92 protein-coding genes and 1 pseudogene (1 of these 93 running past the window's edge) are annotated in these 115,343 nt (G+C 51.1%); 33 read left to right on the top strand and 60 right to left on the bottom strand.

The genetic code is table 11. From position 1 onward, the window contains the following. From ACFOET_RS03970 to ACFOET_RS03955, 4 genes are all read left to right on the top strand, one after another. Positions 1-269, top strand: the end of a protein-coding gene (locus tag ACFOET_RS03970; protein ID WP_379019802.1) for a response regulator. The gene continues 1,345 nt to the left of window position 1, outside the view; the window shows 269 of its 1,614 coding nt (coding positions 1,346-1,614); its start codon lies off the left edge, out of view; its stop codon occupies positions 267-269. Positions 270-401: 132 nt separating this feature from the next. Continuing rightward, on the top strand, positions 402-932 hold the full coding sequence (locus tag ACFOET_RS03965; protein ID WP_379019800.1) for a plastocyanin/azurin family copper-binding protein: 531 nt from the start codon (positions 402-404) through the stop codon (positions 930-932). A 123-nt stretch (positions 933-1,055) separates the two neighbouring features. Next, positions 1,056-2,462, top strand: coding sequence for a dihydrolipoyl dehydrogenase (gene lpdA / locus ACFOET_RS03960; RefSeq protein WP_379020377.1), 1,407 nt, complete (start codon positions 1,056-1,058; stop codon positions 2,460-2,462). 91 nt (positions 2,463-2,553) lie between these two features. Further along, positions 2,554-2,943, top strand: a complete 390-nt coding sequence (locus ACFOET_RS03955; RefSeq protein WP_379019798.1) for an acyl-CoA thioesterase — start codon at positions 2,554-2,556, stop codon at positions 2,941-2,943. 5 nt (positions 2,944-2,948) lie between these two features. Here the strand turns inward: ACFOET_RS03955 and ACFOET_RS03950 are convergent, their stop codons facing one another. After that, positions 2,949-3,251 (bottom strand): DUF3817 domain-containing protein, encoded by a 303-nt coding sequence (locus ACFOET_RS03950; protein ID WP_379019796.1) that lies wholly within the window; start codon positions 3,249-3,251, stop codon positions 2,949-2,951. 241 nt (positions 3,252-3,492) lie between these two features. Between ACFOET_RS03950 and lpdA (ACFOET_RS03945) the strand changes: the two genes are divergently transcribed. Then, positions 3,493-4,881: a dihydrolipoyl dehydrogenase gene (lpdA, locus tag ACFOET_RS03945; RefSeq protein ID WP_379019794.1), complete on the top strand. Its 1,389-nt coding sequence runs from the start codon at positions 3,493-3,495 to the stop codon at positions 4,879-4,881. A gap of 142 nt (positions 4,882-5,023) precedes the next feature. Next, complete coding sequence (locus ACFOET_RS03940) at positions 5,024-6,106, top strand: ParM/StbA family protein (protein ID WP_379019793.1); 1,083 nt, start codon at positions 5,024-5,026, stop codon at positions 6,104-6,106. Between the two features lie 32 nt (positions 6,107-6,138). Here the strand turns inward: ACFOET_RS03940 and ACFOET_RS03935 are convergent, their stop codons facing one another. The 11 genes from ACFOET_RS03935 to ACFOET_RS03885 all read right to left on the bottom strand — a co-directional run bounded on the left by ACFOET_RS03935 (position 6,139) and on the right by ACFOET_RS03885 (position 15,684). Next, positions 6,139-7,152, bottom strand: coding sequence for a LacI family DNA-binding transcriptional regulator (locus ACFOET_RS03935; protein WP_379019791.1), 1,014 nt, complete (start codon positions 7,150-7,152; stop codon positions 6,139-6,141). A 76-nt stretch (positions 7,153-7,228) separates the two neighbouring features. Beyond that, entirely contained in the window at positions 7,229-8,659 is a 1,431-nt protein-coding gene (locus ACFOET_RS03930; RefSeq protein WP_379019789.1) for a S41 family peptidase, read from the bottom strand. Positions 8,660-8,687: 28 nt separating this feature from the next. Then, entirely contained in the window at positions 8,688-9,299 is a 612-nt protein-coding gene (locus ACFOET_RS03925) for an HAD family hydrolase (RefSeq protein WP_379019787.1), read from the bottom strand. 30 nt (positions 9,300-9,329) lie between these two features. Then, positions 9,330-9,833: a hypothetical protein gene (locus ACFOET_RS03920; protein ID WP_379019785.1), complete on the bottom strand. Its 504-nt coding sequence runs from the start codon at positions 9,831-9,833 to the stop codon at positions 9,330-9,332. After that, complete coding sequence (locus tag ACFOET_RS03915) at positions 9,826-10,479, bottom strand: ABC transporter ATP-binding protein (RefSeq protein WP_379019783.1); 654 nt, start codon at positions 10,477-10,479, stop codon at positions 9,826-9,828. Before ACFOET_RS03915 ends, ACFOET_RS03920 begins: the two co-directional genes overlap by 8 nt. A 118-nt stretch (positions 10,480-10,597) precedes the next feature. After that, positions 10,598-10,816, bottom strand: coding sequence for a hypothetical protein (locus tag ACFOET_RS03910; RefSeq protein ID WP_379019781.1), 219 nt, complete (start codon positions 10,814-10,816; stop codon positions 10,598-10,600). A 1-nt stretch (position 10,817) separates the two neighbouring features. Continuing rightward, positions 10,818-11,498 carry an ABC transporter ATP-binding protein gene (locus ACFOET_RS03905; RefSeq protein ID WP_379019779.1) on the bottom strand — a complete coding sequence of 227 codons (681 nt, stop codon included), beginning with the start codon at positions 11,496-11,498 and terminating at the stop codon, positions 10,818-10,820. A 3-nt stretch (positions 11,499-11,501) separates the two neighbouring features. Beyond that, the gene (locus ACFOET_RS03900) at positions 11,502-12,767 is read right to left on the bottom strand and encodes an ABC transporter permease (RefSeq protein WP_379019777.1); all 1,266 of its coding nucleotides are present in this window, start codon (positions 12,765-12,767) and stop codon (positions 11,502-11,504) included. A gap of 2 nt (positions 12,768-12,769) precedes the next feature. Then, on the bottom strand, positions 12,770-13,873 hold the full coding sequence (locus tag ACFOET_RS03895; RefSeq protein WP_379019775.1) for an efflux RND transporter periplasmic adaptor subunit: 1,104 nt from the start codon (positions 13,871-13,873) through the stop codon (positions 12,770-12,772). A 2-nt stretch (positions 13,874-13,875) separates the two neighbouring features. Further along, on the bottom strand, positions 13,876-15,186 hold the full coding sequence (locus ACFOET_RS03890) for a TolC family protein (protein WP_379019773.1): 1,311 nt from the start codon (positions 15,184-15,186) through the stop codon (positions 13,876-13,878). Positions 15,187-15,225: 39 nt separating this feature from the next. Next, a complete protein-coding gene (locus ACFOET_RS03885) occupies positions 15,226-15,684 on the bottom strand; it encodes a GbsR/MarR family transcriptional regulator (protein ID WP_379019771.1) in 459 nt (152 codons plus the stop codon). A 185-nt stretch (positions 15,685-15,869) separates the two neighbouring features. On the opposite strand from ACFOET_RS03885, the gene sucC reads away from it, so the two are divergent. The 3 genes from sucC (at position 15,870) to ACFOET_RS03870 (ending at position 19,420) form a co-directional block, all read left to right on the top strand. Then, positions 15,870-17,060 carry an ADP-forming succinate--CoA ligase subunit beta gene (gene sucC / locus ACFOET_RS03880; RefSeq protein WP_379019769.1) on the top strand — a complete coding sequence of 397 codons (1,191 nt, stop codon included), beginning with the start codon at positions 15,870-15,872 and terminating at the stop codon, positions 17,058-17,060. A 236-nt stretch (positions 17,061-17,296) separates the two neighbouring features. After that, the gene (gene asnS, locus ACFOET_RS03875) at positions 17,297-18,742 is read left to right on the top strand and encodes an asparagine--tRNA ligase (protein WP_379019767.1); all 1,446 of its coding nucleotides are present in this window, start codon (positions 17,297-17,299) and stop codon (positions 18,740-18,742) included. Positions 18,743-18,799: 57 nt separating this feature from the next. Continuing rightward, positions 18,800-19,420, top strand: coding sequence for an L-threonylcarbamoyladenylate synthase (locus ACFOET_RS03870; RefSeq protein WP_379019765.1), 621 nt, complete (start codon positions 18,800-18,802; stop codon positions 19,418-19,420). A 44-nt stretch (positions 19,421-19,464) separates the two neighbouring features. Here ACFOET_RS03870 and ACFOET_RS03865 read toward each other — a convergent pair whose 3' ends face one another. After that, a complete protein-coding gene (locus ACFOET_RS03865; protein WP_379019763.1) occupies positions 19,465-21,759 on the bottom strand; it encodes a GH92 family glycosyl hydrolase in 2,295 nt (764 codons plus the stop codon). 52 nt (positions 21,760-21,811) lie between these two features. After that, on the bottom strand, positions 21,812-22,495 hold the full coding sequence (locus ACFOET_RS03860; protein WP_379019761.1) for a basic secretory protein-like protein: 684 nt from the start codon (positions 22,493-22,495) through the stop codon (positions 21,812-21,814). A gap of 255 nt (positions 22,496-22,750) precedes the next feature. Here ACFOET_RS03860 and ACFOET_RS03855 point away from each other — a divergent pair, with 255 nt between their 5' ends. Together ACFOET_RS03855 and ACFOET_RS03850 are read left to right on the top strand one after the other, a co-directional pair. Next, entirely contained in the window at positions 22,751-24,175 is a 1,425-nt protein-coding gene (locus ACFOET_RS03855) for a sensor histidine kinase (RefSeq protein WP_379019759.1), read from the top strand. A 13-nt stretch (positions 24,176-24,188) separates the two neighbouring features. After that, positions 24,189-24,887, top strand: a complete 699-nt coding sequence (locus tag ACFOET_RS03850; protein ID WP_379019757.1) for a response regulator transcription factor — start codon at positions 24,189-24,191, stop codon at positions 24,885-24,887. A 1-nt stretch (position 24,888) separates the two neighbouring features. Here ACFOET_RS03850 and ACFOET_RS03845 read toward each other — a convergent pair whose 3' ends face one another. From ACFOET_RS03845 to tilS, 5 genes are all read right to left on the bottom strand, one after another. Beyond that, complete coding sequence (locus ACFOET_RS03845; RefSeq protein WP_379019755.1) at positions 24,889-25,182, bottom strand: DUF721 domain-containing protein; 294 nt, start codon at positions 25,180-25,182, stop codon at positions 24,889-24,891. Next, the gene (gene recF, locus ACFOET_RS03840; RefSeq protein ID WP_379019753.1) at positions 25,179-26,294 is read right to left on the bottom strand and encodes a DNA replication/repair protein RecF; all 1,116 of its coding nucleotides are present in this window, start codon (positions 26,292-26,294) and stop codon (positions 25,179-25,181) included. Before recF ends, ACFOET_RS03845 begins: the two co-directional genes overlap by 4 nt. Positions 26,295-26,320: 26 nt before the next feature. Beyond that, a complete protein-coding gene (locus ACFOET_RS03835) occupies positions 26,321-26,617 on the bottom strand; it encodes a DUF4834 family protein (RefSeq protein ID WP_379019751.1) in 297 nt (98 codons plus the stop codon). Positions 26,618-26,712: 95 nt separating this feature from the next. After that, positions 26,713-27,198, bottom strand: a complete 486-nt coding sequence (locus ACFOET_RS03830; protein WP_379019749.1) for a hypothetical protein — start codon at positions 27,196-27,198, stop codon at positions 26,713-26,715. A 4-nt stretch (positions 27,199-27,202) separates the two neighbouring features. Further along, positions 27,203-28,531 (bottom strand): tRNA lysidine(34) synthetase TilS, encoded by a 1,329-nt coding sequence (tilS, locus tag ACFOET_RS03825; RefSeq protein ID WP_379019747.1) that lies wholly within the window; start codon positions 28,529-28,531, stop codon positions 27,203-27,205. 117 nt (positions 28,532-28,648) lie between these two features. Here tilS and ACFOET_RS03820 point away from each other — a divergent pair, with 117 nt between their 5' ends. After that, positions 28,649-31,339 (top strand): OstA-like protein, encoded by a 2,691-nt coding sequence (locus ACFOET_RS03820; protein ID WP_379019745.1) that lies wholly within the window; start codon positions 28,649-28,651, stop codon positions 31,337-31,339. A 16-nt stretch (positions 31,340-31,355) separates the two neighbouring features. On the opposite strand, the pseudogene ACFOET_RS03815 reads toward ACFOET_RS03820, so the two are convergent. Beyond that, positions 31,356-31,883, bottom strand: a pseudogene (locus tag ACFOET_RS03815) (SDR family NAD(P)-dependent oxidoreductase); the annotation flags it as partial. A 216-nt stretch (positions 31,884-32,099) separates the two neighbouring features. On the opposite strand from ACFOET_RS03815, the gene ACFOET_RS03810 reads away from it, so the two are divergent. Continuing rightward, positions 32,100-32,564, top strand: a complete 465-nt coding sequence (locus ACFOET_RS03810) for a cold-shock protein (protein ID WP_379019743.1) — start codon at positions 32,100-32,102, stop codon at positions 32,562-32,564. Positions 32,565-32,615: 51 nt separating this feature from the next. Here ACFOET_RS03810 and ACFOET_RS03805 read toward each other — a convergent pair whose 3' ends face one another. Both ACFOET_RS03805 and ACFOET_RS03800 read right to left on the bottom strand, forming a co-directional pair. Continuing rightward, the gene (locus ACFOET_RS03805; RefSeq protein ID WP_379019741.1) at positions 32,616-33,728 is read right to left on the bottom strand and encodes a sensor histidine kinase; all 1,113 of its coding nucleotides are present in this window, start codon (positions 33,726-33,728) and stop codon (positions 32,616-32,618) included. 102 nt (positions 33,729-33,830) lie between these two features. Further along, positions 33,831-34,625, bottom strand: a complete 795-nt coding sequence (locus ACFOET_RS03800; RefSeq protein ID WP_379019739.1) for a DUF4886 domain-containing protein — start codon at positions 34,623-34,625, stop codon at positions 33,831-33,833. Between the two features lie 67 nt (positions 34,626-34,692). On the opposite strand from ACFOET_RS03800, the gene ACFOET_RS03795 reads away from it, so the two are divergent. The 3 genes from ACFOET_RS03795 to ACFOET_RS03785 all read left to right on the top strand — a co-directional run bounded on the left by ACFOET_RS03795 (position 34,693) and on the right by ACFOET_RS03785 (position 37,671). Further along, positions 34,693-34,869, top strand: a complete 177-nt coding sequence (locus ACFOET_RS03795) for a hypothetical protein (RefSeq protein WP_379019737.1) — start codon at positions 34,693-34,695, stop codon at positions 34,867-34,869. A gap of 91 nt (positions 34,870-34,960) precedes the next feature. After that, entirely contained in the window at positions 34,961-36,406 is a 1,446-nt protein-coding gene (locus tag ACFOET_RS03790; protein WP_379019735.1) for a glycoside hydrolase family 76 protein, read from the top strand. A 17-nt stretch (positions 36,407-36,423) separates the two neighbouring features. Then, positions 36,424-37,671, top strand: a complete 1,248-nt coding sequence (locus ACFOET_RS03785) for a metallophosphoesterase (RefSeq protein WP_379019733.1) — start codon at positions 36,424-36,426, stop codon at positions 37,669-37,671. A gap of 36 nt (positions 37,672-37,707) precedes the next feature. Here the strand turns inward: ACFOET_RS03785 and ACFOET_RS03780 are convergent, their stop codons facing one another. Beyond that, positions 37,708-38,415, bottom strand: coding sequence for a helix-turn-helix domain-containing protein (locus ACFOET_RS03780; protein ID WP_379019731.1), 708 nt, complete (start codon positions 38,413-38,415; stop codon positions 37,708-37,710). Between the two features lie 248 nt (positions 38,416-38,663). Between ACFOET_RS03780 and nhaA the strand changes: the two genes are divergently transcribed. Further along, the gene (gene nhaA, locus ACFOET_RS03775; RefSeq protein ID WP_379019729.1) at positions 38,664-39,830 is read left to right on the top strand and encodes a Na+/H+ antiporter NhaA; all 1,167 of its coding nucleotides are present in this window, start codon (positions 38,664-38,666) and stop codon (positions 39,828-39,830) included. 3 nt (positions 39,831-39,833) lie between these two features. Then, positions 39,834-40,634, top strand: a complete 801-nt coding sequence (gene map, locus ACFOET_RS03770) for a type I methionyl aminopeptidase (RefSeq protein ID WP_379019727.1) — start codon at positions 39,834-39,836, stop codon at positions 40,632-40,634. A gap of 25 nt (positions 40,635-40,659) precedes the next feature. Here the strand turns inward: map and ACFOET_RS03765 are convergent, their stop codons facing one another. From ACFOET_RS03765 to ACFOET_RS03740, 6 genes are all read right to left on the bottom strand, one after another. Continuing rightward, complete coding sequence (locus tag ACFOET_RS03765) at positions 40,660-41,505, bottom strand: universal stress protein (protein WP_379019725.1); 846 nt, start codon at positions 41,503-41,505, stop codon at positions 40,660-40,662. A gap of 126 nt (positions 41,506-41,631) precedes the next feature. Then, positions 41,632-42,414: an endonuclease/exonuclease/phosphatase family protein gene (locus ACFOET_RS03760; RefSeq protein ID WP_379019723.1), complete on the bottom strand. Its 783-nt coding sequence runs from the start codon at positions 42,412-42,414 to the stop codon at positions 41,632-41,634. 107 nt (positions 42,415-42,521) lie between these two features. Continuing rightward, complete coding sequence (locus tag ACFOET_RS03755; RefSeq protein ID WP_379019721.1) at positions 42,522-44,270, bottom strand: RagB/SusD family nutrient uptake outer membrane protein; 1,749 nt, start codon at positions 44,268-44,270, stop codon at positions 42,522-42,524. 16 nt (positions 44,271-44,286) lie between these two features. Then, positions 44,287-47,847, bottom strand: a complete 3,561-nt coding sequence (locus tag ACFOET_RS03750) for a TonB-dependent receptor (protein ID WP_379019719.1) — start codon at positions 47,845-47,847, stop codon at positions 44,287-44,289. 170 nt (positions 47,848-48,017) lie between these two features. Continuing rightward, the gene (locus tag ACFOET_RS03745; RefSeq protein WP_379019717.1) at positions 48,018-49,172 is read right to left on the bottom strand and encodes a FecR family protein; all 1,155 of its coding nucleotides are present in this window, start codon (positions 49,170-49,172) and stop codon (positions 48,018-48,020) included. An 87-nt stretch (positions 49,173-49,259) separates the two neighbouring features. Further along, the gene (locus tag ACFOET_RS03740) at positions 49,260-49,853 is read right to left on the bottom strand and encodes an RNA polymerase sigma-70 factor (protein WP_379019715.1); all 594 of its coding nucleotides are present in this window, start codon (positions 49,851-49,853) and stop codon (positions 49,260-49,262) included. Between the two features lie 393 nt (positions 49,854-50,246). Here ACFOET_RS03740 and ACFOET_RS03735 point away from each other — a divergent pair, with 393 nt between their 5' ends. From ACFOET_RS03735 to ACFOET_RS03685, 11 genes are all read left to right on the top strand, one after another. After that, positions 50,247-50,840 (top strand): RNA polymerase sigma factor, encoded by a 594-nt coding sequence (locus ACFOET_RS03735; RefSeq protein WP_379019713.1) that lies wholly within the window; start codon positions 50,247-50,249, stop codon positions 50,838-50,840. A 71-nt stretch (positions 50,841-50,911) separates the two neighbouring features. Next, complete coding sequence (locus tag ACFOET_RS03730) at positions 50,912-51,922, top strand: FecR family protein (protein ID WP_379019711.1); 1,011 nt, start codon at positions 50,912-50,914, stop codon at positions 51,920-51,922. Between the two features lie 15 nt (positions 51,923-51,937). Continuing rightward, positions 51,938-55,618 carry a SusC/RagA family TonB-linked outer membrane protein gene (locus tag ACFOET_RS03725; protein WP_379019709.1) on the top strand — a complete coding sequence of 1,227 codons (3,681 nt, stop codon included), beginning with the start codon at positions 51,938-51,940 and terminating at the stop codon, positions 55,616-55,618. Between the two features lie 12 nt (positions 55,619-55,630). Next, the gene (locus tag ACFOET_RS03720; RefSeq protein ID WP_379019707.1) at positions 55,631-57,115 is read left to right on the top strand and encodes a RagB/SusD family nutrient uptake outer membrane protein; all 1,485 of its coding nucleotides are present in this window, start codon (positions 55,631-55,633) and stop codon (positions 57,113-57,115) included. 11 nt (positions 57,116-57,126) lie between these two features. After that, entirely contained in the window at positions 57,127-58,245 is a 1,119-nt protein-coding gene (locus ACFOET_RS03715; protein ID WP_379019705.1) for a redoxin domain-containing protein, read from the top strand. Between the two features lie 227 nt (positions 58,246-58,472). Beyond that, positions 58,473-62,591 (top strand): hybrid sensor histidine kinase/response regulator transcription factor, encoded by a 4,119-nt coding sequence (locus ACFOET_RS03710; RefSeq protein ID WP_379019703.1) that lies wholly within the window; start codon positions 58,473-58,475, stop codon positions 62,589-62,591. 174 nt (positions 62,592-62,765) lie between these two features. Then, positions 62,766-65,798: a SusC/RagA family TonB-linked outer membrane protein gene (locus ACFOET_RS03705; RefSeq protein WP_379019701.1), complete on the top strand. Its 3,033-nt coding sequence runs from the start codon at positions 62,766-62,768 to the stop codon at positions 65,796-65,798. A gap of 23 nt (positions 65,799-65,821) precedes the next feature. Further along, the gene (locus ACFOET_RS03700) at positions 65,822-67,318 is read left to right on the top strand and encodes a RagB/SusD family nutrient uptake outer membrane protein (RefSeq protein ID WP_379019699.1); all 1,497 of its coding nucleotides are present in this window, start codon (positions 65,822-65,824) and stop codon (positions 67,316-67,318) included. Continuing rightward, positions 67,269-68,378, top strand: a complete 1,110-nt coding sequence (locus ACFOET_RS03695; protein WP_379019697.1) for a glycoside hydrolase family 130 protein — start codon at positions 67,269-67,271, stop codon at positions 68,376-68,378. The genes ACFOET_RS03700 and ACFOET_RS03695 overlap by 50 nt, the downstream gene beginning before the upstream one ends. 16 nt (positions 68,379-68,394) lie before the next feature. Then, positions 68,395-69,666, top strand: coding sequence for an MFS transporter (locus ACFOET_RS03690; protein WP_379019695.1), 1,272 nt, complete (start codon positions 68,395-68,397; stop codon positions 69,664-69,666). Beyond that, complete coding sequence (locus ACFOET_RS03685) at positions 69,659-71,401, top strand: hypothetical protein (protein WP_379019693.1); 1,743 nt, start codon at positions 69,659-69,661, stop codon at positions 71,399-71,401. Before ACFOET_RS03690 ends, ACFOET_RS03685 begins: the two co-directional genes overlap by 8 nt. 43 nt (positions 71,402-71,444) lie before the next feature. Here ACFOET_RS03685 and ACFOET_RS03680 read toward each other — a convergent pair whose 3' ends face one another. From ACFOET_RS03680 to ACFOET_RS03660, 5 genes are all read right to left on the bottom strand, one after another. Next, positions 71,445-72,500: a zinc-dependent alcohol dehydrogenase gene (locus ACFOET_RS03680; protein ID WP_379019691.1), complete on the bottom strand. Its 1,056-nt coding sequence runs from the start codon at positions 72,498-72,500 to the stop codon at positions 71,445-71,447. 144 nt (positions 72,501-72,644) lie between these two features. After that, complete coding sequence (locus ACFOET_RS03675; RefSeq protein WP_379019689.1) at positions 72,645-73,283, bottom strand: YdeI/OmpD-associated family protein; 639 nt, start codon at positions 73,281-73,283, stop codon at positions 72,645-72,647. Then, complete coding sequence (locus ACFOET_RS03670) at positions 73,280-73,663, bottom strand: DoxX family protein (RefSeq protein WP_379019687.1); 384 nt, start codon at positions 73,661-73,663, stop codon at positions 73,280-73,282. The genes ACFOET_RS03675 and ACFOET_RS03670 overlap by 4 nt, the downstream gene beginning before the upstream one ends. A gap of 4 nt (positions 73,664-73,667) precedes the next feature. Continuing rightward, complete coding sequence (locus ACFOET_RS03665) at positions 73,668-74,135, bottom strand: SRPBCC family protein (protein ID WP_379019685.1); 468 nt, start codon at positions 74,133-74,135, stop codon at positions 73,668-73,670. A gap of 10 nt (positions 74,136-74,145) precedes the next feature. After that, positions 74,146-74,463 carry a metalloregulator ArsR/SmtB family transcription factor gene (locus tag ACFOET_RS03660; protein WP_379019683.1) on the bottom strand — a complete coding sequence of 106 codons (318 nt, stop codon included), beginning with the start codon at positions 74,461-74,463 and terminating at the stop codon, positions 74,146-74,148. A 200-nt stretch (positions 74,464-74,663) separates the two neighbouring features. Between ACFOET_RS03660 and ACFOET_RS03655 the strand changes: the two genes are divergently transcribed. From ACFOET_RS03655 to ACFOET_RS03640, 4 genes are all read left to right on the top strand, one after another. Next, positions 74,664-74,813, top strand: a complete 150-nt coding sequence (locus tag ACFOET_RS03655; RefSeq protein WP_379019681.1) for a hypothetical protein — start codon at positions 74,664-74,666, stop codon at positions 74,811-74,813. Positions 74,814-74,828: 15 nt separating this feature from the next. After that, positions 74,829-75,215: a VOC family protein gene (locus ACFOET_RS03650; protein ID WP_379019679.1), complete on the top strand. Its 387-nt coding sequence runs from the start codon at positions 74,829-74,831 to the stop codon at positions 75,213-75,215. Between the two features lie 53 nt (positions 75,216-75,268). Then, positions 75,269-75,481 carry a hypothetical protein gene (locus ACFOET_RS03645; protein WP_379019677.1) on the top strand — a complete coding sequence of 71 codons (213 nt, stop codon included), beginning with the start codon at positions 75,269-75,271 and terminating at the stop codon, positions 75,479-75,481. 226 nt (positions 75,482-75,707) lie between these two features. Then, a complete protein-coding gene (locus ACFOET_RS03640) occupies positions 75,708-76,325 on the top strand; it encodes an RNA polymerase sigma-70 factor (RefSeq protein ID WP_379019675.1) in 618 nt (205 codons plus the stop codon). Between the two features lie 49 nt (positions 76,326-76,374). On the opposite strand, the gene ACFOET_RS03635 is transcribed toward ACFOET_RS03640, so the two are convergent. The 26 genes from ACFOET_RS03635 to ACFOET_RS03510 all read right to left on the bottom strand — a co-directional run bounded on the left by ACFOET_RS03635 (position 76,375) and on the right by ACFOET_RS03510 (position 115,195). After that, the gene (locus ACFOET_RS03635) at positions 76,375-77,718 is read right to left on the bottom strand and encodes a DUF4302 domain-containing protein (RefSeq protein ID WP_379019673.1); all 1,344 of its coding nucleotides are present in this window, start codon (positions 77,716-77,718) and stop codon (positions 76,375-76,377) included. A gap of 20 nt (positions 77,719-77,738) precedes the next feature. Further along, a complete protein-coding gene (locus ACFOET_RS03630) occupies positions 77,739-79,061 on the bottom strand; it encodes a DUF4302 domain-containing protein (protein WP_379019671.1) in 1,323 nt (440 codons plus the stop codon). Positions 79,062-79,073: 12 nt separating this feature from the next. After that, positions 79,074-79,937 (bottom strand): zinc-binding metallopeptidase, encoded by an 864-nt coding sequence (locus ACFOET_RS03625; RefSeq protein ID WP_379019669.1) that lies wholly within the window; start codon positions 79,935-79,937, stop codon positions 79,074-79,076. 34 nt (positions 79,938-79,971) lie between these two features. Beyond that, positions 79,972-81,447, bottom strand: coding sequence for a RagB/SusD family nutrient uptake outer membrane protein (locus ACFOET_RS03620; RefSeq protein WP_379019667.1), 1,476 nt, complete (start codon positions 81,445-81,447; stop codon positions 79,972-79,974). Between the two features lie 16 nt (positions 81,448-81,463). Next, on the bottom strand, positions 81,464-84,808 hold the full coding sequence (locus ACFOET_RS03615; RefSeq protein ID WP_379019665.1) for a SusC/RagA family TonB-linked outer membrane protein: 3,345 nt from the start codon (positions 84,806-84,808) through the stop codon (positions 81,464-81,466). 80 nt (positions 84,809-84,888) lie between these two features. Continuing rightward, positions 84,889-87,120 (bottom strand): IPT/TIG domain-containing protein, encoded by a 2,232-nt coding sequence (locus ACFOET_RS03610; protein ID WP_379019663.1) that lies wholly within the window; start codon positions 87,118-87,120, stop codon positions 84,889-84,891. 10 nt (positions 87,121-87,130) lie between these two features. Continuing rightward, positions 87,131-88,114: a fasciclin domain-containing protein gene (locus tag ACFOET_RS03605; RefSeq protein WP_379019661.1), complete on the bottom strand. Its 984-nt coding sequence runs from the start codon at positions 88,112-88,114 to the stop codon at positions 87,131-87,133. A 6-nt stretch (positions 88,115-88,120) separates the two neighbouring features. Further along, the gene (locus ACFOET_RS03600; protein WP_379019659.1) at positions 88,121-89,569 is read right to left on the bottom strand and encodes a fasciclin domain-containing protein; all 1,449 of its coding nucleotides are present in this window, start codon (positions 89,567-89,569) and stop codon (positions 88,121-88,123) included. A gap of 6 nt (positions 89,570-89,575) precedes the next feature. Next, positions 89,576-90,682, bottom strand: a complete 1,107-nt coding sequence (locus tag ACFOET_RS03595; RefSeq protein ID WP_379019657.1) for a fasciclin domain-containing protein — start codon at positions 90,680-90,682, stop codon at positions 89,576-89,578. A 59-nt stretch (positions 90,683-90,741) separates the two neighbouring features. Further along, positions 90,742-91,974 (bottom strand): hypothetical protein, encoded by a 1,233-nt coding sequence (locus tag ACFOET_RS03590; protein ID WP_379019655.1) that lies wholly within the window; start codon positions 91,972-91,974, stop codon positions 90,742-90,744. 2 nt (positions 91,975-91,976) lie between these two features. Continuing rightward, positions 91,977-93,740, bottom strand: a complete 1,764-nt coding sequence (locus tag ACFOET_RS03585; RefSeq protein ID WP_379019653.1) for a DUF4397 domain-containing protein — start codon at positions 93,738-93,740, stop codon at positions 91,977-91,979. Between the two features lie 10 nt (positions 93,741-93,750). Further along, the gene (locus ACFOET_RS03580; protein WP_379019651.1) at positions 93,751-97,200 is read right to left on the bottom strand and encodes a TonB-dependent receptor; all 3,450 of its coding nucleotides are present in this window, start codon (positions 97,198-97,200) and stop codon (positions 93,751-93,753) included. A gap of 274 nt (positions 97,201-97,474) precedes the next feature. After that, positions 97,475-98,500 (bottom strand): FecR family protein, encoded by a 1,026-nt coding sequence (locus ACFOET_RS03575; RefSeq protein WP_379019649.1) that lies wholly within the window; start codon positions 98,498-98,500, stop codon positions 97,475-97,477. Positions 98,501-99,036: 536 nt separating this feature from the next. Beyond that, entirely contained in the window at positions 99,037-100,620 is a 1,584-nt protein-coding gene (locus ACFOET_RS03570; RefSeq protein WP_379019647.1) for a calcineurin-like phosphoesterase C-terminal domain-containing protein, read from the bottom strand. Between the two features lie 35 nt (positions 100,621-100,655). Continuing rightward, on the bottom strand, positions 100,656-102,431 hold the full coding sequence (locus tag ACFOET_RS03565; protein WP_379019645.1) for an FG-GAP-like repeat-containing protein: 1,776 nt from the start codon (positions 102,429-102,431) through the stop codon (positions 100,656-100,658). A 1-nt stretch (position 102,432) separates the two neighbouring features. Continuing rightward, positions 102,433-103,191, bottom strand: coding sequence for a DUF4998 domain-containing protein (locus ACFOET_RS03560; RefSeq protein ID WP_379019643.1), 759 nt, complete (start codon positions 103,189-103,191; stop codon positions 102,433-102,435). Positions 103,192-103,217: 26 nt separating this feature from the next. After that, the gene (locus ACFOET_RS03555) at positions 103,218-104,462 is read right to left on the bottom strand and encodes a DUF5000 domain-containing lipoprotein (protein ID WP_379019641.1); all 1,245 of its coding nucleotides are present in this window, start codon (positions 104,460-104,462) and stop codon (positions 103,218-103,220) included. Positions 104,463-104,499: 37 nt separating this feature from the next. Next, a complete protein-coding gene (locus tag ACFOET_RS03550) occupies positions 104,500-106,455 on the bottom strand; it encodes a RagB/SusD family nutrient uptake outer membrane protein (RefSeq protein WP_379019639.1) in 1,956 nt (651 codons plus the stop codon). 12 nt (positions 106,456-106,467) lie between these two features. Beyond that, positions 106,468-109,983 (bottom strand): TonB-dependent receptor, encoded by a 3,516-nt coding sequence (locus ACFOET_RS03545; protein ID WP_379019637.1) that lies wholly within the window; start codon positions 109,981-109,983, stop codon positions 106,468-106,470. Between the two features lie 182 nt (positions 109,984-110,165). After that, positions 110,166-111,347 carry a FecR domain-containing protein gene (locus ACFOET_RS03540; protein ID WP_379019635.1) on the bottom strand — a complete coding sequence of 394 codons (1,182 nt, stop codon included), beginning with the start codon at positions 111,345-111,347 and terminating at the stop codon, positions 110,166-110,168. Positions 111,348-111,413: 66 nt separating this feature from the next. After that, positions 111,414-111,986 carry an RNA polymerase sigma-70 factor gene (locus ACFOET_RS03535; protein ID WP_379019633.1) on the bottom strand — a complete coding sequence of 191 codons (573 nt, stop codon included), beginning with the start codon at positions 111,984-111,986 and terminating at the stop codon, positions 111,414-111,416. Between the two features lie 104 nt (positions 111,987-112,090). Beyond that, positions 112,091-112,843 (bottom strand): GNAT family N-acetyltransferase, encoded by a 753-nt coding sequence (locus ACFOET_RS03530; protein WP_379019631.1) that lies wholly within the window; start codon positions 112,841-112,843, stop codon positions 112,091-112,093. Between the two features lie 6 nt (positions 112,844-112,849). Continuing rightward, on the bottom strand, positions 112,850-113,299 hold the full coding sequence (locus ACFOET_RS03525; RefSeq protein ID WP_379019629.1) for a DMT family transporter: 450 nt from the start codon (positions 113,297-113,299) through the stop codon (positions 112,850-112,852). Beyond that, positions 113,296-113,523, bottom strand: a complete 228-nt coding sequence (locus ACFOET_RS03520) for a hypothetical protein (protein WP_379019627.1) — start codon at positions 113,521-113,523, stop codon at positions 113,296-113,298. The genes ACFOET_RS03525 and ACFOET_RS03520 overlap by 4 nt, the downstream gene beginning before the upstream one ends. Before the next feature lie 47 nt (positions 113,524-113,570). Then, a complete protein-coding gene (locus ACFOET_RS03515; RefSeq protein ID WP_379019626.1) occupies positions 113,571-114,191 on the bottom strand; it encodes a Crp/Fnr family transcriptional regulator in 621 nt (206 codons plus the stop codon). 110 nt (positions 114,192-114,301) lie between these two features. Continuing rightward, positions 114,302-115,195: a PorP/SprF family type IX secretion system membrane protein gene (locus ACFOET_RS03510; protein ID WP_379019624.1), complete on the bottom strand. Its 894-nt coding sequence runs from the start codon at positions 115,193-115,195 to the stop codon at positions 114,302-114,304. Between the last annotated feature and the right edge of the window lie 148 nt (positions 115,196-115,343).

Below are 115,343 nucleotides of genomic sequence, written 5' to 3'. Positions count from 1 at the left end.
TGGAACAAACTTCCTATAGCCTGATTTTAATGGATGCGCATATGCCAGTGATGAGCGGATTCGAAGCCATTCGTGCCATCAGGAACGATCATCGGGCGCATATTAACCGGATTCCAATTATTTCCATCTCAGCCTCGGTACTTCAGCGCGAGCAACAAGCAGCCTACGCAGCCGGAGCTGACGCAGTAGTAGGCAAGCCGTTTGATCCGGTATCCCTGTACCAGATTGTCAAAACATTGACTGACGCCGAAGCGGCAGCTCCAACGTAATCGTAAAATTACAATTCAGTGATAAATGCACTTTTGTTCCTTTTTAAATTCAAGTACCTTTGGGGCGCAAACAAACATATACAGTATACTGTTTGCTATTACTGGATAGTCCAACAATTAGAATAAAGAGAAATGAAGCAGTTTTTTTTAATTCCCGTAGTGGCGGGAGCAATTATCATCTCCGCCTGTGGTGGCAACCAAACTAAAGAGGGATCGACAGATGCCGGGGAAAGGACCGACCAACCGACAGCCGATGCGAATATCCCGGGTCTGGACACTGTAGCCGTCAGTAACGAACTGGTTTTGGAAGGCAATGATCTAATGAAGTTTGATAAAACCCTTTTCCGCGTAAAAGCGGGACAGCCGGTCAAACTCACGCTAAAGAACGTTGGGGAAATGCCAAAGGAGTCCATGGGTCATAATGTTGTTATTCTTCAGCCGGGCACGGACATACCCGCGTTTGGTGGAGAAGCTATCAAAGCTCCGGACACCGAATACATTCCCGTTACGTTTGCGTCGTCAATCATCGCTCATACCAAGCTACTTGGCCCTGGAGAAACGGATGCAATCGAATTTACCCTTGAACAAAAAGGTGTGTATCCTTTTCTTTGCAGCTTCCCTGGCCACTATGGCATAATGCAGGGAAAAATAGTAGCCGAATAAGGGCTATTCATCCGACATTATTGGAAAAGACAGTCAGCCGGCTGTCTTTTCTGCTGTTTGCCATTCCGTCGAAGTATAATTATCCGTAAATTTGGCAACATCTAATTGACTAATTTTCATCACATGCAATACGATGTCATTGTAATAGGTAGCGGACCAGGAGGATATGTGGCCGCAATCCGCTGCGCACAACTGGGCTTAAAGACGGCCGTAATCGAAAAATATAGCACTTTCGGCGGAACATGTCTTAACGTCGGGTGTATACCGTCCAAGGCTCTTTTAGATTCTTCAGAGCATTACCACAATGCTGCCAATCATTTCAAGTCTCACGGCATCGAGCTGAGTGATCTCAAGATAGATATAAAACAGATGATCGCCCGCAAAGACGAGGTCATCGCCCAAAATGTGGCAGGTATTGAATTTCTTTTAAAGAAAAACAAAGTCGATAGTTTCATCGGAAAGGGTTCTTTTATTAATAAAAGCACCATCAAAATAGCCAAGGAAGATGGGGAAATCATCCAAATCACCGGCAAAAACGTGATTATAGCGACCGGTTCTAAACCCACCTCCCTACCCTTCATTACGATTGACAAGAAGCGAATCATCACATCCACTGAGGCGTTGGCACTGTCCGAAATACCAAATCACCTCGTAGTGATAGGCGGCGGCGTAATCGGTTTGGAGCTCGGGTCCGTTTATGCCCGGCTCGGAGCTAAGGTCTCGATTGTCGAGTATGAAAAATCCATCATTCCAACCATGGACGGTGGGCTTGGTAAAGAATTACAGCGTGTACTGAAGAAAACGCTCGGCATGGAGTTTTACCTCGGACATAAGGTGACCGGCGCCACAGCAAAAGGACAAAAAGTCACTGTTCATGCAGCGAACTCCAAAGGGGAAGACGTGAAATGGGAAGGCGATTATTGTGTCGTAGCCGTAGGGCGCACAGCCTATACTGAGGGACTGGGGTTGGAAAATATTGGAATCACGCTTGAAGGGCGAGGACAAAAAATTCCCGTAAATGAGTACCTTGAAACTGACGTGCAAGGCGTATATGCTATCGGTGACGTTGTCAAAGGGGCTATGTTGGCTCACAAGGCTGAAGATGAAGGCGTATTCGTGGCGGAGCGCATCGCGGGTCAACAGCCACACATAGACTACAATCTCATTCCCAACGTGGTATATACCTGGCCAGAAGTAGCAAGTATTGGCAAAACGGAAGAGCAACTCAAAACTGACGGCCGCAAATACAAAGCCGGCTCTTTTCCCTTCAAGGCAAGTGGCCGAGCAAAAGCCAGTGGCGACACGGATGGCTTCGTAAAGGTGTTGGCTGATGCGGACACAGATGAGCTACTGGGCGTGCACATGATCGGTCCACGAGCGGCAGATATGATTGCCGAAGCCGCGGTGGCTATGGAATACCGTGCATCCGCGGAAGACATCGCCCGAATATGCCATGCGCACCCGACTTTCACGGAGGCGTTCAGAGAGGCTGCGCTTGCCGCGACGGCAAACAGGGCGATTCACATTTGATTATCACTGCTGCGTCTTAAGACGCAGCAGCTTTGGCCGTTTATAAACCGTATTATACAGTCGAACAAAAAATTATTTACTGATAATGCGAATGAATTTCCACACACGCAAATGGGTCAAACCCGAGGACCTGAACCCTAATGGAACACTATTTGGGGGCACGCTACTCCGATGGATCGACGAGGAAGCCGTCATTTATGCCATTGTTCAGTTGGGCAACCCCCAGGTCGTGACCAAGTTTATCTCTGAAATCAATTTCGTGAGTTCGGCCAAGCAGGGCGACATTATCGAATTGGGCATCACCGCCACGCATTTTGGCCGTACTTCGATTACGCTAACATGCCAAGTGCGCAATAAGATAACACGAAAAAGTATCTTGACAATCGATAAGCTGGTGTTCGTAAATCTCGACAAAGACGGCAATCCAACCCCACACGGTAAAACCGAGATTACCTATGCCTATGCAGGAGACAGGCCGTAAGATCGTTAGGCTTCATGCTTTAATTTTCTTTCCACAAAGAAAGGCGCAAAAGGCACCAACGATGCCAAGAAGAATATGACCACTCGCCCTGATTTCCATTTGTAGCGATCGGTGCACATCCAAAGCAGGTATATATAAGCAATAAATAGTAGACCGTGTGCCCAGCCTACGTATTTGACGCCCAAAACAGCCCAATTGTAATCAGTGGTACGCTTCAATACCGAAAACATCACCAATATTACCATTGAAACCCCTTCGACTAATGCGACATTCCGAAACCAGTTGAGGATTTGTTTGTTTGAATTCATGATCACAAGTTTAGAAAAGCCGCAAGGTAGGCAATTACGGTCTGTCACCACAGTTAACGACAACGTTTTACTGAAATCTGACGGTTTGTTGCTTACCGAACAACGGCAGCCAAGTTTGGGAAGGGATACATCGTGCCCGGACGTGTGACCATCGTTCGGACTTCCTAAAAAAAATATGTAAGTTTGTGGGCACCGTATTTAAAGCGGTATAAGACATGAATCAATCCCAAGAAATACATTTATGAATTACGACATTATTGTAATCGGGAGCGGACCGGGTGGCTATGTGGCGGCCATCAGGTCATCCCAGCTCGGTTTTAAAACTGCCATCGTTGAGCGTGAATCCTTGGGCGGTATCTGCCTTAATTGGGGCTGTATTCCCACTAAGGCGTTACTTAAAAGTGCGCAAGTATTTGAATACCTTAACCATGCCGCAGATTATGGCATTAAAGTGAATGGCGGCGAGGCCGATTTCGGTGCCATAGTCAAACGCAGCAGAGGAGTTGCTGACGGCATGAGCAAAGGCATTCAATTTTTGATGAAGAAAAATAAAATCGACGTAATCATGGGTACCGCCAAAATCAAAAAAGGCGGAAAGGTCGAAGTCAAAGATGCGGAAGGTGCGACAAAGGAGTATAGTGCACAGCACACTATATTGGCAACCGGTGCCCGTTCGCGGGAACTTCCCAACCTTAAGCAAGACGGCGAGCGGATCATCGGCTACCGGCAAGCTATGAACCTTGAAAAACAACCTGAATCGCTGGTTGTCGTTGGGTCAGGCGCTATTGGCGTCGAGTTTGCCTATTTTTACAATGCTATAGGCACTAAGGTGACGATCGTCGAATACCTTGACCGTATTGTACCGGTAGAAGACGAAGAAGTATCAAAACAACTGGAACGTAGTCTTAAAAAAGCAGGCATTAATGTCCTTACCGGCGCAGAGGTCCAGTCCGTTGACACATCAGGAAAATTGAGCAAAGTGCAGATCAAAACTGCCAAGGGCACCGAAAGCATTGAGGCTGCAACCGTACTATCTGCGGTGGGAATCACACCTAATATTGAAAACCTTGGCCTGGAAGAGCTTGGGGTTAAAACCGATAAGGGTCGCGTGGTGGTAGATGATTTCTATAAAACCAATATTGATGGCGTCTACGCCATTGGCGATATTGTCAAAGGCCAAGCCTTAGCCCACGTAGCATCGGCCGAGGGCATCATTTGTGTAGAAAAAATAAAAGGGTTGGATGTATCTCCTATCGATTACAATAACATCCCAGGCTGTACCTATTGTTCACCGGAAATAGCCTCTGTAGGCTACACCGAGAAAGCCGCAAAAGAGGCGGGCTACGAAATCAAAGTAGGTAAATTTCCCTTCTCAGCCTCCGGAAAAGCCAGTGCGGCTGCGGCAAAAGATGGTTTTGTCAAAGTTATTTTTGATGCCAAATATGGCGAATTCTTGGGCGCTCATATGATAGGAGCCAATGTCACCGAGATGATTGCCGAAGTAGTGGTTGCCCGCAAGCTGGAGACCACAGGGCATGAGATCATCAAAGCTGTGCACCCACACCCAACGATGAGCGAGGCAATCATGGAGGCTGCTGCCGATGCATACGGCGAAGTGATCCACCTGTAGCATAGCGTCTGAAGACCAAAGGTGCAAGCATCTTCGGTCTTCAGACTTAACAAAATAGTAACACTCAAACAAACAACCACTTATACCTAAAGCCAAAACAATTGTTATATTTGCATAACAGTAACGCCTTCCTGAAATTGCTATGAAAACAGAATTTTTGAGTATTCCGAGTGTCATCGAACGACACGACAAGCCGTTGACACAACTCACTGCTCCCTTAGAAAAACGCCTTCAATTGTTTGAGGAAGGATCTGGTTTTCTTGTCGGCGACCTTGCATTGAGCCAGGGGCAAGTACCTTACCGCAACATCAATAGCTCGCCCAGTGATCTGGATTATCAGCTGCTTGCAAAGGCAGGCTTACTGATCGCTTCGGGCGCTAAATCGGGTGAATTGGTGCTTACAACCGGATTTCCATCAGCGGTGTATGAATTGTTTAAGTTGCAGGCTGAAAAGTTTTTTTCGGTACGAGATGTCGTTATCGAGTATAATAGTGATACACTTAATGGAGGCGGGCGAAGCCGAGTACAGCTGACTATTTCGCACCTAGAGGTCATGTCGGAAATAGCTGGCTGTATTAACGCAATCCGTAAAGGCCCGCTTGCCGATGACGGCAATTTCTTTGTTGTCAGCTTAGGTTATGGCACCTGTGAAACCGCACTGAGCACAGCAGAAGGTCCTGTCGCCCGGACATGTGTGAGTGTACCCGGCCTTCGCCACGCAGTTAACACACTATACGATGAGTTAAGTAGTAGCTACTACTTATCTATGAAAAATGAGCATATGGTCAATCAAAGCTTCCAGCGTGGAGACATGGTGATCGGCCGTAAGCGGATGAACTTGTTAGGTGCAAGAAACAGTCATTTGGCAAATTACTACAATGAGGTGTTGTCACCTGCCATGCGGAAGGCTTTCACCGACTCCGATTTCGAACGGGCGAGCAAAGTTTACCTAGTTGGTGGAGGCGCATTGTATCCGGAGCTCGCAAATCACTTTCAACAGGAATTCGATGGTGTACTTGAGGTGGTCGTGCCAAAAGGTGCAGATAATTTCGCTGCACTGGGCTATTACCTACGGTCAGCCCTATGGTGTGGGCCAAACCACATTGAGCGTGCTGTCGGGCTCGACATCGGCAACGCCTATACCGTCATCTCTTCGCATGCTAAAGTGCCAGCCCAGGAAGGGAAAAAAGCAACAGCTCTCGAACCTGCATTTTTAGAAGCGTAGCGGCAGCCAATAGAAGCATTGCGATGTGCTGTTTAGCCCTGGGCAATCAATTGTGATTTCAGGACTGCCTGTATGGGTTCCTTCCGCTTTTGAGGATCATCAATCAGTTCAAACAAGATTTCGGCCGCGCGTTTTCCCTGATCTCCTGGAAACTGCTCAATCGATGCCATTGGAGGATTTTCCACATATTTCCATAGCGGATAATTAGCATAACTGATGAAATGGATGTCTTGATTCAATGACAGTCCCTTTTGGCGAGCTGTCTTCATCACATCCAATGCGACATAGTCGTTAAAGGATATTACAGCGGAAGGACGATCAGGCAGTGCTAACAGCTTTAAAATCGCAGCGTCGTTGCCCTCAGTTGTAAGGTCAGTACTTACAATATATTCGTCCTGTAACGGGATTCTGCATTTATTCAGTCCTTTTATGTAAGACCTTTTACGTTCAATGCTGGCCGGCAGCATCTCGGGCCCATTAATCAGCGATATGGCATGATGACCACAGGACACGAAAATATCAATAGCTTCAAGCATACCCGGTTCTAAATCACTCACCACTTTGTTAATACCATCCAAATCCGGCACGCAGTCAAAGAAAACGACCGGAATTCCCGCACTTTCCAGCTGTTCTATGAATCCATACTCCTGTGTGTTTTTGCCAATAGATATTAGCACCCCATCCACCCTATGCGTTTTAAGTGTTTGCAAGATACGCAATTCCCGGCCAGGGTCATCGAGCGATTGGCCCATTATAACCGTGTAATTCCTGTCATTTGCGACATTTTCGATTTCACTTATCGCAGCAGAGAAAAAAGGCTCGGAAAGGCTCGGCAGCACGACGCCTATAGTGAATGTTTTACGTTGCTTAAAAAAAATCGCAGTTTGATTGGGCTCATAATTCAACTCAGCGGCTACTTTTTTAACCCGCATAGTGGTGACTAAACCAATGCTGGGATGGTCCTTCAACGCCCGGGAAACGGTTGATGGCGAAATTTTCAGTCGCTTCGCAATTTCTTTTATTGTTGCGGGTTTTCCTTCCTTCATTGAATTCCGCTTTCTTTACCATTACGTTTACGGAAAGCGCAATATACTAATTATTTGCAGATTTTCGATTCACCCGCTAATCAAAAACATACATCCCCTTGCTACTACGCTGATCTAGTTCCCGGTTAAGGCCATTGGACGTTCGGCCAGCAATTTTCCCTTGTATCCTCATCTGTAGCGCTGAGTCATCCGGCGAAAAGCGACCAGTGCGCGCATGGTACAACGCCTCGGCGATCATGCCTTCTTCCGCATCCCCAAAATCACGTTTCAGATCATCGAAAACTATTTTATCCACCTCCATGCCCGAAAAATAATCACCGTACCCAGTCGAATTAAAGGTCTGGAAAGAAACCGCATATAAATCTACTCCAAGTATGTCCCATGCAAAAAAGCCAACCGGTTTGCCGTAGGTTCGGTATTCACCGATCAACTTCACGTCCATATGTGGTCGCAGGTTATTGATTAGCAATTCACTCGCGGACGCCGTGCCCTCTGTTACGAGGAAATAGATCCGGTTTAGATTCAGTGAATTAACCTTATTAAAATATACGGGTGCAAAAAGCGTGGCCCATTCTTCAGATTCCGATAGCGTTTCATTGATCTTACTGGTGAACATCAACTTATTATTCGCAGCGGCTGGCACTAATAGGTTCGATAAGTATTCAGCCGTGATTACCGCCCCTCCCCCATTATAACGCAAATCCACGATCATTTCTTTGACACCAGCCTCTTCAAACTGCGCCATCAATTGATCCAGCTGAGTCTTCACATAGGTAGGACTTCCGCGCTCGCTGAACATCGAAATAAACGTACTAAAGGCAAAATATCCAACATTCTTACTTCCCAGCGAAAATACACGATGCGCCGTGATAGGCTGTACCTGGTAACTTTCCCGATTGAGATTGACTGACACTTCTTCCCCGTTCGGTTTCCTCAGCCGTAGGCTGATGGTTGGCCGATCAAGCGCATCGAAAATATACGCAAAATTATCACGCTCCAAGGATGTCTGTGACAAGTTGCTATTCCCATTGATCGACAGAACCTGCCATCCCCGTCTTACCCCGGCAGCATAAGCGGGTGAGCCTATTTCCACATCCTTTATGTAAAGGTCAGTTTCATTTTGATAGCGGACATCGATTCCGAAGCTACCGGCAAGTCCAAGCTGAATTTCAGCATTCACCGTGCCCCACCGATCCAGAAAACTGAATCGGTCAAGGCGGTCGCCGTTTTCACTCCGGGCGTATCCTTTCAGCGTTTCCAGTACGGCATCCGCCGAGTTGTACCGTTCCGTATTTCCGCGAACGTCGGAAAACCAATTGGGCAGGTCTTGCTGCCAAAGGTAAAATTTATACGTATAGATATATACCGAATCTTTGAGCAGATCCTCTTCCGTTTCAGGTCGATCAGGCCGCTCTATCTGAGGGACAACGGTGTCTCGCTTGCAGGCCATGATGGCCGTACCCATCGCCAGCAGTGCCACCAAGAATTTTAAGTTTATCGTTTTCATCTTTCGTTAAGGTTAAACACCGATTATACTAAAGCGGCCAAAACCGATCGGCTGACACACAGTCGATGGGCAAAGTACCAGATGGCGCACGGGTACCCGCAGCGTGGACACACAACATATCAGCTGCTTCTAACCTGTTGGTTTCTAACAAAAAGGTTAAGGGTTTGGTTTGCTGTTGCAACTCATCCGCAAAGTATACTTTTATGAACTGATCCAAACCGTTCCATTCCACATGCCGCAATTTATTCAATTGTACTGCGGGATCACCTTCAGTCAGTACCAGCAGCTGTTTGCCTTCCTGGTGCAGCGTCTGCATAAGCTCCAGCATAGGTTTATAAAGCAGCAGTTTCAGGGGGAGCAGCGCAGTGCGATGGAGCCCGTCAAATTGCGCTTTATACTTACGGTCTATACAGAAAACTTCAGCCGCCCGCTCGAATATCCCCCATTCGCCGTGTTGTTCGTAGGCGATTTTCATGAAATCCGTCAAATCATTTGCCGGCGGCACTGTTTCAGTATACTCAAGTAGGTTAGCAAACAGGTAATAGACCTGTAGCAAATAATCTTTCTTAGGAAAAAGTACGTCATCCAACTCGAATACCACAGCTTTCTTCTGTGTCAAAATATCTGGGTATGTAAGCATACATGTATGAGTTAAAAACAGGAAATTGGTTTAATCGGCTATACAGCATAGTGCCGCTTCATCACCTGAATCTGACAACGAGAAAACACCGGATAGCCGCCGGTAACGATCGTCACTTTGGGTGGTTCCAAGCGGTACTCCGTCTTTGAATACGATAAGAGGCAGTTGTACAGGTGGGTTCTTGATGACCGGTATGCTGTCGAGCTCCGTCACTTCGGGCACCCATACTGCAACACTATACTCCGAAAAAAGCTGCTGTGCTTCCGCCATGGGATACAATTCATGTATTCCCAATGGCAAAAGTGTATTGATTCCCCTATCTAAGCAAACTTTAAGCACCTCGTGTATGAAAGCCGGCGCGTTAACCTGCGGAATTTTCAGGTAGCTCCCAGTGCGAAGGAGTACGTTTGGCACATCATCGGAAGAACCAAACAGCACCTGTCCACTGATAGGTGACATCAACTTTGCCACCCGTTGTGCGAATGGCCGTGTACCTTGGGTGATTAGAACCTTGCCTATTAAATCTCTATTCATCAATTATCCCATCTTTGATATGCACAACCCGGTCTGCAATACTTGCCAACTCCTCGTTATGCGTGACCACCACAAATGTTTGATTCAGCTCATCACGCAGTGCCACAAAAAGCTGGTGCAGCGCAGTGGCATTTTCTGAATCGAGATTACCGGAAGGCTCGTCAGCGAGCACGACAGCTGGATTGTTTATCAGTGCCCGTGCTACAGCGACCCGTTGCTGCTCGCCTCCAGAAAGTTCGTTGGGTTTGTGGTCCTGGCGGTGGTCTATCCCCAAACGCTCCAATAGCCCTTTTGCCCGCCGTTCTGCTTCCTTCTTGTTCATCCTCCCGATGAATGCCGGAATGCAGACGTTTTCTAATGCCGTAAACTCGGGAAGCAGGTGATGGAATTGAAAAACGAAGCCGATATTCGCATTACGAAAAGCGCTCAGCTGCTTGGGGCTCAGCGCGCCAATATGCGTACCACTAACGATTACATTGCCCTTATCTGGTTTATCTAACGTGCCTATGATGTGAAGCAACGTACTTTTGCCTGCTCCGGAAGCTCCCACGAGGCTGACAATTTCACCTTTACCCACATGCAGGTCCACACCTTTTAGAATCGGCAACGTACCATACGATTTATATATTCCAGTGGCATTTAGCATGCCACGAAGTTAGGGAAAATATCCGACTCGACCAGCGCAACGACGTTGCTCGGTGCAGCAGCGAACCCTTACCGTTCTGTTCGGGATACAGCATATCCTAAGCATATGGAAGGTACGGTTAGCTGGAAAAAGGCAGCAGGCGGCAGCATACCCCTAACTGTCCGAGCGCCTTAGTTACGTTAGTTGCCGGCCAAGTGGTTTCCAGACGAAGAATCCGGTCTTCGTCTTCAAGATCAAAAGACCATCGCCCCATTTGATCAAGTGTCGGTTTCAGCCGAGCGATTTCCACTTCTGAGTTCACGGAAGTTGTTAAGACAAGTATAGTTATTTGTTCCATTTTATGATTCGTTGGGCACAATCCGCCCGTCAGCCAAGTGGATAATCCGGTCGGACTTTTCAGCAAATTCATCGTCGTGCGTGACCATCAGCATGGTTTGCCCCCGTTCAGAGGCGAGCTGCTGGAACAGATCAAACACAATAGCAGCGTTGCGGCTGTCTAGGTTGCCTGTGGGTTCGTCACCCATCACAATGATCGGATCGTTAATGAGCGCCCGGGCGATGGCGACGCGCTGTTGCTGGCCTCCAGAGAGGAGCGAAGCCCTTTTTCCGGCCTGTTCCCCCACGTCGAGCAGCTTGAGCAGCTCATAGGCTTTATGTTCGACCTCTTCCGAGGAATGGATACTTCGCTTCAGCCCCGGTAGCATGACGTTGCGCAGTGCCGAAAATTCCGGAAGTAAATAATGGAACTGAAAGACGAACCCGATATGTTGATTGCGGAAGTCAGCCAGCCAGCGGTTGCTTTTGCCCTTCAGCTCTTCGCCGTTGATTTGGATACTTCCTTCGAAGTCGGTATCCATGGTAGACAGCAGGTAAAGCAGGGTGGACTTGCCGCTGCCGGATTTGCCGGTGATAGAGACGAACTTGCCTTTTTCAATGCTAAAACTGACACCTTTCAATACATGGAATTCCGTGGGTTCGCGGAAATACTTGTGAATGTTATTAGCTGCTAATACATACATGATCTATCCTCTCAATATGGTTATCGGGTCTACATTCGCTGCGTGCCGCGATGGAATATAGCCGGCAAGCACCGTAGTGACGATGCCAAAAGTAAAGCCCGCCGCGTAATAAATAAGTGCGAAGCTAACGGGCAGGTGATCCATGGCAACCATCACATCGCTTTCATAGGGAGCCTTGGAGGTGGCGTATGCCAGCAGGAAGCCGAACACCAATCCCAACACGGCACCGATGGCGCCGATGACAATAGCCTGGATTAGGAAAATCCAGCGAACATCGGTATCGGAAAAGCCGGTAGCTTTCAAAATGGCGATGTCTTTCATTTTTTCGTAAATCATCATCGTAAGAATGTTGAATATGCCGAATCCAGCCACGAGCAGAATGGTGATGGATACGCCATAGGTCATCATGTTACGCAGCACGTTGCCTTCCAGTAATGTGGAGTTGTCTGCCTTCCAGTCAGACCCGTTATAGCGGTAACGCCCTTGCAGTTCAGCCACCATGGCAGGGGCCAGTTCTTTATCGTACAGCTTGATTTTGATGTCTGTGATGTAGCTGGCAGGTACACCAAGGAAGCGCTGGATGGTTTTCAGGCCGGCGTAGCTCCGCTGGTTATCAACATCAATAAGCCCGGTTTTGAACACGCCAATGATGGTGACCTGGAAATTATCGCCCTTTTCTGTGGTGATCGAGAGTTTGTCGCCCGTACTGACGTTCAATTTGCGCGCGAGACCTACGCCCATGAGCAGGCTGTTGGGTTGGGTTGCGAGCTTTTCATACCCCCCCTCTACTATTTTCGCCCCAAGGTCGAACAATGCGTCTTCGTCTTGGAAATTGATGCCCACCAACTGGCCATTTACCGTAGATGATCCCAACCGGTAAAACAGCTGCGTGCTCAATGAGCCGGACAGCGCTAATACCCTGGGGTCTTTGCGCAGGGCTTCCATTGCCTGCAGTCCGTCTTTCAGGTTAGGTCGACTGTCTTTCGGGCGTTGATGGTGCACCACATTCCACACGTCAGGATTCTCCCGATCGAGTATCGTACGCTCCTGCAACTGAGCTTCATTGTAAAGCCGGAGGTGGGGCGACTGCTCAAACACGATGTTTTCCGTAAACTCGTTGACACCCTCCATGAAGCTCACCATGAAGATGAACACCGTGATACCAAAAGCCACGCCGGCGGTGGCGATGACGGTCTGCTTCAGCTTGGCTCGCATATGTGTAAAGGCGATGGAAGCCGCCAATCTGATAGCGGTGGATCTCTTGCTCATAGCTACGGTGCTTTCTTTACGATAACATTTCCAGGCTGAAGGCCGCGGATGACTTCTACGAATTGCCTGTCGCGTATACCACTCTGGATGCGGACTTTCTGTTCGTTGCCCGACTCCGTTTTAACCCATATGCTATCGCCTGCCACGACATAGTCGGCCGGAACGGCCAGCACCTCAACACTGTCGCGCACGACGATATTGGCTTCAACAGTTGAATTGGGGAAAAACGTGAGGTCATCAAGCACGCGGGCCCAAATCTCAAAACTGCGGTTTTCTTTTTGCAGCACGGGTATAACTCGGTCTACCGTAGCGCGGAATTGCCGTCCGGCATAGGCATCGGTTTCGAAGACGACAGGTTGCCCTACCTTGACTTTGGCGATATCGCGCTCATCTACCAACATTTCCAGGCGGAACCTATCGGGAGTGCCCACCAATAGGATGGGATCTTGTGCATTCACAATTTCCCCCGGTTCGCGATGTACGCTGAATACCCGTCCATGGATGCGGCTGGTCAATACCCGACCTTCCCGGCCACGCCGGAATTGGGCCAATTGATTTTCGGCAGCCAAGACGTTGCTGTGTAGTTCGTTGCGGAGCAATTCCAGCTGCTTCCGGAGGTTGTTATATTCCGTATGGCGGGAGGCTGCACGCATGGCCACCTCCTCAGCCTGCTTGCGCGACACGGCCTGCGAAACGGCGAGTTCGGCATATCGCCGGGCGTCTAGCGAATCCTGTTGGTATTGTTGTTTGGCCAGCGCGATACGTTCGTACAGCTCAGCCATAGCGGCAGACTGTTCTGACGCATTTTCGCGCGCGAGTGCCACCTGGTTAGAAAGGATGCCCAATTGCTCGTCCTCACTAGGGGTGCCCAGGATGACAAGCACCTGCCCAGCATTTACCGTATCACCTTCATTTACGAGTATCCGGTGAATGCGTTCAGGGTTGCTTGCAGCGGTATACTCGTATTCTAACGGCAGGATTTCACCCGACGCGTATACGGCTTCCCGCAACGAACGGGTCTCCACCACCTGAGTTTCTGCCGGCTGCCGGCACGATGATAAGCCCGATAAGACGAATAAAAGCAACGAGCGTAGTTTCGTTTTCATGATCACAGCTTGTTTTGTAAATAATGGAGTTCGACGTGGTGCCTCAGGTAATCCAACTGAGCGTCGATAAACAATGCCGTCGCCTGGTCGAGCGTTTGCTGGATTTCCTTAAGCTCAATTAAATTAACAATGCCCTTTTCGAGCTTCTGGAAGACCAGTTGCTCGTTCTCACGGGCAAGCAACATGTTGGCCTCCTGTATGCGTAGCGCTGCCACGGCCTTTTCCAGTGCGTGCTGCTCCTGCATCAAGTTTTTCTGTTCGCGTGCCTGATATTCAGCGAACGACAGCGCTGCCGCTTGAGCGAGCAACCTATGCTGTCTGGGCGTGTAAACCATATCGCTTACCGAAAGGATGGGGATGCGCAACCGCAGGCCCACATATCCTGAAGGAAACCAGTCATCGCGCAGCGTGGTACCCATTGACGAGCCGAAGCCAAGCCGGTTGTAGCCGGCGCTAACCGACAAGCTGGGTAGAAGTGCGACGCGCGACGCCTTCCATCGCTGCAAGGCAAGATCGGCACCCGACCGGTATTTTGCATATTCCGGAAAGTCCGCAGGTGAATGCGAATCTGCGGCCGTCTGCAAGCCTGGGATACCCTGGAATGCCGGCACCTGCAGGGTGCTATCCAACGGATAGCCCATCCAGAATTTCAGATCGATCAAAGAGGTCTGGTAATCTGAATGTGCAGCATTTTGGGCTGCTTCCACGTCGTTTACTAGCGTCCGAGATTGATTCCATTCTATCCTGTCCGACAACCCTTGCTTAAAACGTTTTGTGATTAACCGATGGATATCATGTACTCGCTCCATGCGGGCCTGTGCCAGCTCAAGCCGTTGCCTGCCTAGGGCGGCGGCATGGTAAGCCATGTGGACATGACGCTTGAGCATCCGTGATACACCCTCTCGCTCGGCGCCTGCCGCCCGTGCACGGATAACGGCAAGCTTCACTTGCTGCCATGTTGCCGGGTTAGCCACGTCGACAGACGCTTCCAACCCGTAATTGCCCATCCAGGGGGTGCCGAGCCTTACCGGTACAAATGAGCCTTCCGGCTGCCCGAGCAATTCTCCGGGGAAAACCTGTACGGGTATTTTCCAGTAATGGTCCATGCTGGCTGTACCGGCAAGCGTGGGGAATATTTGCGCTTTGGCGGCCTTCGCAGCGAGGTGGGAAGCGGACGCCTCTCGCTCGCTTGCTTGCATCTGCTGACTGTGCTGAAGTGCATAGTCCACGCAGGTTGCCAAGCCCCACTGTTGAGCGTCTGCCCGGCTTATCCATAAGCACAAGGCTACATATAAGGGAAACAACTTGTTCATATAGTTCAAAATATAAAGAACTAACCCAATAAAAAAAATTTAGGTATCCTCCAACTTAATGGTGCGTTCCCAACGCTCCAGCACGATAGGGAGCTCTACCAACAGCATTTTATACAGTAACGAAGCGTGTTCCATATCCTTGCTAAACCCATCGTCTTTGTTGCGGACTGCCCGGATATCGTCAAGCATCTGTTTCATTTTCATAAATCTCGACGTCATGAACTGTTGGTTGAATGTACGTTCAAAATTAACATAGAAGTAGCGTCTACGCTTTCCGCTGAACGTCCGGGAATCAATCATACCAACCGTTTGAAGCATTTTAAGGGCGTTGGAGATTGCGCTCTTGCTGATACCGAAGTAATTCACCATTTCCTCGAAAGTGGCTCCCGGCGGATCACTGAACAATAGGTATATGTATACACGCGCAGGGACAGGACTGAGTCCCATCTCTTCTATGGTCTTCGCGTGCTGCTCTATTTTGTTCCTGAAATGTTCCAATTCAACTATATTTCCGACACAAATATAGCTACTATTATTGTTTAGTTCAAAAAAAAAAGAACCTAATTCGGTCGCCGCATTTGAACATCCGTCTTTATGATACGGCACGGAACATTCAACCTTTTTAGCGCTTTCCCTTGACCTTTCCCGATTAAAACACTACTTTTACGCCAAATTTTTCGCAAATGAACATTCACGAATACCAAGGCAAACAGATACTGAAAAGTTTCGGTGTGCAGGTGCAGGAAGGCATCGTAGCTGAAACGCCGGAGCAGGCTATCGAAGCGGCTAAAAAGTTGAAGGAAGACTACAATTCTGATTGGGTGGTGGTCAAAGCTCAGATTCACGCGGGCGGCCGCGGCAAAGGCGGCGGCGTAAAGCTAGCCAAAAACCTTGACGAAGTGAAACAACGGGCTACCGACATCATCGGCATGCAATTGGTCACTCCACAGACGGGCCCTGAGGGCAAAAAAGTAAATAAGGTATTAATTGCTCAGGATGTTTATTACCCTGGCGAAAGTGAAACCAAAGAATTTTACATGAGTGTCTTGCTTGACCGCAGTCGCGGCCGCAACATCATCATGTATTCCACTGAAGGCGGTATGGATATTGAGGAAGTAGCCGAGAAAACGCCTCATCTTATCTTTAAGGAAGAGATAGATCCCAAGGTGGGTTTACAGGGCTTTCAAGCGCGGAAAATCGCCTTCAACCTCGGTTTGAGCGGTGCTGCATTCAAAGACATGACCAAGTTCGTAACTGCGTTATATAAGGCGTACGAGGGCACCGATTCTTCTCTTTTCGAAATCAATCCGGTGCTGAAAACATCGGACGACAAGATATTGGCTGTCGATGCTAAAGTGAATCTGGATGAGAATGGACTTTTCCGCCATCCGGACTACGCCGCCCTGCGCGACGTGAACGAGGAAGATCCGACTGAGGTAGAAGCGGGGGAATCCAACTTGAACTACGTAAAACTTGATGGTAATGTCGGTTGCATGGTCAATGGCGCCGGCTTGGCCATGGCCACGATGGACATCATTAAGCTTGCAGGCGGCGAACCGGCCAACTTCCTCGATGTAGGAGGCACAGCCAATGCGCAGACGGTAAAGGCCGGATTCAACATTATCCTCAAAGATCCCAACGTAAAGGCTATCCTGATTAATATTTTCGGCGGCATTGTCCGTTGCGACCGTGTTGCTCAGGGCGTTATCGATGCTTACAAAGAAATCGGTAATATTCCCGTACCGATCATCGTGCGCCTTCAGGGCACCAATGCCGAAGAAGCCAAGCGACTGATTGACGAATCCGGACTGGAAGTGTACTCTGCAATTCAACTTAAAGAGGCTGCCAATTTGGTAACGAAAGTCTTATCCTGAGCGAGTTAACGAGTTTAGGTTGGCGATAAAGATTGAACGTCCGGTAGCCAAAGTGAAAACGAACCTCCAGCACGCTTGGGGGTTTTTTACTTTTTGCGCTGCGGTATTTTCCCGCTTACCCGTTACTGGTTGCTGTATGACCCGATAGATTTATTTTCGGAATAATCTTAATCTTATTATTTTCGGCCCGGTTTTACATTGGCTGAAAGCTTATAATCGATAATTGATAGCTTACCATGAAACATACGCGCATAAAAGACTTATTGAACACCACGGAATACGGGCAGCAGGTAACGGTAAAAGGATGGGTAAAGACCTTCCGCAACAACCAGTTCATTGCCATCAACGACGGCTCTACGCTGGGCAATATCCAGGCGGTTGTTGATTTCAACAACACCGACGAAGCGCTCTTAAAGCGGATCACTACAGGGGCTGCCGTCGCTGTTAACGGACCGTTGGTCGAGTCGCTCGGCAAAGGGCAACGTGTGGAAATCAAGGTTGAAACGCTGGAGATACTTGGCGACAGCGACCCCGAGCGGTTCCCGCTTCAGCCTAAGAAACATAGCCTCGAGTTTCTGCGTGAAATCGCACATCTGCGTTTCCGGACCAATACCTTCAATGCGGTTCTTAAGGTACGCAATGCACTTTCATTTGCCATTCACCAGTTTTTTTTCGAGCGCGGATTCGTGTATATCCATACACCCATCATTACCGGATCGGACGCCGAAGGCGCAGGTGAAATGTTCAAAGTGACGACCCTTGACTTTGACAATTTTCCCCGCAATCCGGATGGTTCAGTCGACTACCGGGAGGACTTTTTCGGCAAACCGACTAACCTTACGGTATCGGGCCAACTGGAAGGCGAACTAGCGGCGATGGCGCTGGGTAACATCTATACCTTTGGGCCCACATTCCGGGCGGAAAATTCTAATACGACGCGCCATTTGGCCGAGTTCTGGATGATTGAGCCTGAGATGGCCTTCTATGACCTGGAAGATAACATGGACCTTGCCGAAGAACTGCTTAAATACGTAATTCAGTTTGCACTTGACCACTGCCCTGACGAAATTGAGTTTCTCAGAAACCGCTTGCTCGAGGAAGAAAAAGGCAAACCGCAGAACGAACGCTCCGAGTTTGATCTGGTCGACAAACTCCGTTTCTGTCTCGACAACCGATTCGAGCGGCTTACCTATACCGAAGCGATCAAAATATTACAACGCAGCAAACCCAACCAAAAGAAACAATTTAAATATCTCATCGGCGACTGGGGAGCAGACCTACAATCGGAGCATGAGCGCTACCTTGTGGAAAAACATTTCAAGAAGCCGGTCATCCTTACTGACTATCCTGCAGACATCAAATCGTTTTATATGCGGATGAACGAACCTGATGACCAGGGACGGCTTACCGTAGCCGCCATGGACATCTTATTTCCGGGGATCGGCGAATTGGTTGGCGGCTCTCAGCGTGAAGAACGGCTGGATAAGCTCGTGCAGCGCATGGCCGACATGAACGTGCCGGAGGCAGAGCTGGACTGGTACCTTGACACCCGGCGCTTCGGCACAGCACCGCATTCCGGCTTCGGTGTCGGATTCGAGCGCCTCGTGCTTTTCGTTACTGGCATGACAAACATCCGCGATGTCATCCCTTTCCCACGTACGCCAAACAACGCGGAGTTTTGATGGTTGATAAGGATAAATCAGCGTGACACGGAATGTCCCGTGTACAAAGTGAGGGCCATGTTACTTAGAATATACGAGCAGAATCCAAATCCGAAGGTTATCCAGCAAGTCGCAGACACGCTACGTCGGGGCGGGCTGATCATCTATCCCACGGACACCGTATATGGGCTGGGGTGCGACATCAATAATCAGCGTGCCATCGAGCGGGTATGTGAGCTACGTGGGCTGAAACCCGAGAAAGCCAATCTGTCTTTCGTTTGCTACGATCTCACGGACATTGCCCAATACACGAAGCCTTTTGACACAGCAACTTTCCGAGTACTGAAAAAAGCGTTGCCGGGGCCGTTCACATTTATTTTCAATGCGAGCGGACAGGTACCGAAGTTGCTGAGTTCAAAGAAAAAAACCGTCGGTATCCGGGTGCCCGACAACAGCATCGCCCGTGAGATCGTCCACGAACTCGGCAATCCCATTGTATCCGCGTCCATCCATGATGATGACGAAATTATCGAGTATTCCACCGACCCCGAGCTGATCCATGAAAAATACGGCGATCTTGTAGACATTGTGGTCGATGGCGGGTACGGAGGCAATATCGCATCCACGGTAGTCGACGTCACGTCAGGCGAGTTCGAGGTCATCCGCGAGGGCAAGGGAGACTTAAGCCTTCATCTTTAGATCGACTGAATGACTTGACGCACGACTCTGAGACTCCCCTGCTTTTACCTTCTCCCGGGCTTGTCGCTCATTCGAAACTGTAACAGACCACCATCTATAATATCGCGATGCTTCAGTATATAGCCTTCCATCGGCTTGCCATTCAGCAGTACCTCCTGCACATAAACATTCTTGGCACTTTGATTCATCGCTTCCACCGTGAATTGCTTCCCGTTTTCCAGGTTGATGGTTGCCGACTGCACCAAGGGGCTGCCCAGCCAGTATTCATCGGAACCTGGAGATACCGGATAAAAACCTAAGCTACTAAACAAATACCAGGCGCTCATCTGTCCGCAGTCGTCATTTCCGCCCAAACCATCCGGTCCATTATGGTATTGGTTTTCCAGAATCATTCGCACTCGCTCCTGCGTCTTCCAGGGTTCACCCGCGATGTTATAAAGGTATGCAACGTGATGGGCCGGTTCATTGCCATGCACGTAGTTGCCAATGATGCCCTCACGCGTGATGTCTTCCGTATTGGCAAAAAACTTATCCGGGAGGTGTATTGTAAACAAGGAGTCGAGGTATCGGGATAGTGCCGCACGTCCTCCCATCACATCCATTAACCCCGCTGGGTTTTGTGGCACGTAGAGGCTGTAATTCCAGGTGTTGCCCTCAATGAACCCCTGCCCATGTGTTTCCAGGACATCAAACTCCCTGCGGAACGTTCCATCGGCATGCCGCGGCCGCATGAAACCGATTGAAGAATCGTACATGTTCCGCCAATTTTCTGAGCGTTTGATGAATGTTTCATAGACGTCCGTTCTTCCTAAGTGTTTAGCAAGTTGCGCAATACACCAATCGTCGTAGGCATATTCCAACGTATTGGAAACCGAAGTACCGTTGGCCTCGTCAGGGATATACCCCCGATCGATGTACTCGCCAATGCCCTCGTAGCGCCGACTATTCGCGGTAGCCACACACGCGGTTAACGCCGCCTCGGCATCGCCTTCATATACGCCTTTGATGATGGCGTCGGCAATCACCGACACGCTATGATAACCGCTCATACACCAATTATCATTGGCGTAATGTGACCAAATAGGTAGCATTTTCAACACGCTCTGGTCAAAATGCGCCATCATTGAAGCCACCATATCCGCATTGCGCGAAGGGTTGACAATATTTAGGTACGGATGGAATGCCCGGAAGGTATCCCATAACGAAAAAGAGGTATAGCTATTAAATCCTTTTGCGGTATGCACTTCGTAATCGAGCCCCCTGTATTGTCCATTCACATCCATATATACCGTGGGCATCAAGGCGGCATGGTACATAGCTGTATAGAAATTTACGTAGTCCGCCTCTGTTGGCAACCTGGCTTCGATTCGGCGAAGTTCCTTTTCCCATAAGTCACGTCCCTCACGCTTTGTACGATCAAAGTCCCAATGCGGTATTTCAGTCTGCATATTAGCCAGCGCATTAGACATACTCACCGGGGACAGCGCAAATTTTATGTGCACTTGCTCACCAGCCGCTACATCAAAATCGAAATGCATACGTAGCTTTTGTCCAGCTAAGTCGGGAAAGTTATCCGTCTGATCAAACTTACGCCAGAAGCCGCGGTATACGGATGTGCCGTCAAAATTTTTGCTCCCATAGGTTTTGAAGGGCTTCGAAAACGACATCGCAAAGAAGACTGTCCGTGTGCGAGCCCAGCCATTGGTCTGCCTATAGCCGGTGACCGTGCTGTCATTGAGCACGCGGACCACTGTCCACACCGTCTTATCGTCATAATTGTAAATGCCGTGTGTCAGGTCGAGGACAATATGAGCCTCCTCCTGCTCTTGAAACGTATAACGATGGAAGCCGGTGCGGGTACTCGTAGTCAACTCAGCAAGGATGCCGTGATCGTCTAGCTTCACCCGATAATAATTTGCCTCAGCCACTTCGTTAGCATGTTGAAAAGCCGAACGGAAGCCTGTCTCGGGAGCATCCGCTACGCCCGGATCGAGCTGCAGCGGGCCTGATGTAGGCATGATCAAAAAATCACCCAGATCGGAATGCCCCGTGCCACTGAAGTGCGTATGGCTGAAGCCCACAATCGTGGGATCATCGTATTGGTATCCGGCGCAGTACTTATATACATCTGGATTGTATTTGCCGCCCACCGCATAGGGTATTGTATCTGTATCGGGACTAAGCTGCACTGCCCCAAAAGGGACGGTGGCGCCCGGAAACGTATGCCCCATCTTGGCGGTACCAATAAGCGGCTGGACATAACGCACCAAGCTGTCAGGTAGCTGCGCTTGCACGCACCCTGCAGTCACTGACAGGAAAGTGAAAAGTATTAGCTTCATTTATGGTCTTGTTTTTAGTTTCGAGTAACTCCGGCTGATGGTGTGCCTTGAGTCACTGGTCTTCCGTGTAGGTCGCCCAAAGTTCATCCAATCCCAACCCGGTTTCGCTCTTCCAAATTGCTTCCGAATAGGTTCGGTTGCGCAATGCGTCATCAAGTGTTTTCACTAATCCGGGCTTGCGTTTGCGTTCTATCCAATCCAAAAAACGTGCAGCGATACGGTAGCTGTTTGTATAGTGATGATCATCAGCAACGTCGGGCAGTGACCAGTTCGCCCCGGCATTATCTATTCCGAATCTATGGCGTACATAGTCAGCAATTCCTTCCACCAGCCACCCCGGTTGGTTGCCTCGGGGATAAGCCTGCACGATGTGCATCACTTCGTGTGTCACCACATCCACATCGCCGGGCATTTTTCTCAACCACGCCTGACTGATGACAACCTGCCCGTTATGGGCATACGCAACCCCGTCATAGGCCGTATCAATGGTCAGCGTCACCTCGCGCAACGCACTGGGATTAAACGTCTCAACCAGCACCGGGTACACCTGAAAAAACGTTGCCTTCAACCGGTCCGCCACCTGTGGGTCAAATGCTGGATCTTGCTGGACGAAGATGAGCTGGACCCCCCCTTGCACAAGGGTGTCCCTATTGTTCAGTTCGGTGGTTGCACGAGCATGCAGTTGAAGTTGCCAGGCCATACACCACAGGAAAAGCATTGCGATTCGTGTCATCATCTCTTTACGAATAAAATTGAAACGGGCAATCTTTGTCATTGCAAAAATTGCCCGTTCACATTGCATATCAACTTGTTTTAATAGGATGCGATTGTTTACTGATAACAAAAATAACACACTCAGCCATTTAATCCTGTTAACAAAAGCCCAATGAAATGTTAATAAAAATCAAATAGCCGGACTTCACATGCACGCTCTCCCGATTTCATTACTATATTCGCTTATATTACGGCCTTTGGTTAGCCAATCCGATCGATGACATATACGTTGGGGGTACATAAAAGCATTTCACTGTTGGGCTTTGTCGTCCTTACATCGGTATTATTTTACTTGACGTACAATACGTTCAGGCTAAGGAACGAGCAGTATCAGGCCGTGGAAAAGGCGCTCATCAACGAACGATATACGCAGCGCATCCGCAATGACAAGGTGTTTCCTGGCGGGGTCGCCATCACAGACCGCTACCTGATGACGCATATTCACGCGTTGGAGGCTGCGTACCAACACGATCTCGATTCCTTCGAGCGGTATAAAAACCGGGTGCTGGATAGTATGTTCCACTCGCTCCGTGCGGGCAACACGATGGACAGTCTGTTTGCCGAGATTAAAACTGAATATCATCTCGATCCCGAGCTCGAATATCTACTAACCATCAATAGCATCCAGCTGGTATTCAGCAACGACAACGTGGTCGATATATACCGACCTAACCAACCCTACCCGTTTATGCCAGACAGCCTGGGGACCCGCTATGGCATGTACATCGGTGGAGCCCTACGGCGGCCACTGCCACAGAATCAAATCACCCGCCTTACCGTCAGCTCAACCTCGGATTACAATTACTGGATGACTTTTTCGCTGCATGCCGATCATCAAAATCGTATCTGGCACATTGTGCAGTTAATGATGCCCACGTTCCTCTTAGCACTGTTTGCCATTAGCTGTGTCGTTTTCATTTATTATGTCACCTACCGCAATTGGCTACGTCAGAGAAAACTTGCAGATATGAAGTCTGACTTTCTCAACAGCATTACGCATGAATTCAATACGCCGCTCTCCACCATTATCGTGGCCACCAAAAACATGCAGAATGACAAGATACTCGCCGACGGGGAAAACATCAAACCGCTAACTAAAATCATCGAACGCCAATCATTGCGTCTGCAAAAACTTTTCGACCAAGTGATGGATATCACCAAGATGGACAATACCTCATTGCAGAAAGAGCCCTGCGAGCTCAATCAGTTGCTGGATGAGATAATCACAGATTACAATGTAAAGTTATCTGCACAAGATATTGCTGTCAGATTGAACGCTGCAAAAGCGCCGCTTATTGTCGAATTGAATCGTTTTTTCTTCACTACGATGCTATTCAACCTTTTTGACAATGCCATTAAGTACAACAGCAGTGAACACAAGCGCATCACGGTAGACCCCGAGGTCAGCGACGGTGTGATCAACCTGCAGATCTCCGACAATGGAACGGGAATACCTGATAGCGAAATCGAGCACATATTCGAGAAATTTTACCGTTTTCAACGGCAAGGCGCTCCACATGTATCGGGCTTAGGGTTGGGGCTCTATTATACCTACCAATGTATCAAAAGTCACGGGTGGACGCTTTCGGTAGCTAGCAAAGAACAGGTGGGCAGTCGATTTACCATCCACATCCCCTTATAAAACAGATACAGATATGAGATCGAAACTATTGTATATAGAGGACGAAGCCGATTTAGGCAACGTTACCAAGCAATATCTGGAGGCCATGAATTTCGAGGTAACTTGGTGCACAACCGGCAAAAATGCTTATGAGGCATACGCAATTGATCCTGATGCCTACAGCCTGCTCATCATCGATATCCAACTACCGGACATCAATGGTTTTGACTTGGCCCGTAAAATCACAGAATACGACAAAAATGCGGTCTTCCTCTTTCTCACCGCACGTAAAGAAAAACAGGACAAGCTGCATGGACTGAATATTGGGGCAATGGATTATATTACCAAGCCGTTTGACATCGACGAGCTGGTCCTTCGGATACGCAACATTACCCGGCGGACGCATACCATTGAAGAAAAACCTCGTTCCAATAGCATTGAAATTGGTGATATTACCCTCAATATGGAATCGCTAAGCATCACCATTGCTGGGCACTCCAAAACAACGCTGACACAGCGAGAGGCCGAGCTACTCGAATACCTCTACATCCACCGCAACACCATTGTGAAGCGGGAAGACCTCCTTGTTCGCTTTTGGGGAGAGAACGATTACTTTATGGGCCGCAGCTTAGATGTATTCATTTCACGATTGCGTAAGCTGTTGCGGCACTCCACTTCAAAAACCACGATCGAAAATATCTACGGTGTGGGGTTCATCCTTTCAATACCTTAACCTACAGCACCACGAGATCTTCAATCACGACCTGGCCCACGTGCTCATTCATTCGGCCGATTATTTGGGAGCGCATCAATAGCAGCTCATTTTTTATGACCGACGATTCTACACGGACAAATAGCTTCTTATCCCTGACATAAAGCTGCTTAGTGCGGTTTGCTATCGCATTACCCATCAATTGCGGCCAAGCGGAAATCAGTGCGGTTTCGTCAAACCTACGGCGCAGTTTATACACGTCGAGCATCTTCTCGATGGCCTCTTTAATGGTCATATCCTTACCACGACTGCTCATGCTATTTCCCGTTGGTTTACCGCGCCATGGCTGATTCCGAAAATACGGACGTCACGGTTTAGTGCTTCAAAGATACGACTTATCCGTGTGGCATCGGTATCGGTAAGGAATATCTGGCCGAAATCATCTGCAGACACCATTTGCATCAGTTTGCGGATGCGCTTTTCATCCAACTTATCGAAGATATCATCGAGTAGCAACAGCGGTTTAAACGCCTTTTGTTTATGCAGAAAGCTGTATTGCGCCAATTTAAGCGCGATAAGAAACGATTTTTGTTGTCCTTGTGAACCGAATTTCTTTAACGGCATATCTTGATGAATGGAAAACAACAAGTCGTCCTTGTGTACTCCCACGGTGGTGCGCTCAAGGGCGCGGTCTCGTGGCAGATTTTGGCCGAGCAAGTCTCCGAAATCATCTTCCATGAGCTGCGATTCATACACCAGTGATACGTGTTCGGCAGTCTCGGTCAGGAATTCATAATGTCGGATGAATTCAGGGATGAATTCATCCATAAACACCTTCCGCTTCTCGAAAATCGGGGTGCCGAGCTCCACCAGCTGCGTATCCAGCACATCTAACAGCCCCTTATCTAATGTACCGCCTTTGGCAGCCTGCTTCAGCAAGCTATTGCGCTGCACGAGGCAGTGGTTGTAGGCGATTAACCGGTCAAGGTAAAGGAGATCGGTTTGGGAAATTACGTTATCTACGAAGCGGCGGCGCTCTTCACTGCCCTCTGTCACGATAGTCGAGTCGCTGGGCGAAATCATAACCAGGGGAAAAAGGCCGATGTGATCTGCCAGGCGGGTGTATTCCTTCTTGTTTTTCCGGAACTGCTTCTTTTGGTTGCGCTTCAGGCTACATGCCACAAGGTCGGTCTTCCCGTCTTTGTCAAACTCACCCTGCACCATGAACCAATCATCCCCCTGCCGAATCTGTTGAGAATCCACGGGGTTAAAATAACTCTTACATAAGGAAAGGTAGTGGATGGCATCCAAAAGGTTGGTCTTTCCCGCCCCATTACTACCCGTAAATGCATTTACGTCCGGAGAAAAATGGAGCGTGGCCTCCGCATAGTTCTTGAAATTAAGGACAGACAGTTGTTTCAGCCACATGCCTGCAAAGGTAAGGTTTTTGTAGGCTATTCTGCAGAGGATTTGATCTCCTCAAATTCGACGAACTCTCCCGCAGTTTTCGCACCTTGCTTAGACTTATTTTGGGGCGGCATATAATCAATACGTACCTTCTGATCGGACTGACGTTGCTGCCGTGTGCTTCCGTTGCGGTAGGAGTCGCTCCGTTGTTGGTATTGGCGTTGGGCATCGCCCATTACTTTCTCAGCCATCTTGCGCATCGCCCATGGGAAAAGAAGCCGCGCCGTTATGCGTACCAGCCAAAGGACGATGATTGCGATGAATAAAAATTTTAATAATCCCATATTAGCACAAACATAGGAAAAAAAAATTTAATGTTTTAACTCCCGATCCGCAATTAGCCAACTTTAACGCGTCACTGACAAACCCGATTATCGGACTAAGATTTCGATTTAGCTTTCAGGATGGCTTGATGCAGCTCCACCTGCCGTTGCGTGCCGATAATGTATATCAGGCCGTCACGGTCGGTAAGCCAGACGGCATCTTTACCTCCTGCGTAGAATTTAATCCGTCCTCGTTGGTGAAGGTTATATACCGGATTATTGATGAAAAATTTGCTATACGGTTTGCTTTCCACCTTTACAATACTGCTCAGGTCAATCTTTACCAGACGGGTCGTCCATAGCCCACTCAATTTCACGCTACCCTCCGCCACCGTGATCCGATAGTGAAGCATATATATCATCACAATGGAAACGAAAATGATAGCAATACCTACGATAAGGAATAACTGGCTTTCATTTTCACGCTCGATATTAATATAATAAGCCACGAAGCAAAACAATGCCAGCACTAACCGCACACTTACCCAACCACGGTCGCGTCCCATATATTGGTTTTCGACATATAATGTTTTTTCGGTCATCGCTTTAAAAACATGCTAATGTAAATACTTTTTTTGTTTTAGCGGTAATTTTGTAACGATCATCAATCCGGTAGGGCACCACCCACAAAATATCGCCATTGCCATTGACGACCACTGGCACCTTATGTTTTCGGTGAACAGGAATTTTAAGTGACACAAACAGATCGCTTAGCTTCTTGCGCCCCCCCATGCCGAGTGGTTGGAACGCATCGCCTTCTTGCCATGCGCGGATCCGAACAGGAAATATTACCTTGCTGGCATCAAGCTGAGCCATGTGTGCATCGCTGCGTACCGCCGTATCGGTAGACCATCCAGATTCAAATCGATACTCACACCATGAGACCGTATCGCCTGCATTTTGGACGGTAGCCACTGTGCTTTCCTCCATTTCCATCGTGCGCAGTATCAGCACATCACGGTCGACGTGTATGACGTATCGAGCTGAGGAGAACCGCTTGCCAGAAGTACCGGGCAATGCTCTTTCCAGATCGCCCAGCACTGCTTCTGAGAATCCGAAGGGTCTGAGCAGCTCGTACATCAAAAACCGCCGTGGATTCAACGCCAACAACCCGTCGATTGGTATGTGCCATTCCTGGTCGCTACGCCGCGCTAACAGTTGGCAGCGCAGCTGAGCTACATATTCTTGCAACACCGAATGAGCATTAGCTAAGCGCTCCATGCTTTCCGAAACGGCACGTTCAAGGTCGGGGTTCAGTTCCTTCAACCTGGGAATCACTTCCATTCTAATCTTGTTACGCGCATATTTGGTAGATAGGTTGGATGAGTCATCGCGGTAAGCCAGCTGCCGTTCCTGCACATAAGTTGCTACTTCCTCCGCATCAAGAAAGAGCAATGGACGGATGATACGATCGCGTTTAGGCCGTATGCCACGCAGCCCTGCCAAGCCCGTGCCACGCACGAGATTGAGCAGCAGCGTTTCCACGTGGTCGTTCCGGTGCTGCCCCACGGCAATATAGTCATATCCCCCTGTTGCTCGGATCAATTCGAACCATTCGTAGCGCAGGTCTCGTGCTGCCATTTGTATGGAAATTCCCTGACTCTGTGCATGTATCGCTGTGTCAAATCCCTTCGTGAAAAACGGGACGTCCAGCTGCCTAGCGAGTTCATATACCAGCGCTTGGTCTGCATCCGACTCTATTCCGCGCAACCGGAAGTTGCAATGCGCGATGCCGATACTATATCCCGCTTCTGCAAACAGATGGGCCATCAATACCGAATCCTTACCACCGCTCACTGCGAGTAGAATACGCTCATGCGGTTGGCATAAGGCCTGTTCGCGAAGATATTGGACAAAACGTTCCGGTATGCTCATACTCGTCAAAGGTACGCGATATCCATTAAAAAACCATTCTCTACACTATACGCTCACCTTGTCAATGGCAATTAAGGCCACCGACAACGAGTTGCCCTCGGTGTATTCACATTGCATATGAAGCACAATTTAGCTAAGTTTGTACCTGTGAAGAAATGCTTGATGCTTGTATGCATCACCGCCCTTATGTCCTCGCTGCTGCATGCACAGCAACGGGATGAGCTTAGGCTCATTTCCTCGTCGCACAGTAGGCTCAATGCAGCCACGGGCAACATGATGAACTACCGGCCGGTATATGAGCACCACGGGTCAACGTTGTCCGCGGACAGCGGTTACGTCTACAACGATGATGAAGGTCGGCAATATTTCGATGCCTTCGGCAAGGTCATCATCACCCAGCCCAACGGCACGGTCATCTATGCAGACAAGCTTCACTATGTAGCCGAAACCCAATTAGCCACGCTAACCAATAATGTGCGTATGGTAGACGGCAGTGCGGTACTGACGACTAATTACCTTACCTACAATATGAAGAGCAGCGTAGGTACCTATACGGGAGGTGGGCGTATCGTCAACACCACAGACACCATCACCAGCCGAAACGCCTACTATTTTGACAATACCAAAGACGCTTATTTCCGCTACGATGTGATCGTGCGCACCCCGGACGTCAAAATTTATACAGATACAATGCGCTACAATTCGGGCACGAAGATGACTTATTTTTACGGACCGACTAACATCAAGGGCAACGACGGCGAAAACCTCTACACCGAGCGCGGAGAGTACAACACCGATACTGAGCAAGCTTGGTTTGACCGGAATAACCTTTACACCGAAGGAAGCCGCTTTTTACGCGGCGACAGCATATACTACGATGGCAGATCTGGCGATGGCCGTGCCGTGCAAAATGTGGTTTTTGTTGACACGGCTGACCAGTATTTCACTTTTGGGGGTGAAGGCGTTTACCGCAGGGCCGACGAGTCTATAACGATGACCCGCAATCCGCTGGTCATGACCGTTACGCGCAACGACAGCGTAGCCGTAGACAGTGCCTCCACGTACAATGGAATTGTGCAGCCAAGGGACAGTACCGGTATTTCACACAATACATCAACACCGTTCCCTGTGGACAGTCTGCATGAACCTGTAACCGGCAAACCGGCAGTTGATACGATTTACATGACGGCCGATACGCTGTTTTCTCAAGTAATCCCACTAAAGGACTATGTCCCCAAGATATTTGACCTCGATCGCGAGGGTGGAGAAATCGATGATTACGAAGACCAGGATTACGGCGATGATTTTGGCGAAATGGACGAACTCGGTTCGGTCGACGGTTCCGATGAACCGCTAATAGGCCAAGATTCGCTGGGCACCGACATTATTCCGGATAGCCTCCAAAGGCAGGTCGTTGACACAGTAAAGACACCACCTGACAGCATAGCCGTGAAGACGCAGCCACAACCACCGGTAGACACTACCGCCAAAACGAACACGGCTTTGCCGAAAACTCATCTTAAGCGTGTAGAGGCTGCTCCCCTGTCGGTGCAGCTTGGGCACGATGCGCTGGGCCGAAACCTTGCAGCCGACAGTGTGCTGCGTGCGCAAGCCGTTATCCCTAAAGGGGGCGAAGCAGACAGCCTCATGACCGGGGCGATCGCAACACTTTCGCGTCCCCTCAGTGATACTTTACCGGGCGATTCGCTGGCCATGGATACCGCTAAAACACGTATTATCAAAGCCTATTACAACGTTAGGCTGTTCAAGTCTGACCTTCAGGCGGTAGCCGATTCGGTCTATTACGGCTATCCAGATTCCATGATGCGATTCTTCGGCAGACCGATGATCTGGGCCCAGGGTTCGCAGATGACAGCAGATACAATCTATATGCAGATACGCAACGAACAGTTGGACAACATGCTATTAGTGAGTAACGCCTTCCTTGTGAATACCCAATTGGATTCAGCTAAGTATAACCAGGTCAAAGGTCGCCGGATCACCGGATTTTTCCTGAATAATACTTTGGAGCGCATGTTCGTTGATGGCAATGCCGAAAGCATTTATTATTCCGTTGACGAAAAGCAGCGTGTATACACCAACATGTACCACAGCCGGAGCAGCCGCATTAAGATATTAGTAGATAGCAACGAAATTGTCCAATTCAATCCCATCAGGCGAGTAGACGGTAAAGTTTACCCCTTGCATCTGGCACCTCAAGACGCTGAAATACTTGAAGGCTTTGTATGGAAACCAAGCGATCGTCCCACTTCCAAAGCAGATTTATTGGCTCGTCGGCGACCACCGGCCGATCAGGTTCTAACAGATTCCGTCACCTCTCCGACCGAATCGGCGGACGGCCAACCGGTCACTGACCGACCACCTGATGAATCCGCCTCGAAGGATACCCTGAAAAGAGCTGTCGAAGACCAAAGTACCTTAGACAGCGCAGCAAACGATTATACGGCTGCAAACGGTTCGGCCGGCACATTTAAACGTCCAATACATCGCTGCCACCAAGCCGCATATCCGGCCGCCGTTGCTCCTGCACAAAGGACGCTAGGTGATGTTATAAATGATGATGTTATAAATGCGCAAAGGTATGGCTATCGTACCGCAATCGGCATTAAAGCCGTTCCAGCAACCATCGCGGTGCCCACCGGTAGACCCACGCTACCAGTCCCCAACGCTTGGTCACATACACCACACGACTGCGGCGGGATAAGCCGCGGTGTATCTGCTGAGCGGCGCGTTGCACATCAGCCTCCCAAAACCGGTCTGGCACCCCTCCTATCAATTTGGTCTTGACAAACCCCGGCCGAATGTCGGTTACCCGTATCTTTCCACCCTGCTTCCTGCCCATTTGCTGCAGTCCTTCGAGATAAGCAATTTGAAATGCCTTGGTTGCACTATATGCAGGTGCTTGGCGGCTACCGCGCGTGCCGGCGACCGAACTGATGGCTGCAAGGTGTCCTCCACCCCGCCTTGATAGTTCATGATAAGCCCAGACAGCGACCTGCGTAAACGCTCGGACGTTGAGCTCTACCGTCTTCCGCTCGATTTCGAAATCCAACGATTCGTTAACCATCCCTCCGCCAGCACTGATCATGATGATATCCACCCCGCCCATGGCATCGACCAATGCAGCCAAGTGCGAAATGCAGGACGTAGCCTCCGTAACGTCAAATGCCCTGACGAATACTTGTCCTGGGTATGCCGATGCCAATTTCTCGAGTAACTCTGCTCGCCGGCCGGTAACTCCCACCATCCAACCGGCACGCAAATACACTTCCGCAAGCGCCCGTCCGATACCTGATGAGGCTCCTATAATGATTATCTTATTGTCATTCATCCGCAATCCGTTTTCTATATAGCCAGAAATATTTCAGTCCAGCCGATAAAGGTAATAAGAAACATCTGTTTAGGATACAACATTAAAATTTTGTATCTTTGCAAAAAGCAACATATTTTTCGGCTTTCGTTTTTGCGTTTCCCTTAGCAATTCGGCGAATACTTCACAATAATACAGTTGCTATAAAAATCATTTTGTTTAACATTATAAGTATAAATGGGAAGATCACAAGAAACATTCAACAAAAGAGAAAACACTAAGAAGCGGTTGCAGAAAAAAAAAGAAAAACAACAACGCCGCGAGGATAAAAAGCAATCCGTAGGTGACAGCAAAGGTAAAAGTCTGGATGACATGCTCGCCTATGTGGATGAAAACGGCAACATCACCAATACGCCACCCGACCCTAGCAAAATTAAACCCATAGCGCAGGAGGAGATCATCATCGGTGTACCCAAGCAGGAGAACAATGATGAACCAGACGCACCCCGCACCGGCCGGGTTGCTTATTTCAGCCAAAGCAAAGGATACGGCTTCATCAACGATTCGCAAGGCGGTGAACGCGTATTTTTTCACGTCAGCGACCTCACGGAGCCAATTGATGAGGAAGACCGCGTCGAATTTGTGGTAATTTCCGGGCAGCGTGGACCACAAGCTAGTTCCATTAAGAAGCTGGCGAAATAGAAAGAAACTACAGACCAGACCGGACCTAGTTTAATGCATACAAGTGCGTCGTCAGTATGAAGCGACCTTGGCCAGCATAGGGGTAAATTCAGCGATCATTGGGTATGAACTATTTGGGGTATTTTCCCCCGATCTGAGCGTAAAGCAGAAGGTCGCCCCTTTGTTCAGCCCGTCGCTTTCTGCCCAAATTTGACCTCCTTCGGCTTGAACGAGATTTGCCGCCTTAAACAGTCCTATCCCCAGTCCCTTCTGCCAAGCCAAATCATTATTTGTAGACTTATAGTATTTTCTGAATATCCGCGTATGTTCCTCTTTACTGAGGCCCACACCTTTGTCCTTGACAGTAAATTTGACAATATCTCCGTTAAGATAGTCAACCGTCAGCGAAACCGAATTTTCCGCCGGCGAAAACCGGACCGCATTATCGATCAGGGACTTTAGTATCTCTTTCGTGTTAGAAAAACTTGCGTATACAGTTACATCTTCAGCAGCATAAACCTGAACGCGGTCGCGGAGCCTCATTTCCCCAAGCACTTCATTAACCGCGCGGATACAAGAAAAGCTGCTCTGCGCAGCCGGGCTTGACCGCTCGGAAGACGCGACACTCAGTAAACTGTCGACCAAACTTGCCAATTTTCGCATTCGGTCGTTCATTTTATAGATAAGTCGCTGGCATTTCCCATAATTTCCGGTAAGCAATTCCCTTTCTGCCAGTTGTCCACAGGCCATCACGGCGGTGAGCGGCGTATTGAACTCATGGCTAAGCACCGAAAGAAAACGGTCTCTCGACTGGCGAACCATGACCTGTGCCGTCACGTCATGCAATATCACAGCGATGCCCCTGATTTTTTTGCCTGTCGTCATGGGTGTATATGAAAAATCATAATACGACGTTACCAGCTCACCGTTTACCTCGTGCCGTGCTCTTGCCGCGTCACCACGCATGGGTATACCCGTGTCCAGCACCGTACGCAGCATGGCCGGAAACGGCTGTCCCTCCATTTCAGGGAGTGCCTCCAAAAGGCTCTTACCCAAAACCGTCTCATCTTTGCCCCATGTGGCGAGCATTGCCGGATTCGCGACTTCGATGCGTAGCTCGTCACCTACAAAAAAACACATCGGTGTAGGCGACGACTCAATTAATCCAAAATAAATATCAAACATAGATGGCAACAATAATAAGTTACTGAAATTAACAACACTCAAGGAGTCCTTTGGTGTTGTAAAAAAACAAATAATTTCAGGCCTATTTTGGAGCCAAGGCCATCATTGCCTTGCCCAGTCGATCTCAGTAATCGCAAACGGCTGATTAACAGCAGCATGCGCCGCTTCACGAGCCACTTCAGCTTCACCTTCGGAAACTTTTTCGGGTCGATAACTGTCCACTGGTGCTGGCTGTCCATAAAGTGATTCAAACCACGTACAAGCAGCGACAAACCGGCCGATTTGCAGATCGAGATGAAATCCATCGCGCGTCAGGTCATCCCCGATGAAGCTGGTCCGGGCATTCTGAATGGCTGTACCGCTAGGAATTAACAGGTCAATAGGGATTAGGTTTCTCACCTTTGCTGACGCGTCCATAATGGCCGTGTACATGGTCTGCTGGTCATGGTTGTAGTTTGCAAAACCGTCGTGCTTCGATGTGGGCGCATAAGCCCACGTCTGGTGCCAAATGTACTTTACGTTCCCGGCGGTAATGCTGTCAATGTAGCGATGCAGCTTGCTTAATGGTTCGATATAGCTTTCAAAGTGGCCGGACAGCGAACTGACCTGCTGAAGAGACACATAGTCCCATTGCTCATCGCGCAGTGCAGCACGGATGCTGGTATGCTCATAGGTCCGCTTTGCGCCGTCCGCATCGATTTTCCGGTAACTATATACTGCTTTGTCGCCTTGTGCATTTTCCCAGTGCAGGGACAGCTGCGCTCCGCCAATATACATGTTACCAATAACGATGGTTTTTCCCGCCGCTTCGGACAGTTCATGAAGGTACTGCTCGACGGCGTCTTGCGAAAAGCTATTGCCTATGGCCAATATCCGCAGCGTGTCCCGCTGGTACATGGCGTGTGTAGGGCTTGCAAATACAAACCCGATACATAAAATTAATAAAGGTCGAAGAATTTTAAACATGGCCAATTATACAAAAAAAATCCAACTTAAAAATCTTCGTGCATTGCTGTCGATTCAGATATCGCCCTGCGGCAAGGCTATGAGCGGCTTATCTCCGACTTCGGCAGCCATCGCAAATGACAACCGCGCGACCTGGGTTTATCGCAGCAAATCACGAAAAAAAGATAAAATTTAGCTAAGTTTGTTTCCTGAAATTGGTTAGTAAATCGATTTAGAACTGCGTTCTCACGATTCCGGGTAGTACCGGCGGGACAACATTAAACATTATGAAAATGCTCATTCTTTTACTCTTTTTCTTCACGCTGGCCACGGGAGCCTGCGGCAGCCACGGCAACCCGGGCGATCAAACACTGCCTGACAACGGCGCGAATACCACAGCCCCTGCTGAACTGGCCGAAAGGAACCTGCTTCGCGCTATGGAGCTCGCTGATGCTGCCGTCGCACACTATTTTACGGGCGAAGGCATGGCCATGGCGCGTTTCTATAACCCGTATACCGATGTGCGGTCAAACGAAAAAGGAAGTGTATGGATGTACACCGCCCCCATCGAGGCCGTCAATGCTATCCTGCATGCGCTCCAGGCGCAAAAAGCACAGGGGCATGCCGAGCTGCACGACGCACACGTTGAGCGCTACCGCGATCTGCTGGCTCGGCTTTATGACAACCTGGCGTATTACCAAGGCACATTTGAGCTCACCTCATTTACGCAGACCCGCGAGTGGACGGTCTACGGGGTGCACCGGGCCTCCAGCAAGGGCAACGCCAATGTAGCTGGCATCGAAAATGTGTATGACGACCAGCAATGGCTCGTCAGGGAGTTGTTGCATTCTTATAAACTAACCGGCGACATGCGGTACCTGCAGGAGGCAGAGTACCTCACCGAATATGTGTTGGATGGATGGGACTGCACGCTCGATGCCTCCGGCAAAGTGAATGGCGGTATCCCCTGGGGACCCGGTTATACCACCAAGCATTCCTGCAGCAACGGCCCCTTCATCAGTTCCTTGGTATGGCTGCATGAGCACTACACGGCGAGTGACGAGGAGATCCAGCACCGCTACATCGCCCCCGGCGGAAAGCGTGAAACCACTTCGATGAAAAAGCGCGACTATTACCTGCGGTTTGCCGAGGCGGTCTATGCGTGGCAGAAAGACCATCTGCTGCGTCAAGACGGCGTATACGACGACTTCATGGGCGGATGCGGAAATTGCGATATCCGCTACGAGACGGTAGACGGTGTACGGTACCGCGCCAACACACCGCTCAGCGACCGGGTGGGGCCACCCTATTCCTACAACACGGGCTCGATGCTGTCGGGCGCGACTGACCTGTACCGGGCAACCGGAAACACCGCCTATCTAAACGACCTGAAAAAGTTTTCCGATGACAGCTTCCGGTACTTTGCCAAAACCAGCGAGCGCGTGCCAGGTCACTTCGAATACGCGGTAACCGGTTTCAACAACTGGTTCAACGGCGTGCTCATGCGCGCCTATATTGAAGCTTATCCGGCTTATAATCAGACAGCACAATACATCAACACCTTCCAGCAAAATCTGGACTACGGATACGCCAACTTCCTGCACAATGGTATCCTCCCGCATAACCTCCTCGAAGGATGGGACGACGGCAACCGCAACGTCGAGGGCATGTTCGCGTTTACCTTTGCAGCAGAATACGCTTTGCTCTCCGAATACGCGTTGGGAAAGGAATAAGCGAAGGGACTACCTGCATGCGGACATTGATCTTCTTTCTGCTATTCCTCGCTGCTACGGGTTATTATGCCGTTACGGCCGTTTACACTGGATTGCGTAATGTAGATGAGCCTACCCGGCAGGTGCTAATGGTCGCCTATGCACTGGTCAGCGCAGGCGCATTGGCGAGCCCCTTTATGTTCAGCCGCTGGTCCGCTGCAGGCTGGCCCAACCCCATCGTTAAACATACGGTGCATGCCCTGATTGCGGTACTCCTGGGGCAAATATTGATGGCTGCAGTCATGCTGGCTGGCGATTTGCTCCTTGGCATCGGGGCAGTGCTGGTCGCGGTACAAGCCGCTGGCACCGCTCCCCCTTCCGATGGCATGGCGACAATCTCACGCAGCCCGATCACCGCCCAGCTGGCTATGTTTTCCGGGAGTTTGCTCACCCTCGGATTATTGTATGGCGTGTCCCAGCGCTACCGTTACCGGATACGTACAACACAGATCCCCATCAAGGATCTCCCGCATGCGTTCCATGGCTTGCGGATTGTGCATCTTTCCGACATTCACGCTGGAAGTTTCGACAATCCGCAGGCTGTCGCCAAGGGCGTTGGACTAGCCGTGGCCCTCAATCCCGACCTCGTCTTATTTTCGGGCGATCTTGTCAACAACCGGGCGGACGAGTTTGAGCCTTACCTGGATATCTTTGCCAGGCTCCGTGCGCCGCTGGGGGTTTATTCGGTGTTGGGCAATCACGACTATGGCGATTATATCCGCTGGCCATCTCGTGGCGCTAAGCAGGAAAATCTCCACCGGCTGCTTCACTACCAACGCATGGCGGGATGGCAGCCGCTGCTGAACGAATCGGTTACCATCCAAAAAGGCGGAGATAGACTCACTATCATAGGTGTGGAAAACTGGAGCGGCCGTGCAAACTTTTCCAGGTACGGTGATCTCGCCAAAGCCGTTTCCAAAACGCTCGCCGACTATCCCGCTATCCTCCTGAGTCACGACCCTTCTCATTGGGAAGCTGAAGTCGTGGACACGTATCCGCAGATCGTGCTAACACTTAGTGGGCATACACATGGCATGCAATTCGGCATCGAATCCTCATGGCTCAAGTGGAGTCCGGTGCAGTACTTTTACAAGCAATGGGCTGGACTTTACCAGCGCGGACATCAGCATCTATACGTCAACCGTGGTTTCGGTTTCCTGGGTTATCTCGGCCGGCTGGGTATGCCGCCGGAGATAGCCCTGTTGGAATTGGTGAAAGCGCCCTAGCCCTTGCGAAAAAACGAGTCCGAATCGCCTCGGCGATTAGCCCCAGGAGTATCTCGACGGTGCCACACCAAGGTACTGCTTAAACTCTTTTAGGAAATGGTTGTAATCATAATAACCGGCTTTCAACGCGACGTCAAACAAATCGGGCGAGTTATCCGCATCGAAATGCCCATAGGCATAGATAAAGCGTTGGAGCGAAATGTATCGTTTTGGGGATATCCCCAGGTATTTGACAAAATTCCGGTGCAACCATTTATGATTTACCTTTCCCCCTAGCCGGGCAAGGAGTTCGGAAACGGTCGTGTTGCCCTTTTGGTCTTCAATGTGATCAATGGCTACCTGTAGGAAATAGGGCAGATATTCATCGGTCTGATAGGCTGCAAACACATCATTCAGGTATGCGACTCTATCTAAAGCCGTTTCTTTCCGATACATTTCGTCAATCACTGATGCCCAGCGGATATCAACGATATCCTTGAGGCTTTGTACCGGTGTCGACTGGAATACTGCCGGGTCGACTCCAAAAAGCGAATAAAACGCTGACGGCTTAAATCGAAAGACCAAGATATACTCCAGTCCTTCCGGCATTTCCCAATGGGTATCCTGAATGACACCACAGCAGATCCATACCGGACTCAATGTTATCGTTTCCTCCTTTTTCCGGAGATGCACCACGTCCGAAGCCCGGGGCATAACAATCAATGTCGGAAACCCGTCGTTGAAAAGCGGTTGGTTGGATTTCAAATCACTGCCGGAAAAAATATAAGCTCCAAGCACATTCTTTGCAAAAAAGCTGCGATGGGACGGCGCTCTTTCACCCTTGAACGGGCGGACAGAAAACGGGTTTACTTTGATTTTTTTTAAGAGCTTTATTGGCATACCAAGCAAATATACAAATCCTGGACCATAAACGACCCGCTCAAATGTCCAATTTTTACTTTGCTCCGCGGCCGGACCACGGTATCTTTGTGCACAATTTGCTGAATAGCGTCATGAGAAATATCTTCAATCAATTTTTCGGGTCGGCCACGAGTGGCGGTATTGTCCTTTTCCTATGTGTAATCATCTCGCTTTGTTTGGCGAATTCCCCGCTGGGTCCGGCGTTTGAGCGGCTTTTGAATTTTCCATTAGGTTATGAAACATCATCGATACACTTAAGGTATTCCGTCGCGCTCTGGATAAATGACGGCCTCATGGCGATATTCTTTCTGCTGGTCGGCTTGGAGATAAAAAGGGAAGTGATAAACGGCGGCTTGTCTACACCCCGCAAAGCGGCTTTGCCCATTCTCAGCGCGATTGGCGGGGCGGTGATTCCCGCCGGTATATACCTCTTAACGAATGGGGGTACACCTACCGCGAGTGGGTGGGGCATCCCTATGGCAACCGATATTGCGTTTGCCCTTGCTATCCTTGCCATGCTGGGTAACAAAGTACCCCTTTCGTTAAAGGTGTTTCTGGCTGCGCTCGCAATCGTAGACGACCTGATCGCCATCCTGGTTATCGCGGTGTTCTATTCTGATGAGTTGCACCTGATTTACCTTGGATATGCAGCAGGGATTATGGTGCTATTGCTTCTCTTCAACAAGTTGGGTATACGACCCCTTGCCTTTTACCTGGTACCGGGGTTGTTCATCTGGTATTTCGTCCACCATTCAGGCATACACGCCACGATTGCCGGTGTACTCACGGCCATGGCTATTCCCATGAAGGCAAAAAATGAGGCCGAATCGCCTTTACTAACGTTGGAGCACGCACTGGTCATCCCAGTCAATTTCCTGATTGTTCCCATATTTGCGCTGGCAAACACTAACATCCGCTTCGAACGCGCTATGCTTGAGGGCTTGGTCTCCCCGTTGGGTATTGGCATCATAGTCGGGCTTTGCCTTGGAAAACCTGCGGGCGTATACCTGATGTCCAAACTGGCCATCAAACTTAACATCGCACAGCTTCCTGCCGGAGCAACCTGGAAGCATGTCGTTGGCGTCGGCTCTTTGGCAGGCGTTGGGTTCACCATGGCGATCTTTATCGCCTTGCTGTCCTTTGATGACAGCCTCTTGGTGGCTGAAGCCAAATTCTCCATCTTGGTGGCATCATTCCTTTCCGGAACTATTGGGTACCTGTTGTTGAATAACTCGAAGACCATCACGAAAAGCCAATAATCCATGCTTTACAAAACCGAAGAAGAAGTCGCACTGATCGGAGAGAGCGCCATGCTTGTGAGCCAGACCCTCGCTTCGCTCGCCGCTATCATCAAACCCGGTATTACCACGCTTGAGCTGGACGAACATGCCAATACCTTCATCCGCGATCATCAAGCCTCACCTTCATTTTACAATTTTGGCGGCTTTCCCCACCACATCTGTACATCCGTCAATGATGCGGTAGTCCACGGCTTTCCCAATGAAACACCACTGAAAGAAGGAGACATCGTTTCCATTGATGTTGGCGCTTACAAAAACGGATACCATGGCGATCAGGCTTATACGTTTGTCATTGGCGAGGTATCGGAAGAAATTCTCCGCCTCGTGAAAGCCACAAAAGAGTCGCTTGCCAAAGGCATCGAAAAGGCCATACATGGCAACCGGATCGGCGATATCGGATATGCCATCCAATCCCACGTAGAGCAGCACGGCTTCGGCGTGGTCCGGGAGCTGGTGGGCCACGGGTTGGGAAAGGACCTGCACGAGACCCCGCCCGATATTCCCAATTACGGCAGACAGGGCCAAGGCAAAAAGCTCAACGAAAACCTGGTCATTGCCATCGAGCCGATGATCAATTTAGGCACAGCCAGCGTCTATACGGCAGCCGATCAATGGACCATCTTGACGGCAGACGGCAAACCATCCGTTCATTTCGAGCAAGATGTCTGTGTAAAAAAAGGGCGCCCGCTGATTTTGACGGACTTCAGCATCATTGAGCAGGCGGAGAAAAGCAACGGCAACCTCAATTCGTCCTATTATTAGCTGCGAACAAAAAACTGTGTTCCGTTTAGTCCATTTTCTTTGCCGACAGAAATACTGGTGTCTTCGGGCTGATAATGATCGTTTTCGCCATACTTTTATGCAGCAGATTTTCAAGAAAGTTCCGCCCACCTACCAGCGTTAGCAACGTCAGGTCGGCTTGCAGCCGATCTACGGTCTCTTCGACCACCTCAACGTTTTCTTTCCCCTGTATAAGTTGTGCGTCCAGCCTTTCAAAACCGGTTTGCTGCGCAAGGCTTGATTTCCAGTCCTCCAGCTTTTGCGTATCTGCTTCCGTTGGCACTACCCCTTCCCCGACAACATGTACCAGCGTGCACTTTTCAAGGGCGTCTCCAAAAACCGCTTTGATATCATTCAGGCTTTGCACGTCATCTTTATGGTAGTCGGTAAAAAATGCGACGTGCCCGATATCGAATCTCACGGGTTGATCCGGAACAACCAATAAAGGCACAGACACCGATTTGGACACATCGTAGGTGTTGCTTCCCAGAATGTCCCGTCGTGTGCCGGATGCGCCATGGGTACCCATGATGAGGATAGCCGTTGGGTTGCGCTCCACATATTCCTCCACCGCTGCAACAAGTGTATTTTTAACGAGGCTGTGGCTTATCTGCACACCGTTCATATCTTCAAAACCGGCTAAAAAAGTGGCCATGCTTTTTTCAGCGCCTAGCCGAGCCCGCTGTTCCTCCGTTTCGTTGGCATTTGGACTTTGGAACGCCGAAGTAAACGGCAGGTACGCATGCAGGATATGAACATTGTGTCTCAGTTTCCTTGCCAGCCAGATTGCGTACCGTGTGGCAGCGGTAGCGTTATTCGAAAAATCAGTGGGCACTAATATCGTTTGAGCCATTATACAATAATTTAAATGAATATCTTACTCTAAGCGAACCGAACAACAAGCGTGTTGTTTTGACTTTCCTTCAAAAATACAACTATCGGTATGCCTATGGTAGTAAAATTTGGACATATTCTGCCGTCATGGGCTCTCATGTGACAATTGGATGACAGCATACTGCGGATTATGATCCGACAGGAAAACATCACCGCGTTGTTCCGCGATATTGATGTATTCGTGCACCTTCATCTTGCTATTGGTAAAGATGTAATCGATATGTGCTCTTTTTTCCGCGGGGACGGCACCAAGCGCATTTACAGTCCACTGAGGGCCGTAGTAGTGCGCTGCTGCTTTTTTCGCATCGTAAAATGCGGGCAGGCCATCTGCCGCTGTGGTGAGCTGGCTATAATATTCACTATCGGGTCTCAAGTTGAAATCGCCCATTATTACAGCAGGGCTCGTGCCGGCGATTTCCTGGACTTTAGCTTTCAACAAACGGATACTTTCCCGCCTGGCGGTGTTTCCCTTATGATCGAAATGCGTGACAAAAGCAAACAAGGGCTTGTCGCTGTTGCGATCGCGGAAACTTCCCCAGGTTACCGTGCGTCTCAGGTTGGCATCCCAGCCCAAGCTCTGTCTATCAGGGGTGGCAGACAGCCAGAACGTACCAGAGTCCAACAGCATATACCGGTCTTTTTTGTAGAAAAGTGCCACCGATTCTGCGCCTTGCCGTCCCTCCACGGGTCCGAACGCCTCGTATTCATTCAAGCGGCTTTCCATGTCCTGAAACTGAGGAAAATAACATTCCTGAGCTCCAAGTATGCCGGGGTTGTAATGGTTGACCATGTCTTCGATCCAGTCGATCCGATGCTCCCAATTGTTCGGACCATCATCCTGGTAATTCATCCGGATGTTGAAGCTCATGACAGCCAAGGCGTCACCGTTCGATGTGGAAAGGACTTTTGGCGCGACACACGCTTGACCAAGAAAAAAAAGGGGGAGCAAGCTCCCCCAAAAGAAGTAACGGCACATTACCAATTCGGATTTTGTGTAAGATTCGGATTCAATTGCAGGTCTTCGGTAGGCAGTGGATACAAGTAGTCCTTATTCTCATCGAAGTTTTTCGTGATGTTTTTATGCACCCACACCAGCCCGCCATCGACACCATTTTCCAGATCGATTTCCGAGCCGAGCTGCATGAATACCGCCCCTGCGGGCTGGGACGGCCGCTCCCCGGTATAAATGACCAAATCGACGCTGCCCGATCGGTCCAGATCGTATTCCCCCGGACCCGGGAAATACATGCCTTTGAATGGTGCTGCGAGCAGTTGCCCTGCTTTCCATCGCATCAAGTCGTCCCTGCGCAACCCTTCCATCACCAGTTCAATGCGTCGTTCCCTGCGAATTTCGAGGATGAGCCCTTTATGTTCGCCCGTCACATGGACATATTGGCTGGCGAGATAAGGATCAGGGTTGCTGTTCGCCGCCGCGAGATCGAGATTTGGCATGCCGGCCCTGTCGCGCAACAATTTGATCGATCGGTTGATATCATCCTGAGTTACGATGCCGCGCTCCGCTTTTGCCTCCGCATAATTAAGCAGCACTTCCCCATAGCGGAATACGGGTAGCGGGTTCGTAGACCGCAGGTTGGCGTCATACGCGGCCTCCGTCACAAATTTAATGGGTTGGTACCCCGTAATGGAAACCGAAAAATTAGGCGCCAGCTCGGCCGATCCGCCCAGCCTGGTGTATCCGGGGGTACGGATGATCTGCGCTAAGCGGGGGTCGCGGTCCTGCGTTTCTTCGTAAAAGTCCATACGTTCATATCCCGGCAGGTCCGTAAACCTCGAACCATCCCGCATCAGAAAGCTGTTAATCAATCGCTTCTCCAAGCCAGGCCGGCCCGCTGATGCTACCAGGGTATACCAATTAGCGCTGTGATACACGTTCAGGTCGCCATTGTAATGAATGGCCAGGATAATTTCCTCGGTTTTCGGCGTCTGAGACGTGAATAACTCATTGTATGACCGTTCGCCACCAGAATGATACACACCGTACCCACTTTCTTCCATGAGCCTCTCGGAAGCCGCGATGCAGGCATCAAGCAGCATGTCTGCGCCCGGCAATTCAAAGCTTGGGTGATACTTGCGAAACGTTCCCTCAAACAAGCACACCCTTGATTTCAAGGCCAGCGCGGTCCATCGCGAAACCTGGTCAGCCATTTTCGTGGTAGGGAGGTTTTCGATGGCATAGTCCAGGTCAGCAAGTACCGAATCGATGACCAGCACACGGGAGTCCCTACCTTTCATCAGCAGCGCCTCGTCGCCAGTGCCGATAACCTGACCATACCACGGCACGTCTCCAAACCGGCGGACCTTCTCGAAGTAAAAATAGGCCCGGAAAAAACGGGCCACGCCATTGTACCGCCTCACGGCATCCCGGTCTTGGCATTTATCTGAATTGGCCAGAAAAAAATTGATGTTGCGGAGCGCTCCCCAGCTCCATCCACCTCCTGACGCCGGTACCACGCGCGATCCGCGAGTTTCGTCGTTAAGCGTGGTTAGCACCACATTATCGAAGGTCTCACCATAGATCGCGGTATAAGACGGCAGGGTCGAATAAAAAGAATTCGTATACAACCGCAGTTCGTCAGCCGTGGTGAAGAACGTTTCCGACGAGACGTTGGCCAAGGGGTACCGCTCCAGGAAGTCATTGGTACAACCGGACAACCCCAGCACCAAAAACGTTGAATATAAGATTGCAAAATGTCGTTTCATCATGAGCTATTGTGATCGGTTAAAAAGTTAGATTAAGGCCCACCGAGAAAATCTTACTGAATGGATACACACGGGCATTGCCGGTCGTGTTATTGTTGATGCCATTCACGCGGTTCATGCCAATATTGGCGATGGCCATTTCGGGGTCGATGTAGTCATTTCTAAGCTTAGAAAATGTCAGTAGATTCTCTCCGCTTACGTAAATGCGGCACCCGCTCATTTTCATTTTGAGGAGCAGGTTTTGCGGCAAGGTATATCCCACCTGGAGGTTCTTCAGGCGCACATAGGCGAGATCCTGAAGGTACCGATTGTTTACGGAAGAGAGCGACGCATTGGGATTCAGGGCCGTATATCCACGCATCACCGGATAATAAGCGTCCGGGTTATCCGCTGACCATACGTCATCTTGGAAAAACTTGGGAAGAAACGACTGGTACGGGCGGGAGTATGGCCCCCAGAAATCCGCGGCATCATTCCCTGGGTACCAATGCTGCCTGCCGATGCCCTGCAGGAAAGCAGAAAAATCGATACCGCGCCAGGAGGCCCCGAGGTTGATGCCAAACGCATAGCGTGGCTGCGAATTACCGATGACACTCAGATCCCCGGGATCATCAACCGTGTTGGTACCATTGTTTACCACGCCATCGCCGTTCAGATCAACAAACCTGACATCCCCGGCTCTGAGCGGATTCCACTCTCCGGGTGCCCGAAGCCGTTGCCTGTTGACAAAGTCTTGGTTTATGGGGTAGTTCTGCGCTTCGTCATCCGTGCGGAATAAACCATCGACCGTGTATCCCCAGATTTCGCCGAGCCGTTGGCCCTCATAAAAATCAGACAGCAATCGGGTTGGGTTGTCGAACCGCGTAATGCGCGCGGTATAATCACTCAGCACTACATTGACGCGATAGGAGAAACGGTTTCTGCCAGCTCCGATCTGGTCGTTCCAGCCCAGAGTCAGTTCAAACCCGGTGGTTTCCAAGTCCGCAGCATTTTCCCGGGGTTCGGATGCGCCAAACACGCTGGGCAGCCGGCGTCCGGTGGTCAACATGTTTTCGGTGACCCGCTTGTACAGGTCGATCGAGAAAGAAAGCCGCCGGTTAAGGAAATCCGCATCGATACCAAAATTTGTCGTCGTCGCCTTCTCCCACGTAAAGCTGTCCGCGATCGGTGCCGGTGCACTCGTAAACTGCGTCAGCCCATTGTTGATCAGGTATGTAGAGTTGCCGACCGACATGGAAGAGATGTATGCATAGGTGGCCACCTGCTGGTTGCCCAGCGAGCCGTAGGATCCGCGGAACTTCAAATTATCTACTGCCCCCTTCAGCCCTTGGAAAAAGGGCTCCTCGCTGATGCGCCATCCTGCTGAGAAGGAAGGGAAGAAACCGAAGCGACTGTCGCGGTGAAACCGCGATGTTCCGTCGTAGCGTCCCGCTAACTCCAGCAAATAGCGGCCCTCATAGTCGTAATTGACCCGAAAAAAGCCTCCGCGCAACGCCCACTCGCTAGCCCCTCCAGACACCATCATCTCTCCGGTACCCAAACTCAGGTCATTCAGCGTGAGCGACAACAAGTCCATGCGGGATGCCGTCACCGGTTTATATTTCTGCTCTTCCTGGTTGAACCCAGCCAGTGCGTTCACATTATGGTTGCCAAAGGATTTGGTATAGTTTGCATACAGGTTGATCGCTTGGTAGCGGTTGATATTAGTTACTTCCTTTAGCTGATCCACCTGATAGTTGGGCACTTCCTCCAACACACCGGGAAAAAGCGAATACGGGGTCTTTGTACCCCGGAAAAAAGACGATCCCACAAACAGGTTGTACGCATAGCTTCCCGTAATTTTCCAGTCATCTCCCAACCTGATTTCCGCATTGGTGATTGTATTCAACTCATAGTTGTTCTGCTCGCCCCTCATCGTTCCTTGAAGCAGCTGCGGGAATACGGCAACGGCATACGCATTTAGGCCCGTGCGGGCAAATGCGGTTCCATCGGGGTTAATAGGCGCATAGCTTGGCAGTGCGTGCGAGCGGATGGACTCGAAGTTGCTGTTTGCGCCCCCTTCCCTTCCGAAATAAGCATAGCGGTTGTTGTTGAACTGGGTGTTGTTGCTGATCGTCAGCCAATCGTTTACATTGGCATTGACTTTACTCCGGAAATTATAGATGGTATACTTGTCGGTATTGACTTTCATGATCCCGTCCTTGTTGTGGTAACGTCCGGAAAGCAGGTAGCTTACTTTTTCCGTACCGCCTTGCACAGCCAGGTTATGGTCCATCCCACCCTGCCATTTGTTGAATACGGTGTTCCACCAATCCCAGTTGCCGTAGTACATGTATTGATCTTGGCCCGTGCGGTTGTCGATGACCACCCATGGTCGATCGGGATGTTCGGTTTTGTCGTTGCGGCGCAACAGCAGCTGTTCGTAGTCATATTCGGTATATCCGGTGTAGTTCGTGCCCATGGCACGCATAAACGCATCGTCATTTAGCTTAGCGGCATCGTACCCTGTAGTAATGTAATCGATACGAGAGGTTGGTGTTGACCACCCAAAATTGTTATCATACCGGATACTCATGGTGCCCTTTTGCGCGTTTTTGGTCGTGACAAGGATGACACCATATGCCGCCCGAGCACCGTAAATAGATGAAGCAGCCGCATCTTTCAGCACGGATATCGCCTCCACATCGCGCGGGTTGATCCGGTTGATGTCGCCAGCCACACCATCAATCAACACTAGCGCGCTTCCTCCGTTAATGGAGGTGTTGCCCCGGATGTTGATGGATCCACCTTGCCCCGGCTGCCCACCGGAAAAAGTCACGTTGACGTTTGGCATGGTTCCCTGCAACATCTGGGTGATGTTGGTTGCCGGCCGGTTTTCGAGCACATCAGACGTAACCTGGCTTACAGCGCCGGTCAGGTTCTCCCTTTTTTGCCGGCCATAGCCGACCACTACGACCTCGTCCAAATTGTCTACACTGGCCTGTAATACCACGTTCAGGTGCTGTTGTCCGTTGATCGGCCGTTCGTGGGGCCTGTAGCCGACCATGGAGAATACCAGTGTGTCGGCATCATTGTTATACGTGATAATAAAATTTCCGCCGGGGCCGGTTACCACCCGGGTATTACGGTTTCTGACGGCAACGTTTACGCCGGAAATCGGCTTGCCGGTTTCATCCGCCACCGTTCCGGACACTTGCCGTTGTTGCCGGATACGCCTGCTTTCCGAGATAGCAGTACGCGCCTCGTTCATGCGCTTTTCAGGACTGCTTACCAAAAAAATGGTTTTGCCGTCAATGTCGAAGTTAAGGGGCTGTTCGGCAAAGATTTGCTCAAGCGCATCTGTCAGACTGGCCTCCACCAGCTCGATTGTTACCGGTCTTCCGACTTTCAGCATGTCGGTATTCCCCAGCACCTCGTATCCTGTCTGCTGGCGGATGGACTGCAATACCTCCCTTAAGGGAATCCGATCTGCTTTCAAGGTAACCGTTTGTGAATAGCTGTTTGCGCTGAGCTGTAGGAATGTCGCTATCAACAAGAGTGTGGTTAGTTTCATCACTCTGAAATATTGGATTTTATTCATTAAATTTGATCCGTTTGGATATTAACACATGTTTAATACGTTCGCAGCGGATAAGCACTTGTTATCCAGGCTATAAAAGGGAGTGCTCGCAACACTCCTTTTTCATATTGCCGTTTTGTGGTTTTAATGTTGTCTCATCGTTATCCAGTTTAAAGGGTTAATAATGCTTATTATTTCTTATCCGGTCTGGTAATGACCAGCTTGGGCCCCGGCTCCATCCGGTAGCCGATTTGGCTACTTTCCAGAATCTTCAACACAGTAGCCAGATTATTATTCCGATATATACCTCCGAAAAACTCCACCTGAGGCACTTCACCTTCGTACACCACTTCGATATCGTACCACCGCGCCAGCTCATTCATAACCGACTTCAAGTCTTTAGCGTCAAAATCAAACCGTCCCTCCTTCCAGGCGACCGCAGCGTGAATGTTGGCTTTCTGCTTTGCCAGCGATTTAGAAGAGAAGATGGCCTGTTCACCCGGGTCGAGCATGACGCTGTTTGCCGTCCCAGTATTGCTGACCTGTACGCGGCCCTCGACCAGCGTGGTTTGAATGGCTTCCTCGTCGGCATAATTCCTGACATTAAAGGCAGTGCCCAGCACCGTGACGGTCTGCCCGCCCGAATGGACAACAAAAGGAATCGATTCCTGCCTTGTATTTCGCGAAGGCTTCACTTCAAAATACGCCTCGCCCTCCACCATCACTTTCCGGACATCATCCTCAAACCGCACCGGGTAGACCAGTTTAGAATTCGCATTTAGCCAAACGTTCGTGCCGTCAGCCAGCGTCACCTGGTAGGTGCCGCCTCTCGGTGTCGTCAGCATATAGCTTGGGGCGGTATGTTCGTCGTCTGCCGGCGCACCAGCCAAAAGGTCGGTTCCGTCACGGTATTTGACGCCGCTTCCCATCACAATCCCCGCCTGGGCGGTGTCTAAAGAAATAGATCGTCCATCAGCCAACATAAGCTCGGCTTTCGAATGTCCGGGCATGATTTCGCTTGCACTCAGCAGTTGCTTGCGGTCGCGGCTCAATTGCGGTAGCAGCAGCATGGCGGCTCCGATCAGCAACACAATTGCCGCGGCATAAGGCCAATAGCGCTGCGGTTGTGCCCACATGCTCCGGCGCTTTTCACACGTATGCAAACGTGCCCTTAGTTCAACCCAGTTTTGCGCCTTGGCTTCTTCAATATTCCCCTTTAGTATCGTTCCGCCCTGGCTATCCTGTTTCAGGCCAGCCAGCCATCGCTCCACCAGCGCTTCTTCATCTGGCGTACAGCGGCCCTGCTGGTATTTTTCTATGAGTTTTCGTGCCTGTTTCCTATTCATTGCTCATGCAGCGCCACGCCATAGCTGTGGGCTTCTATGATATAGGAAACTAACGGGCTTGTAGGGTGGAAAAAAAAGTTGAAAAAATTATCCGAACAGGAGGTACAGCAGCAGCATGGAGAAAGAGGAAAGCTTATGCCGTAGAATATGGAGGGCATTGTTGATGTGTGTTTTTACCGTAGCTTTCGAAATACCCATACGCTCGGCAATCTCGTGGTGGCTCAGCCCTTCTTCCCTGCTCATCAATAAAACGCTGCGCATTTTCTTGGGTAGCTTAGCCACTTCTTGCCGATAGCCTTCCTCGAGTTGCTTCAACTGCACACGTTCATCGGCTGCGACATCGAAGCCCGCTAGCAGGTGGACAAGCGCATCCAGTTTGCTGCTGTGCACTTTCAACCGCTTAATGTCATTAAGGGCCGCGTGCCGAACAGCAGAATGGAGGTACGCGGCCAGCGACCGCTTAACTTCAAGGATTTGCCGGCGATTCCATAAATCCAGGAAAACATCTTGGACAATGTCATAAGATCGCGACTCGTCATGCAACAAACTATAGGCGTGCCGTACCAATCTTTCGAAGTAGGCATCGTACACCATCCGGAATGCATGCTCATCATCCTCTTTGAGCGCACGGACAAGTACTATCTCTTGAAATCGGGTCGCTTGGTTTTCCATGATCGCCATAGTGCCTTGTTTCCGGGAAAATCAATCAACCGATTGGATGATGATTCCTCCGGCATCAAAGATCGTCAGTACTTTATTAACTTGTTGTTAAGCGATATTAAATTGGTGTTAATTCGCAATAATGCTGTTGCCGAGACTAAATTACCTAAAATTTTCCGCAATGTGAAATTAAACCCGCCCGCTTGCGCACATCGTGTCCGGTCCAATAACACGTGAAGGCGGCTTATTCCACCGGTAAAACAATTGGAGTGAGATCTAAGAACACCTGAATACTCACCTGCGAGGATCGTGGGCGACCGGGTTGTTTATTCCGATGAACACCCTTTCCATTAACTTTCATACCTTTGGCAAACGATAGACAACGAGCTATGCTGCATATCAAAGGAACTGCAAATGACAGCGTTTGATGAGCGCGAAAATCTGGAAGCAATCGCTGGGGGTAATATTAAGGCGTTCAAAACGCTATTTGACAGCTATCACCACCGGGTATACCAATATGGACTTCAGCTGCTGAAGAACGAAGCGGACGCCGAAGAACTCGTGCAGGAGGTTTTTGCAAAAATTTGGCTCAACCGCACGGCGCTTGCGGAAGTCAAAAATTTTGGAGCCTACCTGCGCACGATTAGCCGCAACCACGCACTTACCTGGTTAAAACGGCATGCACTTGATAGAAGCATGCGTAACGATGAGTACGCCGCCAACAGCCGCCTTCTTTTCAACGACACCGAAAACACGGTCTATTACAACGAGACCAGGAAGCTGCTTGCCGAAGCCGTAGCACTACTTCCACCCCGACAGCGGGAAGTGTTTATCCGCTGCCATGTGCAGGGAGCCAAACAGGCCGAAGCAGCCGCTTCACTCGGCATTTCCATCCATACGCTGAAATCCCACCTCCAACAGGCCACCCAGTCTATCAAGGCCTACCTCCTCCAGCGCACGGACCGCTTCACGCTGTTCCTCTGCTTGGGAATATATGTGAGCCAGTAATTTTTTTTCCGTCGCACTAATACCTTTCGCCCCGGCGATCGTCATGCTATTATAGCAACGAATAAACCAGCATGGAAGATACCCGCTTAAAGCACTTGATCCGGATATATGCAGAGGGGCGCTGCACGCCCGAGGAGGAAGCCGAACTGATGGCACTCGTCCTGCTTAGCGAACCGGAGCATTTGGCCGAAGCGCTAGATGGCGTTTGGGAAAAAACTGATCCACAATACCGTGTCGATCCGGCGGTGTCCGCACAGATCTATAACAAGTTATCCAAAAAACTACCGGCTTCTACACAGCGGCGGGGTATTGCTTTATATCGGCAATGGATCGGCTGGGCAGCAATCATCTTGTGCTTCATAGCAGTGGCACTGTACATATATACGCCATGGGATACAGCGGATCGGCAGGACACGGCGGCCACGTTGGTCAGCAAACGTGCAAGCCAGCGAGAGCGCATTAAATTGCCCGATGGTAGTTATGTGACACTCAATGAAGGCACCACGTTGCGATATCCGACGGCGTTCACCGCGCAAACCCGTGAGGTTTCACTTCAGGGCGAAGCCTTCTTCGAGGTCAAAGCGGATAGCAAGCGTCCCTTTGTTGCACAGGCGGGCGACGTGTCGATTGCCGTCCTAGGTACTTCGTTCAATGTCAGGGCATACGACCCTCGGGAGCACGTTACCGTGACGGTATCAAAGGGCCGTGTCGACGTCCGCGATCGCAACCGCAGTTTGGCCATCCTGGAAGAGGACGAACAATTGATCATCGATCGGCTTGCTGGCGACATGGTTCCCAACGCCCATTCCTTCAATGCGAGCGAGGCTACCGCATGGCACCGTAATGACCTCTACTTCGACAACACTACCATGGAAGAAGCAGCACGTACCATCGAGCAGCGCTTCGGCGCTGATATCCGCTTTGCTTCACCGCAGCTAAGGAATTGCCGCTTCAGCGGCTCTTTTCTGGACGTGACCGATGCCCGATCCGTATTGGAAGTGATCTGCGCGTTCAATCACATGAGCTTCCAACAAACAGCCGGCCACATCTTAATCCAAGGGCAAGGATGCCCCGTTAACTAACGCAAATACGTTTCTATGAAGTCCAAACCTCTACAAAAAACCTTACTATGGCTAGTGGCCATGCTCACCGTCCAAGCACTCCATGGCCAGTCGGAACCTGCCACTCCACTGCACGAAGCCACTGTCGAGCTCGCCGTAGCCAGTGCACCGCTCCGATCCGTTATCCGCGAAATCGAGCGACAGACGCCCTATCGGTTCTTCTTCCGCGATGCGGAGATCGCTACGCTAAACGACATTTCCATCGCCCAGGGCACCCATAACCTCGGGCAGTTGCTCACCACCCTCCTCGAAGGGACGGGTCTCCACTACAGCCAAATGGGCGCCAGTGTATTGATCCAGCGGAGCACCGCTGCTAGCCCCTCTTCAGAAACCGGCGACAGGAATGGCACAATGCTACCAGATCAGGAGCGGATCAATGGACGTATCACCGACCCCGAAGGAGCACCGCTATCCGGTGCATCGGTTTACCACCCCGCCTCGGGCACCACGGCAGTCACCGATGCCGAAGGACATTTTTCGTTACCACTGAGCCTTTTGGAGGCCACCACCATCGTCGTCAGTTATGTTGGCTTCAAACCCGAGGAGTACCTCGTGTCGGCATCCACCGCCCGGCCAATGGCGATCGTGCTGAGCGAGGAAACCAACGTACTTGACGAGGTCGTTATTAACACCGGATACCAAACCCTTTCCAAGGAGCGGAGCGCCGGTTCATTTTCCAAGCCCGAACTCCAGGTGTTCAACAAGCGAAGCGGCACGATGAACGTGCTGGAACGGCTGGATGGCTTGATACCGGGATTAAGCCTCAATGCCGGCGCCACCAATGGCGAATTTTACCCCGTCAGCATCCGAGGCCTTTCTACCGTCAACGGCGCTTCAGAACCGCTATATATCGTTGATGGGATTGCCGTGCCCAGCCTAGCGATGGTCAACCCGAATGATGTGGCGGATGTCACGGTGCTAAAAGACGCCACCGCGGCATCCATCTGGGGAGCACGGGCATCAAACGGAGTTATTGTGATCACCACGAAGAAAGGCCCCGAAAGCGGAGGCCGGTTCCAGGTAGAATACGACATGTTCTATAGTTTCCGGGGCAAGCCCGGTATCGATGTCTTCCCTACAATGACCAGCAGCCAATACGCCCAGACCATGGAGCAGCTCTACACGATGCCCGGCTATGTGCGCGATGGAGCTACAGACTGGGCCACCATCAACGCACCAAACGCCACCAGCGGCCGAAACGCCATCCTGCCGCATGAGTACCTCCTGTACGGGCGCGCACAGGAAGCACCCGTTGGCTACCGAAACACCACACTACCCGAGCTGGCCGCGTGGGATAACCTACAGCAAATGAAGGACCTGTGGTATAGAAATGCCGCCCTAACCAACCATACCCTTTCGCTGTCGGGCAGAGGCGAACGTTATGGCGCCTATGCTTCGCTGGCTTATACCGGCCAGCAGGACGCCACCCCCGGCAACCGAGATCAGCTATATCAGCTCAACGCGCGCCAGGATTACCAGCCACACAACCGCATAGGCATTTACCTCATCACGAATGTATTCTATCAGGAGCGAGGCGCCAAGCGGGCCATCGCGCCAGACAGCCGATTTGTGCCCTATGCGTTGTTTGAAGACGCAGACGGTCAGCCATTTGATCATTCATGGCTGTATTGGAGCGACGCACTTCGGCAGTCGTACGAAACGCAGAGCGAGGGGCTTACCGACATCGGTCGCCTCCAGCTGTCCTTCAATCCGGCCCATCAATTCGACAGCGGCCACACCCACAGTAGCCTGCTCAACAGCCGCATCCTGTCCGGTGCGCAGGTAGACCTGTGGAAGGGCCTGCGCTTTGAAGGTGTTTACGGTGTCGATCTGGCGAACACCCAAGAGCGCGCCTACGATGCGGCGAGCGGATTCGACGGACAAGTGGAAATCGGTAAAATGACCGTCACCGCGCCTTCGGTACTGTCTTACTTACCGACCACGGGCGGCACCCTGCAGCACATCAATATACAGCAGCGCAACTGGACCATCCGCAACCAGTTTTCATATAACAACGATTGGGCGGATGGCATCCACCAACTCAATGTGCTGGCCGGCGCCGAGTATCAGCGCCAGACCCGGGCCGCAGTTACCAACCGACTGCGCGGTTACGACGAAAACCTGCTTACCTTCAAGCCGATTGATTACAATACCACTAGCGCAGGCATCGCCAACACCATCATCAACACCAATGCCACCTACCGAGTGAATGATCAGTACAACGAAACCTACCTGGATACTCGCTTCCGCTCATACTATGCCAATGCAGCTTACACGTTGCTACGCAAGTATACGTTAAATGCCAGCACCCGATTCGACCAGTCGAACCTTTTTGGCAAAGACATCTCGGCACAGGCCAGGCCGGTATGGTCGGTCGGTGCCAGCTGGTTGCTTTCCGACGAACCGTATCTGCAAGCGGTGCAGTGGGTAAACCGCCTGCAGGTGCGCGCCACCTATGGCATCACCGGAAATTCGCCGGCGCCCGGTTCGGGTGCGTCGTATGACATTCTCGCGCCCGGCTTCGCCTTTGGGGTGCCCGCGGGATCCATCAATGCCACCTACATCAACGTGCCCGGAAACAGCCGATTGAGCTGGGAACAGACGCAGAACATCAATGCCGGAGTGGACTTCAGTCTATTCGGTCGGCGCCTTAGCGGCAGCATTGACTACTACCACAAGCATACCACCGACTTGCTTGGGTACGTCCCGCAAAGTGCCTTCACCGGGTATCCGGTAGTCTTCGGCAATTCGGGCGTGATCAACAACCAGGGCCTTGAGGTCAGCTTGCAAAGCCGAAATGTGCAAACCCCCGATTTTTCGTGGTCTACCCAGCTAACCTTCGCCCGCAACAAGGGGAAAGTCGTGTCATTGCATACCGAGAGTCCGCTCGTTTATGCAAGCGACATCATCCGCGGAGCATCTGCATTATATTTCGATCCGGCCAACCTGGGCTTAGTTGAAGGCCATCAGCCGTTCAGCCTGTTTGCTTACCGGTACGCGGGGCTAGATGGCCAGGGCGATCCCACCATCCGCCTCGCCGACGGATCGACGACTAAGGAACCCTCGGTGGCCCGCATCGGCGACCTGGTCAATGCAGGCAGTACCACCCCATTGATCCGTGGCGGCCTTTCAAACTTTTTCCGTTATCGGCAATTTGGATTAGACGTCAACATTGTTTACAGTTTCGATTTCGTGCTACGGCGAGATGTCAATACATTTTACACCGACCGCGCCACGGCAACCAATTATTCCACCGGCAACTTACACCAAGACTTTCTCAACCGGTGGCAGCAACCGGGAGATGAGGCAAACACCGATATCCCGGCGTTTGACCCCGCGGCAGACCGGACTTCCCGCACCGACCTCAACTATTATACGGCAGCAGACATCAATGTAGTGCGGGGCGATTACATCAAACTTCGCGACATTACCCTTACCTACGACCTGCCTGCGTCCGCCTTGGGCCTTGCCCGTATCAAACAGTTGACACTCCGCGCGCAACTCAACAACGCGATGCTTTGGAGGGCAAATCGACACGGCATTGATCCCGAGTTTTACAACGGGATGGGCGCACGCGGCACCGATTATGTGACCGGAATCCACCGCATTCCCTTTAACCAGCGTTCGTTCACCTTAGGTGCGCACCTTAACTTTTAATCTGAAGCCATCATGAAAAAAATAACGCTCTTTTCCGCAGCACTGTTGAGTTTCTCCTGCACTGCTGACTTCCTGGATGTAAAGCCCAAAGGACAGGTCATCGCCAGCACCATCAGCGACTATAACAACCTCCTCGAATATTCGAGGCTTACGCAGATCGCGAGCAACAGCATCCTCCTCAACACATGGAACATCCTGGGCGACGACGTGGCCGCCTTGGAGCCCCATTATGCTACACCTGCCCGATTCGGCGCGCCGGATAGCCGCAACCACCGTCTTTTCGAATGGGCAGACGATGTGTACCGTCCTGATGAAGATACCGAAGAAGTCAACGCCTTCTACCACCGCATCTACACCGCCAACAAAATCATTCACGAGGTGCTCGATGCGGAAGGCGGTTCCGAACAACAAAAACTGCAGTATCGGGCCGAGGCCCTCGCCCATCGTGCTTTCGCCTATTTCAACCTCGTCAATTTCTTTGGCAAGCCCTATGATCCGGCCACGGCAGCCACCGATCTCGGTGTGCCGCTGGTATTGAAAAGTGACTTCACCCAGCAGGAGTTCAAACGGGCTACCGTGCAAGAAGTTTACGACCGCATTGTCGCAGACCTGCATGAAGCCATCCCGTTCCTCCCCCTGCAGCAGAACACCTCAAACCGCTACTCCCGCGCGGCCGCAGCGTTGCTATTAGGTAAGGTCTACCTGTTTGCTGGCAACGCGGATGAAGCATCCCGCTGGCTGAACCAATCGCATGCCGATTTGCCTACGCAATTTACCGTGAGTGGCAAGGTGGGGCTTATCGACTACAACACCGCCACGGTATCCCCCGCGCCCATCGGCTATGTTTTCCTCACCCCGGATGTCGGTTCTACGGCATCACAGGGGCACGGCTACCCCGAAACACTCAAGGGCGAGCTTGCTGCAGGCATCACTTGGCTCGGATACGGGGCACCACTGATCATTAGCCCAGAAACCCATGCCCTTTTCACGGCAGACGACCGGCGGCTGCTCCTATACAGCAACGCCTACAGTCCCGTTGCTCCCGGGCCGGGGCCATTGTTGCCCACCGGCCTCTACCGTTCGCGGGCAGGGTTTATCGGCGGCTCAGTAGGCGCTCAGCTTCCCGACCTGTACCTGTTGCTAGCCGAGGCACGCGCCCGCACAAACGATTTGTCCGGCGCACGGGAGGCGCTTATAACGCTGCGCAGCAAACGGATGCCTGCGGCCACCGCGGCCGATGTACCCGAGACCCGAGAAGCGCTTATCCGCTTCATCATTGACGAACGCAGACGCGAATTCGCCACGCTCGGCTTCCGCTGGTTCGACATGCGCCGGTTATCGGTAGATCCGCTTTTCGCTGGTGCCAGCTACACACATACCCTATACGACGCAACGGGTGAAGTCAAGGCGACCTTTCACCTGAAACCGGAGCGTTTCGTCCTTAGGTTCTCCGAAAAACTACTTACCCAATCACCCCAGTTAGTAAACAATCCCTAACACAATACGTCATGAATTGGCAATCGATCGCTTTCATCACCACCGCCGTTATGGGCCTTACTCAGGTTCCAGCCACCGCTCAAACATCGCAGCAGCCCTTTGAGTTAAAAGGAAAGGTGTCTACAACCGACACATCCGCCACGGCTTATCTTATTTACGGCATACGCACAGAGCCGGTGACCGACTCGGTCCACCTGGTCGATGGAACCTTTCGTTTCACCGGCCATTTGCCGGGCGAGGAAAAGGCGTACCTGTTAGTCAACCATGGTGGCCATGGAAAAGGCACACGAGATATGCTGGAATTCTTTGTGTCACCGGGCCGGCAGGAGTTGCCCGAGGTCGATTCGGTCATCCATATCCGCTTTGAACCGGGTACCACCAACGGCGATTTCCAACAACTCCAGGGTCGTCTCCAGCCGCTAAGTATGACGCTTCGGCAGGTATCGGCCGCCCTGAAGCAAATTCCCGGCGACAGCGCCCTTGCGGCGCGCCGAGATTCACTGGTTGCCGCACGCCGGGAAACGTATCGCCGTTTCGCCCAAGAGCACCCGGGCAGCATTGCCAGCGTTGAAGCGTTGCATCAGTATGCCGGTCCCATGCCTGATGCCAGCATGCTGGAGCCGCTTTACCGTTCCCTGGCGCTCCACGTGCGCCAAAGCTATCCAGGCCAGGTATTAGGTGCCCAGTTGGTCCAGGCCAAGCAAACCAGCGAGGGCCAGCCTGCACCAGACTTCACGCAACCCACACCCGACGGGAAGGACGTGCACCTCGCTGATTTCCGGGGAGGCTATGTACTGGTTGATTTCTGGGCAAGCTGGTGCAAACCCTGCAGGGTAGAAAACCCGCATCTGGTTGCGGCATACCGGCAATTCAAAGACCGGGGTTTCACGATTTTGGGCGTATCGCTCGACAGTGAGACAGGGCGGCAAGCATGGCTCAAAGCCATTGCGGATGACGGACTGGAATGGACGCAAGTATCCGACTTGCAGGGATGGAAAAACAAAGCTGCACAACTATACGGCGTCAAAGCCATCCCACAGAATTTCCTGATCGATCCTTCCGGCAAAATTGTAGCCAGAGACCTCCGCGGGGACGCGCTGCACGAAAAGCTACAGCAACTGTTCGAATAGCGCCAACGAAGTTTTTTCTACTGACTTCATGCAATCATGGACTGAAAGGCAGTCCATATAACTGCGGCTGCCAATAGCTACAAAACCGGGATGCCGCAAAAAGATATGCAAAAAAGGTGCGCCTATTTTACAAGGCGAAGTGTCACTGTTTCGCAAAGGCGGACAATTTGAACTTGTGAAAGAACAAAAGCGTGCCCGATCGGTAGAACAATTACGTAACTTTGGGCATGTGCTTTCACTGGTTACGTATCGCTGCCGTCATCGCATTTATCGGTTGGCAGTTTGCCGCCGGCCAAACCAGCCAACCGGCTTACAGCGCATTACAGTTAGACAACCGCAATGGGTTGTCCAACAGCGCTGTCAACTGCATACTACAGGACAGGGATGGCGTGCTGTGGATCGGTACGTGGGACGGACTCAACCGGTACGATGGCCAAACCTTCCACGTGATCAACTTCGGAGGAGATGACACCCGCCGGGGTCTGGTCAGTAATGTCGTGCGCGAACTGCTGGAAGACCGCGACAACCGGATATGGATCACGACCGTTGAGGGCATTTCCCGGTATGACAAAGCGACCGGGACGTTTAGCCACTTTTTTTATCAGGAAAACGGGCCACAGGGCATCGGCGAAAATGGCTTCGGCTTGGTGGCCGACACCGCCGGACGGCTTTTCGCACGCACGCCGGGCGAAACGCTGATGCGCTACGATGCCGATCTTGATTCATTTGTTGCACAGCCGCTTCAGGGTGTGCGTACCCCGCTTTCCGACATGCGCATCGACGGCTCGAACCGGTTGTGGATACGCAATAGCGGTGGCGAAGTCGTTGCCTGTACACTTACTGCTGCTGGCGATTTCCGCACAGCTTACCGGCTTTCGCCCGATCAATCGGCTACCACCGGCCTCCACCTCGCCAATGGTTTCGTGTTCCTGAGCGGCGCCGCGGGGACACTTTACCGCATTGAACCCGGTACCGTTGAACCCGTGCCGGTTGCCGACATCGGGAGCCCTGTAAGCGCAATCAGTTGGTATAATGGACGCTATTACGTTGCGGTGGCCACTCAGGGCGTGCGTGTGTTTGATGCGTCATTTGGTTCCCAGTCGCTGCCTGCTGGCATGCAACTGCTGCAAGACCTGAAAATCAGGGGCTGGACCACAGGAAATGAACAACTGCTATGGGTAGCCACCGACGGGAACGGACTTGTGCGGGTTTCACAGTACAACAACCCCTTCCGAACCCTCTCGCCGCACAGCACACAGTCGCTTCCGCCCGTACGGGCCATCGCCGAAGTGGCGGGCGATCTCTGGGTCGGCACCAAGGGCGGCGGTATTTCCATACTCCCGAATTTCGTGCCGCAGGACACCCGGCGGGGAACATGGCACCATCACCTCAATGAATCCCTGAACAACCGTGATGTATTTTCGATCGTGCACAGCACACAAAACGATCTTGTTTATGTCGGCACCGATGGAAAGGGGCTAAGCATCTACGACAAACACCGGCACCGGCTGTTAAACTGGAGCCAATTGGAAGGGCATCAGGACTTTCCCCTATTTGGCTCGGTATACGCCATTCTGGAAGACCCCGACGGCTCCCTATGGGTAGGCACCAGCGGATATGGGCTTATCCACCTGCGCACCGTCCGGTCGCCCAACGGCGATATCCGCGTGCAGTTCATCCGGCAGTACCGGTACCAGGCCTGTACCGGCGGGCTGGCCAATGACATCGTCTACTCGCTATGTTTCGGACCTGCAAATCAGCTATGGGTGGCCTGCCGCTACGGCGGGTTGTCCTTACTGGACAAGGCCAGCGGACAAATTACCAACTTTAAGGCTTTTTCATATGAAAATAGCCTGAGCAATAACGATGTGCTCTCCCTTTGCCGCGATGGTGCCGACCGCTTGTGGGTGGGCACGAGCTATGGGTTGAACTACCTTTCACTGGCCGATTCGGACCTGCGGCAGCCTGCTTTCCGCCACATCACCCACCATGAAGGATTGCCCAACAACACCATCCACGCTATCACGGCCGATGATGAGGGCTTGATATGGGTCAGCACAAACAAGGGGTTAGCCCGCATCAATCCCGACAACGGCCAGGTAGTGCAGTTTCAGGAAAACGATGGGCTTAACCGTGCTGAATTCAGTGATGGTGCGGTATGGAAAGATGCCCTTGGTTACCTGTATTTCGGCGGTATCCATGGGTTCAGCTATTTCCACCCCCAACAGCTACCGCGAGATACCAGCCTTCCCAACCTGGTCATCCGCAGCCTGCGGCTCGGCAACCAGCACCCGGATGAGAGCCGGTATATCGTACGCAAGCCTGGCGACGGGCATGTCGAACGGCACACACTGCCGCGCAGGGAAAATTTCTTTACCGCCCATATCCATGCCCTCAGCTACCTTTATGCAGACCGTTGCGAGTACGTCTGGATGCTTGAAGGGCACGACCAGACGTGGCAGTACGGCCGCAGCGACGGGTACATCAGCTATAGCAACATCCCACCCGGCAGCTACCGGCTGCTGGTTAAGTGGTCAAACGGCAGCAGCCTGTGGACCGAAGCCATACCTGTGATCGACCTGCGTATAGCACCCTACTGGTGGCAGACGTGGCCCTTCACCGTCGCCGTACTGGTGACACTGCTCGGCTTCGCGTATTGGTGGTACCACGACCGGAAAAACAAACTTAACATCCGGCACCGTCTGCAACTGGAACGCACGCTGCGCGAAAAAGATGAAGCCCTGCACGAAAGCCAGCTCAATTTTTTCACCCATATCGCACATGAGCTGCAAACACCGCTTACCTTGCTTGTGGGCGCGGCCGAACAGTTGGAGCATGCGCAGGCAGCGCCGGCAACAAGTCCGGTCCGGTCGCAGCCATTGATCTCGCTGCTCCGCCAGCATACCTCGCGCCTCACTTACTTGGTGCACCAGCTGCTGGAATTTCGCAAAGCACAGGCTGGCCATATTACCGCCGATTACCGTCACCAGGATGTATCGGCCCTGTTGGGCAGGCTCTGCGAAGTTTTCCGGCCGCTGAGTGCGCAGCAGCAGAACACCTACGAATTGGCGATACCGGATGGCCTGCAATTCGCTGTTGACGCCGATAAACTGGAAAAAATCGTCTTCAACCTACTTTCCAATGCTTTCAAGCATGGAGGGCCCCGCAAACATGTATCGTTCAGCGCGCGGCGGGACGGCAGCAGCCCCGGCACACTGCACCTGGAAGTTGCTAATTCCGGTTGCCGCTTGGCTCCGCAAGAAAACGAGCGGATTTTTGAGCAGTTCCAGAGCAGTAAATCCGGCGCTGCCGGTACCTACAGCACGGGCATCGGCTTGGCGTTCACCCGTGAGCTGGTCGGCGTGATGGGCGGCTCCATCCGGGCTGCGATCAGCGATGGATGGATCACCTTTGACGTGACCCTACCCATCCCCTCGGAGCGGCATCAAGACTACCACCTGTCCGAAACCGAGGTGCCTCTCCCGCCCATCTATACCGAAATGGCGGCACCGGCCACCCAACCCTTGGATTCAGCGGCCTATAATCAGGTCGCCTTACTGGAAAAACTGACCGATACACAAAAAAAGTCCGTGCTGGTCGTCGAAGACGAGCAAGATATCCGTTTTTTGATCCGGCAGGTATTGCAAGCGCATTACATCGTCTACGAGGCGTGCGACGGCATCGAAGCCATCAGCGTGCTGCAGCAACATCCGCCGGATCTGGTTATCAGCGATGTGATGATGCCCGGCATGGATGGCCTTACGCTGTGCGACAAGGTCAAAAACACCCCGTCCACCTGCCATATCCCGTTTATCATCCTTTCAGCCAAAAGCACGCTGGCGCAGCGCAATGAGGGATATGAGGTCGGCGCAGATGCTTACCTTGCCAAGCCTTTCCATGCCAGCCATTTGCTGGTACGTGTAAAAAACCTGTTCGAACAGCAGGCACGTCTGCATAAACGACTGCAGCAGGCCGACTCGTTGGAGAGTATGATCCGCAGCGGCAACTCCGAGCATGAGAAGTTTCTCAGCGACGTGGTATCGGCAATCATGAAGCACCTCGAAAATCCCGAGCTCAATGCAGGTATGCTCGAACAAGCGTTGTCCATGAGCAAAATGCAGCTCTACCGCAAACTGAAAACCATCAGCGGTATGACTCCTTCGGAGTTCATCCGCCATATCCGGCTTAGGCAAGCTACCCAATTACTGATCAACACACAGCTCACGGTCAACGAAATTTTTTACCAAACCGGCTTCAACAACCAATCATACTTCTTCCGTGAGTTCAAAAAACAATACGGATGTTCGCCCAATGAGTACCGATCACGAACCAAAATAACAACGTAACCAACTTATTTGCAATACGAAACTCAAATTGTACATAAGATTGAAACCATAGTACAGTCTCGATCGGGGACACCTTGTTAGCTTTGCCCTTACCAATTAGACACAATTAAATTGTTATGACGCATGAAACCGATTTACCAACCTTTTAGTAAATTTTTGCTGTTGTTTTCCATTATGATAGCCACGTCCGGCTTTTCGTCTTCGGCGCAGCAGTCCGTTAGCGGACGGGTCGTTGACGAGCAGGGCGTACCGCTTGCCGGCGCTACCGTCGAGGTGAAAGGCGGTTCCGAGAAAACCAGCACCGATGACCGTGGTACATTCAGCATTTCCGCTTCTTCCGGCGCCGTATTGGTGGTGAGCTATGTAGGCTACCACGCGCAGGAGATCGCGGTTACGGGGCAAACTCCTATCGAGGTGGTGCTCCTGCCGCTGGCTACTGACCTCGATGAAGTGGTCGTTGTCGGCTATACCAGCCAGCGGCGCACGGATATCTCCGGCGCGGTGGCCAGCGTGGATATGGCGGTAGCCACCAAACGGCGCGTACCAGATATCGGCCAGGTGCTGCAAGGCCAGGTGGCGGGTGTACAGGTCAGCCAGTCGACGGGTGCCCCCGGCGACCCGATCGATATCCGTATACGCGGCGTCGGCACCATTGGCAGCAACGATCCGCTTTACATCATCGATGGCGTGCCATCGACCAACTTTACGTTCATCAACCCCCAGGACATCGAGTCGATGAACGTACTGAAAGACGCTTCCGCCGCCGCCATGTACGGAGCACGGGCCGCCGCAGGCGTGGTCGTGATCACCACAAAACAGGGACAATCCGGCAAAACCTTGCTAGACCTCAACTATTTCAACGGCGTGCAGCGCGTGGCCAACCTGCCCACCATGCTCAACACCGCACAGTACCTTGCCAAACTTGAAGAAGCGTGGAATAACTCAGGATACAGCGGCACGAATCCATACACGGGCGAAACGTCGCGCACGGACCTCGCCGATACCGACTGGCTCGATGAGCTCTTTGAAACCGGCCACTCACAGAGCGTACAGCTCACCGCCAGCGGCGGTACCGAGAAAACCAGGTTCCTGCTGGCCGGAGGATATTACCGGCAGAACGGCATCGTCGTTTTCGACAACGACAAATACGAGCGGCTCAACTTCCGCTCGAACATCAACAGCGACCTCAACGATCGTCTGCGTGTGGGTACCAACCTGCAGCTGTCTTATGAGCAGCGCAATCCGCTCTCCTCGCGAGGCGATGCGCCCGGTATCATCCGGCATGCGTTGCTCCGGCCGCCGGTGCTGGCCGTCTACAAAGACCCTTCAGACCCCACCTATTCGGCCAGCAACCCATTTACTGACCTACCGTTTTACCAAGGCGTCGGAAACGACCAGCGCAGCCGGTATGAGTTGACATCGAATCCGGTTGCCCTGGCCTATTTCACCGACCACACCCGCTCGCAGTTCAAGACGTTCGGCAACGTGTTTGCCGAGTTTGACATCTTGCGCGACAAGTCATTGAAATTCCGGAGCAACTTCGGCGTTGACCTCAATTTCAATCACAATAAAGCGTTTTACCGCAATTTCGGTGATGATGACGGCGGCGGCAACGAAGCGGACAAAGGGCTAGGACGCCAAAACCGGCCGAATGCGCTCAACGAAGACCGGGGCAACGACTTCACGTTCACGTGGAACAACACCCTGGGTTATGACAAGACATTCGGTGGCAAGCATAGCGTCAATGCCCTAGCCGGAACCGAGTTCATCCGGTTTACCGGGTCTTCCATCAACGCGTCGCGGGCCCGTTTTGAGTTTGACGATGCGCCCTTCCGGTACATCGATCTCGGCGGCACCGAACTGGACCTCTGGAATGGCGGCCTCGGTTCGGAGTGGGCGCTGTTTTCCCTGTTCGGCACCGCTACGTACGTATATGATGGGCGCTACCTCCTCACGGCCAACCTGCGTGCCGATGCATCCTCGCGTTTCGGCCAGAACAACAAATGGGGATATTTTCCTTCGGTATCGGCGGGCTGGGTCATTTCCCGCGAAGCGTTCATGCAGGACGCTAGCTGGCTGAACCACCTGAAATTGCGACTGAGCACCGGGTCGTTGGGCAACCAGGCCTCTTTGGGCAACTACGACTACCTTACCCTGTACCGCAGGGACGGCGAAAACTTTGTCGTGGCCCGCTATGGCAATCCCGACCTCCGGTGGGAAAGCACCACCCAGCACAATGCCGGGCTTGACATCGGTTTGCTGGACAACCGGCTCACGTTTACTGCCGACTATTTCATCAAGCACACCAAAGACATCCTCCTCCCCATCAGCCTGCCGCGCATCGCCGGGGATGTAGACCCTACCGTTGTCAACGCAGGTGAAGTCCGCAATGCCGGGTTTGAATTTAGTGCGGGCTATCGCTCCACCACATCCGGTGGTTTCAGCTATTCGGTAAATGCCAACCTGGCCACGCTGACCAACGACGTCCGCAACCTGCACCCCAACCTGCCCTATATCTCCGGTCCGGCCAGCCGCACGCAGGTGGGCACCGCCCTTAATGCCTACTACGGATTCGTCCAGGACGGCATTTATCAAAACACCGGCGAAATCGCCCAGCACCTCCACGGCACCGCCAACCCTTCGGCCCAGCCCGGCGACATCCGGTTCCGGGATCTTAACGGCGACGGTGTCATCAATGACCTGGACCGCACGTTCATCGGCAGCCCCATCCCCGATCTTACCTATGGCATCAACCTTTCCGGTGCATGGAAAGGATTTGACCTCGCCCTGCTCGTTCAGGGCGTATCGGGCATAGACCGGTACAACGATGCGAAGAAAATACTCGATTACGACACCCGCCCGTTCAACTATACCACCGCCGTACTGGGCAGCTGGAATGGCGAAGGCAGCACCAACAGCATACCCCGTGTCAGCTTCACCGACAACGGGAGCAGCCGCATCTCCAGCATCTACGTGGAAGACGCCTCCTACCTGCGCCTGAAAAATGTCGAACTGGGGTATTCCTTCGGCGGCATGCTCCAACAGACCCGCTGGGGTGTGCAAAACATCCGGATATACGCTTCCGGACAAAACCTGTTTACCCTCACGGACTACACCGGGTTGGACCCCGAGTCGACCGACCTCATGGATATGGGCACCTACCCGCTGTCCCGGGCATTTCTATTCGGCATTAACATAACGTTTTGATGGACCTGAAAAAACGACGCAACATGAACAAGCTAACCATACGTACCGGCATCACAGCAGCATGCGCACTGGCGCTGCTGAGCAGCTGTGAAAAATACCTCGAACGCCCGCCGATCGGCCAGATCGACGAAGAAATGGTGGCCGGTGAACCGACCGTCACCACGGTTTCGGCAATGGCAGACGCCGCTTACCTGCCCCTGTCCAGTACCTTGAACATTTTAGGCAATTGGGATTGGGACAACGGCCTGGTTGTCCGCAACGACTTCATCATCGAAGACATCGCATCAGGCGATATGCTCAAGAAGTGGGCGCCAGACGGCGACCAAGCCTGGATGGACCAGGTCGGCACCTTCAATTTCACGGCTCTCAACCAAGCATTCAACGGAGTCTGGGCATACGCCTACGAAGGCATAGCCCGCGCAAACCGCGCCATCGACCAGTTGGAAAACCAGTCGCTCATGCAGCAGATCGGCATGGACGCCACACTGCGCAACCGGCAGCTGGGTGAGATGTATTTCCTCCGCGCCTTCAACTATTTCGGACTGGTGGTCAACTATGGGGATGTTCCGCTGTTGACCAAGGCCTTCAAAGATTTCAACGAAATCTACGATGCCGCCCGGCGCGAGCCCGAAGCCGCCGTCTGGCAGCAGATTGCGGCAGACCTCGAACTGGCGGAGAAGCTCCTGCCAACCGGCAAACATCCGGATGCCAGCGCACCCTGGCGCGCTTCGCACGGCGCCGTACTGGCGCTGCAGGCCAAGGTAGCGCTATACAACCGGCAGTGGCAACAGGTAGTGGACCGGGTGTCTGCACTGCAGCAGGCAGGCTACTACGACCTCAACACACACTACTTCGATGCGTTTGACGTAAGCAAAGAATTCACGGACCAAGAGGTTATCTTTGCCTATGACCACCGCCCCGGGCAGGTACCCCGCCGCGGCAACGGCCTTACCGCGCTCATCGGCTGGGGCTTCATCGCGCCGTCGCCCGATTTCCTCGCGGCGTTCGAACCAAACGATCCCCGTCTGGCGTACACCGTGGATACCGAAAGCCGCAGTGTATATAAGCTGCTGGGTGCAACCAATGATGCAAACAAGGGAAATGACGACGCCCCGAACAACCGCATCTATATCCGGTGGGCTGATGTGCTCCTTTGGGAAGCCGAAGCCCTCAATGAGCTGGGCAAGCCGGCCGAGGCTATTGCAATCATCAACGGCATCCGCAGCCGCGCGCGCAACACACCGCTCATCGTTGGGGGCAGCGCCCCTGCGGGCACACTGCCCGACCGCGATGAGGCCGTGGCAGACCAGGCGCAGGTGCAGCAATGGATCGACCACGAACGGCGGGTAGAGCTCGGCTTCGAGAGTCATCGATTCAGCGACCTGCGCCGCTGGGGCACCGCCAGGGCTGTGCTTACCGCTATGGGAAAAAACTTTCAGGATATCCACTATCGTTATCCCGTTCCGCAAAGTGAAATTGATAAGTCCGCAGGAACCATCACTCAAAACCCCGGATACTGATATGTACATGCAGATTACCAACGATATATCCACACGTTTTGAGGCAAACCCGCTGTTATCGCCGGCAGACCTTCAGCCATCCATGCCGGGGCTGGAAATCGCCTGCCTCCTGAACCCCGGCGTCTTCCGGTATAAGGGAAAGACCTGGCTTATTGTACGCGTTGCCGAGCGGCCGCCCCAGCGCGAAGGCACCATCTCGTTTCCCGTGCTCAAGCCTCAAGGGGGCATGGAAATCGTTACGCTGCCGGCCGATGATCCGGATCTCGATGCCACCGACCCGCGGGTGATCAACTTCCGGGGCGCCGATTACCTCACCACGCTATCGCATTTGCGCCTGCTGAACAGCGAAGACGGCGTCCACTTCCGCGAGGCCCTTGATCATCCGCCGCTCTGGGGGCAGGGGCTTTACGAAACCTTTGGAATCGAAGACTGCCGGGTTAGCCAGTTGGGCAGCGCCTACTACCTCACGTACACATCGGTGTCGCCAAACGGTGTCGCCGTGGGGCTGCGCACCACTGACGATTGGCAATCCTTCCAATCGCACGGGCTGATCTTTCCCCCGCACAACAAAGACTGTGCACTGTTCGAGACCACCATCGGCGGAAAATACTATGCCTTCCACCGGCCCAGCAGTGTAGATATTGGTGGCAATTACATCTGGCTCGCCAGCTCGCCCGATGCCATCCACTGGGGACAACACAAGCTCATTGCCCGCACCCGGACCGGATACTGGGACAGCCAGCGCATCGGCGCTGGCGCGGCCCCTATCCTTACCGACCGGGGCTGGCTGGCCATCTACCACGGCGCGGACCACAAGCACCGCTACTGCCTGGGTGCGCTCCTGCTCGATCTCGAAGACCCCTCAATGGTCATCGGCCGCAGCGACCACCCCATCATGGAGCCCACCGCCCCGTACGAAACTACGGGCTTCTTCGGGCACGTCGTCTTTACCAACGGGCATGTGGTAGACGGGGATCGGCTGACCATCTACTACGGCGCTGCCGACGAACATGTGTGCGGCGCCCATTTTTCTATCCGTGATATCCTCGCCACACTTTGATTTAAACCAGGAAAACATGTTCAGAAAACTCCATGCCGAAGCCGCATATTTCCGGCAGCAGCCGCTCAATTTCCGGGTGCTGGTACTGACCAACCTTATCTATGCCTTTGTCTTGCCCGTCATCGACATCTTTGTAGCCGCCTACGTCATGCGCAACTCAGATGATCCGGTCAAAGTAGTGGTATACCAGCTGACCATTTACACCGGCATCCCGCTCACGTTCCTGCTCAACGGATACCTGCTCAACCGATTCAACATCAAAGCCCTGTATTCCATCGGCATGATGCTCAGCGCCGTTTCGATGGCCATTATGATGTCACTGAAAACCCTCGACCTTACCGGCATTGCCGTAGCCGGGCTCACCATGGGCATGTCGTTCGGATTTTACTGGGCAAACCGCGACTACCTTGCCCTGGCGATCACGCATGATGGCAACCGCAATTACTACTACGGGTTGGAAACATTTTTCTACACCATCATCGCAGTGCTGGTTCCTGTCGGCATCGGGTGGTTCATCCAGTCGATGGGCGAAGACTCCGGAGGCGCCAACGCGGCCTACCGTATGGTCACCGGTATGGTGTTCATCATCACAGTCATAGCGTCGGTCATGTGCTTCCGCGGCACGTTCAGCAATCCCGTGCGGCAGCGCTTTCTGTACCTCAGCTTCCATCCGCAATGGTACCGTCTGCTTATCCTGGCGGCACTCAAAGGGTTGGCCCAGGGATTCCTGGTCACCGCCCCCGCCATGCTCATCATGCGGCTGGTCGGTCAGGAAGGGGCGCTGGGTACGGTACAATCCGTAGGTGCCATCGTGGCTGCCGTGATCATGTACATTTTGGGGCGGCGTACCTCGCCATCGCACCGGCTGGCCATATTTACGATCGGCCTGGTCTGTTTTGCGCTGGCGGCCATCATCAACGGCATGTTGTTCAACGCCACCGGTGTCCTGCTATTTATGCTCTTCCTGCTCATTGCCAAGCCGCTGCTGGACCTCGCCTACTTTCCCATCCAGTTCAGCGTCATTGACCTGGTCAAGCGCATTGAAAACCGGCAGGAGTTTGCCTATATCCTCAACCACGAAGCCGGCTTGTATGCCGGCCGGTTAGCGGGCGCCTTCACGTTCATTGTTTTGGCGGTATATGTGAGTGAAGAAGCCGCCCTTCGCTATGCCATCATCCTCATTGCCCTCTTGCAATTATGTTCTATTTTTGTTGCCAGGCAGCTGCTGAAAGTCAACGCTGACCTCCGCAAACAGCTGTCTACCAAAAAAACACTTGATTATGTTTAAGCATACGGTTTATCTTTTCCTTGCCGGCATCTGGCTGGCCGCTTGTTCAAACACCCCCGAAATCACCGGCACACCCGTCGGCCAGCGGCAGCTGGCGCGCATAGACGCCATGCCGCAATTGCCCCAGCCGCTTCACATCATCGACTGGCGCGCGCTCGCCGAAGCCTACGACAGTACCGTGTATGACTTCAGTGCCGGGGGCGACGCATGGCCGTTGATCTGGTGGGACAGCACCGGCAGGAATTTCGACCAGCCGACCATTGGTATTTATACCGCCATGGGAGACGCCCGGCAAGGTGCGCGCCGCAACAACGGCATGTTCCATGAATCGCTCGCCACGATGGGCGGCGTACTGGGCGCCACGCTCGTGCGTATCGACAAAAGCAGCCAGGGCGGTCTGAACTACGTAGGCATGCTGCGCAACTATTTCAACCGCGAAAACGGGTGGAACATCATGATGAACAATACCGCGCCCGAGGTCGCCCAACTGGGCGGCGGCTATGGCCGAGACTGGTGGTATGATATCTACCCCAACGTGCTGTTTTACGCCATTTACGACCGGTATCCGGAGGAAGCCGGCTTCGACACCCTGGCCCGCCGCATCGCCGAGCAATTTTACCGGGCAGACTCCGTGCTGGACGGCAACTACAGTCACACCTTCTTCAACTATGCCGACATGCAGCCCGAGTCCAATTGGATCTGTGCGCAAGAAGACGCCGCAGCGGGTCATGCCTGGATACTCTATGCTGCATACCGCAAATTTGGCGATGAGCGCTTCCTAGCCGCCGCTAAACGGGCCCAGCAGGCACTGCACACGCAACCTGAAAACCGATTTTACGAAATCCTCATGCCTTTCGGCGCCTACACCGCGGCACGGATGAATGCCGAGCAAGGCACTGATTTCGATGTGCAGCAAATCCTGGAATGGACCTTTGACGGCACTTCCGTGTGCCGCGAAGGCTGGGGCGTGCTGGTAGGCCGCTGGAACGGGTTCGACATTTCCGGCATCGTGGGCAGTACGGTAGACCACGGGGGCTACGGGTTCCTGATGAACACCTTTGATACCGCCCTGCCGCTGGTGCCGATGGTCAGGTACGACCAGTCCTATGCAGCCGCTATCGGAAAATGGATGCTCAATGCAGCCAACGCCTCACGCCTGTTTTACCCGCAGCACATACCGGCCGAACATCAGACCATCCCCGGACTTGCTTCGGCAACCAAGGGCGTAATCGGATACGAAGGGTTGGCGAAAACATCTACATTTGATGAATTTCAGCACATTCCGGCCCCGGTGGCGCAGGGTGATGGTCCAAAATGGGTTCCCGGCGAGAATCCACCTGTATCACAGTTCAGCGTTTACGGCAGTGCACATGCCGGCATATTCGGAAGCATCATTGGGTCCACTGATGTGGAAGGCATCCTGCAGCTCGATCTGCTGGCCACCGATTTCTACCGCGACGCAGCCTATCCGAGCTACCTCTGCTACAATCCCTATGCCGAGGCCAAGGAAGTGACGATTGCGCTGTCTGAAGAAAGCAAAGCGGAGCGCATCTACGATGCGGTTCGGGCAAGATTTGTCACCCAGAGCGCGGGGGGCAAGGCGCGGATTACCGTTCCCGCGGGCGGTGCGGCGGTATTGGTGGCTGTACCCGCCGGGGCAGAGATCCGGCAGGAAGGCCATAAGCTGCTGGCAGACGATGTGGTGATCGACTACCGCTTTGACGGCGCGCAATAGCCTTATTTCGTTTTGTTGCTGGCTTAATCGCGCCGCCAAACAGCTATTCCAGTGTCAGCGCTACGAACACCGCATCGGTGTGCGCCTTGTCTCGTGCTGTTTCAAAAGCCCGGTTGATTTCATCCAGCCGGAAACTATGGGTAATCATTTTCTTTGCATTGATCTTTCCTTTGGCAAGCAGGTCCAGGCATATCTGCATCTCCGGATAGATTCCCCAAAACGAATAGCTCGCGCTGGGGATGATCTGGATTTCGCCCATTTGTACGCGTTGCCATTCAAGGGCGATACTGGTTTTTCCCTTATCAAAACCGCCGACAACCACCACTTTGCCACCGATCCTCGATATGGCTGTGGCGAGCGGTAGCGTGTCCGGTATCGCCGGTCCGCCGGCGCACTCGAACACGACATCGGCACCTCGCCCTTGCGTAAACTCCCGGACCATCTGATGAGGGTCGCCGCTGCTGCAGTTGACCACCATATCGGCTCCGAGCTCCATGGCCATCGTTAAGGTGGAGTCGATGACGTCCATCACCACCACATCTGCACCACTTGCTTTTGCCAGCTGCAGTTGCGCCAGCCCTATGGGGCCTGCTCCGATCACAGCCACTTTGTCGTTAAGCTTCAGGCCGCTCAGCTGAATGGCGTGTAGGCTGACCGAAAAGGTATCCAGCAACGTAGCTTCTTCATAGCTGACATGATCAGGCAATCTATAAAATTTCTTGGCTGGTCCGGCTACGTATTCGGCAAAAGCTCTTGACACGGTTTCCATGCGCACGTCATAAAGATGCGGGCAGAGGTTGTATTGCTGTACCCGGCACCAGTCGCAGCGGTCGTCGCCCAGTACCGTCTCGATGACCACACGGTCGCCCACCTTTACGTGAGTCACCTTACTGCCCACTTCGACCACCTCGCCGGCCAGTTCGTGGCCCATGATTTTGTGTACCAGCTCAGGCTCCTCTTTCTTCCAATGTCGCAGGTCAGTTCCGCAAATACCTGCCACTTTCACCTTTGCAAGTACCCAGTCAGGACCTTGCAGTTCCGGCGTACCGGCTTCGCCGATCTCAAATTCGCCATTTTCAGTTTTCAGTGCTGCTTTCATCGCTTCTGTCGTTTATCCTTTTGTCACATCGTAAAACCTGAACAGCGGAGCACGACTTTTGTTTAGCGAAGCAGATGTGATTTACTCGCACAGCTGTAAACGCCAACGCATATGGCAAGCGTGAAACTGTCCGTGTATCATCGGTCAACAACTATATTTATCATTTAGTCCTATACCATCAAAAATTTGTGCTTTATATTTTTCAATTCGTCCGATTCTTGTCTTCGCTTGCTTAGGTTGCGAAAAATGAATAATATAACCCCTTTGGCGTCCGGGTGTCAGGGAATAAAACGCTTTCTTAAATGCCGGGTCCGCTTCAAAGGCTTCTGTAAGTTCATCAGGAATTGGTTCAGGATTTTTCTTAAACTCAACTTTCTTCCCACTTTCTTCTATGGCTATTGCCTCCAAAACATATGACTTCAACACATCTTTTAGCTTTTCAATAGCTGTTACATTGGTAAATTTTACAATTCTGTCAGATTGTAAGTTACCCTGTTGTTGAAGGATTTTATGTTTGTCAGTCAACAATACACCCTTAAAAAATCCAATATTTGCAGATTCCTTCAGTGCTCCGACTGAAACGATATTTTTTCCATGGTGTGTGTAAACAGGTGCCCCCCACTTTATCTCTTCTTTCAAACCCGTTTCCAGGACAATTTGTCTCAGTAGTTCCAGTTCTGCTCGCCAATTATTGACTTTGCACTGTGGCGTTCCGCCATATTTGCAACGCATGCAGCCGTCAATCAGGTATTTGTCAACCTGCGGATTAAACGCTATCTTCATCGCTTGCTATTTGAAAGTTTGCGGTCAGCGGGCCTGAAATACCAAGATACCATAGTCAAGACAAGCAACAGGATCGTGCCAAAATATTCTACCGCTTCGCCTCCAGCAACAAGATGTGTAAAAATCGCTCCCGTCATTAAAAAGAAAAATCCTGCATATGCCCATTCTTTCACCAATGGAAGTTTAGGAACAAGGACAGCCACGACACCTAATATTTTCCAAACACCGAGGATGGTTAAAAGATAAGAAGGATAACCCAATTCGTTCATTTTTTGAACCTCTTCTTCCATTTGGATGAGTTGAACAACACCGGTTGATACCATTCCCAAACTCAGCCAAATGGTAGCCACCCAATAAGTGATTTTAGCGCTCTTCTTCATTTTATTATTTCAATTTACTAAACATGTTTTCAAGTTGGTTATGAGCCATATTAATGCCTTTTGCAAATGGCAGTTTAAGCATATTGTCCCTGTCTGCCACAGATTTAAAAATGATTTTCATGGTTAGCTTGCTTTTCTCTTCACTAATTGGCTCGAAGTCCAAAAATTCGAGTTGAACGGGAAACCCTGTGTTCTCCATTTCAAAGGTCCGTGTAATGTTTTTGTTTTCAACCAGCTTATGAATAGAGCCGTTGGCGCGAAACAGCACATTTCCTTGTGCATCCGTCGTTTCAAACAGGTAGCTTCCGTGGGCATGGTTATCCATTTTTAACACCCTGTTGCCCATCCATTGCTCCACCAATTCAGGCGCTGTGTAAGCCCTGAAAAGCAGGTGTATGGGCAAGTCAAAGGTCCTTGTTATCAAAATCTCCTGTTTACCATCTTCGGCAGTGATTTTCGTTTTCTGTTCCATGTTGTTAATTTTATGATTTATATGAATTCATTACCTGTTCCAACTTGTTGAACCTGTCGTCCCAGAGTTTTCTGAACGGTTCTAAGAAGTCAGCTACCTCTTTCATTTTGGCAGCATTCAGGTGATAATAGATCGTCCGCCCTTGCTGTTCCTGTTTTAGCAGTTCGCACGCTGTCAGAATCTGAAGATGTTTTGAAACGGTAGGTCTTGCCGTGTCGAAGTTGGAAGCAATCGCCCCCGCCGTCATTGATTGTGTAGCGAGAAGAAGAAGAATGGCCCTTCTTGTCGGGTCTGCAATGGCCTGAAATACGTCGCGTCTTAAATTCATTACGAAGTCATTTGGCTACAAATATAAGTGTAGTTACTTAGCTACACAAGTTTTTTTGTTTTCCACGCCAACAATTGGTGCGCATTTTACTAAACGTATATAAATCCGACCGCCAGTCGACCATTATTGTCGCGTTTCCCCCTTCAATTGTCCTCTTTACACAGCAAATGTCCTGGGCCCGTCGGGTAACTTTGCGCACGATGAAGAAACTGATTTTACAGCAGTTCATTTCCGTTGACGGGTTTTGCGCTGACCAGAAGACCGCCAATACCTACACGATGTTTACCGCATTCGGGCCCGATGCAGCCGGAGAAGGCACGGTATTGCATAGCTATGAACCGGAAACTTAAATTAAAATTGAAACCATGGATATTAAATTTGAGGCAGGAATTAACATTGCAATCAAGATACCCAAAAGCAAGTATGAAAAAACGGTTGCTTTCTACAGGGACGTCCTTAAGCTGGAGGTTGAAGAAAAACCCATAACCAACCCTACCGTTTCCAGGACGCACCAGGTAAAATTCGGCAACAATGTCGTTTGGCTGGACTGTGTAGACAATTACACCCATTCGGAGACCTGGTTGCAACTTACCGTGCCGGATGTGGATGAGGCTACCGAATACTTGAGATCACACGGCACGGAAACGTGCGATGAGCTTGAAAAGCTGCCTGAAAATATGCACTGGATCACCGATCCCGCAGGTACTGTCTTTAACCTACAGCAGCGGGAACCTGAAAATAAGGGAACCTGAAAATTAAGGAGAAAGAACCACCGCCCGCCGTTGCCGATCACCGCACAGCGCCCGTGAACGCGCTCGGCTACCTGCGTGTCATGTTCGCCGTGGACAACATAGACGACATGGTATCCAGGCTCAGCAAGGTGTGCAGGTGGTCGGTGAAGTGGTTCAGTACGAAAACGCTTACCGGCTCTGTTACATCCGTGGGGCCGAAGGGATTCTTATCGGCCTTGCTGAACAAATTTACTTCGACTGTGACCGGCTATCCGGCAAGGCCGTAATCAGTTGGTACCATAAGGACACCACCTCTTCGCGGTCCAGCGGCATGGACCCACCAACGCATAGCCCATATGGGATTAATAAACTGACGATAGCATCTGCCTGGGGGAACGATGGCCCATAAAAAAACGAGAAATTACACGCTAAATTTTTGAAAACTATCTGTATCTTTGAAGAGAAGACAAAAAGCTACATTTGTCTGCGATCACACCGATTAACGGATAGCCAATGGTTAAAGCTTTACATAATTTTTCGGACTACCAACTATTACAAGCCTTCGAAGAAAACGCCGAACCAGTATTTAACGTGTTATTTGACCGTTACTTTTCGCGTATCTATAAATTCGGGCATTCATTGCTCAACGATGCAGAGACGTCGAAGGAGCTGGCGATGGACGTCATGATGCGGCTATGGCAGAAAATGAGTGTTATTCGGTTGGAAGAGCACCAAGATTTGACGGGTTACCTGTTTCAATCTACGAAAAACGCTGTGCTTAATCACCTGCGTAAAACACGCATTCTCACACAATCATTGGATGTTCTTCCCGACGAAGCAGATGGCGCAGACCACCCGGCCGACGCATTGCTTTGTCATCATGAGCTGGCCACCTTATATGAAGCGACATTGCGTAAAATGCCGGAACAACGGCGCAAGATTTTTTTGCTTAATCGAGACGAAAGCCTGTCTTACACCGAAATTGCTGAACGCCTAAACCTCTCCGTCCACACCGTGCGTAACCAAATGAGCTCATCTTTGGCGCATTTCCGAAAGCACCTCAGTAACTACGATGAGACCGCAACGCTGTTGTGGATTGCGGTATTATTGAAGGTATCTGAATGGCCATAGAAAAGCCGCGCTGCCCAGGACTTCGCGGCTTCAATCCAGGTTCCAGTTCTTAGTTTAATTGATAGCCTGACATATACCCGGTAAAGTAGATTTCTGGTCGCTCTACACTGATCATTTGGGCAAGAAAGTCACTTCCATTATAATCATATAATTGCATTTTGAACGAATCGGTATTGACTAAAGTTAGTAGTGGCTCCATATACGCCCGAATGAACTCCGCATTCTGGTGAAGCACGTTATCCTCATCAAACGGCAAAACCTGAAAAGAATAGTTCCCATCCGGCGTCTTGCTATAGGAATACGGATAGACAGCTTTGTAGACGCCGCCCTGATTGCCGAAAAAGACCTCCAAATTCATCCGGTTTTGCTCGATGTCCATGTGAAAAGCGAACACACCCAACTGGAAACCAAATTCGCTGAAAAGCATGCTTTCCGTAGCTCTAAAGTAGAGTTCGTGAAAAGCCTCCGACCAGCCCGGAAGTTCCTCTATGAAATAAGGGGAAGGTAGGGAAACATACGGAGGATAACCGGTACCAAGCAAAAGGTGCAAAGGCACCACAGGCATAGAGGCGCCTTCTAGATCGAATCGGCTACCGTTGGAGGCGATGTAGAAAGTTTCCTGTTCCGTATCTATGCTTAGTTCGGTGATCACATGGTTGCCTATTCGGATAGGCGTCCTCAGCAAGATCCGGTTAACGCCATACGCATAGTCAGATGAAGCTACCATGGCTCTGTTATTCTCACCAAAGAACAAGATCAACCCCCGTGCGTCGGGGTTCAGCACCACCTGTACCGGGCCATGGCCCGGAACGGCAAAGGAAAAAAAAGGCTTCTGCAGAAAGAAATTATACATATAGATGTACGAGTTACCTAAAACGCCGTATTCAAAATTCAATTCTTCCTGAGCGTTGAGGTGCACCAATTTCAGTTCGTCGCCGTTGCGGTTACCACGGAGGACAATGGTATCACCCTTTACGTACCTGAAGGCGTAGCTAGTGTCCGCACCTACCCACCGGAATCCCTCTTTGTGCATCACATCATCGAGGTACGTGCCTGCTGAAAAATGGATGGCCGCATGGTTAGCCACCGTGTCGAGCCGATAAGTCCCTCGTTTGGGCTGCCGGGCGGTATTCAAGTCGAGGTCCAGCAAGGTCCACACGTTTCCCGCTTTATCCATCTTGAAGAACATGGTATAGAACTTGCCGTTGCCCCGCTTCTGCGTCAAAGTCGCCTGATAACCCAGCGATCCACCATAGAGAACCTCCATAAATTCTGTCATCAAGATTCCGGGTTTCGGATATACCTGTTCCACTTTATAGCCACTTGTGCCTTCCTTTCTACAGGAAGCGAACACAACTATTGCCAATAGTAGTATGATTGATATTTTCTTCATAAATACTTTAATTAACGTTGTCATTGCAAAAGCCCCACAAATCTAAATCCCGGTAAGCCGGTGCTTTCGCCCGATGCCCGAAGTTCATCGGTTAGCAGATCATACTCAAACTGGACTTTGCCGTACAAGAACCCTTCCAGCACGGGCACAAATGCATGCTCCAAAAACGATGCGTTGCCATCCACTGCTCCTTCATACTGGAATGTGAACCCGTCATTGTCGAGCGTATAGGAAAAGACGAAATTCGATTGAAAGTTATTACCGTTTTGTCTTACGATTTGGTTAACGAACAGCAATTGTTCTCTACGGTCGATGGTAAGCCGCATTTCGGGGAATGTGGTTCCGGCACCCAACAGGCTTTTCGCCTGGTGCAAGAATGCCTCCCGCCGTGCATTGAATTCGGTCCCGTTTCCCGGATAAAGAACTTCCATAGGCACGCGGATTGCTTCATATGCGTTGCCCCATAGCTGGATCAGCGGGAACAATGGCGCATCTGACTCCCAAAAAGGAAACGCCTGATTTCCAAATGTCGCTTCCAGTTCCCCACTTTCTGCATCGATACGCAGACGGTCGATGAGTAACCTGCCTAGTCGCAGCGTGTCAGACAGGACCAACTCATTTTGGCCGGAAAAAGCAAAACCAAACGTTTTGGCAGCTATAGTGCCCGCACTGTCGTAGACCAACGAGAATGTCTTCGTTTCAAGGTTCAGGGACGTATTAAACACGTCTCCCATCGCATCCTCCAAATAGCTAAATCGTCTATGTTGAAAAAAATCGGTTACCTGTTGCCGCATGCTATTGAGGCTACCTGATGCATAAGCCGCAGCTTCATCAGCGCTTGCCCGGATGAGTTCGAGCCGGCTTCCTGATAAATTGCCCTTCATCCGGATGGTGTCGGCAGATACCGAAACGAAAGAAAACTCAAAGTCTGAATACAATCCCCAGCCCGGCGTTCCGTTGTATACATCGGGGTCCGGGTCGGCTAATACATGAATGTATGAATAGGTATCAAAATAAAGAGAAGGCACCATCGCCGCCCGTAGCCGGTAAGAGCTTTCTTTGGCATGATTTCCCGTTTCATCAGTGATGTCGGCCAACATCGTCACTCGGTTTCGCCCATCGAAGCGGATGAGGAATCCGTAGCCGCCACCGCCTGCCGGGAACAGGTGAGCCTTCCAACCGTGTGATGCCCCAGCTAGCAACCCATCATACGCTTCAAGAGTCGCGTTGAGGCGCTCGTCGGGTCTTTCACCTTCGAATTCGTTCTTTGAGCACGCCTGCATGAGCGAAAGCGCTACGAAAGGCCCCGCCCATTTTATAAAATGTTGTAGTGATAATGACATAGTTCTTTTCTTTTACGGATGCATATATCTGGCAATAGCTGCTTGGGTTTCCCGTTGCAACTCCGAAAAATCAATTTCAAAATTCCGGAGAAAGTACTCCACCACCATGTTCTGTTTCCGGCGCAATATCACTTTTGCGGCTTCCGGCACGTCGTCCTTGGCGATGACGCTATCATAGTACGCTTGTCCGTAAACCAACAGGAATGAGATTGTCTCCACGAAGTCCTCATCGGGGTTGGCCTTGGCGTAGGCCGATATCAGGCCCTGCCGGTGTGCCGCAGCATCCGTGTTGTTATACCAGGTTGCCGTGTACCACTGCGGATTCAGCGCCTTCCAAGCTACCGGATACAGCTTGCTTTGGTGTAGAATATGGGCAAACTCATGGTGTATGGTGTGCAGCAGCTGCCGTACTTCACCCATATTAGATCGCTCAAACCTGTTCAGCCTTAGCAGCAGCACCTTGCGCCCGCCTTCTGCCTGGCCCAATACAACGGTACCGTCGGTATTGTATTCCGCACTGCCTGCCAGTACGAACTGTTTGGGTACATACGTTTTGATAAAGGTGCTTTCAGCGACCTTTTCGTAAGGCTTTATCCAGATATCCTTCACTGCGGCCATTACCGGTTCCACCTTTTCTTCGGCAATAGGCACCAGGTTGCGCTGATAATTAAGCTCAAAAGGATCCCATTTGTATTTCACCTCAATGTTATAAGGTGTAAGAAATTCGGCGTCCAGCCAACTATCAATCGGGCCCTTTACCCAGGTTTCGCCGCCAAGGCCCACAATGGGCGTATCCGGCAACGTCTCGGCTTTGTCACAGGCACCGCCCAGCCATGCAACGATCACAACATGCATACACGCTATTACTCTTTTCATATCCAGTATAGTATCTAAAGTCTATTAACTAACATCATCTGGGGTTCAGCTCTACCCCTGCGCTTTGTGCCTCTTGCGGAATCTGCGCTATCCGCATGGGATCGTTTGGGCCTAAAGTGAGTATTCGGTTGTCAGCCGTCCGGTGAACCACGCCCAGGTTATGGCGGACAATATCAAACCATCGCTGTCCCTCGTGCAGAAAGTTCACCCGCTTGAAATCCAATATGCACTTCACTAATGCCTCCTCCATACTGAACGTTCGGTAAAACCCAAGCAGCTTATCGCGGGTGATCTTGTGGAGGTCGGGCATATACACCGGATTTTGGTAGTCATACCCCATCCTTGTAGCCGCATAGTCGTTTAAGTCGGCTAATGCGCCGACAAAATCACCCATCATGGCTTTGGCCTCTGCACGGTTGAAGAGCACTTCCTCAGCGGTAAACAGGGGCACCATATTGTAAGGTATGCCCGTTTCGGCATGCAGTGACTGCCGGACAAAGTGTTCCCGAAACTTGGGAATATTTAGTGTCATATCTGAACCGTAAACACCATATCCCCAGACTCCGCCCGTCACGTTGGCACCGAAAACTTCGTTCCAAGTCGCGACTGTGAAGCCATAGCGGTAATTTGGATAACTGCGCCCCCACAGCGTGGGTACCTCTACCAACAAGATATTCGCCGGATTGTCGGCGCGCGTATAGTGAGCCGCCAGTTCAAGGTACTGCAAGCTTCGGTAAGCCTCACTGTTCACCGGGCGCAAGTTTGATGCAAAACTTCCTTCGCCGAACACGGCGTTAGCATGTTCCAACGCCTTGGCATAAGCGCGCTTAAAGAGGTAATATCGTGAAGCGAACGCATGGGCGGCGGCAGTGGTAAAATGGAATTTCGGCGATATGTAAACACCATCGTCCAGCAATGACAGTCCTTCCAATAGGTCCTTTTCAATCTGGTCGTATACATAAGCCACAGTGCGCCGCTCGTACCGCTTGATTACTACGTCTTCCACCTCGGTTACGTAGGGAATGCCTGGCAAGTTTGCCGCAGCATGTTCCTCATAGGGTTGTGCAAAAAGAACGGCTAGCATGAAATGCGCATAAGCGCGTGCCACCAGAGCCTCGCCTTTATATGGCTGGTACGCTTCGGTATTGCCATTACGTTCAATCGCCTGCAACGCGTGGTTTGCAGCGGCAATAGCCGTATAAGAGGCATTCCAATAATAGGTAGGGGAATCTTGGTGAATATCGGACACATCCTGAAAATGGTAAGGAGCACTGTTTACCACCGGCGCGTTACCAGTACCTTTGTCTCCTGCATTATCAGATAATATTTCCGTAAACGGAATATAATTCGCTTGTGGATAGGCCGTTGCCAGCAGCTCGCCCACCTTTTCCGGCGAGTCCAAATCGGTACGCATGTCCGGCGCAATATCGAGGTATTTACCGCAACCGCTTATGGAAAGAGCCACGCAGATAACGGTTCCCTCTGCGAGGTAAAGTAATCGCTTGTTCATGATAAAATGTAAATGCTTAAAGTCCAACTTTCAGTGACAATGTGAATTGCCGGGGGAGCGGCATGGCTACGCCTCCCGAACCAAAAAACTCAGGATCCTGCCCATTCAGTGCCTTATCTGCATAAATCAACCACAGATTATTGGCCACCACGCTGAGTGACACGTTTTTAACCCCCACGGCACCCAAGTATTTTGCCGGTAAATTGTAAGAAACCATCACCTGTTTAAGGCGCACGAAATCACCCTTCGCCGTCCGTTGCGTGGAATAATTGTAATTGTTGTAAGGATAGGCTCCCACCAAGTCAACCACTTCCCGTCTATCCAAAATTGATGGCTCCGATTGGTCGCCATACAGTAGCCAACGGTTGAGGAATTCCTCTGGTGTAGCGTCCAATTCGCTATAGGATGTACCGAACACCGGTCGAAGGCGCACTACGTTGCCTGTGCTGAAGGTCACCAACGCCGTAAGCCGGAAATCTCTATAAGTGATGCCATTGAAAAAGCCACCCGTCAATAACGGATCGATTGACCCTTCGTATACGAGGTAATCGGTATTACGGTCTTGCAAGAAAACCGCCCCTGATACTTCTCCCAGTTCATTAAGAAACTGTGGTACCCCCCGTTCATCATCAAGCCCCCGGTAGTCTAAGGAAAACAGCCCACGCTGGGCATAGCCCTCTTTGGCCCCACCGTCAGGATTTACAAGCGACCAAATATTCGGTTCATTTTTCAAGCTGGTTATTTCTGACTTATTGAAGCCGAAATTGAGTTGGGAAGTCCACTTCCAGTCACTCCATTGCAGTACCGTGCCGTTCAGGGTAGCCTCTACACCGTTCGCCTTCATGTCGGCATAATTCGCCACTTTAACAGACTCACCTCCCATCCCTCCGGTACGCACCAAACCAATCAAGTCGTAACTCTGGTGGTTATAGTAGTCTACCGTCAGCGAGAGCCGGTTTTCCAAGAAGCCCACATCTGCCCCTACATTCAGCTTGTACATTTTCTCCCAGGTCAGCTCCGAGTTTTCGAGGTTGGCCAAGTAAATTACCGATTCGCGTTCCGTCAAGTACGGGCGATTGGCCGATGCATTACGCAAAACCACACTGGAGTTTGTCGCTGGTCCACTGCTTGCCGTTAACCCGTAGCTGGCACGCAGTGTCGCCCGGCTGAGCATACGCTGCCTGGCAAAGAAATCTTCCCCGTCCACATTCCATGAACCACTCAGGTTCCATGTCGGCAACCAGCGTGCCGTGCGCGTACGGCCCATCAAATTGGAGCCATCATAGCGCACAGTGCCTGCGACGTTGTACTTGTCTTTATAGGTGTAGCCACCATTCAGGCCATATGCCAAGAAGCGGTCAAACCGACGGGTCATTGAATAATAGTCCTGATTGGCTTCAATGACCATCTTCATGAAGTTGGGATCCACGTAGGGCGTGCCACCCTTATCAAACTGATAGCCGTAGCCATTAAACTCCTTGAATTGCCTGTCGGCATACCGCAATTCCATAAATCCATAGCCTCGAACGTGATGGTCGGCACCAATCCGACTGCTGTAATCCAATGAATTTCGTAGATTGTAGCTGGTAAGGTACGTGTCATTGGTGATATAAAACCCACCATAAGGCAACACCGAGACCGGCTCCGCCTCCGGGTCGTCTGGATTCCGATACAAGAACTTATTTGCCGTACGGATCGTGGCGTCACCATCCGCGCGGTACGCCTCTGGCATGTTTGAATTCTCATGTACGCTATGCTCTTGATTGGTCTTCGCGTAGCGATAAGCCCCTTCAAAGGAAAATTTAAGGTTATTCAAAACGTTGTACCGCAGGTCACCCTGCACCTTAAGATCCATGAAACTAAGGTCTAACGTATTGTTTTCCAGCTCATGGAGGATGTTGAACGGCGCAAAGTTCCGACGGAAATATTCCTGTTCACCGTTTTCATCGTAGGCTGTTAGTGCCCGGCTGGTATTCAGCGCATAACTGTATGGATTGATGTCGAAGTCGCGGCTCAACTCTCCACTTACAGCGTTGCTTACGCGCCCTAAGGTACCCGGGGCCTTTTGGTTGCGGATAGCACCTTGGGTAATAATGCCATAGCTCAGTCGGCTGTTCGGCGTGAAAGTCGCCCGCATATTTCCGGTAAACCGCTCCACCGCATCGCCTTTGCTCCATCCGTTATCGTTCAGGTAGCTCGTAGAAACATAGAGCTGAGACTTTTCCGTTCCGCTGGACACACTGAGCGCGTGTTCTTGCATGAGCGAATTGTCGAACAGGATGTCGAACCAATCGGTGTTGGCATACGCATACCGTTCAAGAAACGCACGGCGACTTTCCGGATCGTTGCGCAGTCCAAACTGCCCGTTTGTCGCGTCATACTGATTAATTAGATCAGCCATTTTGGTATAAATACCACCGTTTACTGCACGGGCCGTTTCGCCGTAGTTAAGCCAACCCTTGCGTTCAAGTTCGGCATAAAGCGATACCTGGTCGTAAGAATTCATGATATTGAACTGCCGGTAAGTAGGTTTCAGGTAGGTTGAAAAATTTCCAGTATAGGATACTACCGGTTCGCCGATGCGGCCTTTTTTAGTGGTGATCACGATCACCCCATTCATCGCCCGGGCACCATATAACGAAGTAGCGGCTGCGTCTTTGAGTATCTCGAAACTTTCAATATCGTCAGGATTCAAGCCCGCCACCGAAGATCCGATCAACGTAGAAGGGTCGCCAGTCGAGAGCTGCTCGTTGGACACATTGACCACATCTTCGAGGATGATGCCGTCCACTACCCACAGCGGTTTGTTGTCGCCATTGATGGAGGAAGCTCCTCGGATCCGAATCTTTGGGGCTGCACCGAATGTGCCCGATACATTTTGCACCGATACGCCTGCCACCTGTCCTTCCAGCATCCGGCTCACGTCGGCTACGCCCTCACGCTTCACATCGTCCGCCTTCAGCGTTGCCGATGCACCGGTAAAACGGCGTTTATTTACGGTTTGATAGCCTGTGACGACCACGTCTTCAAGCATCTGCACGTCAGATTCAAGGGTGATGGAAAGTGTAGTTTGACCCGCTACAGAGACTTCCCGGGTGGCGTAGCCCATCAGGCGGACGACCAGTATGGCGTCTGATGGAGCTTGAATTGCGAAGGAGCCATCCGCACCCGTAGGTACGCTGGTATTGGTTCCCTTAACGATCACACTTACACCAGCCAGTGGCCTACCGGCAGGATCAGTCACCTTACCGGTGATGCGTTGCTGCGTCAAGATCGCCGGAAGACCGGCTGATGTTGCCGACAGCGGGCTGATGACTACCGTAGCCAATGCAATAGCTACCGTTATCAAACTGAACTTCATATATCGTCTAATTTTCTATTGTTGTCTTTATTCATTGCACTTTTATCCTATTCCGAGGGCCTCGGCCGGCGCGGCACGACTTACCGCAGGAATATCCTGCGGATGGCCTGCCCGTTGTTTTGGTAAAAGTAGATGTCGCCATTGGGCCCCCAAACCATCGTACCAGTCCCTATATCATTGATCGCTGCCTCATATAGCGGCCCATCCCTAAACCCTCTGGGAAATCTGAGCGTGGTGGAAACCTCCCGGCTGGCGATATGGATTTGCCGGACTAAAATGTTCAGGCCATACGGAGGTACTTGTTCGTACTCCATATCTGACACCAATAACCTGTCATTGCCATCGGCCTGTATATTATTTGGGTTTGTAAATGATGCCTGGGTTCCAACGCCGTCAACCGAACCATACGGACCACCTCCCGCCCATGGTATTTCCACCTGCGAGGTAGCCGGGTTGGTAAAAGCTATAACGTATCCAACATCCCAGTAATGCAAGAAATAAATCATTCCGGTTTGATCTATGGCAATACCGGCAGTCGATATCGCCGGGTAAGCGAGTAGCGAGTGCCTGTTAGGTACCAGACGCGTTATTTCACCTTGAGGAGATATCCGGTGGAGGTTTCCTCCGGCCTCCGCGAGAATCACATTGCCAGCAGTCATCGTCATTCTGCCAGGTTGGTTTAGGGTTACGAATCGACTGACCATGCCATTTGGGGTAATTTTTCGGATTTCGTTGTTGTTCCGTTCGGAAACGTAGAGGTTTTGCTGGTTGTCTATCACGATTCCGGAGGCGTTATTAAAATTAAAGCGCGCCTCTTCACCACTTCCATCTTGACTACCCGGTGTGGCGGCATTGCCAGCCAACGTAGTCACAGTTCCCTCCGCAGTCAATTTGATTACGGCGTGTCCACTTAGTGCGTAGATGGAACCGTCGGCACCCACAACCATACTGTAAACGGTTGGAAGCCCGGCCGCGATGGTCGATACACCCGTTCGGCGAAATTCCCTTGGCGCCACAGCCTCTTGTCCGCCCACGAATACTTGTAGCGTTCCAGTTGTGACGTTCATGGGTGTCTTCACAATTAACTCATTGTCCGTGGCAGCAAGTACCTGCGCGGCGACGCCGTTGAAGGTTACGCGGTTTGCCGCGGGGTTGGGATCAAAGCCTGTACCGGTAATGGTGATCTCCAGGTTATCCTGCCCGTTGTCCGGGCTGAAGTCATGGATGCCCAGGTTTTGGTCCCTGAAGTGCGGCCCTTCAGTCTGTTGGTCATTCACCATCACCACTACCTTGCCACTGCCCGTGCCGCCGGGCAGAATAAGTTTCAGTTCTTCTCCCGTGGCCGAGATGACCGGCACTTCCACTCCGTTGATAAGTACCCGGTTTTCATCCAGCTCAGGGCTGAAAACAGCCCCCTTGATGATCATCTCGGTGCCTGCAGGGCCGCTAAGGGGGCTCACCTCCGTTATTACTGGGAGCGGCACTCGTGTAAATATTGGTCCGGTAGCCCGCTGCCCGTTGACGGTAAGTGCCAATGGACCTGTTTCCACCCCTTCGGGCGCTTCCACCAGCAAGCTGGTTGCAGAAGCCTCCAATATGGCAGCCTGTTTGCCGTTAAAATCGACCAAATTGCCTTCAACTGAAGTCTCAAAACCCTCGCCGCTAATGCGTACTCGGGTACCTTTACCACCGGTGAGCGGCTTCACACTGCGGATGGCTTGGAACACGAAATTCTGCCCCCGTACACTCATTCCGTCCACATTTACCGCTATCGGGCCGCTGCCCGCTTCATCCGGCACCTCCGCCACTAACAGCGTATCGCTGGCACCGGCGACCACGGCCGGTTTGCCATTAATGGTAACTAATGCCGGGCCTGCCATGCTGCTGAAACCCTCCCCATAAATGCGGATGTGAGAGCCTGAAGGCCCGTTGGCCGGATCGATCCGTGAAATGCTCAAGGCTTGGAAGGTAAAGGTTCCAACCTCCTGGCTTCGGGAGCCATTGCTTAACGTGATCGTGCTGGTTTGCCCCCCTTCCGGAGCCCGCACTACCAGATTACCGTCCTCAAGGGCTACAATTTCGCCCGACACGTTGCCGAAGGTAACCGTATTTTTGTCCAGTTTTGGGGCAAAACCTGTCCCCTCAATGGTCACCAGCGTTCCGGCCTTCCCGCTACTTGGATAAAAATTATGAATGATTAATGTCCCCGTTTCGCCACCAGCACTTTCCGGTTTCTTGCAGGCCCCAAGGGTTACGGCCAGCAAAACGGATAGCCATAGCTTGCTATAGGTGAAAAGTATTTCTGTTTTCATCTCATTTTTTTTATCGTGTCAAGCGCAGCACATCGTCCACAATGTGCAATACGCCATTGCCGGCTAAGATATCCTGCCGACTTATGTTCACATCCGTTGTGTTACCTGGTGCAGCAAGCCGGATTCCACTGAAGCCACTCGGCTCCGAGCTATTGGGGATTAGCTTGACGGTGACTGTAAAGGTATTGATCATGCGCTGGCTCCCGATATGGGAGCTACCGGTCGACAGGATGTAATCGTTCACAAATCGGCGGTCAGGACCGATGTGGAATTCACACAGCGCTCGAAGCACGGCAGGGTTGGCCTCCTTCACTTGCTGGATGGAGGCATAACCAAACCGACGCATGGCGTGGTTGGAAGGTGCAAAGACCGTATAGGGTCCCGGACCGCGAAGTGTATCCATCAAACCGCAGCGCCGCAGCGCCTCCACAAAGAGTGTCGTCGTATCGGCCATAGCCGCCTCGGCCAGGGTTTCGTGGGCGTATGGTTCCAACACCCGGTTGATGATCTGTATACGCCCGTTAGAGGCCGGTAGATCTTTTAGCACGACTCGTGCACCGTTGATAGACAGCACCGTATCCGCTCCCTTGATCCAACGGCTGACATAAAGCTTACCGCCCTTTGACTGAATCTCCTGGTTCAGAAGATAGGGGAATTTCTCCAATTCATATCGACCATTTAGGATGTGGTAGTTCACCAACGGGCCAAGCCGAGCTGCGGACATCGTCCTCACATTGCTTAGTCCGCTGTGACGAAACGCCTCGTCCGAAGGTATCAGTACGGTGAAAGGGCCTTCCTCTTCCTGCAGCACTTCGTCCATGCCGGTACGATCTAATGCCACAGCAAAGGAGGAAAGGTTAAAATTATCGTTTACAATAGCGGTGATGCGGTTATAATCCACTTCCCGGTATACCTCCTGCTTATCGCAGGCAAGGAAGCCAATTGCCACGCATGCCAGCGGGCACAATATCCAGAGCGTTTTGCGTTGTAGCATGTTTTATCAATTTAGTTTAAAGCCGGGCGGCACGAGCAGACGGTCGAGCACATGAATGACGCCCGTGTAGGTTTCAATATCCTTTTCAATCAAGGTAGCCGGCTCATATTCCGAGCCTTTGACCCTCACCTGCACGGCTTCTTCCCCATCGCGGATAAAGTCCAGTGGCGGTACACCAGCATGTAATTCGTGTGATGAACCAATATCTATACGTAACATATGTTGATCTACCATGAGATTACCTATCCATTCGTTTCGTAGTTCGTTAGCATAATAAATTAAGGGAGGTTGCGGAACTATAGCACCGCTGATGTACTGATTCCGGTTTTTGCTAAAAATCAAATTCGGAGTCGCACGAGTATTCGCCCCCATAAAATGGTAGTTCAATATGCTGTCCGTTGGTAGGCAGCGTGCTATGCCATCATAGGATTCCGCAAGTGGCACGCGGTGGTTGAAGGCGATCAGGTCATCCAACGTTTGGAAACCCGCCCTATGAAAGGCCTCGTCTGTAGGAATCAGCACGGTCAATGGAAAAATCTGCTTAACGGATAAAAACGCTCCGCTCATATGGTCATATTGGTAATGAATATCTGAAAGATAGTTCAGCATCGGCGCAACATACGATGCCTCCCACCGATAAAAACTAAACCAGAGTCTAACACCTGCGACATACTGGTTGCTCTCATAAGGGACGGAAATGGTTTTCGAAGCTTCGCCGTTTGCCAATACGTTATATAAACTGTCGTTATATCGTCGAATACCCAAGAAAAGCGAAAACCGCCCATCTTCAACAAGCACCTGCCGGGTGCTCTTCCGGGGCTTTTGTAGCACGCGGTTTATGGGGAAAACCGTTCCCCCCTTCAGCAATTTGCATTGAATTGCCTCGCCTACATTTTGGTTATTAATACGAACCTTTCCATTTATCAGGCTAACTTTATAACGGAAGTTCATGGGAACGTCATTATTAGCACTTTGCCGATGGACAGTCTTCACATAGTCACGCTCTAATCGCATGGTTTCCAGCCCAATGGTTCCCGTGTACAACGTTTGTGCTGCAAAGGATTCTGGAGTTATCTGTATCGGAATTACATGGTATTGGACAACACTATCCAATTGCTGTTGGGAAGCTCTGCTAATCCATGAAACGTCCAGTCCGGCTTCTTGCATAGCTGCATTGCTGGGCAGAAAGACGGTGAAGCGGTAGTCCGGATTAAGGGCGTGTAACTGCGATACAATACCACTGCGCCTCCAGGCCCGCCAGAACAGCGAATGCTCGGTATCCTCGGCCATATACGCTTGGACCGTCAGTGTAGTGTCAACAAAGGCAACTGCTTCTCCCTCCTGCGGCGGCATAAATTCCTTCTTGTTACACGACAAGAAGAACGTCAATGCAACGAGAATGATTCCCAAGGTACGTGTTAGCTTAAATAAATAAGTTAAGCATGAATTTTTCATATCCTATCAATTAATAGCTTGTTCTGGCAGCAATATCACCCCGTTAATCTGATGTATTATTCCACTATTTGTGTGATGATTGGCAACCGGCAAGTTGGCGGAGCCACCAAAATAGTAATAGTTAAAGGGTATACTGTGAATGATTTGCCAACGGTTTTCCAGGGCATATGTCTTATTAACGAAGAAGTAGCCATCCAAACCTAGCCCATTGCTATACGCCTCATCCCCTACGATTGGTGTGTATATATTGTATGATGCTACGCCCCGAATGCCAGAATTGAACAACAGTAGTTCATTCAGAAAAAACCGTTCTGGGAAAAGATATGCGCCAAACAGGCGTTTTCCATAATATGTAGTACTCAATTGCGACACTCTTTCCAACGTAATGCCATGATTCTCAAATACCTCATCAGAAGGAGCCATGATGGTCCACCGCTGGCCATCGGTAAGCCTATCCCAATATCCAAAGCGTTTCAAGCCGGCAATCAGCACCTCATAATTGCCTTGTGTTTCCAGCCAGTCCTGCGCATTCCCCTCATGATATTTCAATAACTCGGTCAACTCATGAAAAATACCATTGCTGATGTTGATATTATGGCGATTGCCCATAGCTATTGGCACGCCGTTCACCCACGAAACGATCCTCGGATTCAAGTTCGGATTGTCGGCATTTAGGTTTACCCTGGCAAACCTTAGCTCATTTCCCATTAAGTTGGTGTACTGGTTATTTGTCGTATTGAAAGGGATATCTTCTATATACATTTCTTCGGCGAGTATGTGCGTTAGTACCAGCTTGCGGACGCTGTCGGCACCCAGCCGCTGAAAATGTTCCGGACGGCTGATTCCAATCCGGCGGAACGCCTCATCATTGGGCGCCATAATAGTGTACGGACCGCGACCGTTGAGTGTGTCTACGAGTCCTGCGTATTCAATGGCGGCCGAAAACAAGCTATACTCATAATTGTTGCGTATAAATTCAGCCGCTGGTCGTAAGGTATCATTCGGGTTGTTCAGCCGGATATCTTGCTTCTCACAGGAAAAAAAGCAAAAAGCAAGAAGTAAAACGGAAAATTTCCGCCACAGTGCCGAATGCCCTGTTATTATTGATGTCATCTTGTTTATCATCACAATGTTGTTTAAATAGCTTCCTTATCCTCAAAAAGCAGAGATAGCTAATAAATAGGCGGATCATACACGCGCTGCACCGTAGTCAGGTATACCGTTTCATTGACCACTTCAAGACTGTTGACCGTAGAAAACGAGCGCGGATTGTTTACCCCGGAATGCGTTTGCACAATCAAATTAGGAAGCGCTATTCCGTTATTAATCAAACTGCTACCCCATCCATTCCAAGGGATATCTCTATTTGAAGCCCCGGTGTGCCGAGAAAATACAATATGTGCATATGAATACGGGGTAAAGTACAGCTGCGCAGACTGATTTGGTATATCAGTGCCATCATATTGAGGCGCAAGCAAACTAATAGATTGAAGCAAAAAAGATTGGATAGCGTCAGCGTGACTACCCGCAAACAACGGCAAGGGATGATACCGGGCCACGGCAGGGCTTTCGGTATCTCGCATTAAATGGGTTAAGAACACATTGGTATGAGCGGCAATGGGGTCCGGGCGAGTTGTCCTATGGTCGTATAGCGAATAATAAACATTCATTTCATCGCGTATACCAAAAAAGTTGGCGCTACCGCTAATGCCTAAAAAGTGATTTCTGTTCGCTGGTTTTAATCCATCGGATGCCTCCCAAAAACCTTTGGCGCTCATATTATAGAAATTGATATACAACAGCGAATCGGCCAGCGCCAACTTGTGAAAATTTTCCTGCCGCAGCAGGATGCCGTTTTCCTTTGTATTAAAATCTTTCTGTAATACGTGCATCGTATAGACCTCCTTTGCCTGCAAATTCAGCACCGTATCAATAAGCAGCGCAGCGCGGTAACGGGCTTCCAATTCAAAAAAGGGTACTTCGCTTCTCGGCCGGGCGTAAAAAGCGATTCGCATCTGACCAGAAGGGATCTGCGCCCAGCTGCTCAGGTCAAACCCATTTAGGATGGGGCCTGCGATCACTCGTTCCTTGCCGGGGTATTCAGGGTTGTACACGTCCAATGCGTTGCCGATGTGCGACGGATAGGGCGGGGCGTAAGGCTCTCGGGTTACCAGAAAATCCCCCACAGTCTCAGCCGAAATGGGCAAACCGTCCGCACCATATTCCGGATTGATGAGCATGGTGAGCGTGGACAGGGTCTGGTGTTGATTGTCAATCGTCACGCGGAAGTTGAGGTTATTGAACACGCGCAGGTAAGCAGGTTCGTGTATGACCTTGTGCTCGATTTTCGCACAGCTGGCCGCGTACATTGTAAAAAATAATAAGTAAAAAGTCTTTCGTCTCATGTTTACCGATTGTGCTTAATGATAACCATTTTAGCTTTTTGTTCTTCGGGTACGTGGTCACCGGTTCGGCCAATAAGGGCTACCGTATAGTAACCCGGCTCGTATGTCGGCAAATTGCCGTCGAAACGGGCGTACAATTCTTTCCTGGAGATGAAGTCGCGGCTGTACAATACTGGGACATCGTCTGCCCAGGCGCCGGGCACCTGTCCAGGCGCCGAACGGTAGGCCAATATTTCGTAGGGGGCCTCGTACACATTGCTTGTAATATAGGGGTCTTTCAATGACGCAACTCCCGGGCGCAGGTTAGACACCACACGCTCATCTCCCAGGGCTTCCCCGTCATTTCGGGTAAAGGTGGCATAGGGAAAGTCCGGGCTTAGGTTGATAAAGCGCGCCCGAAAAGGCATCATTTCATTATTACCACTTAAATCATTGGCGACCATCGTCAGCTGCGGTTCGCCTGCATCGTTAGGATAGGCATAAACGGTATAGTGTTGGTTAGCTTCGACGACATGGCTGATGGTGGCCAGTACGCTTCCTGCAGCGTTGAGTAGCTCAATACCCGTTTCACCCACCGGTAGTGTAGTATAGTCTGATGGCTTTCCGTACGAAATATCAACGATACCTTTGCCAGAGGCAATGCGCAAGCTCAGCCCGTTTTCGGGCAGCGCACTGAACCCTTGTATCCGTCCATATGATAAATTTGCTGTCGGGACATTGTCCTGAACAATACGGAAGGCATTTTCTAAAAAGTTACTCGCTTCAGGAATACCAATCGTATAAAATTGAAACTTGGCCGGATAAACATGAATGGTATAAACCCCTCCAGGCTGATAACTATGGATGGGTGCATATACGTGATGGAGGTTTACTGCGGGCTGAGTATAGGATTCTCTTGCAGAAATGGCAAGGGTAGCCGGATCGACGATCATGTGTTCCGGTCGCCCATCTGTACCTGGCAGTTGAAAGCCAGTATAGCTCAGCACTCGAAATTGATAGGTACCATAGGGCAATTCCACAAAGTCGGTCACGCGCTGGTTGGCGTCAATGCCGGTGGTGCCGGGGTGTACTGGGGTTCCATCGGCATAAGTAAGTGTCAAAGGCTCATAGAAGGTGGGGCGGGTAAGAAAATCAGAAGCCATATTGACCACCCGGATCTTGAAATAATCTGGTCTGGAAGGCGGAGTCTCGTCTCGATCGACAACCAAATAGTCGCCTTCCACCGGGTGGGGACCGATGTAGAAATCCACCGGCCGGGCATCCGTTTGTTGAATGGTGAGGCCGAGCCTAAAGTTTAACGGATTACTTAGGTCATTTGGATAGCCCATAATTGACTCAAAAAACAAATCCAACCGCCCATTCTCGCGAAAAAGCCGCTGAGGAATACGCCATTCCCGGCCCAGGTATCCATGATAGGGAAAGTGCTTGGTGCCCGTAGATGTACTATACCAAGGCCCGCCGAACGGAACGGAAGGTGACGTAGCTGTGAAAAAACCCGCATAACTGGTGAGCGTATCCCCGTTGGCAATGACGTTAAAGTACTCTGCAGCATTGATGATCCGTATGGAGGAAAGCTCGCCTTGGTCGAAGGGGTTGGGGCTCTCCACGAGGTGGTCAAGCTTCTCCTTGGCGCAGCGTGTAAAAAGAATTACAGATAATGGGATAAGCATCAAGGACCAAAAAGTCGGAAGTGCACCCAAAGTGCGGAAGGCCGAAAGGCTGATGTCTACTACCTGTTGTCGCATGTTTGATGTTTGATATTTCATGTCCAGTGTCTCAAAATATATTATAGGACAATCCCAGCATGATCTCACTACCGCGTTTATAGCTGCGGTTGATGTATTCGTTGCCGTACCAAGTCCCGGCCGTACCATAGCTGGAGTACACCGTTTTAATGGCCGGGTTTAAGACGTTTTTAGCAAAACCTTTTAACAAAATCCGCTTTGTAATCCGTTGGCTGAATACAAAATCGAGCATCGGCACGGGGCGGCTATATAAATCCGGCTCGCCGGTAAGGTTGATTTGCACGAGGCGCTCCCCCACGATGTTAAACGTAGCCGTGAGGTCAGTGCCCCAGCGCATATTGGCGTAATTGAACCAGCCATTGAACGAGTAGGGAGGTTGCTCGAACAGGGGGCTGTTCTCCGGCGTGTTACGATCCAGCGACATGTTAGCCTGGTAGCGATCCCAAGACTTTTTAATCTGGCTCTGGGCAAGCATGAGGTTGGTACCAATGAAAAAATCACTTAGCGGCGCCCACACGGTACCAAGGTTTTTCACCACTTCAAGTTCTACACCCCATACATAACCAATGTTGGCGTCGTTTTGATATTGGATGGTGGGGTATTCCTGGGAGGTGGCTTTCAACCCTTCGGTACGGAGGTCGAACACGCGTACCAGTTGGTTGTGGATCTCTTTGCCGAATGCTGAAAAGGCGAGTACCTCCCCCGGATGGGGAAACCATTCCCAGCGGAAATCGAGATTTTTGGTATGCTGATTCACCAGATTTGGGTTGCCTATTACCAGTCCCATTTGGAAAGCATCAAACTCAAATACATTCGTAATTTCACGCAATTCCGGCCGCGCCAGTGTGGTGTTAAACGCCCCCCGCAAATTCATCTTTTCGTTAAGCATGTACGTTGCATTTACGGAATAGTAAGGTTTGTAGTTGGCCGTGTAAACTGAGTTGGGCTCAATGAAGATAAGCGGTACCCGTGCCCCGTCTTCGTTGGGGACGGTGAGTGCCGGGTCGAGAAAAATTCCGGCGGTGTCTACCGCTGAACGAATATCTGTACGTTCGAAACGCACCCCGCCCGCCAGGCGGAAGTTGTCAGTGAGGCGTAGGTCCAGCATTCCGTAATAGGCATTGGTCTCGTAGAAGCCGGTGTAGTTATTGGGCGATTTCTGGCTGTTGTATAAGAAGCCACCTATCGGCGCCGCGCCTTCACGCTGCGCGGGTGTAGGAGCAAGCACGCCGACTACTTCGGGGCCGACAAGGCGATCAAGGTCGCCGAAGACCCGGTAAATGGGCCGGTTTCTCCCTTCGCTGTAATTGGAGCCGGGCAACATAAGCAGGTTTTCGGAAAAACTACGGTCGCGATACAAATAGTTAAACCCTACCTTGAACTCCTGCTTAATGCCCAAAAATGGAAAAGGGAAACTCATGTCGGCCTTGTAGTTATAATTGATTTCCTTCAGGAAACGCCATCTCCTGCCATTCGGTTCCGCTTGAAGCCGACCATACACGCCATAGCCATTGACATAGCCCGAGGTCAGGGCATACAACCTGTCCGTCGTGAAGTTTGGCGCGCCGGAGGGATATAACGGCAACGGATTATCAAACAAATTACTAATAAGTACTGGTTCATTTGGCAGATACGTCGCCAGCGACACAAACCGGTAATCCGGATCGTTCTGGCTAGACGAAGACGTGGCCGCATTGTAGCTCAACCGCGGAGCATATTCTCCCTTGCCAAACTGGTGCTCGCCCTGAACATTATAGGTATTTAAGGTTCGATAGCTTTGCTTGAGTGAATAGATGTCGCTATTCACTTCCCCGGGCAGCCCTGTATACATATAACCACCAAACATGTTAGTCGCCATATTTTCGCCACCCCGGCTTCCCAGATACTGGAATCCTATCTCATGCCGAGGGCTGAACCGGTAAGTCAGGCCGCCGAGCACACCGTAGTTGAGGGTCTCCACGCCCGTATTTTCCTGATAAGATTGGTAGCGCCCCATATATAACCGGTTGGGGGTAATGTAATTAGGAATGTTCCGCCAGCTGAAGATATGGTCATTGCCCGTCACCACCCCCTGATAGATGCTGTACTGTGTGAGTTCACCTTGGTGAATATCCGTCATACGCTTATAATAATTGCCACCGAAAATGACGCCTATTTTATGCTTTTTAAACACATTGTACTGGTTACCAAAAGTGAGCGAATAGAGCTGATTAGGTTTTGCACCTTTATAACGGGTGGTCATCACCGGGTCGAAGTGTCGCATGATGCCATTGATGCGCTCAGTTTCCGCCCAAGCATCCGGACTGTACTGTGCATTGGCTATCATTTGTTGAATGGAACCCAGCCCGTTAGGGTATTGGTCAGCCAGCGCGAGAAAATCCGGACGAAGGTTTTTGCCGTTTATGCGGTCACCCCAAAACCCCATGTCGTTATTGTGAAAACTGTTCACCCGTCCGCCAAAACCGATGGTGGTGTTGGTGCCGGTTTCTACAATGAATTCCAGGGTCATCGAATCGGGAATCGACTTGGTTTTGAGTTCTATGATTCCTGCTGCGGCATCGGCCGGCTTATCCGGCGTAACTGTTTTATAAACGACAATATTATCTAACAGAGATGCCGGCACCAGATCAAGCGGAATGGTAGCTCGGTCCGGATCGGATGAGGCGAGCCGGACGCCGTTGAGTTGACCAATGACGCTGCGCTCACCCAAGCCGCGGACCGCCACGTATTTTTCATCGGTCACGGTGACGCCCGTAACCCGCTGCAGCGCTTGCGTCGTGGTGATACTTGCCGTGCGGTCGATCTGCTGTGCTGAAATGCCATCCTGAATGATGGCTGCCTTGCGGCGTTCTTCCAGAAGGGCGATCTCTGTGTTCACACGTTTGCTGGCTGCGACAGTCACTTCGTCCAGTTCGATCTGCACAGGCGTTAGCTGCACATTAACAAACCCGTCGGCAACCGAAACACGCACTTCTTTGGTTTGGTATCCCAGTGAAGAGAACACCAGCGTAGCCGTTTCGGCAGGAACCGGAATACTGAAGTTTCCAGAAGTGTTGGAAATAGCGGTATTTGACGCCATTCCTTTCACCTGCACAGATACGCCTATAACAGCTGTGCGCCTTTCGGCGTCAACAATGCGTCCCTGGATCACCCGTTGTTGATTACGGTTGATTATGGCAACGAATCCATCCAGTTCCTGAAAAATAAAGGGCGTATTGGCTAGCACTTCCGAAATCGCTTGGCGAATGGTAATATCCTTGGCTTTTAGGCTCACCTGCCTGCGGCTATCCGTAAAAAGGTCGTCGCGGATGATAAAGCGGACATTCCCGACTTTCTCAATGGCCAGCAAGCTTTCCTTAATATCTGCGTTTTCAAGGCTCAGGTGTATTTTCTGGTCAAGATCCTGACTGCGCCCTTCATGAGCTGCAAGCAAGCCAATTAAGGTTATTTCAACAATCAGCGCTATTACCGAGCATCTCATCAGAAAAACAATATATTCTTTCAGAATATTTCGTGCACGAGGACTTGTTTGTAATCCTTTTTGCATATTTTTGAACAATCGTAAATGAGTTCCGGGGGTGTCCCCGGGGTCAATTATGGGTTTCACAATCCGGCAAGACGTCGAAAATCAACCGGATTGTCTAGGATTATATAGCGATCCCGAACATGGTTTGGGATCGCTGCATTTTACCGCGCTATCTATGTAGGTGTCTGTGCCATGCTTACTGCGTTTCTTTTCATGTGTTTCTCCAGGTTTACTTAATTATTATTCGTTTTCCATGAATGTCATAGGAAAATCCGATATATACGCTTAGGCTATTCAATAGTTCTTCGAAGGGCGTATGCGTATCTAAGGTAAGCGTTATAGGGATCTGCTTCAACTGCTCCTTTTCAAGGATGAAGCTTATGTTGTAGTTGCGGCCCATTTCGTCCAGCATGTCGCCAAAAGGCGTGCCGTTGAACACCATTTTTCCTGCCTTCCATTGCGTCAGGTTTGCCACGGGGATTTCCAGAGTTTCTACGAACTGCTTAGCGTCATTATACACCACTTTCTGGCCAGCGGTGAGTACCCCCAATTGCTGCACTCGTTTCCCGTTGATAAACCGATCAACGCGCACTTTGCCGGTAGCTACGGCCACAGCCACCTCCCCTTCGCCAAACGCCTTCACCATAAAAGAAGTGCCCAACACTTCTGTTCGGATTTCACCGGTATGGATAATGAAAGGTTTCTCAGCGTCTTTGGACACCTCAAAAAAAGCTTCCCCTTCCAATTCGATTTCCCTCCGGCCGCCTGCAAATACCTTGGGAAACCGCACTGTGCTGCCCGCCCCAAGGTATACTTTGGTCCCGTCGTCGAGGTCGAATACTGAGCGGCGGCCATGGGGATTTTCTTTTTCAATTTCGGGCATCCCAGCTATCGGCTGATGGCTTTTCGGCGCCCAAACCAATAGGTAAGCGCTTGCACCGACCAACAAAAGCAATGCCCACATAGCAGCATATCGGAAAAATCCGCCACGGGTAAGTTTTTTTATTTGGCTAGTTTCGGGCTGTTGTCCTTCATCGGCTTTTAGCCTACTCCACAGTTCGTTACGCCAAATCTCACGGACATTTTCGGGTAGTTCGTGGTCGGCCACAGCATCCCATTGTTCGTCCAGTAAAGCCATCAACCGTTCGCGCCCTGCTGGCTGCTGAAGATAATGATTCACCTTCGCCGCTTCATCAGCTGTGCATGCTCCTGCCAAAAACCTTCTCAATAATTTTTTGCCTACCCGTTGTTTCATTTACCGATCGCGCCTGGTTTATTCTCCTTTTAACTGAAGATGAAGATTCTGTTAACTTCTCGCTTCAACAGGTTAAACACTGATTTCTATCATCACTACTATCGGGCTGACATTTTTTTTTCTTTTTTACACCACACCTGTAGCCGCCGAAAAATTAGAGCAACGCCATACCCTGCAACTGGATGACCCCGAATATCGAAACGTAAAACAGCGCTGGGGTGCCGGAGAGACGAGCGTCATTTAGGTAGGCCAAAACAAGCCGGTTAGAGAAATTGGAATCAGAAGCAACTGGATTGCGGCGCTTGCGGTCATGGAATCCGGATCCCTGCTAAATTGTTCAGGACGGCGGTGGCCCATCACGGCATCCGAAGGCGCTAATGCTTTTCCCCTTATATTATAACTTGACCTGCACAAGTATGCGCTGCTTGACCCGCTTTGCCGGCTGCGCACACCAGCTGACCCGTGGTACGACAGGTCGTATTCGACGTCCGCAGCACCTTTGCTGGACGACAATATACGATAGACAACTAATGCAATTATCCTTCTGCTGCCCTTATTTCATAAGTACTCTCCTGCACGAATACCTGTCCATAGTCGTCCGTCGCCCGCACTTGGATGCGATGAAGACCCAAGCCACGGTCGTTGGGAAGCGGGGCCCACCACAGGTGAGAGCAATCGGCCGGCTCCGTTGGCCGCCGACCGCGGAAAAGCGTGTTAGCAGTATCCCAGCGATACAATTCGGCAACGTAAGCTGGATCCGGCTGGACGATGTGCCGCATAGGCCTCCATTCCTCATCACCTATCCGATACTCCACGTTACTCCCTTTGTGTCCCATGAAGAAATTGGCATATATCCGGCCCCGGCCCTCCCACCAGATGGTGCCGAGTACCTTTCGGTGAAACAAGCCGATCTGGTAGTCCGCTGGTTTCCCCGCTACCTTAAAGTTCGCTTTGTACTGATTACCCGAAATAGCCAAATAGACATAGCCCCGCGGCGTACCATCGCTCATCGTCGCATCAGCTACGCCATGTTCGTTGATGATACCCGAATACCAGTTGCCGCAAGTAGCCCCAACATTAAACTCATGCAAAGGCGTCTCGTTGGGCCAGCCATCTTCCTTCCCATAGAAAAACTGTTGATGCTGATGGGTATGTGCCGAAAGGGCCAAGACGTTTGAATAACCGCGGAACAGTTCAAACAGCCGTTGACGGTCCGGCTTGCGGAAGGAGTTTTCATTGACGATATTCATCTGGATATGATTGACCAACACGATCAACTGGTCTTTACCGACGTGCTTCAGGTCGTTTTCGACGAAGGCGAGCTGTTTTTCACTGTAGCCGGCCCACAACCCCTTGCGCCCGCGCGGATCGGGATAGAGGTTGTTGTCCATCACGATGAAATGAGCCTGCCCATAGTTAAATGAGTAAGTGGCCGGGCCGAAATTTGCTTTAAACGTTTCGTCATGGAGGGAATCAACAGAAGCATCCTTGTTCAGGTCATGATTACCGATCACATTATACCAGGGAATCCCCACCTTACCCATCAACCGGATATAATCCTGATGCATTCCCAAGTCGTTCTGGACAATATCCCCCAACGTGATACCCATTGCTGCGTCATCTGTGCCGGCGATTTCCGAAACGATCCCTTTTTCAAAAAAACCAAGTTCACGTTGGTCCAGGACTTGCGGATCGCCGAGCACCAACATCTTAAAGGTGCTGTCCTCTCGTTGGGGAACTAAGGCGAAATCCACGGACTTCGGTAGCTCGCCAGTGGGCTTAACGCCTGGGTATTCCAAGTTAGTGGGTGAACCCATCGGCTTGTGGATGTAGTAAAATTGAGGTTGGTTATGCACGTTGAGCGGCACGCGGTACCCGGAAGGTTTGATGACGAAGATGATGTCATCATGGCCAATCGACAGCTCGTATCGTCCCTTCTGGTCAGTCTTTACCACTTCTCTGCCGTTGCTCACAGCAATACCGGCCAACCCTTGCTCTTTCCGGTCGCGGATACCGTTATTGTTCGCGTCCCCGAACACATAACCCGTCACTTTATCCTGTGCCTGTAAGGAAGAGCAGAGCAGCATGGATAAACCGATCGATAAAAAATAACGCTTCATATATACAATTAACTATTTTTGGTATGATCTATTCATTACTGCATGGCATGGCGCCGTACAGCCGTGGGCAGATTCACAATCTCGTCATTCGGCTGCGCAATCCCGCTGGCCATCTCCTCGTTTTCAAGTATGATCTTTCCATTCCGGTAAACGGCCGGCTGTGCGCTACCCTTCGCCCGATAGCTCCCCGGTACAGGGATGTCGCCGGGTTTTCCCAGTTGGAGCGTCCTCCGGCTCACACCCTCAAAAATCCATTCACCGGTTGATGGCCGGAAAGCCGCAAAATCCGTCCGGCCATCCCCGTCATAATCCGCGGGAACGGGAATCAGCTCATTTGGCTCATACCCTTCAAAGGGCTGATTTCCATGCATGTGTATCTGCAACATATTCCGCTGTGGATTGAAAAGAGCAATATCCGTCTTCCCATCGCCGTCAAAGTCGCCTAGTATCGGCAATGATTTCGGCCCCCCAAATTTAATGGGCTCCTGTCCTTGAATGTACCATGTACCATTGGCGGGCCGAAACACCGCTACATCGGCATATCCATCACCGTCGTAGTCGCCCGGCACCGGAATATCGCCTTTTTGTCCCCACTTTATGCTATCTTTTCCGTCAATAATGAATACGCCAGTAGCAGGTCTGAATACCGCACGATCTGTTTGTCCATCACCGTTATAATCCGCCGGAACGGGAATATCTCCTGTTTGTCCCAACATGGTTTGTCCATCTTGATCCGTCCACACTCCGTCCTTAAAACTCATGATCTCTGAATACCCGTCGTTATCGAAGTCGAACTGCCGGTTGGCGTTCGTGTTCACAAACAAGGGCCGGGTGAATTGGCTGTCATCATCCTCCTCCACCTCGCCCGTGTACGGCGAAAAGGTCCGCACGGCCATCCGGTCATTTTTCAGGGAGAACGTGAGCAGCCGCATCAGGCCATTCCCCCCGCCTTCGCGCCCCTGGTAATCCGACAGCATGATCTTGACGGTTTTACCCAAATAGCACTCCTGTCGGTATCCCTCGCCATTTTGGCCTACATGGCCGCCAAGCATCAAAAAGAGATTTGGCAATCGTTTCAACCGGTCGTATAGCCGCGCGCCCTGCTTGGAAAATTCAGCAAATCCCTTTTCGTTCGTTCCCTTCGTCCGGTTATTGCCGACGACGGCGTGAGTCACCACAATGGCTTTCCGGTCAGCATGCTTTTCCAGTACTTCCGCAGCCCAATTATTCATATTTTCCTGATCATCGTCCAGCATATCATACTCGATGTACACCACCACGAAATCCATCCCACCCGCCGAGAACAAATCGTAGTGGTTGTCGTTGTCGTTTCGGTAATGCCCACCATACCAAGGTTTACCCGAGAAATGATCGATACCGAAATAGCGGTTGTAATAAGCCGTTTCGCTCCTAATCGCGCGCTGCCCAGGGTATGACTGGTCGTGGTTACCTACGGTCATGCCGTAGGGTATACCATGCGGCATTCTCGGTAGCGGCTCCTCCAGTGCATACATCGCCTGCGCAGCATACGTCCAGGCCAGCGAATCTTCTTCGCCGTAATTCACAATATCACCCAGGTGTATCACGTACTGGATGTTCTCCAATTCTTGATTTTTCCTAATCCAATCAGTTTGTGCGAAAAACATTTCCTTTTTTCCCCCCTTTACTTCGGACGTATAAAATTGGGTATCCGGTAGTATCGCGATGGAAAAAGTCTCTTCGCCTTCATTATCGGAAGACCAAGGCAGCGATAAGCCGAGGGAAAGGAAGCACATCACGCTAACCAGCGCTATTAAAAATTGATTCGTCATGTTATTCTTGTGTTGAAATGGGCGTATATGTACTGTATTCCGTGTAGAAAGTATCGATAGCCAGTGTATCCGGCATGAACGCTGTTCGATACATAATGGCAGAATTTTTCTTGCCATTCGGTAGACGGGTCGTTTCCCGGAATAGTGGGGGGCGGCCGCTGATCCGGACAGGTTCTTCGCGGATGGTTGTGACGCTGCCGTTTTCCTGCGTGTAGCGGATATCCATGAATACTGCCTGCATGTTGACGCCGTACCAGTTGATCTGCGCTCCCATAAATGCCGGAATCTCGCCTTCCTGGGGAAGATCAAACCACTCAACCGACCTGATTAGCCGGTTGCTAATCGTCTGCTGAAAAGTGTCTCCATAGACCTCCCCGATAACCTGGGAGCCGATGGAACGGTGGCCTTGGTTGTCATATGTATAAACATCAAAGGTATACAGCCCCTCCTCCATATTGGGCAACACGACCGAAATGGTATCTACTTCGGCAGTCTTTTGGATGGGCACTTCTACGGAATCGGCCCTGTTATTCCAATAGACCACCGCCTTGACTACCTTCGGGTCAGACACGATAAGCCACTTCAGCGCGATGCGTTTGTTCCCAGGAAACGCCTGCAGCGAATCGGCTTTACCTGGATAGATGATTTCACCCCCCTCAAGGTATTGCGCGTAAGTGTCTTCCATCTTTTCGCATGCTTGGTTGGCGATCAATAGGATAATCGCCAGCAGCATAAGTAATGAAGCTTTTATATTGTTCATATTTGTTGCTATTGAGTGATAGGTTATTAATTTCGTTGCCCCCACAGCGATAATTCATTGACGTGCATGAATCCGAATTCGCCTTGGATGGATGCCCAATTGTCGATCTGTTTCCAGGCCAAGTAGCGCACCGGCGGGGCATCTAAGGCAAAGTCATATTCCTGGCCTGCCGCAGCAACAGCCCGGTCGTCTGCCGAATTCTGACCGACGGGCAAGCCCGATGGTTTGACCATGATCTCGTGGGCAATCATCACCCAGCTATTGGGATCTTCCGGCGTATTCGTTCCCCAAATTTCCCATTCATGGGGGTTACCGTGGGAGAAATACCCACCAGCTACCGAACGCTGCCAGATTTTGTATCGGCTCAGCTTAATCGATTCTCCCAAATCGAACGGCACCCATATTGGCAGCTCAAACCCCGCTTTAGTGTGGAAAAAATTGCCCACATTTCCATCCCACATCCTGACAATCGGATACGCTCCGGAATAATCGACAGCTTCTACCATCGGATTACCGGATACCGGGAGCGCTCCTACTTGCGGCACAGGGTATAGCCCGCGTACATCACGCCAACGGTCCTTGGCAATTTCCTCCTCATAGATGGGCGTCAGTTCGGTCTCCAGCGTATCGGTATGGTTATCCCATCGGTCTTTGACGAAAATTCCAAATCTAATCGGTACAGACTCCAATCCCCGTACAGCAAACTGGTCTTTCGTCAACCCGCTATAGTAGGTATCAATCGATTCCCATTCCTTCAATTCCTCATCCCAGCGGAGTGTTCCGATGACAACGTTGCTATTCACGCTGCCGCTCGCCGCAGATGGATTCTCGAAGTTTACCACAATGCCGCCAAACGTTTCCTGCACATCCAGTGACTGGAGTACTGAAAACACCGGGGCTGGCAACGGTTTAATCGTGACGGTTGTCGGTGACGACTCCTTTTCGGAGCGGCTTACCGCGTATAGGGCGACTTCCCGCTCATTTTCGTCGCCGAAGCCCTCCAATATCAGGTGATTCGTCAGGTATGAAGCCTTAGATTCGACTTCCACACCTTTCAACGAATACACGGCTTTAACGTACAGCAGGTTTTCGTCGTTCGGTAGGGCGTAGGAAATTTTAGCCCCACCCGCCAAGTTCTCTACGCGGACCTCCCGTACCGGGCCGGGGGTTCCGCCACCACCTAATATAGGTCCAAACTTTTCTTCCGAGCAGGACAAGGTACTCAGCCCGAAAGTAAGAATAAGCACCAACGTATTATATATGCGTTCCATAATCCTATTTCCTTTTTTCATTTTCATTTCCCAAATATTACCACCCCGGGTTTTGTACCAAGTTGGTATTGATTTGTAATTCGGATAACTTGATGGGCGAAAAATAATCGCGCATCGCAAAGCGCTGGGTGAACAGCAACACCGGCCGGTAGAATGACTGGGGATCTTTCTGGTCAATATCCCACCCGTATACCGGTGCATTCAGGTTACCGTTCATATGTGCAGTCATCCATCGTTTCAGATCCCAATACCGTTTTCCTTCGAATGCCAGCTCAATGGTACGCTCCCTACGTATGATTTCCCGCATATTGTTTTGATCCTGATAATATCCCGGCTGGGTAGAATAGTTGTCCCACGAATCTTCCAAAGCGGGTATACCCGCACGCGCCCGAACCTTATTGATCCACTTCGACACCTCCGCACTGTACCCACCTGCTTCGTTGAGTGCCTCGGCGTAAAGCAGGTACAGATCGGCCATCCGGAACTCCGGCCAACTATAGGCATAAATATTGGTGGCCGGTATCTGAGGGGTCTGCACTGTCCGGATGTCGACCAGTTTCTTCAACTGATAACTAGTAATAGAAAAGCCCCCGACGCCCTGCCGTGCGGCAAGCTCGCCTGACCTGCCTTGGATATACAAAAGACCGCTATTCCCATCATCTTCTAAGGTCACGTCGTAGTTGTTGGTCGCATTGCCAAACCAGATTCCGCGGTCGAATCCCACGGTGGCATAAAACCGGGGTTCCCGGTCGTAATGGAGCCTTACTGTCGTCTGTCCTTTTTTTACGTAATACCGGTCAGCCTCGTCGGCGGTCACCAGCTCCTCATCGGAAGCGCCTGTCCAACCCTTGTCATACGCGATGGGCAACCCTTTATCAGTATAATATTGCCTCACCATTTTCAGTGTAGGAGCAATCGATCCTTTTGGCGCTACTCCATCTCCTCCCCGATCCCCCGCGATAATCGGAGGTGAGCAGTACCGTTGGATTTCGGTCAGGCGGCTATTCGTGAATGCCCAGATCAGTTCCTTATTGTTTTCGCGTTCGGTGAAGGCGGTTCGGATGTCCAATTGCGTTTGGATCGTGTCGTTGATCGTATACGAAAAACTGCCACCGAATTGATGCAGGCCAAAGCCTTGCCCCTCGCAGAATTCGACCGCTTCCCGGCACGCTTCGACCGCCCTCACCCATTTTTGCGGATCGGCCGTCGTAGTGAACAATTCCCGGCCCTGGTTGTCGGTCAGCGTGAAGAACCCGGGGTTACCACCATTGAACAGTGGGCTGGCAGCGGTGACGAGCACCTTGGCCTTAATAGCCATTGCAATGCCGCGTGTAATCCGGCCCAGCTCCGTATTTTCAAGGCCCGTGATGTTGTCGGGCAAATTTTCATTGGCAATGGCCTCATCCAGTAGTTGTACAATATAATCAAAACACACATCCAGCGGCTCGCGATAGACCTTCACCTCCTCCGAGGAGGCCTCCAACGGCAAGTTAGCCTTCATCAGCGGAATCGGGCCATACATCTGCACGAGGAAGAAATGATAATAGGCTTTCAAAAATTTCACCTCAGCGATCCATCGTTCTCGCTCGTATTCTTCCAAATCCACCACTTTCTCTATATTTTCCAGAAAGGTATTGCAATCGCGGATGGCTTGGAAATAAGGTTTCCCCTGATTTCCCCCGTTCCAGTAATTAACCAAGGGGTTTTGTACATTCTGCAGACCCTTGGCTACATTCAATACCGTTTCGTCCACCCAGTTAACCGGATACATATACCATACTTCATCAGCTGCGTTGAAGCCCGGATTGGTACTGGCGTGACCATTTGCGGGTAAGTACGAGTAGCAGGTGAAGAGGTAACGCTCGGCCGATGAGCGCAGGTGAAAGGCGTAGTCTATGGTGGGTACATTGTCCGGTATGATATCGAGATAATCTTGGCAAGCGTTTAACAGTGCTGTCAGCAGGATGATCTTACTTATTCGAATTACTTTCATGATAAATAATGATTAGAAATCTAACTGTAAACCGACGTTCATAACGCGTTGAATCGGGTATCCCAAGCCGTTTCCGGCCATTTCGACATCCCAATACTTGAATCCGGTAATCGTAAACAGATTGGTCGCAGACCCATAGACCCGCAGGTGCTGCACACCGATACGCTCAGTAAGCACCTTGGGAAACGTATATCCCAATTCCACACTTTTCAGCCGCAGGAATGCCCCATCCCGCATGAACCATGTGCTTTGCTGATTGCTGTTCCCGTTATATACCGAAGATAAACGCGGCCACACGGCATATAGGTTTCGGTTTGCCTCCGACCAATAGCTATCTGCGTACACCTTAAGCAATTGGTTCTGCAGCTGTTTACCGGCCAAAAAACCTGCGTCGATCTCTGCCTGCGAACGGTAGTTGATGAATGGCGAGGTGGCGTTGACATCAATCCAGAACGACGAGCGCGCCGAGCCTTGGAAAAATGCAGAGAAGTCGACTGATTTATACCGCGTGGAAAAGCCGAAGCCGTATACAATTTCGGGTATGGTAGGGAAGCCGATAGGCACTTGGTCCAGGGTATTGATCAAGCCATCGCCATTGATGTCGCGGTACTTGATGTCGCCGCCACGGGTGACAAAATTACCGAAATTCTGCACGGGCGAACTAGCCACCTCATAGTCATCCACAAACAGGCGCTCCGCAACATACCCCCAGCGCTGAGAGGTCGAGTGGCCTTTGCGGTACAGCCAGGGCTCGGCATATGCCGGCTCCTCATAGGCTTCATAGCGATTTTGCGAAAACGTAAAATTGCCGCGGAAGGAAAGGTAAAAATCCGGACCGAAATTGCTGGTGTAATCCATCTGGATGTCGGTAGAACGAGACCTGGCTTCGCCGACATTGGCCTTCTGGGTAGCCTGCAAGCCCATGGTGCCCGGTATGGAAGCTCGGTTCATCAGGATATTGTACCGGTGATCCATGAAGTATTCGGCGATCAGGTTCAGCTTACCCCATAGCCCCAGCTCCAGCCCCAGCGTAGTGTTGCGGGAAGTCTCCCAAGTAATGTTTGGATTGGCGTAGCGGTTGATGCTGTAGCCCGCGCCGCCGTAGCCTCCGGTGGTTCCGAACTGGTATCCATAGCCCCCTTCGTTCATATTGACCTCAGAAAGGTAAAAAAAGCGGTCATTGGCGCTGCCAATGGCATCGTTGCCCACCAGCCCGATGTTTCCCCGCACCCGTAATTTATTGACCACCGATGACAGCGGTTCGAAGAAGTGTTCGTTGGAGATGGCCCAGGCCACCCCCGCCGACGGAAAAAAGCCATAGCGGTTGTCGGCAGAAAATCGCTCCGATCCGTTGTAGCCGAAGTTGAACTCAAAGAAATACCGGCTATCGAAGTTGTAGGTGGTCCGGCCGGAAACACCCAGATTGCGATATGGCAATGATTCTTGCAGCGTCGCAGCATTGCTTTCAGTTTCAGACCGCATCACGACAATACCCATGGCCGATACGTTGTGCTTATCAGCAAACGAACGGCTGTAGTTCAACGCCGTCTGTAAATGGAATACCGCATTCACGGTTTCATTACCGCGTACAAAATCCAACCAATCCGTACCACCACCTGATGAGGCCGGGCCGTCGTTAAGCGGCATTAGCTGGTAGGTATCGGTCAGCTTGTCGTAATAATTCATGGTATACAAAAACGGCGTATACTGCCGGCCCACTTCCGCATAGGCCCGTCGATTGGTATTCATCATCCCACTGAATGTCAGCCCATTGGTAATGAAGTGCAGGTCCTGACTGAGCTCCACCTGAGCTACCATCAGGGAGCGGCTGTAATTTTTATAGCCCTTTACCATTTCGGCGTAGGGGTTTACCGCATTTCCTGCCAATGTATTGCCAAACTTGATGTGGTTTAGGCTTAATTCCCCCGGAAGTTCCGGATAGTAGGGTAAAAAGCGTGTCTGGGGAGCCCGCATTACCATTTTAAAAACGTCTGTCCCACCGGAGAGCGGACCGCTATAGTCGTCGAAATTTCCGTTGAGGCGTACGCCCACTTTCGTAGACTTCGACACGTTGATGTTGACATTTGCCCGCAGGTTATACGAATTGAGGTTGACATTGGAATTGAAGTTATTCCGGTCGTCCACCTTAAGGATACCGTTATCCCGATTAAAAGTACCGGCTACATAGTAAGTCATCGCCTGCCCGCCGCCACTTAGATTGAAGTTGTATCGTTGGTTCAACGTGTAGTCCTTGAAAAGTTCCTGCTGCCAATCTACCTGAGGAAATGCTGCGGCATTGGTTCCAGCGATCGTGTTATCAATTTGGCTTTGGGGGTAGATGATTTCCCCTAGCGGATCCCGAGTCAATACAGCCTCATTGCTCAGCCGCATATAGGTGATCGGATCGGCCAGCTCTACTTGGCGCGTGGGTGCGGACACTGAATTTTCCACTCGGAAACTAATCCGAGGTTTGCCTTCCATGCCGCCCTTAGTGGTCACTAAGATCACCCCGTTGGCGCCCCGGGCCCCATAGACCGCACTGGCCGTAGCATCCTTCAGTATGGAGAACTCCTTGATATCGTCCGGTTGCAGCCTCGCAAGGTCGGTGGTAGTATATTCCATCCCATCAATCAGGATCAAAGGCGACTGCCGGTAGCCAAATGTGGTAGCCCCGCGGATAAAAAATTGGGCATCATCCGCGCCCGGCTCCCCACTTCGCTGGTAGGCGATGATACCGGCAATTTTTCCGGCAAGTGCCGTGGTCAGGTTGCTGGAAGGTATCTTGAGCTCCGAAGGTTTGATGGTGGTGATGGAGCCGATCACTGACTCCTTTTTTTGAGTACCGTATCCGACTACCACGACTTCCTCCAAGCCGCTTTCGTCTACATTCATCAACACGTCAATCACTTTTTTGCCGCCCACTGGTATTTCCACAGTTTCGAACCCCACCATGCTAAACACCAACACGACCTCTTCTGGGGGCACTTCCAGTACATACTTGCCGTTCAGGTCAGTCGTTGTGCCGACAGACTGCTTGCCTTTGACGAATACCGAAACACCGGTCATAGGACCAACCGAATCAGTGACGGTACCAATGATAGTCAGGTCTTGCTTGGTCAAGCTGTTGTAATACCTGGGGCGGCGAGTCGACCGGATGGTGATCACGTCTGTCCGCATTCGGTAAGCGATATCCTTGCCTTGGAACAACCGGTCCAAGACCTTGCTGAGGCTTTCGTTTTTTACGTGCAAAGAAACGGGATTCATCTGCTCGAAAATGCGTTCATTATACAAGAACCGATAGTTGGTCTGCTTCTGAAGCTCATCGAAAACGTCTTTAATATCTGCTTTTTCGACAACGAGTGTTACCAGTTGTGCCTTGCTCGTGGCATGGGCGCCGAATGCTAGCGCCAGGGTTAAAAACATAACCAGTTTCATGATCCTAATAATTAGCGGATATTGGATGTTACTGGTAGAGGCAAGTCCAAAACTTGCCTGTTCCAAGTTTTTGACTTGTGTCAAATATTTCATACTTTCGTCGCAAATAAAGGGTGATTACAATACCATTGAATTTTACTGATTCTTTGTTGATGGCCCTTCTGTAATGCCGGAAGTGGTGGCTCACTTCCGGCGCTTTTTGGGCTGACCTTTGGAGTTGTTTGTGCTTTTCCTATCCCATGCTGTTAGTTAGTTAAATAAACGTAATTTATTTTCTAGTGGTTATTTGATACGATGACATTCCTTCCATCAATCTCGAATTGCAGGTCGCTTACATCAGCGAGCATGCGCAATACACCGCCTAATGTAGAGTTGCGCGGTACACTTCCACTGTAAATGTCCTGCTGTATTTTGCCTTGGAAATGCACTTGTACCTGATACCAACGTGCGATCTGTTCCATGATGGTTTCTATATGATTGCCGTCGAAGACGAAATATCCGTCTTTCCAAGCGGCGACCCGCTCCACGTCGGCCGGGAGCACATCGATACCCGTTGGCTTGCATACAGCCTGCTGACCAGGGGTGAGTAAACGGAACGAATGTGTGTCCATAATCTTGACAGCCCCTTCCACCAAAGTAGCCTGCACCTCTTCGGAGTATGCAGAAACGTTGAACCGGGTACCAACCACTTCGATGGTTTTTCCTTCAGCCTCGACATAAAAAGGACGATTGGGATCTTTTGCTACGTCAAAAAAGGCCTCGCCATCCAAGAAGACGCGCCGCTCGTTGCCACTAAACTGAACTGGAAATTTTAATGCTGAGCCAGAATTGACCCACACGACGGTGCCGTCGCCCAACGTCACTTTATATTGCCCAGCGTAAGGAACCCTAATTTCATTGAAGCGCGAAGGGTCAACACCGCTTTGTTGCCAGTAGCTAAGCATTCCGTTTTTCGTTTGGGAAACGGCGTGTTTTCCCTCTTTGATAGACCGTTCGGATTGGTCCAGCGATACGGTCTTGCCATCGGATAGCACAAGTGTTGCCCGGTCATCCCCTGGTAGTACATCGTTTTTGAAACCATATTGGTTGTCTGCTATGACTCGGCTATCCTGCAGACTGCTAAACCACCAAAACGACACCGCTACTGTGACAACCAATACCGCTGCATATTGAAGCCATTTCCACTTGTGTAATCTCCTTTGCGTACGGTTAGGCTCCGAGTGACGCAGCGCTGTACGTGTGCGAACCTTTTGCCAAGCTTCCGGTACATTCAGTCGGTCGAGATAAGCAAAGTCTTTCTGCAAAGCACTCGCGTTCCGGTAATAGTCAAGTAATCGTTGTTTGGCCGGATCGGAAGCAACGGACTGCAAAAAAGCACGCTCTTCATCAGGAGTAAGTTCCAGCTTCAGGTATCTTAACAGAGATTGGGAAAAGTCAAGCGCCCCTTTTTCGTCCATAGTATATTCCGCTTTATCTTAAGACACGGACATAGGAAAAGTGGGTGGAACGACAGGAAAACTTTTTTAAGAAAGTAAGACAGGAAGCAACAAGCTTATGGCCTGTGGTCTGAGGTGGGTCCGTAATAAGGACAGCGCACGCTGCTTTTGACTTTTTACCGTATTGATGCTTACATTGAGTTCATGGGCAATCTGCGGATTGTTCAACCCTTCGAAAAACCCTAAGCGGATCACCATCCGGCATCCCTCAGGCAGTTGGCGCAATGCTTGATGTATTTCGCCGACCACTTCGGCATGAATCATCGCCGAAAGGGCGTGGTATTCTTCAAATACCTCCGATTGCGAGGTTGCTTCATATCGCTCGGTGACCTTTTCATGTCTAAGTCTGTTCAGACAGGCATTTTTGACGGATTGATACAGGAAGCTCTTGATCGATTCCGGCCGACTCGAAATCGTTGTATGTCGCTCGAGATAGGCTACGAAAACATCTTGCACCACATCCTCAACGATATCTACATCTCCTAGAAAACGACGGGCAAAATCGCACAATCGAACGTAGTATGCTTCGAACAAAAACTGTTGAGATAGCAACTGTTCCTTGGGTTCGTATATTGTTGATGCTTTATCGCTGGTGTCCATACGCCTTGGAGCTGCTCTGGTTAATCCGGCGCTAAAGGTAGCTGGGTAATGTTATCCAGGCGTTAACTTATATTAAAGAAATGGAGATTGGATAATACCGAACGCTATTGCACGCGGTTGCTGAATCCGTCCAGGCGTAACGAGGTATAACCCGTCATTAAAAAATCGGCCGAGAAACCAATCTTTTCATAGACGCCCTTTCCCATCGCAGACGCCTGCAACGTGATGCGTGTCTTGCCCTCGTCAAATGCCTGGTTCATTAGCTTTATCATTACTTCTTCCGCAAATCCCTGTTTCCGGTATGCGGGAATGATCCCCATGCCATGAATACCTACCGTATTCCCCGTTTCAAAGGTTATGGCAGTGCCTATAGGCTCACGGTCGAGATATATCAAATAATAACGGACTTGATCTTTAGTTTGGATAACCGTTTCGGCAGCGATGACATAACCAAAGCTTTGGGGATACAGAACCTCCCAAATTTGCGCTTCATCTATCGTGGAAATTCTCTTTAGCCGAACCCGGTTATGCTCTTCAATTCTGCTTTTTACATCAAGTGACATACCGGTTTGTACAACTGTTGTTTGAAAACCATGTTGTTCAAACAGCAGGAGCTCCTTATCGTTAAAATCACTCCAGTAACTGATGGTAAACGGCTGTTCAGATTGATGGGCAAAGCTTCTTATTTCATTTAAAACATCCTCGCTGACTGTGGTTTTTAACCAGATCCTATTGGGCCACTGTGCGCCAGGAACTCGGCTGCAACAGAAGTACTCAAATTCCGAGTAGCGCCCCGCCGAAATGCCCACCGTCCGCCATAGCGACGTGAGGTTGTGTATGTTTCCGTTCAGTATCATGATTCGCTAATTTGAGACGACGAAAAATATTCCAAGGGACATCGCCACGACACCGATCATCCGCTTGATGGTCATTGGCTCCACTGGTAAACCCAACCAACCAAAATGTCCGGCAATAACCGAAAAAAGAAGCTGACCGCATAGCCCAAAAGCCATCATCTTGCCCATACCTATTCTGGGGATAGCAAAATAGTACAAGGTGATTCCAACGACACTAAAGAGGCCTCCTATAAACCACAAATACCAAGGAACCTGTTTTGCTGCGTGTAAACTGACCGCCTCTCTGGCGAACAACATTACAAATACGATAGCGACCAGTGCACCGCTGGAATAGGTAGCTATGGAAGCAAGAATCGGCCTCTTCAACAGGACTCCCAGCTGTGATGAAAATGCTGCCTGCACCGCTAAGCAAATTCCGCCAAACAGCGCAATTGCAGTTATTAGGTACTGGTTCATCTTGACAACACCTCCTTCAGGAACATCAACGTGTGCGACCAGGCGCGACTGGCCATTTTTTCATGGTAGTCTGCTGCTTCTTTAGCCTCTTCGTCAATTCCGAACCAAGCGGGTAAAATCAAAACTCCCGGGAGGTTGCTTTCCCTATCAGCCGAAACCAGACCGTTTAGTTTCACCTCCCCCTCGGCATGTGAAATTGGTTGTAGTCGTTGCGGTTGTGCCATGTTCTTTTCGTTATGGCAAAAGTAAACGCTTCGGCCCGCTTGTTTCTTTACATATGTTGATTGGGGTATTTTTTTTTCAATGCTTTGCGGATACGGCTCAATTGGGTAGGCGTAATGCCCAGGTTGGATGCAATATGCTGCAGCGGAATCCGTGTGTCGATGCCCGGATATTCGTTTAACAGTTTTTGATAACGAACGGCCGCAGTTTCCATCACGATGGAGATTTCTCTTTGTTCCTTTTCGATTACCCAGTTTTTTTCCAGGTAAGCGATGTAGAAGTTTTTAAGTTCGTCATTGGCATAAATCAATTCTTTATACCGTTCGTAGTCGAAAACCAGCAGTGTGGTGTCCTCGATAGCCTGCAACGTAAATCCAGAGGGTTCTTTAAGCAGCGCCGAGACGGTGGAACCAGCGAGACGGTTTTCAAGGAAAATATTCTTGTTGTATGTATTGCCGGATTCATCGGTAAAAAAAGCGATCAGCGCTCCTTTGTGAATGTAGTAAACGTGCTTCGACACCTGCCCTATAGGCAGGACGATTTCATTTTTCACCAATTCCTGTATCCTCGCGAGATCCGCAAGCTGCTGAAAAGCTTTATCCGAAAGGTGGTAGTAGTTATTAATAAACGATCTGAGCCGTGCTAACACTGTCTGCCTTTCTTCCATCATTTTTAATTGTCGATTCACAATTCAGGGCATGCAACGCTATTATCATGCCGCCTTCGTTCAGATGACCTGCGATTGCCGACCTGGCTGTTAGCCGATGAAGCTGCAGCACGCTATAATAATCCCTTCGCTCCATCAAACCGGTATCGCAGCCCGATTTCGTGGGTGGTGTTGCTGATCCGCCGGTTCAGCGGCTCATTGCCCGGGTTGAACTGGTAGCTGTAACCCAGCCCGAAGCCCGAGAAGTTGAACTGCGCCATCCCCGCCACCTCACCGTAGCTCCGGATGTTCGCACCGATGCCGAACACCTGCTTGATGAACACCAGCGCCGAGGCCTCCGCCTGCGGACGCAGGCTCTCCGAATACGTCACCAGTACACTCGGACGGAGGTGGAAATCCGACCCCAGCCCGAACAGCGCCCCCGCCGTCAGGTGGTACAGGTTGCGGAAGTGGTAGCGGCTGTCGCTGCCCACACCCAGGCTCCCCAGCATCAGGCGCGGAAGCGACAGCCCCACGTAGTACCGCTCCGGGCGGTACAGCACCACACCAAAGCCGATCAGCGCATCCGTCTCCCGCACATCCTCCCGGAACGCCGGATCCATCGGGTCCAGCTGCGAAAAACGGCCGTCCATGTAGCTCAACCCCGCATTCAGCGACACCCCCACATACTCCGTCTCCGATATCCGCACGCGCTTGGCAAAAAACGCCGAGGCTTCCGTCAGCTTCTCCACCGCCAGGCCCTCGTGGCGGAGGTTCAGCCCCGCCGTCGCCCCAAAGCGCTCGAAGCCCGTGTGGCCGCTGCCCCAGAACACCGTGGGCGCTCCGTCCATGCCCACCCACTGCCGCCGGCCGATCACCGAAACCTCGCCCCCCATCTGCATCAGGCTCGCCGCCGGGTTGACCACCGTGCGCAGCTGTCCATGCTGCGTATGGGTAAGCGGCTGCTGGCCATACAGGGCAGTGCCTACCAGTATGCTCCCCAACAAGAGAATCAGATTTCGTTTCATTTTATTGCTGTTTCCATTAATACTTTTCATCAATCACCGCCCCCCAATCTTCCACCCCCCGGTTTTACGACTGTTGCAGACACGGCCTAGGAGACGGAAGCACAGCGCCCCGGATCCAGACGTGGAGCAACAGGCGTAAAACCCTTCC

Source organism: Parapedobacter deserti (genome assembly GCF_042646065.1).
GTDB lineage: Bacteria > Bacteroidota > Bacteroidia > Sphingobacteriales > Sphingobacteriaceae > Parapedobacter > Parapedobacter deserti.
Note: the sequence above shows the minus strand (reverse complement) of the source record. Positions and strands in the feature narration are given on the sequence as shown.

Bases quoted from the DNA above. Each gene is read 5' to 3' on its own strand.
- ACFOET_RS03680 (WP_379019691.1), bottom strand. From the start codon at position 72,500: ATGAAAGCAGCACTGAAAACTGAAAATGGCGAATTTGAGATCGGCGAA.
- asnS (WP_379019767.1), top strand. From the start codon at position 17,297: ATGAAACATACGCGCATAAAAGACTTATTGAACACCACGGAATACGGG.
- ACFOET_RS03935 (WP_379019791.1), bottom strand. From the start codon at position 7,152: ATGAAGGAAGGAAAACCCGCAACAATAAAAGAAATTGCGAAGCGACTG.
- ACFOET_RS03835 (WP_379019751.1), bottom strand. From the start codon at position 26,617: ATGGGATTATTAAAATTTTTATTCATCGCAATCATCGTCCTTTGGCTG.
- ACFOET_RS03800 (WP_379019739.1), bottom strand. From the start codon at position 34,625: ATGTACCAGCGGGACACGCTGCGGATATTGGCCATAGGCAATAGCTTT.
- ACFOET_RS03535 (WP_379019633.1), bottom strand. From the start codon at position 111,986: ATGGACACCAGCGATAAAGCATCAACAATATACGAACCCAAGGAACAG.
- ACFOET_RS03630 (WP_379019671.1), bottom strand. From the start codon at position 79,061: ATGTCATTATCACTACAACATTTTATAAAATGGGCGGGGCCTTTCGTA.
- ACFOET_RS03750 (WP_379019719.1), bottom strand. From the start codon at position 47,847: ATGAATAAAATCCAATATTTCAGAGTGATGAAACTAACCACACTCTTG.
- ACFOET_RS03760 (WP_379019723.1), bottom strand. From the start codon at position 42,414: ATGAGCTTCAACATCCGGATGAATTACCAGGATGATGGTCCGAACAAT.
- ACFOET_RS03705 (WP_379019701.1), top strand. From the start codon at position 62,766: ATGATAGCCACGTCCGGCTTTTCGTCTTCGGCGCAGCAGTCCGTTAGC.
- ACFOET_RS03820 (WP_379019745.1), top strand. From the start codon at position 28,649: ATGAAGCACAATTTAGCTAAGTTTGTACCTGTGAAGAAATGCTTGATG.
- nhaA (WP_379019729.1), top strand. From the start codon at position 38,664: ATGAGAAATATCTTCAATCAATTTTTCGGGTCGGCCACGAGTGGCGGT.
- ACFOET_RS03655 (WP_379019681.1), top strand. From the start codon at position 74,664: ATGAAGAAACTGATTTTACAGCAGTTCATTTCCGTTGACGGGTTTTGC.
- ACFOET_RS03715 (WP_379019705.1), top strand. From the start codon at position 57,127: ATGAATTGGCAATCGATCGCTTTCATCACCACCGCCGTTATGGGCCTT.
- ACFOET_RS03565 (WP_379019645.1), bottom strand. From the start codon at position 102,431: ATGACGAATCAATTTTTAATAGCGCTGGTTAGCGTGATGTGCTTCCTT.
- ACFOET_RS03585 (WP_379019653.1), bottom strand. From the start codon at position 93,740: ATGAAATATCAAACATCAAACATGCGACAACAGGTAGTAGACATCAGC.
- ACFOET_RS03520 (WP_379019627.1), bottom strand. From the start codon at position 113,523: ATGGCACAACCGCAACGACTACAACCAATTTCACATGCCGAGGGGGAG.
- ACFOET_RS03755 (WP_379019721.1), bottom strand. From the start codon at position 44,270: ATGATGAAACGACATTTTGCAATCTTATATTCAACGTTTTTGGTGCTG.
- lpdA (WP_379020377.1), top strand. From the start codon at position 1,056: ATGCAATACGATGTCATTGTAATAGGTAGCGGACCAGGAGGATATGTG.
- ACFOET_RS03845 (WP_379019755.1), bottom strand. From the start codon at position 25,182: ATGAGCAGTCGTGGTAAGGATATGACCATTAAAGAGGCCATCGAGAAG.
- ACFOET_RS03860 (WP_379019761.1), bottom strand. From the start codon at position 22,495: ATGATGACACGAATCGCAATGCTTTTCCTGTGGTGTATGGCCTGGCAA.
- ACFOET_RS03610 (WP_379019663.1), bottom strand. From the start codon at position 87,120: ATGAAAACAGAAATACTTTTCACCTATAGCAAGCTATGGCTATCCGTT.
- ACFOET_RS03955 (WP_379019798.1), top strand. From the start codon at position 2,554: ATGAATTTCCACACACGCAAATGGGTCAAACCCGAGGACCTGAACCCT.
- ACFOET_RS03625 (WP_379019669.1), bottom strand. From the start codon at position 79,937: ATGAAAAGAGTAATAGCGTGTATGCATGTTGTGATCGTTGCATGGCTG.
- ACFOET_RS03600 (WP_379019659.1), bottom strand. From the start codon at position 89,569: ATGAAAAATTCATGCTTAACTTATTTATTTAAGCTAACACGTACCTTG.
- recF (WP_379019753.1), bottom strand. From the start codon at position 26,294: ATGTGGCTGAAACAACTGTCTGTCCTTAATTTCAAGAACTATGCGGAG.
- ACFOET_RS03540 (WP_379019635.1), bottom strand. From the start codon at position 111,347: ATGGACGAAAAAGGGGCGCTTGACTTTTCCCAATCTCTGTTAAGATAC.
- ACFOET_RS03575 (WP_379019649.1), bottom strand. From the start codon at position 98,500: ATGAAACAACGGGTAGGCAAAAAATTATTGAGAAGGTTTTTGGCAGGA.
- sucC (WP_379019769.1), top strand. From the start codon at position 15,870: ATGAACATTCACGAATACCAAGGCAAACAGATACTGAAAAGTTTCGGT.
- ACFOET_RS03670 (WP_379019687.1), bottom strand. From the start codon at position 73,663: ATGAAGAAGAGCGCTAAAATCACTTATTGGGTGGCTACCATTTGGCTG.
- ACFOET_RS03570 (WP_379019647.1), bottom strand. From the start codon at position 100,620: ATGAAGCGTTATTTTTTATCGATCGGTTTATCCATGCTGCTCTGCTCT.
- ACFOET_RS03930 (WP_379019789.1), bottom strand. From the start codon at position 8,659: ATGAAAACGATAAACTTAAAATTCTTGGTGGCACTGCTGGCGATGGGT.
- ACFOET_RS03925 (WP_379019787.1), bottom strand. From the start codon at position 9,299: ATGCTTACATACCCAGATATTTTGACACAGAAGAAAGCTGTGGTATTC.
- ACFOET_RS03515 (WP_379019626.1), bottom strand. From the start codon at position 114,191: ATGATGGAAGAAAGGCAGACAGTGTTAGCACGGCTCAGATCGTTTATT.
- ACFOET_RS03765 (WP_379019725.1), bottom strand. From the start codon at position 41,505: ATGGCTCAAACGATATTAGTGCCCACTGATTTTTCGAATAACGCTACC.
- ACFOET_RS03905 (WP_379019779.1), bottom strand. From the start codon at position 11,498: ATGTATGTATTAGCAGCTAATAACATTCACAAGTATTTCCGCGAACCC.
- ACFOET_RS03635 (WP_379019673.1), bottom strand. From the start codon at position 77,718: ATGAAGAAAATATCAATCATACTACTATTGGCAATAGTTGTGTTCGCT.
- ACFOET_RS03690 (WP_379019695.1), top strand. From the start codon at position 68,395: ATGTTCAGAAAACTCCATGCCGAAGCCGCATATTTCCGGCAGCAGCCG.
- ACFOET_RS03915 (WP_379019783.1), bottom strand. From the start codon at position 10,479: ATGCTAAATGCCACTGGAATATATAAATCGTATGGTACGTTGCCGATT.
- ACFOET_RS03865 (WP_379019763.1), bottom strand. From the start codon at position 21,759: ATGAAGCTAATACTTTTCACTTTCCTGTCAGTGACTGCAGGGTGCGTG.
- ACFOET_RS03855 (WP_379019759.1), top strand. From the start codon at position 22,751: ATGACATATACGTTGGGGGTACATAAAAGCATTTCACTGTTGGGCTTT.
- ACFOET_RS03850 (WP_379019757.1), top strand. From the start codon at position 24,189: ATGAGATCGAAACTATTGTATATAGAGGACGAAGCCGATTTAGGCAAC.
- ACFOET_RS03510 (WP_379019624.1), bottom strand. From the start codon at position 115,195: ATGAAACGAAATCTGATTCTCTTGTTGGGGAGCATACTGGTAGGCACT.
- ACFOET_RS03530 (WP_379019631.1), bottom strand. From the start codon at position 112,843: ATGATACTGAACGGAAACATACACAACCTCACGTCGCTATGGCGGACG.
- ACFOET_RS03660 (WP_379019683.1), bottom strand. From the start codon at position 74,463: ATGAATTTAAGACGCGACGTATTTCAGGCCATTGCAGACCCGACAAGA.
- ACFOET_RS03665 (WP_379019685.1), bottom strand. From the start codon at position 74,135: ATGGAACAGAAAACGAAAATCACTGCCGAAGATGGTAAACAGGAGATT.
- ACFOET_RS03730 (WP_379019711.1), top strand. From the start codon at position 50,912: ATGGAAGATACCCGCTTAAAGCACTTGATCCGGATATATGCAGAGGGG.
- ACFOET_RS03735 (WP_379019713.1), top strand. From the start codon at position 50,247: ATGACAGCGTTTGATGAGCGCGAAAATCTGGAAGCAATCGCTGGGGGT.
- ACFOET_RS03920 (WP_379019785.1), bottom strand. From the start codon at position 9,833: ATGAATAGAGATTTAATAGGCAAGGTTCTAATCACCCAAGGTACACGG.
- ACFOET_RS03675 (WP_379019689.1), bottom strand. From the start codon at position 73,283: ATGAAGATAGCGTTTAATCCGCAGGTTGACAAATACCTGATTGACGGC.
- ACFOET_RS03650 (WP_379019679.1), top strand. From the start codon at position 74,829: ATGGATATTAAATTTGAGGCAGGAATTAACATTGCAATCAAGATACCC.
- ACFOET_RS03590 (WP_379019655.1), bottom strand. From the start codon at position 91,974: ATGAGACGAAAGACTTTTTACTTATTATTTTTTACAATGTACGCGGCC.
- ACFOET_RS03810 (WP_379019743.1), top strand. From the start codon at position 32,100: ATGGGAAGATCACAAGAAACATTCAACAAAAGAGAAAACACTAAGAAG.
- ACFOET_RS03940 (WP_379019793.1), top strand. From the start codon at position 5,024: ATGAAAACAGAATTTTTGAGTATTCCGAGTGTCATCGAACGACACGAC.
- ACFOET_RS03890 (WP_379019773.1), bottom strand. From the start codon at position 15,186: ATGAACAAGTTGTTTCCCTTATATGTAGCCTTGTGCTTATGGATAAGC.
- ACFOET_RS03950 (WP_379019796.1), bottom strand. From the start codon at position 3,251: ATGAATTCAAACAAACAAATCCTCAACTGGTTTCGGAATGTCGCATTA.
- ACFOET_RS03545 (WP_379019637.1), bottom strand. From the start codon at position 109,983: ATGAAATATTTGACACAAGTCAAAAACTTGGAACAGGCAAGTTTTGGA.
- tilS (WP_379019747.1), bottom strand. From the start codon at position 28,531: ATGAGCATACCGGAACGTTTTGTCCAATATCTTCGCGAACAGGCCTTA.
- ACFOET_RS03805 (WP_379019741.1), bottom strand. From the start codon at position 33,728: ATGTTTGATATTTATTTTGGATTAATTGAGTCGTCGCCTACACCGATG.
- ACFOET_RS03900 (WP_379019777.1), bottom strand. From the start codon at position 12,767: ATGAGCAAGAGATCCACCGCTATCAGATTGGCGGCTTCCATCGCCTTT.
- ACFOET_RS03685 (WP_379019693.1), top strand. From the start codon at position 69,659: ATGTTTAAGCATACGGTTTATCTTTTCCTTGCCGGCATCTGGCTGGCC.
- ACFOET_RS03550 (WP_379019639.1), bottom strand. From the start codon at position 106,455: ATGAAAGTAATTCGAATAAGTAAGATCATCCTGCTGACAGCACTGTTA.
- lpdA (WP_379019794.1), top strand. From the start codon at position 3,493: ATGAATTACGACATTATTGTAATCGGGAGCGGACCGGGTGGCTATGTG.
- ACFOET_RS03720 (WP_379019707.1), top strand. From the start codon at position 55,631: ATGAAAAAAATAACGCTCTTTTCCGCAGCACTGTTGAGTTTCTCCTGC.
- ACFOET_RS03560 (WP_379019643.1), bottom strand. From the start codon at position 103,191: ATGAACAATATAAAAGCTTCATTACTTATGCTGCTGGCGATTATCCTA.
- ACFOET_RS03580 (WP_379019651.1), bottom strand. From the start codon at position 97,200: ATGAGATGCTCGGTAATAGCGCTGATTGTTGAAATAACCTTAATTGGC.
- ACFOET_RS03870 (WP_379019765.1), top strand. From the start codon at position 18,800: ATGTTACTTAGAATATACGAGCAGAATCCAAATCCGAAGGTTATCCAG.
- ACFOET_RS03620 (WP_379019667.1), bottom strand. From the start codon at position 81,447: ATGAACAAGCGATTACTTTACCTCGCAGAGGGAACCGTTATCTGCGTG.
- ACFOET_RS03710 (WP_379019703.1), top strand. From the start codon at position 58,473: ATGTGCTTTCACTGGTTACGTATCGCTGCCGTCATCGCATTTATCGGT.
- ACFOET_RS03700 (WP_379019699.1), top strand. From the start codon at position 65,822: ATGAACAAGCTAACCATACGTACCGGCATCACAGCAGCATGCGCACTG.
- ACFOET_RS03830 (WP_379019749.1), bottom strand. From the start codon at position 27,198: ATGACCGAAAAAACATTATATGTCGAAAACCAATATATGGGACGCGAC.
- ACFOET_RS03615 (WP_379019665.1), bottom strand. From the start codon at position 84,808: ATGAAGTTCAGTTTGATAACGGTAGCTATTGCATTGGCTACGGTAGTC.
- ACFOET_RS03605 (WP_379019661.1), bottom strand. From the start codon at position 88,114: ATGCTACAACGCAAAACGCTCTGGATATTGTGCCCGCTGGCATGCGTG.
- ACFOET_RS03790 (WP_379019735.1), top strand. From the start codon at position 34,961: ATGAAAATGCTCATTCTTTTACTCTTTTTCTTCACGCTGGCCACGGGA.
- ACFOET_RS03795 (WP_379019737.1), top strand. From the start codon at position 34,693: ATGGCCAATTATACAAAAAAAATCCAACTTAAAAATCTTCGTGCATTG.
- ACFOET_RS03555 (WP_379019641.1), bottom strand. From the start codon at position 104,462: ATGGAACGCATATATAATACGTTGGTGCTTATTCTTACTTTCGGGCTG.
- ACFOET_RS03965 (WP_379019800.1), top strand. From the start codon at position 402: ATGAAGCAGTTTTTTTTAATTCCCGTAGTGGCGGGAGCAATTATCATC.
- ACFOET_RS03745 (WP_379019717.1), bottom strand. From the start codon at position 49,172: ATGAATAGGAAACAGGCACGAAAACTCATAGAAAAATACCAGCAGGGC.
- map (WP_379019727.1), top strand. From the start codon at position 39,834: ATGCTTTACAAAACCGAAGAAGAAGTCGCACTGATCGGAGAGAGCGCC.
- ACFOET_RS03785 (WP_379019733.1), top strand. From the start codon at position 36,424: ATGCGGACATTGATCTTCTTTCTGCTATTCCTCGCTGCTACGGGTTAT.
- ACFOET_RS03910 (WP_379019781.1), bottom strand. From the start codon at position 10,816: ATGGAACAAATAACTATACTTGTCTTAACAACTTCCGTGAACTCAGAA.
- ACFOET_RS03525 (WP_379019629.1), bottom strand. From the start codon at position 113,299: ATGAACCAGTACCTAATAACTGCAATTGCGCTGTTTGGCGGAATTTGC.
- ACFOET_RS03595 (WP_379019657.1), bottom strand. From the start codon at position 90,682: ATGACATCAATAATAACAGGGCATTCGGCACTGTGGCGGAAATTTTCC.
- ACFOET_RS03740 (WP_379019715.1), bottom strand. From the start codon at position 49,853: ATGGCGATCATGGAAAACCAAGCGACCCGATTTCAAGAGATAGTACTT.
- ACFOET_RS03895 (WP_379019775.1), bottom strand. From the start codon at position 13,873: ATGAAAACGAAACTACGCTCGTTGCTTTTATTCGTCTTATCGGGCTTA.
- ACFOET_RS03640 (WP_379019675.1), top strand. From the start codon at position 75,708: ATGGTTAAAGCTTTACATAATTTTTCGGACTACCAACTATTACAAGCC.
- ACFOET_RS03725 (WP_379019709.1), top strand. From the start codon at position 51,938: ATGAAGTCCAAACCTCTACAAAAAACCTTACTATGGCTAGTGGCCATG.